The organism is Paenibacillus sp. FSL R7-0652, from assembly GCF_038595045.1.
In the GTDB taxonomy this organism is placed as follows: domain Bacteria; phylum Bacillota; class Bacilli; order Paenibacillales; family Paenibacillaceae; genus Paenibacillus.
The window spans coordinates 5,922,672-6,038,014 of record NZ_CP152001.1 but is presented as its reverse complement, the minus strand read 5'-3'; the positions used below and the strand labels follow the sequence as shown (position 1 = coordinate 6,038,014).

At 47.9% G+C, this 115,343-nt stretch carries 92 protein-coding genes, 1 pseudogene and 1 riboswitch (2 of these 94 cut by a window edge); of the genes and pseudogenes, 91 read left to right on the top strand and 2 right to left on the bottom strand.

Annotation, left to right across the window (positions count from 1 at the left end; translation table 11 throughout):
- The 84 genes and pseudogenes from crtI (MKY97_RS26390) to MKY97_RS25975 all read left to right on the top strand — a co-directional run.
- Positions 1-271, top strand: the 3' portion of a protein-coding gene (gene crtI, locus MKY97_RS26390) for a phytoene desaturase family protein (RefSeq protein WP_342553103.1). Its footprint begins 1,280 nt before the window's first position; only the last 271 of its 1,551 coding nucleotides appear in the window; its start codon lies beyond the left edge, outside the window; the stop codon is at positions 269-271.
- The gene (gene crtI / locus MKY97_RS26385; protein WP_342553102.1) at positions 268-1,731 is read left to right on the top strand and encodes a phytoene desaturase family protein; all 1,464 of its coding nucleotides are present in this window, start codon (positions 268-270) and stop codon (positions 1,729-1,731) included. Before crtI (MKY97_RS26390) ends, crtI (MKY97_RS26385) begins: the two co-directional genes overlap by 4 nt.
- Entirely contained in the window at positions 1,728-2,600 is an 873-nt protein-coding gene (locus MKY97_RS26380; protein ID WP_342553101.1) for a phytoene/squalene synthase family protein, read from the top strand. The genes crtI (MKY97_RS26385) and MKY97_RS26380 overlap by 4 nt, the downstream gene beginning before the upstream one ends.
- Positions 2,600-3,370 carry a carotenoid biosynthesis protein gene (locus tag MKY97_RS26375; protein ID WP_342553100.1) on the top strand — a complete coding sequence of 257 codons (771 nt, stop codon included), beginning with the start codon at positions 2,600-2,602 and terminating at the stop codon, positions 3,368-3,370. Before MKY97_RS26380 ends, MKY97_RS26375 begins: the two co-directional genes overlap by 1 nt.
- Positions 3,339-4,112: a lysophospholipid acyltransferase family protein gene (locus MKY97_RS26370; RefSeq protein ID WP_342553099.1), complete on the top strand. Its 774-nt coding sequence runs from the start codon at positions 3,339-3,341 to the stop codon at positions 4,110-4,112. Before MKY97_RS26375 ends, MKY97_RS26370 begins: the two co-directional genes overlap by 32 nt.
- A 1-nt stretch (position 4,113) precedes the next feature.
- A complete protein-coding gene (locus MKY97_RS26365) occupies positions 4,114-5,274 on the top strand; it encodes a glycosyltransferase family 2 protein (RefSeq protein ID WP_342553098.1) in 1,161 nt (386 codons plus the stop codon).
- 113 nt (positions 5,275-5,387) lie between these two features.
- Positions 5,388-6,914 carry a phytoene desaturase family protein gene (crtI, locus tag MKY97_RS26360; protein WP_342556461.1) on the top strand — a complete coding sequence of 509 codons (1,527 nt, stop codon included), beginning with the start codon at positions 5,388-5,390 and terminating at the stop codon, positions 6,912-6,914.
- A 546-nt stretch (positions 6,915-7,460) separates the two neighbouring features.
- Positions 7,461-8,528: a type 2 isopentenyl-diphosphate Delta-isomerase gene (gene fni / locus MKY97_RS26355; protein WP_342553097.1), complete on the top strand. Its 1,068-nt coding sequence runs from the start codon at positions 7,461-7,463 to the stop codon at positions 8,526-8,528.
- Positions 8,529-8,988: 460 nt separating this feature from the next.
- A complete protein-coding gene (locus MKY97_RS26350) occupies positions 8,989-10,398 on the top strand; it encodes a helix-turn-helix transcriptional regulator (protein ID WP_342553096.1) in 1,410 nt (469 codons plus the stop codon).
- 199 nt (positions 10,399-10,597) lie between these two features.
- Positions 10,598-10,768: an aspartyl-phosphate phosphatase Spo0E family protein gene (locus tag MKY97_RS26345; protein WP_342553095.1), complete on the top strand. Its 171-nt coding sequence runs from the start codon at positions 10,598-10,600 to the stop codon at positions 10,766-10,768.
- Between the two features lie 438 nt (positions 10,769-11,206).
- On the top strand, positions 11,207-11,683 hold the full coding sequence (locus tag MKY97_RS26340; protein ID WP_342553094.1) for a GNAT family N-acetyltransferase: 477 nt from the start codon (positions 11,207-11,209) through the stop codon (positions 11,681-11,683).
- 240 nt (positions 11,684-11,923) lie between these two features.
- Complete coding sequence (ychF, locus tag MKY97_RS26335; RefSeq protein ID WP_342553093.1) at positions 11,924-13,024, top strand: redox-regulated ATPase YchF; 1,101 nt, start codon at positions 11,924-11,926, stop codon at positions 13,022-13,024.
- A gap of 228 nt (positions 13,025-13,252) precedes the next feature.
- On the top strand, positions 13,253-13,852 hold the full coding sequence (locus MKY97_RS26330; RefSeq protein ID WP_342553092.1) for an SUKH-4 family immunity protein: 600 nt from the start codon (positions 13,253-13,255) through the stop codon (positions 13,850-13,852).
- Positions 13,853-14,235: 383 nt separating this feature from the next.
- Positions 14,236-15,303 carry a peptide chain release factor 1 gene (gene prfA, locus MKY97_RS26325; RefSeq protein WP_342553091.1) on the top strand — a complete coding sequence of 356 codons (1,068 nt, stop codon included), beginning with the start codon at positions 14,236-14,238 and terminating at the stop codon, positions 15,301-15,303.
- Positions 15,304-15,327: 24 nt separating this feature from the next.
- A complete protein-coding gene (gene prmC, locus MKY97_RS26320; protein ID WP_342556460.1) occupies positions 15,328-16,218 on the top strand; it encodes a peptide chain release factor N(5)-glutamine methyltransferase in 891 nt (296 codons plus the stop codon).
- Positions 16,219-16,303: 85 nt separating this feature from the next.
- A complete protein-coding gene (locus MKY97_RS26315) occupies positions 16,304-17,533 on the top strand; it encodes an FtsW/RodA/SpoVE family cell cycle protein (protein ID WP_342553090.1) in 1,230 nt (409 codons plus the stop codon).
- Between the two features lie 306 nt (positions 17,534-17,839).
- The gene (locus MKY97_RS26310) at positions 17,840-19,147 is read left to right on the top strand and encodes an FtsW/RodA/SpoVE family cell cycle protein (protein ID WP_342553089.1); all 1,308 of its coding nucleotides are present in this window, start codon (positions 17,840-17,842) and stop codon (positions 19,145-19,147) included.
- A 263-nt stretch (positions 19,148-19,410) separates the two neighbouring features.
- The gene (gene spoIIR, locus MKY97_RS26305) at positions 19,411-20,070 is read left to right on the top strand and encodes a stage II sporulation protein R (protein ID WP_342553088.1); all 660 of its coding nucleotides are present in this window, start codon (positions 19,411-19,413) and stop codon (positions 20,068-20,070) included.
- Positions 20,071-20,426: 356 nt separating this feature from the next.
- Positions 20,427-21,518: an L-threonylcarbamoyladenylate synthase gene (locus MKY97_RS26300; protein WP_342556459.1), complete on the top strand. Its 1,092-nt coding sequence runs from the start codon at positions 20,427-20,429 to the stop codon at positions 21,516-21,518.
- Between the two features lie 238 nt (positions 21,519-21,756).
- Positions 21,757-22,317, top strand: a complete 561-nt coding sequence (locus MKY97_RS26295) for a manganese efflux pump MntP family protein (protein ID WP_342553087.1) — start codon at positions 21,757-21,759, stop codon at positions 22,315-22,317.
- A 63-nt stretch (positions 22,318-22,380) separates the two neighbouring features.
- Positions 22,381-22,953, top strand: coding sequence for a low molecular weight protein arginine phosphatase (locus tag MKY97_RS26290; protein ID WP_342553086.1), 573 nt, complete (start codon positions 22,381-22,383; stop codon positions 22,951-22,953).
- A gap of 97 nt (positions 22,954-23,050) precedes the next feature.
- A riboswitch (ZMP/ZTP riboswitch) is annotated at positions 23,051-23,132 on the top strand.
- Positions 23,133-23,274: 142 nt separating this feature from the next.
- A complete protein-coding gene (locus MKY97_RS26285; protein ID WP_342553085.1) occupies positions 23,275-23,868 on the top strand; it encodes a TIGR01440 family protein in 594 nt (197 codons plus the stop codon).
- A 218-nt stretch (positions 23,869-24,086) separates the two neighbouring features.
- Positions 24,087-25,334: a serine hydroxymethyltransferase gene (gene glyA / locus MKY97_RS26280; RefSeq protein ID WP_342553084.1), complete on the top strand. Its 1,248-nt coding sequence runs from the start codon at positions 24,087-24,089 to the stop codon at positions 25,332-25,334.
- Between the two features lie 470 nt (positions 25,335-25,804).
- Entirely contained in the window at positions 25,805-26,434 is a 630-nt protein-coding gene (gene upp, locus MKY97_RS26275; RefSeq protein ID WP_342553083.1) for a uracil phosphoribosyltransferase, read from the top strand.
- Between the two features lie 39 nt (positions 26,435-26,473).
- The gene (wecB, locus tag MKY97_RS26270) at positions 26,474-27,631 is read left to right on the top strand and encodes a UDP-N-acetylglucosamine 2-epimerase (non-hydrolyzing) (protein WP_342553082.1); all 1,158 of its coding nucleotides are present in this window, start codon (positions 26,474-26,476) and stop codon (positions 27,629-27,631) included.
- 186 nt (positions 27,632-27,817) lie between these two features.
- Entirely contained in the window at positions 27,818-28,072 is a 255-nt protein-coding gene (locus MKY97_RS26265) for an AtpZ/AtpI family protein (protein WP_110895634.1), read from the top strand.
- Positions 28,065-28,442: an ATP synthase subunit I gene (locus MKY97_RS26260; protein ID WP_342553081.1), complete on the top strand. Its 378-nt coding sequence runs from the start codon at positions 28,065-28,067 to the stop codon at positions 28,440-28,442. Before MKY97_RS26265 ends, MKY97_RS26260 begins: the two co-directional genes overlap by 8 nt.
- Positions 28,443-28,489: 47 nt before the next feature.
- Positions 28,490-29,308 (top strand): F0F1 ATP synthase subunit A, encoded by an 819-nt coding sequence (gene atpB, locus MKY97_RS26255; protein ID WP_342553080.1) that lies wholly within the window; start codon positions 28,490-28,492, stop codon positions 29,306-29,308.
- Positions 29,309-29,382: 74 nt separating this feature from the next.
- Entirely contained in the window at positions 29,383-29,607 is a 225-nt protein-coding gene (gene atpE / locus MKY97_RS26250) for a F0F1 ATP synthase subunit C (RefSeq protein WP_090922866.1), read from the top strand.
- 113 nt (positions 29,608-29,720) lie between these two features.
- Positions 29,721-30,209, top strand: coding sequence for a F0F1 ATP synthase subunit B (gene atpF / locus MKY97_RS26245; protein WP_342553079.1), 489 nt, complete (start codon positions 29,721-29,723; stop codon positions 30,207-30,209).
- Complete coding sequence (locus MKY97_RS26240) at positions 30,206-30,754, top strand: F0F1 ATP synthase subunit delta (protein WP_342553078.1); 549 nt, start codon at positions 30,206-30,208, stop codon at positions 30,752-30,754. The genes atpF and MKY97_RS26240 overlap by 4 nt, the downstream gene beginning before the upstream one ends.
- A gap of 16 nt (positions 30,755-30,770) precedes the next feature.
- On the top strand, positions 30,771-32,285 hold the full coding sequence (gene atpA / locus MKY97_RS26235; RefSeq protein WP_342553077.1) for a F0F1 ATP synthase subunit alpha: 1,515 nt from the start codon (positions 30,771-30,773) through the stop codon (positions 32,283-32,285).
- A 116-nt stretch (positions 32,286-32,401) separates the two neighbouring features.
- Positions 32,402-33,274 carry an ATP synthase F1 subunit gamma gene (gene atpG, locus MKY97_RS26230; protein WP_342553076.1) on the top strand — a complete coding sequence of 291 codons (873 nt, stop codon included), beginning with the start codon at positions 32,402-32,404 and terminating at the stop codon, positions 33,272-33,274.
- Between the two features lie 95 nt (positions 33,275-33,369).
- Complete coding sequence (gene atpD, locus MKY97_RS26225) at positions 33,370-34,773, top strand: F0F1 ATP synthase subunit beta (RefSeq protein ID WP_342553075.1); 1,404 nt, start codon at positions 33,370-33,372, stop codon at positions 34,771-34,773.
- A gap of 63 nt (positions 34,774-34,836) precedes the next feature.
- Positions 34,837-35,241: a F0F1 ATP synthase subunit epsilon gene (locus tag MKY97_RS26220; RefSeq protein WP_342553074.1), complete on the top strand. Its 405-nt coding sequence runs from the start codon at positions 34,837-34,839 to the stop codon at positions 35,239-35,241.
- Positions 35,242-35,873: 632 nt separating this feature from the next.
- Positions 35,874-36,131 (top strand): DUF1146 family protein, encoded by a 258-nt coding sequence (locus MKY97_RS26215; protein ID WP_342553073.1) that lies wholly within the window; start codon positions 35,874-35,876, stop codon positions 36,129-36,131.
- 521 nt (positions 36,132-36,652) lie between these two features.
- The gene (gene murA / locus MKY97_RS26210; RefSeq protein ID WP_342556458.1) at positions 36,653-38,005 is read left to right on the top strand and encodes a UDP-N-acetylglucosamine 1-carboxyvinyltransferase; all 1,353 of its coding nucleotides are present in this window, start codon (positions 36,653-36,655) and stop codon (positions 38,003-38,005) included.
- A gap of 599 nt (positions 38,006-38,604) precedes the next feature.
- A complete protein-coding gene (gene spoIID / locus MKY97_RS26205; protein WP_342553072.1) occupies positions 38,605-40,053 on the top strand; it encodes a stage II sporulation protein D in 1,449 nt (482 codons plus the stop codon).
- Positions 40,054-40,173: 120 nt separating this feature from the next.
- On the top strand, positions 40,174-40,914 hold the full coding sequence (locus MKY97_RS26200) for a M23 family metallopeptidase (protein WP_342553071.1): 741 nt from the start codon (positions 40,174-40,176) through the stop codon (positions 40,912-40,914).
- 171 nt (positions 40,915-41,085) lie between these two features.
- Entirely contained in the window at positions 41,086-41,373 is a 288-nt protein-coding gene (gene spoIIID / locus MKY97_RS26195) for a sporulation transcriptional regulator SpoIIID (RefSeq protein WP_024632710.1), read from the top strand.
- Between the two features lie 220 nt (positions 41,374-41,593).
- Positions 41,594-42,592: a rod shape-determining protein gene (locus MKY97_RS26190; protein WP_342553070.1), complete on the top strand. Its 999-nt coding sequence runs from the start codon at positions 41,594-41,596 to the stop codon at positions 42,590-42,592.
- A gap of 102 nt (positions 42,593-42,694) precedes the next feature.
- Positions 42,695-43,579, top strand: coding sequence for a flagellar hook-basal body protein (locus MKY97_RS26185; RefSeq protein ID WP_342553069.1), 885 nt, complete (start codon positions 42,695-42,697; stop codon positions 43,577-43,579).
- An 86-nt stretch (positions 43,580-43,665) separates the two neighbouring features.
- The gene (locus MKY97_RS26180) at positions 43,666-44,505 is read left to right on the top strand and encodes a flagellar hook-basal body protein (RefSeq protein WP_342553068.1); all 840 of its coding nucleotides are present in this window, start codon (positions 43,666-43,668) and stop codon (positions 44,503-44,505) included.
- 11 nt (positions 44,506-44,516) lie between these two features.
- On the top strand, positions 44,517-44,744 hold the full coding sequence (locus MKY97_RS26175; protein ID WP_342553067.1) for a DNA-directed RNA polymerase subunit beta: 228 nt from the start codon (positions 44,517-44,519) through the stop codon (positions 44,742-44,744).
- A 505-nt stretch (positions 44,745-45,249) separates the two neighbouring features.
- On the top strand, positions 45,250-45,681 hold the full coding sequence (fabZ, locus tag MKY97_RS26170; protein WP_342553066.1) for a 3-hydroxyacyl-ACP dehydratase FabZ: 432 nt from the start codon (positions 45,250-45,252) through the stop codon (positions 45,679-45,681).
- Positions 45,682-45,856: 175 nt separating this feature from the next.
- Positions 45,857-47,578, top strand: a complete 1,722-nt coding sequence (locus MKY97_RS26165) for a phospho-sugar mutase (protein ID WP_342553065.1) — start codon at positions 45,857-45,859, stop codon at positions 47,576-47,578.
- A 191-nt stretch (positions 47,579-47,769) separates the two neighbouring features.
- Positions 47,770-49,791 carry a DUF5693 family protein gene (locus tag MKY97_RS26160; RefSeq protein WP_342553064.1) on the top strand — a complete coding sequence of 674 codons (2,022 nt, stop codon included), beginning with the start codon at positions 47,770-47,772 and terminating at the stop codon, positions 49,789-49,791.
- The gene (gene csaB / locus MKY97_RS26155) at positions 49,767-51,020 is read left to right on the top strand and encodes a polysaccharide pyruvyl transferase CsaB (RefSeq protein ID WP_342553063.1); all 1,254 of its coding nucleotides are present in this window, start codon (positions 49,767-49,769) and stop codon (positions 51,018-51,020) included. Before MKY97_RS26160 ends, csaB begins: the two co-directional genes overlap by 25 nt.
- A 7-nt stretch (positions 51,021-51,027) precedes the next feature.
- Complete coding sequence (locus MKY97_RS26150; RefSeq protein WP_342553062.1) at positions 51,028-51,786, top strand: WecB/TagA/CpsF family glycosyltransferase; 759 nt, start codon at positions 51,028-51,030, stop codon at positions 51,784-51,786.
- Between the two features lie 383 nt (positions 51,787-52,169).
- Positions 52,170-53,297: an MraY family glycosyltransferase gene (locus MKY97_RS26145; protein WP_342553061.1), complete on the top strand. Its 1,128-nt coding sequence runs from the start codon at positions 52,170-52,172 to the stop codon at positions 53,295-53,297.
- Between the two features lie 169 nt (positions 53,298-53,466).
- Positions 53,467-57,408 (top strand): S-layer homology domain-containing protein, encoded by a 3,942-nt coding sequence (locus MKY97_RS26140; protein ID WP_342553060.1) that lies wholly within the window; start codon positions 53,467-53,469, stop codon positions 57,406-57,408.
- Positions 57,409-57,613: 205 nt separating this feature from the next.
- Positions 57,614-57,955, top strand: coding sequence for a hypothetical protein (locus tag MKY97_RS26135; RefSeq protein WP_342553059.1), 342 nt, complete (start codon positions 57,614-57,616; stop codon positions 57,953-57,955).
- A gap of 518 nt (positions 57,956-58,473) precedes the next feature.
- Positions 58,474-62,037, top strand: a complete 3,564-nt coding sequence (locus MKY97_RS26130; RefSeq protein WP_342553058.1) for an S-layer homology domain-containing protein — start codon at positions 58,474-58,476, stop codon at positions 62,035-62,037.
- 134 nt (positions 62,038-62,171) lie between these two features.
- A complete protein-coding gene (locus tag MKY97_RS26125) occupies positions 62,172-64,850 on the top strand; it encodes a hypothetical protein (RefSeq protein ID WP_342553057.1) in 2,679 nt (892 codons plus the stop codon).
- 140 nt (positions 64,851-64,990) lie between these two features.
- Positions 64,991-65,593: a hypothetical protein gene (locus MKY97_RS26120; protein ID WP_342553056.1), complete on the top strand. Its 603-nt coding sequence runs from the start codon at positions 64,991-64,993 to the stop codon at positions 65,591-65,593.
- A gap of 148 nt (positions 65,594-65,741) precedes the next feature.
- Complete coding sequence (locus tag MKY97_RS26115) at positions 65,742-66,017, top strand: alpha/beta-type small acid-soluble spore protein (RefSeq protein ID WP_342553055.1); 276 nt, start codon at positions 65,742-65,744, stop codon at positions 66,015-66,017.
- A 255-nt stretch (positions 66,018-66,272) separates the two neighbouring features.
- Positions 66,273-67,475: a methionine adenosyltransferase gene (gene metK, locus MKY97_RS26110; protein WP_342553054.1), complete on the top strand. Its 1,203-nt coding sequence runs from the start codon at positions 66,273-66,275 to the stop codon at positions 67,473-67,475.
- Positions 67,476-67,710: 235 nt separating this feature from the next.
- The gene (locus MKY97_RS26105; protein WP_342556457.1) at positions 67,711-71,514 is read left to right on the top strand and encodes a SwmB domain-containing protein; all 3,804 of its coding nucleotides are present in this window, start codon (positions 67,711-67,713) and stop codon (positions 71,512-71,514) included.
- Positions 71,515-71,841: 327 nt separating this feature from the next.
- Positions 71,842-74,565: a stalk domain-containing protein gene (locus MKY97_RS26100; RefSeq protein ID WP_342553053.1), complete on the top strand. Its 2,724-nt coding sequence runs from the start codon at positions 71,842-71,844 to the stop codon at positions 74,563-74,565.
- A 47-nt stretch (positions 74,566-74,612) separates the two neighbouring features.
- Entirely contained in the window at positions 74,613-75,773 is a 1,161-nt protein-coding gene (locus MKY97_RS26095) for a sensor histidine kinase (RefSeq protein WP_342553052.1), read from the top strand.
- Between the two features lie 4 nt (positions 75,774-75,777).
- Entirely contained in the window at positions 75,778-76,500 is a 723-nt protein-coding gene (locus tag MKY97_RS26090; protein ID WP_342553051.1) for a response regulator transcription factor, read from the top strand.
- 236 nt (positions 76,501-76,736) lie between these two features.
- On the top strand, positions 76,737-77,129 hold the full coding sequence (locus MKY97_RS26085) for a hypothetical protein (RefSeq protein WP_342553050.1): 393 nt from the start codon (positions 76,737-76,739) through the stop codon (positions 77,127-77,129).
- A 431-nt stretch (positions 77,130-77,560) separates the two neighbouring features.
- Positions 77,561-77,926, top strand: a complete 366-nt coding sequence (locus MKY97_RS26080) for a hypothetical protein (protein WP_342553049.1) — start codon at positions 77,561-77,563, stop codon at positions 77,924-77,926.
- Between the two features lie 161 nt (positions 77,927-78,087).
- Positions 78,088-80,146, top strand: a pseudogene (locus MKY97_RS26075) (helicase-related protein).
- A gap of 223 nt (positions 80,147-80,369) precedes the next feature.
- On the top strand, positions 80,370-81,314 hold the full coding sequence (locus tag MKY97_RS26070) for a ComF family protein (RefSeq protein ID WP_342553048.1): 945 nt from the start codon (positions 80,370-80,372) through the stop codon (positions 81,312-81,314).
- Between the two features lie 239 nt (positions 81,315-81,553).
- Positions 81,554-81,958: a TIGR03826 family flagellar region protein gene (locus MKY97_RS26065; protein ID WP_342553047.1), complete on the top strand. Its 405-nt coding sequence runs from the start codon at positions 81,554-81,556 to the stop codon at positions 81,956-81,958.
- Positions 81,959-82,131: 173 nt separating this feature from the next.
- On the top strand, positions 82,132-82,416 hold the full coding sequence (flgM, locus tag MKY97_RS26060; RefSeq protein WP_342553046.1) for a flagellar biosynthesis anti-sigma factor FlgM: 285 nt from the start codon (positions 82,132-82,134) through the stop codon (positions 82,414-82,416).
- Positions 82,417-82,427: 11 nt separating this feature from the next.
- Positions 82,428-82,931 carry a flagellar protein FlgN gene (locus MKY97_RS26055; protein ID WP_342553045.1) on the top strand — a complete coding sequence of 168 codons (504 nt, stop codon included), beginning with the start codon at positions 82,428-82,430 and terminating at the stop codon, positions 82,929-82,931.
- 19 nt (positions 82,932-82,950) lie between these two features.
- The gene (gene flgK / locus MKY97_RS26050; RefSeq protein ID WP_342553044.1) at positions 82,951-84,504 is read left to right on the top strand and encodes a flagellar hook-associated protein FlgK; all 1,554 of its coding nucleotides are present in this window, start codon (positions 82,951-82,953) and stop codon (positions 84,502-84,504) included.
- Between the two features lie 24 nt (positions 84,505-84,528).
- The gene (gene flgL / locus MKY97_RS26045; protein WP_342553043.1) at positions 84,529-85,449 is read left to right on the top strand and encodes a flagellar hook-associated protein FlgL; all 921 of its coding nucleotides are present in this window, start codon (positions 84,529-84,531) and stop codon (positions 85,447-85,449) included.
- Between the two features lie 15 nt (positions 85,450-85,464).
- On the top strand, positions 85,465-86,034 hold the full coding sequence (locus tag MKY97_RS26040; RefSeq protein WP_342553042.1) for a DUF6470 family protein: 570 nt from the start codon (positions 85,465-85,467) through the stop codon (positions 86,032-86,034).
- Positions 86,035-86,085: 51 nt separating this feature from the next.
- Complete coding sequence (gene fliW, locus MKY97_RS26035) at positions 86,086-86,568, top strand: flagellar assembly protein FliW (protein ID WP_342553041.1); 483 nt, start codon at positions 86,086-86,088, stop codon at positions 86,566-86,568.
- A 1-nt stretch (position 86,569) separates the two neighbouring features.
- Entirely contained in the window at positions 86,570-86,815 is a 246-nt protein-coding gene (gene csrA, locus MKY97_RS26030) for a carbon storage regulator CsrA (RefSeq protein WP_342553040.1), read from the top strand.
- Positions 86,816-86,959: 144 nt separating this feature from the next.
- Complete coding sequence (locus tag MKY97_RS26025) at positions 86,960-88,690, top strand: flagellin (protein ID WP_342553039.1); 1,731 nt, start codon at positions 86,960-86,962, stop codon at positions 88,688-88,690.
- A 135-nt stretch (positions 88,691-88,825) separates the two neighbouring features.
- Positions 88,826-89,212, top strand: a complete 387-nt coding sequence (locus tag MKY97_RS26020; RefSeq protein ID WP_342553038.1) for a flagellar protein FlaG — start codon at positions 88,826-88,828, stop codon at positions 89,210-89,212.
- An 18-nt stretch (positions 89,213-89,230) separates the two neighbouring features.
- Positions 89,231-91,132, top strand: coding sequence for a flagellar filament capping protein FliD (fliD, locus tag MKY97_RS26015; protein WP_342553037.1), 1,902 nt, complete (start codon positions 89,231-89,233; stop codon positions 91,130-91,132).
- Positions 91,133-91,157: 25 nt separating this feature from the next.
- A complete protein-coding gene (fliS, locus tag MKY97_RS26010; protein ID WP_342553036.1) occupies positions 91,158-91,568 on the top strand; it encodes a flagellar export chaperone FliS in 411 nt (136 codons plus the stop codon).
- On the top strand, positions 91,561-91,902 hold the full coding sequence (locus MKY97_RS26005) for a flagellar protein FliT (RefSeq protein WP_342553035.1): 342 nt from the start codon (positions 91,561-91,563) through the stop codon (positions 91,900-91,902). The genes fliS and MKY97_RS26005 overlap by 8 nt, the downstream gene beginning before the upstream one ends.
- Positions 91,903-92,317: 415 nt before the next feature.
- Positions 92,318-92,515, top strand: a complete 198-nt coding sequence (locus MKY97_RS26000; RefSeq protein ID WP_024631599.1) for a cold shock domain-containing protein — start codon at positions 92,318-92,320, stop codon at positions 92,513-92,515.
- 409 nt (positions 92,516-92,924) lie between these two features.
- The gene (locus MKY97_RS25995; RefSeq protein ID WP_342553034.1) at positions 92,925-95,546 is read left to right on the top strand and encodes an S-layer homology domain-containing protein; all 2,622 of its coding nucleotides are present in this window, start codon (positions 92,925-92,927) and stop codon (positions 95,544-95,546) included.
- A 358-nt stretch (positions 95,547-95,904) separates the two neighbouring features.
- The gene (raiA, locus tag MKY97_RS25990) at positions 95,905-96,468 is read left to right on the top strand and encodes a ribosome-associated translation inhibitor RaiA (protein ID WP_145414115.1); all 564 of its coding nucleotides are present in this window, start codon (positions 95,905-95,907) and stop codon (positions 96,466-96,468) included.
- Positions 96,469-97,387: 919 nt separating this feature from the next.
- Entirely contained in the window at positions 97,388-99,892 is a 2,505-nt protein-coding gene (gene secA, locus MKY97_RS25985; RefSeq protein ID WP_342553033.1) for a preprotein translocase subunit SecA, read from the top strand.
- Between the two features lie 470 nt (positions 99,893-100,362).
- Positions 100,363-101,476, top strand: a protein-coding gene (gene prfB, locus MKY97_RS25980) for a peptide chain release factor 2 (RefSeq protein ID WP_342553032.1) whose coding sequence is annotated in 2 segments (ribosomal slippage) — positions 100,363-100,434 and positions 100,436-101,476 — 1,113 coding nt in all. Because the reading frame shifts where the segments join, the coding sequence is not laid out codon by codon here.
- 127 nt (positions 101,477-101,603) lie between these two features.
- On the top strand, positions 101,604-102,512 hold the full coding sequence (locus tag MKY97_RS25975) for a YitT family protein (RefSeq protein WP_342553031.1): 909 nt from the start codon (positions 101,604-101,606) through the stop codon (positions 102,510-102,512).
- 176 nt (positions 102,513-102,688) lie between these two features.
- Here MKY97_RS25975 and cls read toward each other — a convergent pair whose 3' ends face one another.
- Positions 102,689-104,137, bottom strand: coding sequence for a cardiolipin synthase (gene cls, locus MKY97_RS25970; protein ID WP_342553030.1), 1,449 nt, complete (start codon positions 104,135-104,137; stop codon positions 102,689-102,691).
- 331 nt (positions 104,138-104,468) lie between these two features.
- Here cls and argC point away from each other — a divergent pair, with 331 nt between their 5' ends.
- The 7 genes from argC to argH all read left to right on the top strand — a co-directional run bounded on the left by argC (position 104,469) and on the right by argH (position 114,065).
- Positions 104,469-105,518: an N-acetyl-gamma-glutamyl-phosphate reductase gene (gene argC, locus MKY97_RS25965; protein WP_342553029.1), complete on the top strand. Its 1,050-nt coding sequence runs from the start codon at positions 104,469-104,471 to the stop codon at positions 105,516-105,518.
- 162 nt (positions 105,519-105,680) lie between these two features.
- Complete coding sequence (argJ, locus tag MKY97_RS25960) at positions 105,681-106,907, top strand: bifunctional glutamate N-acetyltransferase/amino-acid acetyltransferase ArgJ (RefSeq protein WP_342556456.1); 1,227 nt, start codon at positions 105,681-105,683, stop codon at positions 106,905-106,907.
- 470 nt (positions 106,908-107,377) lie between these two features.
- Complete coding sequence (argB, locus tag MKY97_RS25955; RefSeq protein ID WP_342553028.1) at positions 107,378-108,223, top strand: acetylglutamate kinase; 846 nt, start codon at positions 107,378-107,380, stop codon at positions 108,221-108,223.
- A gap of 467 nt (positions 108,224-108,690) precedes the next feature.
- The gene (locus MKY97_RS25950; RefSeq protein WP_342553027.1) at positions 108,691-109,944 is read left to right on the top strand and encodes an aspartate aminotransferase family protein; all 1,254 of its coding nucleotides are present in this window, start codon (positions 108,691-108,693) and stop codon (positions 109,942-109,944) included.
- Between the two features lie 253 nt (positions 109,945-110,197).
- A complete protein-coding gene (argF, locus tag MKY97_RS25945) occupies positions 110,198-111,163 on the top strand; it encodes an ornithine carbamoyltransferase (RefSeq protein ID WP_342553026.1) in 966 nt (321 codons plus the stop codon).
- A gap of 156 nt (positions 111,164-111,319) precedes the next feature.
- Positions 111,320-112,555 carry an argininosuccinate synthase gene (locus tag MKY97_RS25940; RefSeq protein ID WP_090922968.1) on the top strand — a complete coding sequence of 412 codons (1,236 nt, stop codon included), beginning with the start codon at positions 111,320-111,322 and terminating at the stop codon, positions 112,553-112,555.
- A 106-nt stretch (positions 112,556-112,661) separates the two neighbouring features.
- Complete coding sequence (gene argH / locus MKY97_RS25935) at positions 112,662-114,065, top strand: argininosuccinate lyase (protein ID WP_342553025.1); 1,404 nt, start codon at positions 112,662-112,664, stop codon at positions 114,063-114,065.
- Positions 114,066-114,195: 130 nt separating this feature from the next.
- On the opposite strand, the gene MKY97_RS25930 is transcribed toward argH, so the two are convergent.
- Positions 114,196-115,343, bottom strand: the 3' portion of a protein-coding gene (locus tag MKY97_RS25930; RefSeq protein WP_342553024.1) for an allantoinase. The gene runs 208 nt beyond the window's last position; the window shows 1,148 of its 1,356 coding nt (coding positions 209-1,356); its start codon lies off the right edge, out of view — the gene reads right to left on this strand; it ends in the stop codon at positions 114,196-114,198.

Here is a 115,343-nt window from a genome sequence, read left to right as displayed (position 1 = left end):
GGATTGGCAGAATGAACTGGACGTATACCAAGGGGCTACGTTCAACATGGCTCATAACCTGGGTCAGATGATGTATCTCAGACCGCATAATCAGTTTGAGGAATTGGAACGCGTTTGGCTGGTGGGCGGAGGTACCCATCCGGGCAGCGGCTTGCCGACCATTTTCGAATCGGCGCGAATCAGTGTCAGATTGATTCAGGAAGAGGATGCACGGAGACGTACCAAGCCATCCTCCTACGTGAAGACTGCCCGGGCCGGAGGACACTCATGAAGCGGGCTGCTGTTGTAGGTGCAGGAATTGGAGGGCTTACCTCAGCTTTGCTGCTGAACCGTCAGGGATGGGATGTTACGGTGTACGAGCGAGGCTCCCGCGTAGGTGGACGGATTGCTTTTGAACAGGAAGGGGATTACCGGATTGATCAGGGGCCAACGATTGTCCTGCTGCCCGAGATGCTGCTTGGCATTCTGGAAGAGGCCGGTGTCGATCGCTCCAAAATTGAGCTGCTGCGCTGTGATCCTTTATACCGGGTGCACTATCACAGTGGACGTGTTATGACCAAGATGACAGACCGGGTGGAGCAGACCGCAGAGATTGAACGGTTGTTCCCGGGAGAAGGTCGTGGATTCACGAGATTCATGGAGGATATGGATACGTTGTTTCCCGCAGGACGGGCAGCCTTTCTGGAGCAGATGTTTCCTCGCAAAAGGGACTTCTTCACCCCTTCGCTCATGGCGCTTATGGGCAGGCTGCGTGCGCACAAGAGTGTGCGGAAGGCAGTAGGGGATTATTTCGAACATGAAGAACTGCTCGATGCGTATTCGCTGCAAAGTTTGTATATCGGTGGATCGCCCTTTGGCACACCGGGCATTTATTCATTGCTTCCTTACGCCGAGCATGAGTATGGCATCTGGATGGTGAAGGGCGGTTACGCGGCTCTGCCCGTTATTTTGGAGCAGGAACTGCTCTCTCGCGGCGGCAAGATCAAGCTGAATACAGAGGTTACCGGATTGAAGATCAGCCATGGAGTATGCGAGGGTATTGAAACGGCTGAAGGTGCTGAAGAGGTGGATGCCGTAATCTACAACGGGGATTTTCCGAACTTGAGCGGGCTGCTCAAGCAGATACCGGAAGCACCCGTGAAACGCAAGCCGTATCGGCCTTCATCGGGATGTGTACTGATCTATGCTGGAGCAGACAAAAGGTGGGATGATGCCGCAGCGCATCAGTTTTTCCTGCCGCCAAGTCTGGATGGTAGTTTGCGCCAAGTGTTCAACGAGCGCCGCATTCCGGCGAAGCCATCCTTTTACGTATTCAATCCGGCTGCGGTGGACGAGACAGCTGCACCTCCGGAACAGAGCGTACTGTATTTTCTCATTCCGGTACCGGACGCAGAGGGCGTGCACTGGGAACAGGAGAGTGAGGCGCTGGCAGAACGGGTGCTTCAGGAAGCGGAAGAGCGGGGATTCCCGGGACTGCGTGCAGCGCTGCAGTGGAAAAAGGTACGTACACCAGCCGACGCCGCGCGTGACGGCCTTTATGGCGGAGGAAGCTTTGGCATTGCTCCTGTCCTGTTTCAGTCCGGAGTATATCGCCCGCAGCCTAAGCCGTTTCCGAAAATTCAAGGTTTGTACGCTGCCGGGGCTTCGGTACATCCAGGAGGCGGCGTGCCTATTGTGATGCAGGGCGCAAGGATGGCTGTCAATCAACTCATGAAGGAGATGGGGAAATGAACGAAGCAATTTTGAGCAGGTGTGAAGAGTTGATGCAGAAGGGCTCCTCGTCTTTTTATCAGGCATTTAAAGGCCTGCCAAGTCCCCGCCGCGAGGCGGTGTATGTTATCTATGCGTTCTGCCGCATGATTGATGACAGTGTAGATGAACCCGAACAATCAACATATACGATCCATGAGATTCGTGATTTATTTGAACACCTCGAAGAGGCGGAAGGACATTTTATCTGGCCGGCCCTGAGATGGCTGTTCAGCAGCTTCCCTCATCTGGACAAAGGCCCGTTTTTCCGTCAGATGGAAGGACAATTAACGGATCTGGAAGTGACCCATTATACAACGCTGAAACAGCTGGAACACTATTGTTATCTGGTTGCTGGAACGGTAGGGGAAATGCTGCTGCCTGTGCTGCGTAATGATAACGGTGCGGAAGTGGCGATGAATGGTATTGCACTGGGTAAAGGCATGCAGATCGTGAACATTATTCGTGACGTAGGTGAAGACCGGGCCAGAATGCGCCGCTATGTACCGCTGGAGATCATGGAGAAACACGGCTACTCCGAGCAGGACTGGGAAGACGGTGTTGTGGATGATCGATTTATTGCCATTATTCAGGATTTGAAAGATGCAGCTTTAAACTGGTTCCGGATCGGCATGGATCGTCTGGACACCTATCCGGTAGAGAGTGCCTTTTCGATTGAGTTAGCCGCGGCCTTCTATTCGACGATTCTGCACGCCGTGGAGCGTAACGACTACGATGTATACACGAAACGGGCTTATGTCAGCGATGAATTGAAACTGGAGATGCTGGGTGCGATTGTGAAACGTTATCCGATGCTGGCGTATCAAGCTTCCCGAATGGCGGTATCCTGATGGTTCAGTGGGTATACTGGGTCTGGTATGCCATCGGTGCCATCCTGATGCTTACGATAGGTGTGCCTGAGGCGTTATCTTTTTCCAATGGACTCTTTCTGGTGTTTTACGCACTTTGTGTACTGGATCTTATCTATCAGAAGCAAAATTACCGATCTGATCTGTCCGACCAGTCAGTCAAATGGCTGCGTCCCGGCCTCTGGATATCTTCTTTCATCATCTGGCTGGGCGGGATGGGCGTGGAATGGATCGGTGTACATACACACTGGCCTTTTGGCGAGTACGCTTACTCGGATTTCTTCGGCATACATCTGTTCAGCGTTCCGGTAACGCTTGGATTTGCCTGGATTGCCGTCGTGGGCAATTCGGCACTGATCAGCGGCGGCGGATCAACGTGGGGTGGTAAGTTAGTGCGAGCCCTCAAAACGGGATTTTGGGCCATTGTGCTGGATTTGGTACTTGACCCTGTGGCTCATGCAAGAGGATTTTGGGAATGGCAGGCTCCGGGCGGGTTCTATGGTGTCCCGTGGACAAACTACATCAGCTGGTTCATTATGGGCGCATTGCTGTCTCTCTTTTTGCCGGCTATGCCGAAGGATCGACGTTCTTTACTCCGGGCAAAATGGCTGTACCAGCTATTTATTCTTTTGTTCGGTCTGCTTGCCCTTAAGGAAGGGATAACAGGCAGTTTCATCATTGCCATTGCAGGTGTGCTGCTTGCTGAGGGGAGCTGGCTGTATGATCCGCGCCGCAAAGTCCAAAGCGTTTGACCGAGTCTTCTCGCTGTACAACCATTATTATTTGCTGCGCAGACATTTCCGTTCGTTTACGCTCTCGGGTTCGCTTGACCCGCAGATGATGGAACGTAATGGCGCGAAAGGGATGCTGCCTATGGCACCGGATCAGCCTGTTGTTTATTTCATGAACCACAGTTCGTGGTGGGATGGACTGCTGCTGTATCATGCGGCGAAGCAAACCTCGCGCGGGGATCATTATGTGATGATGGAGGAGCGGCAGCTTCGGCAGTATGCTTTTTTTCGCAAACTTGGGGCGTATTCAATTAATAAAGACAGTGCTTCTGGTGTGCGGACATCGCTGCAGTATACGAGTGAGCTGCTGGCTGCTGGCAAAAGGGTCTGGATTTTCCCGCAGGGTGAAATTCTTCATCAGGAGGCGCGGCCGATTCAGTTCCGTCCGGGTATCGGACTTGTGCTTCGTCGTTTTCCGCAGGCTGCTGCCGTGCCAGTCACCTTATGTCATGGCATGGTTCAGCATGACCTGCCGGAAATTTCAATGAAGGCTGGCCCACCAATCATGGAAAATTGGAACGTGTGGAAGAGTGAAGAGATCGCAGAGCGGCTGGGCATTGTACTGGAGCAGCAGCTGAATGATCACAGATCAGCGTTGATTCGACTTGGACAAGGAAGTCTACCGGATGCGAGGTCATTGATTCGGGGTATGCGTTCCACTAGCGAGAAATACGATAAGGCAAGAAAGCGGGTGAACCGATAACATGAATGGGAGTATGAGTACATCTGAAATGCTGTGGATGTGTCTGGCTGGATGGCTGATTGTGCAGCTGCTTTTTGCGTTATGGAATGCGGCCTGTCTTCCTAAAGTACGTTCATTCCGTAAAGCCAGCCTCCAGCCTCCCGATCTGCTTGTTTCGGTATTGATTCCCGCCCGAAACGAACGAATACATATCGAAGAATGTTTGGAAAGTGTGCTTGCCAGCCACACAGATGGGTTCCGCATGGAAGTGCTGGTACTGGACGACCGCTCGGAAGACGAAACCGCGGCTTTGGTTCAGGCCATCGCTGAGCGGGATTCGCGTGTACGTTTGCTTCGCGGTACAGAGCTGCCGGCGGGCTGGATGGGGAAGTCCCATGCCTGTCACCGATTGGTGCAGGAAGCGCAGGGGGACTGGTTTATGTTCGTGGATGCAGACGTTCGGGTCAAGCCGGATGCCATTGCGCAGACACTTGCTGCAGGGCGCGCGCAGGGCGGCGGTCTGGTTACCGGATTTCCCTATCAGGTCGCCAAGACCTGGATGGAAAAGCTCGTTGTGCCGATGATGATGTTTACGATCATCAGCCATCTACCCATTTTTATGATACGCAGGTCAGCAAGTCCGATGTTTGTCGCCGCTACGGGGGCTTTTTTGCTTATTCATCGAACAAGTTACGAAGCTTCTGGCGGTCATGCAGCGATTCAAGGGCATCTGGTGGACGATATGAGTCTTGCCAAAGCGGTGAAACGTGCGGGTCACCCCGTGCTGCTGGCAGATGTCCACGATGTGACGAGTACGCGGATGTATCAGAACGGCGGTGAGGTATGGAACGGGTACAAGAAAAACATGTATGAAGGCATGGGGCGCAAAGACGTGCTGCTGCTTGGTACGATGCTGATGTATTTCATGATGTATATGGTACCGCCGCTAGGTCTGGTGATAGGGCTGTTAACGGGAAATGATACCTCGATGATGTATGGATTCATAGGCACGCTGCTTGGCATGGCTGTAAAACGAGTATCCGATTATATCGGAGGTCAGCCGTGGTGGCTGGCTCTTTTTCAACCGATCAGCATGGCATGTGTCATTGCCATCGGTCTGGCCTCATGGCAGGCGGGTCGATCCGGTAAAGGATACGTATGGAAAGGCAGGCGGTACAGCTGATGCGTAATATACAGGGGAATGGAAATGGTGACGGTTCAGAAGATACAGAGAGAGACAAAGGTATAGGAGAAGGTAGAAAAGGGGCAGGAATGCTGCTGGGAGAAGAGATGAAAATGGATAACGGGCACCGGGCGGAGGCCTCAAACGGGAGCTTAAAACAGGATGTCATTATAATCGGGGCAGGCTTCGGTGGTCTGTCCTGTGCGATCCGTCTTGCCTCAGCCGGCTTACGGGTAATGATTCTGGAGCGTCAGGAGCATGTGGGCGGCAAGCTGCAGCAGATCCGGCAGGCGGGGTATCACTTTGACCGCGGGCCGAGCACGATCACGATGCCGGATGCGTTTCGCTCGGTGTTTGATCATGCAGGCGTGGCGATGGAGAACTATGTGCAATTGTACGAGCTGGAACCTCGAACACGTAATATTTTTGCTGACGGTACCGTGGTCGATCTGTCCAAAAATCGTGGCTCGATGAAAGAACAGATCGCTGCGTACAGTTCAGAGGATGCCTTACGTTATGATGCCTTCATGGATGAGTCTGCTGCATTGTACGCAGAAGCGAATCGTCATTTTCTCGGTAAACTGCTGCTGAAACCGTCTGACAAATACAATCTGCAAATGCTGCGCAGTCTGCTTAAGGTGCGGCCTGCGGTCAAGTTGGATAAGCTGCTGCGCAGGTACTTTAATCATCCGCATACCCTCGCGATGTTCGGAAGGTATGCTACGTACGTTGGATCTTCGCCGTATCTCTCGCCCTCAATCTTCGCCATGATGGGACACGTGGAAGCCGAGGTGGGCATATACGGGGTCAAAGGCGGAACGTATCAGCTTATTGAAGGTATGACTCGGCTTGCGTGCGAAAAAGGTGTGCAGATTCTGACGGGTGTAGAGGTGCATCAGATTGCAATTCAAAATGGCAGGGTGACGGGTGTGGATACAGATCGGGGTTTTATGGAGGCGAAGCAGGTTGTGGCTAACGGAGATGTGCTTAGTGTAAACCGGCTGCTGCTTGCACCTGAGCATCGGAAACGCATGAGTGATGCCCGGATTGCAAAGTACGAACCGTCCATTTCAGGCTTTGTCACCCTGGTCGGGGTGCGCAGGCAATACGATCAGCTGCTGCATCACACCGTCTTTTTCCCAGAGCAGTACGAGCCGGAGTTTGAACATATTTTCCGTAACCGCAGCATGCCTTCCGATCCAACGATATACATCTGTTACTCCGGGTACTCCGAAGCAGGCATGGCTCCAGAAGGAGCCAGCAATTTGTTCATTTTGGTGAACGCGCCATATCTGTCCGAGGCGTGGAACTGGGAAGAGCAGCAGACACGCTATGGAGAATTTGTGCTTGAACGATTGGAGGCACGCGGGATCAGCGGACTAAAACAATCGGATGTGCTGATCCGTTATACTCCCCAACATATTGAACAGGATACACTGGCTCATCAAGGATCTATCTATGGAATCTCCTCCAATTCGGTGAAGCAGACCTTCATGCGCCCAGGTAACCAAAGCAAAGATGTGCAGGGACTCTGGTACGTTGGCGGCACCACCCACCCTGGCGGTGGGACCCCGATTGTTACCTTGTCTGGTCAGCTTGTGGGTGAGCAGCTTGCAGTGGAGCTGGGAAAAATAATATAGGTGCGGCGAGAAATAGATTGTTCTGAAACCTGATGAAGTTAACGAGGTCAGATCAGTAATGCGAAACTTTATTGACTTAAACACTGAGGTGAAACAGGTACTCTGGTATCTCAATAAGCTGGTACACGTGCCGCGGGTCCAACTACGGAGAGAGGCTGCTTCAAGGCTTCAATGAGGCGTTACGTAAGGGTGCTCCAAAACCTTTAATGAGGTTATTCATCGAACTCATTTGGTTTTGGGGCGTCCTTTCATTAGGTGAAGAGGAGCGGTATACTGGAAAGAGTTGTGCATTGATAGAATACTGTCATGTTTGGCGTGATAAAGAGTCGGATGAACAACAAGTGTGGCGGCGGCAAAAGCACAAGATGGATTATTTCATATGTGTTATGTGTGGAAGGCGAACCGTGATCGCTGCGGATGTTCATTCCACTGCATTTCATTTACATAGAAACAAGGGGTACAGAGCAGCCAAACATGGGGTAGGGAGCAGGAAGCTAATGCAGGCCAGCCTACCCTGCACATTATTCTCACTTAGGAGGTCTCATCATGAATGAACAAGAGCGAGCCGGCAGACGGCTGCTGCCCGAAGTGGCAACGGGAGAACGGAAGCTGGAGCACGTGCGCCTCTGCTTGGAGGAGAATGTGGCAGGAGAAGGTATAACGAGTGGACTGGAAAAATATGCGTTCCGGCATCATCCGCTGCCAGAGTTAGACTTTGAAGAGGTGCGTCTAGACACTTCGTTCCTTGGTAAAACAATGCGTACACCTCTGCTCATCAGTTCGATGACGGGTGGAAGCCAAACCACAGGCGCTATCAATGAGCGCCTGGCGAGGGTAGCGAACGCCAGAGGTTGGGCGCTCGGTGTAGGCTCGATCCGGGCTGCCGTGGAACAGCCGGAACTCGCAAGCACATTTGATGTCCGCCGCTGGGCACCGGACATCCCGGTCATTGCGAACCTGGGCGCGGTTCAGCTGAACTATGGCTTCAGCACAGCTGATTTCCAGCGTGCCGTGGATATCGCCGGCGCGGATATACTCGTGCTGCATCTGAACACGCTGCAGGAGGTATTCCAGCCAGAAGGCAATACAAACTTCAGCGGACTATATCAGAGAATCGAGACATTATGCCGTGAGCTGGAAGTTCCTGTCGGTGTCAAGGAAGTTGGCTTCGGCATCGATGGCGTGACGGCACAGCGCCTGTACGAAGCGGGCATAGCATTCATCGATGTGGCTGGCGCGGGCGGTACAAGCTGGGTACAGGTGGAGAAGTACCGCAACAATAACCCGGTACGCCGAGCGGCGGCGGAAGCCTTTGCCGACTGGGGCATCCCCACAGCCGAGTGCATTCAGGATGTACGAGCGCTGAACCCCGATGGGGCGCTGATCGGAAGCGGCGGACTGTACACGGGCGTGGACGCCGCCAAAGCGCTCGCGCTGGGTGCCGACCTCGCAGGCTTCGGCCGCTCACTGCTCGAATCTGCCGTCACGTCCGACGAAGCACTGGATCAGCGACTGGAGCAGGTCGAATTCGAACTGCGCACCGTCATGTTTGGCATCGGCGCAGGCAGCATCGCAGGTGTGAAGCAGACAGAACGTTTGGTAGAGCGGCGGTAAGGTTGGTGGACGGGGACGTCGAGGAAGCAGCATTCGGTATCGGTTCAAAAGCTCTAACGATCCCACAGAACCTTATTCTGCACTTTTCGTGCTGTTTACAAATCTAACGATCACCAGAAGCGCTATTTAGGTGAAAACCTCCTAAATCCGGCGAAGAACGTGGCTATTCAAGTAAATAAGCCCCCTGGTGATCGTTAAAATTTCAAAGTGACCAAAAAGGGGCAAATAGCGTCGCTGGTGATCGTTAGAATTCGTGAGTGTAAGTCCGCTAATACTACCGGTTTGGATATTCGGGCGAAATCGTAATGATGGTAATTTTCCAAAAGATTCGCTCAACTAAAATGGGGCGGTCTTTTTTGTATATTAAAGTAAAATATTTACAAGTTAAATATTGATGCTAGTTACTAAAATATTGTATGATCTCATTAATTAAGCTTCATTTTGGGAAGGCGGTGTCCCTGTGAGCGAAAAAGCCACAATTCGTGACCATTTAGAACGATATTTGAAAAGGAATCGGATGACCATTAATCGTTTCTCAGAGATTTCAGGTGTGAATTCCGGGACACTAAGCGGCACCTTGAAAGGACTTCGACCAATAGGTTTGAATCAGTTGGATCGTATTACTGCTGGAATTGGTTTACCTGAAGGCGAGTTATATGAATTATACATAAACGAATATCTGATAGACTCAAGTCTGGACTGGAGAAGGCTCAGACCTTTTCTGTATCGTTGTGCGGAGTTAGGCCGTGTAACACATATGGAGACAGCGATAAATTATGTGATTGATAACCTTTCGTACGTACCTCTGTTGTTTGAATTGGCTGAACAGTTATATAACGAGGGAAAGCTGGAGGAATGTAAACCCTTGTATAGTTGTGTAGCAGAAAGTGAGAAGCTGCAGCATTCGGAACGTCTGGCTTTAAGCCAGTACCGTCTGTTTTCGATAGGACTTTCGAATGACCAGGTGAATAATCTGACTTTAGCTGCACGATTCGAACTATTTGTAGAACGGCTGGATGAGTCGTATCAATTCGATGCGCTGAATGACCTGATTAATGTGTATGCATCCTTGCGCCGCTGGGACAAAGTGAAAGAATTTGCTGACCAGCTGCAGATCAAAGCTTTTATCCAATATGATGCCAAGAAAACATTAAGAGAAGTTGAGTCTAAAACGAAAAAGAAGATGGTATTTTATGCTTTGTATTCTTACCTTGCTCTTGCCGAGGTCAGTTATCAATATGGAAAATATGAAGAAACTCTTCAGTATGTTTCAAAATACGCCGACTACAGCTGGATCAAAGATCCGACCGAAGAAGAAGAGATCGTGATCCTTCAGTTCAAGGACTGGTCAGAAGGAAATAACTACTATTTTAGATTGTTATCAGGTGAAACAGAGTTGATTCAAGATTATTTAAAGTATATCTCTGATCGGAAAAAAGAAGTATTTCCTGCACTTTGCGCCATTGTGACCGCAGCGAATCGATATGATGTCAATATTGACGACGTACTTGAGCAGTACCAATCTCATCTGGTATACGAGGAACAGAGCAGTCGCTTTGGAAAAATGAGCAAGCAGTACACCAATGACCAATATGGCATTTTACTGGCCGGGTTAGGTACGTACTATTTAAGAAATAACGATTACGACAGAGGCGCAGCTTATATTCGCCAAGGTATGGATTTTGCAATTGAAAATATGAATAAGGATGGCCTTCTGGATTGTTTGGGGCTGTTTGATGATTTGCAGTACTATACATCTGGACAGGGAGATAAGCCAAGCGCAGAACAGCTGATTGAGAAGATTCAGAGATTGTATAGTCCAGATCAGTTAAATCATAAAAAAACAAGTACGACCAACAAATATAGTTAGTTGTCATCGCAATTGAAAAGAAGCAGCTTTTGCGTAGGTACATCCTCAGCTTTCGAATGGTTCCTTGAATAGACAATCGTTATAGATTGTTCAGAGGACTTTCGGATAAAGGGTGTTTTTTGTTGTTTGCTGTTGGAGTTTATTTGAATTTATGTTAATTAGCAGGATGTTCTAAAATAGTACAGCAGGGAGGGGTGTTATGAATCGAGACGAACTCAAGCTGCGAATCGAGGAAGCAAGGGAGAGGCTCCACCAACTAAAAACGGAGTACGGCGAGCTTATTCACCCTCAGGTAGTCCATCAGTCGATGGTGCTCGATGAACTCATTAATATGTACAATCAGGTGAAAAGGATAAAGCCGATGGAATAACCCATCGACCTCTGGGCGAGAAACTTTGGCCGGTCGCTCGCCCTTATATTTTAACATAAGTAGAAGCGAAGCAAGAGAAACATTCAACTTACATACATTTTTCCTTCACAGTGACATTTTCATTTTGAAAAAGGGACGATGCGGTTTGATGTGTATGGTTAAACCGTCCTTTCTATTCGAGTGCAATTCGGAATTCATTCTTTCTTATAAAATTCTTTCTTAATAAAGAGATAACGAAGAAATGCATGCAAAAGTTGACTTTGGAAATTGTAGAGCAGTGATCCAGGGGGAAGTTTCATAACGAATATGATAAAGTACTTATAATAAGAAGAGCATGAGGAGCCTAGAGGGTTAACCTCTAAGGTAACTAGATCTGCTGCCGATATATACATAACATGCACACCTAAGTGATTACAACCAGATGAGGAGGAGTAGAGAATGGAACTGTCCCCAATGAATACGGAACAATTTGCGAGTTTCCGCAGCCGTTCGATTGCGGATTTTGCACAGGAAAAAGTAGAAGCAGGCACGTGGGCGCCGGAAGAGGCATTAGAACGGGCAGAGGAATCTTATGAGCGTTATCTGCCGGAAGGTTTGGAGACGCCAGGGGCATACGTATACAATCTGGTGCATCCTGTGGACGGCATTGTCGGGTACATCTGGTTTAATGTTACGGAGAATCGCCGGGGGAAAGAAGCCTTTCTGCTGGATATTGTGGTGGAAGAGGTGCATCGCGGCAAAGGGTATGGCAAAGAGACGATGGAGGCGCTTGAAAAGAGCGCGCGAAGTCTTGGAGTAGATCGCATTGGGCTGCATGTGTTTGGACATAATGAGCGGGCGAGCAGCCTGTATCGCAAAATGGGCTATGAAGTGACGGACTTGACGATGTACAAAGAGATCAAGGACAAGGGCTAGAGCCGAGCTTTAACCCTGCAAATCCTATCATACTGCAAACGGATCATTCATTCAGGCCAAGCGAGCGATTAAAACATATGGTCCGAAGGGGATATCAACATGCAGGCAGGAAACAGCGATATGAAGATCGGAAGGACTGTTTATGATCCAGCGAAGTTCCTTGATGCCTTGGGGTTTGTCATATATAATGGTTAGGATTATCCATACCGAACAAGTAATGAATGAGGAGTTGTCATATACATGGCTTTGAAAGCTGGGATCGTGGGTCTGCCGAACGTTGGTAAATCTACATTGTTTAACGCAATTACACAAGCAGGTGCCGAGTCCGCAAACTATCCGTTTTGTACGATCGACCCGAACGTGGGGATCGTTGAAGTACCGGACGAGCGTTTGGACAAATTGACAGAACTGGTTGAGCCGAAAAAAACGGTTCCTACCGCATTTGAATTCGTAGACATCGCAGGTCTGGTACGGGGAGCTTCCAAAGGCGAAGGTCTGGGCAACAAGTTTCTTGCCCACATCCGTGAAGTCGATGCGATCGTACACGTGGTACGCTGCTTCGTAGACGAGAATATCACGCACGTCGATGGAAAAATTGATCCGATCAGCGACATCCAGACGATCAATCTGGAGCTGATTCTGGCGGATATCGAGAGTGTAGAGAAAAAAATCGATCGCTCCAAGAAAAACATGAAGGGCGGCAACAAAACGGCTGCTCAAGAAGTGGAAGTATTGGAGAAGGTAAAAGCAGTTCTTTATGAAGATATGCCAGCACGCAGCATGGAGTTGTCGGATGAAGAGCGTCTGATCGTACGTGATCTGCACCTGCTTACGCTGAAACCGGTTCTGTATGCGGCCAACGTGGCTGAGGACGAAATTGGTGATGTAGCGAACAATGCGTACGTGCAGAAAGTAAGAGAATTCGCTGCTGCCGAGAACGCGGAAGTGGTGCCAATTAGCGCGAAGGTTGAAGAAGAAATCTCCGAGCTGGAAGGCGAAGATAAACAAATGTTCCTCGAAGAGCTGGGGATTCAGGAATCTGGTCTGAACCTGCTGATTAAAGCAGCTTACAAATTGCTTGGCCTGTACACGTACTTTACAGCGGGTGTACAAGAGGTTCGTGCATGGACGATCCGTAAAGGAACAAAAGCGCCCGGCGCAGCGGGTGTCATTCACACCGACTTCGAACGTGGATTCATCCGTGCAGAGGTTGTTTCATATGACGATCTGGTTGCAGCAGGTTCCATGAACGGTGCCAAAGAGCGCGGCCAACTGCGTCTGGAAGGTAAAGAGTATGTGGTGAATGACGGCGACGTGATGCATTTCCGTTTCAACGTGTAATAACCGAGTAAACGGAAGTTCAGACGGGTTCGTATATACAAAGGGCACTAGTCAAAATTAAAGAACAGCATCGCTCTCTATCTTTAGAGAATGATGCTGTTTTTGTTTTACATTTTACTCGGAGGTGTGCCCGGTTATTGACGAAGATATGATTGCGTTTTCACTTTATTGTTTATCCGTGATGGATATAATAAAAGGTAAGAAGTACTCCTTGAGGAGGTGGCGGCATTGGAGAATACGTCTAAGGTCGTTCGATTTGATCCTGCACTTGTAGAGAAGGCAGGGCTGGACAGAGAGACACAGGAGCTGCTGCTGCATTCTGGTCTGCTGCAGATCAGGATGAACGGTGAAGATATACTCGGTATCCGGTTTGACTCACAGACGAATCAAGGTCTGATATGGGCAGAAGATGATCTTCGAATGCTGCTCCCTATCGGTTATGAGTGGGATGAGAAGACGGCAATCCTCGGGCTGGAGGCTGGCACGGGGATACTATATAGAATAGATGTACAGACCGGAGAGTGTGCCGTGGTGAACAGCAGCATCCATCGGTTTATGGAATTTTTGCACAGGTACGCATCATTCATTCATGAGCATTCCAAGCAAGCTGCACCCAGTGTCATGACGCTGGAACAAGCGCAGGCGAAGCTGGAGGCTTTTCGGCGCGGAGAGATTAAACCTCGATCGCAGCAAAGTGACCGATCTACCAGAGATCAGGCGTTGAAGGATCTGCGTTTATTTTATACAGAGAAAGACCCGGTAAGTGTGCTGAATGAGGAGACTTGGTGGAGCGTTGTGCTGGAGCAGGTAGAAGATGGGGTGCTCTAGCGGGTCAAATGAATCCTGAAAATTTTAAGGTGCACACCCGGAACTGTTGCTGTTCAGAAGCATAAGAATATGCTATAATTAAGAGTCGTATACCGATGATGAACTGTTCGTTTCAATCGTTGAGAGGAGACGGAGGATTCCAGCAGGTAACGATTTCTTTATATCACTTTAAAAGTAAAGGATTTGATGACGTTGTAGCGAGGTTATACGTCGATCATATAAGACCATGTGAATTGGAATGACATGCTGCGGTCAAGGGATTCAGATGGAATCCTGTGGATTGTGGAATTTTGAATTATAGATATGTGATACGAATGGCGCAGTCGGAATCGTATATTGAAACCGGGATGTGCATGACAAAATAAAACGTGAGGTGACTATACATGTTGGATAAATTGCAGGCATTAGCCGATCGTTATGAAAAGCTGAGCGAGCTTTTGTGTGACCCGGATGTAGCCAGTGATAACAAAAAGCTGCGTGAATATTCCAAGGAGCAATCTGATCTTCAGCCGACATACGATGCGTACAATGAGTACAAACAAGTGAGCGAGGATCTGGAAGCGGCGAAGGAAATGCAGGGCGAGAAGCTGGATGACGAGATGCGCGAGATGGTCAAAATGGAAATCGAAGAACTGTCCGCACGTCAGAAAGAGCTGGATGAACTGATTCGTGTACTCATGCTGCCGAAAGACCCGAATGATGATAAAAACGTCATTGTGGAGATTCGCGGCGCAGCTGGTGGAGATGAAGCGGCGTTGTTTGCGGCAGATCTATACCGGATGTATACCCGTTATGCGGATGCACAGGGCTGGAAAGTGGAACTGATGGATGTGAACACGAATGACCTCGGTGGATTCAAAGAGGTTGTGTTCATGATCAACGGTCGCGGCGCATACAGCAAAATGAAATACGAGAGCGGTGCGCACCGTGTACAGCGTATTCCAACGACGGAATCCGGCGGACGGATTCATACATCGACTTCAACCGTTGCTGTAATGCCGGAAGCGGAAGATTTTGATATCGAAATTCACGATAAAGACATTCGTGTCGATACGTTCTGCTCCAGTGGTGCGGGTGGACAATCGGTTAATACAACGAAATCGGCGGTACGGGTAACCCACGTTCCAACGGGCATTGTAGCTACGTGTCAGGATGGAAAATCGCAGAACTCCAACAAGGAAAAAGCGCTGCAGGTGCTGCGTACACGTATCTTCGATATGAAACGCATGGAAGAAGAAGCGAAAATCTCCGTGGAGCGCAAAAGCAAAGTGGGAACGGGAGACCGCAGTGAGCGGATTCGCACGTACAACTTCCCGCAAAGCCGTGTTACCGATCACCGTATCGGTCTGACGATGCACAAGCTGGATCAGATCATGAACGGGGAGATCGAAGATATTCTGTCTGCACTGACGATTGCACAGCAGACGGAAATGATGGAAAGAGGAGAATAATCTGTGACGCGCGCTCAGTTTGTCATGACGCCGGAGCAGAGCTGCCGGGAAGCCTTTGTCGAGGCTTCCTCTTTTTTGGAGAAGTGCGGCGTGTACGAGCCGCAGAACAATGCCCGGCTGCTGCTGGAGCATGTGCTGGGCGTCTATGGCGCACAGTACTACATGATGCAGCCGGAGCCGTTCCCCGGGGAGCTGCGCAGCCGCTGGGAAGAAGCCGTTACGCGCAAGGCTGCGGGTGAGCCGGCGCAGTATATTATCGGCAGCCAGGAGTTTTACGGGCTGCCGTTCGAAGTCACGCCGGCCGTGCTGATCCCGCGGCCGGAGACCGAGCTGCTGGTCGAGGCTGTGCTGCGCGAAGCCGACCGCGTGTGTGCTGGCGCCGGCCGTGCAGTGCACGCCGTCGACATTGGTACGGGCAGCGGTGCCATCGCCGTGACGATGGCTTCGCTTCGCCCGCAGTGGCAGGTGTCCGCCGGGGATCTCTCGGCGGATGCGCTGCAGGTGGCCGCGCGCAACGCGGCCGCGAACGGTGTACAGATCGACTTCCGTGAAGGCGATCTGCTGGCCCCGTTCGCCGGGGAGCGGTTGGACATTCTGGTGTCCAACCCGCCCTATATCCCGGCAGGAGATATCGCCGGGCTGCAGCAGGAGGTGCGCGATCATGAGCCGCACCTCGCATTGGATGGCGGTCCGGACGGGCTTGCCCCGTACCGTATCATGCTGGAGCAGCTGCAGCTGCTGTCTGCGCCGCCGCAGATTGTCGGTTTTGAGCTGGGCATGGGCCAGGCTCGGGACGTGGCGGCGCTGCTGGAATCGGCGGGGCATTGGCCGGAAATTATCATTGTTCCTGACCTTGCCGGAATTGAGCGGCATGTCCTGGGTGTTCGACCTTCGGAACAGGTGACAAAAATGTAAGGCGCGTAAGTTTTCTTTTTGCCGCGAAATCCTCTACAATGGGGTATGCCGAAGATTTTCTGAATGCTTGGGGGAACATAATTACATGCTGCACAAATTCAAAAAGATCGACTACTCCATCGTTTTTATTTTGTTGATCCTGATGGTCATCAGTATAATGGCCATTTACAGTACTACGACTGGTCGTCCGAAGGTCGAGGGATTCACCAAAAATATGATTGTATTTTATGTTTTGGGTTTTGCTGTTTTTTTCGGAATGTCCATGATCAACTATAAATTCATCGTCAAAAATTATTTATATATCTATGGGCTTGGTCTGTTCCTGTTAGTTCTGGTTTTGTTTATCGGTAATGAGTACTACGGAGCCCAAGGCTGGCTTTCGATTGGCGGAGTCAGTCTGCAGCCTTCGGAGCTGTTCAAGCTATGTCTTATTGTCATGTTATCGACACTGCTCGCCAGAAAGAAGAACAGGCCTTTGTTTTTAGGGCGAGATGTCATTCCCATCAGTCTGTGTGTTCTGCCGCCCTTACTGCTTGTGCTGCTGCAAAATGACCTGGGTGCGGTACTCAGTTATATCTTTATCTGGATCGGTCTATTATGGATCGGCAATATCAAGTTTTCACATGCATTGATTGGTTTTGTACTGGCGGTAAGCGCAATCGTTGCTGGCATACAGGCCTATATTCATTATCATGATGAAATTACAGGTTTCCTCAAAGATATTAAACGTGCACACTGGGCAGAGCGGTTCGACCCTTGGCTCGTGCCTGAACTGACATCCAGAGATGTATTATGGCAGACATACAATGCCAAACTTGCCATAGGTTCGGGTGGTGTTACCGGCAAAGGGTATATGGAAGGAACGACCATTCAATCCAATCGGGTACCCTTGGCTTACGCGGACTCGATTTTTGTACAGATCGGTGAAGAATTTGGTTTTGTTGGTGCTTCGGTACTGCTTTTATTGTATTTCATCCTGATTCATAGGCTGGTGTTGATCGCTTTGGAATGTAAGGACCGGGTAGGTGCCTATTTAATCGTAGGCATTATTGCGATGATTCTGTATCAGGTCTTTGTTAATATTGGTCCGTTTATAGGCCTCATGCCGCTGACCGGTATTACGCTTCCTTTTATCAGCTATGGGGGTACATCACTGCTGATCAACATGATCAGTATGGGCATTGCCATGAGCATCAAGGTGCACACCGAGGACAACGAAGATATTCTGGGATCAGCGGAACAGCCGAGCATTACGGAACTGGTGATGAAGCTGTTCAGACGCAAACCTGTGCAGCAGGAGCAGCCGGAACAGTAAACGTGGAGATTCCATTAACGTTTGCAGCGATTCTCTCATCAAAGCTCGGAGTTACAAATGCAGCGTAAAACTTTTCATAAAACCTTGGAACCGATCTTTCCAGCATGGACTGGACAGATCGGTTCCAAGGTTTTTTTGTTTTTTCATAGGTAAGGCTGCGGCATGAGGAATGATGTCCCTGCATCGAAAAGTGGAATTTGTCACATGATGATCGAGTTTCCATTCTCCCAACGAATTAGGTACAATGGTAATAATGATCTATATTGGGAATATACGATGTGAGATATAGGGGGATAATCAAACATCATGTGGAGAATGGTGAAAAAGCTGGACGGCATCATACTTTTTGTATTGCTGTTATTAATGGTTATGAGTGTATTTGCGATCTACAGCGGTACACGTTTTGATCCCAATCTGGCAAGTCATCATGTGAAAACCATTTATTTCTATGCAGCAGGGTTTATCGCTGTCATTGGAATTGGATTAGTCAACTACAAGCTGTATGTGAGATACGCATTTCTTCTGTACGGCATCGGTATCATTTTTCTAATATTGGCTAATGTGCTTGGAAGTAAGGTTAATAACGCGAACGGCTGGCTGAAGATCAGCGAGAGCATTTCGTTTCAACCTGCCGAATTGTTTAAAATGATTCTCATTTTGTTCCTCGCCCATCTTATTGTGAAGCGTAAACGAGGGGATCTGGGTTTTTGGAGAGACGTGGTGCCGATTGGATGTTGGACATTTATTCCGTTTGCCCTTGTTATGGCACAGAATGACTTGGGTAATGCTCTGGGGTATGTGATCATTCTGGCTGCAGTATTATGGATCGGCAATATCAAGCTGAAACATGCATTAATCGGGCTGACGATTATAGGTGCATTCTTTATTGGGTTCATCAAAGCATATACGTTCTACCATGATGAGGTGTTCTCATTTCTGGAAAAAATCAAACGGGAGCATTGGGCTGAACGGATTGATCCGTGGCTTGTTCCCGAGAAAGCAACTGCCAAAGCGATGTGGCATACGAAAAATGCCGGGCTAGCCATCGGATCAGGCGGGATTATGGGTAAAGGGTTCCTGGAAGGCACCTCTGTCCAAAGCGGACGTGTACCTTATACGTACTCGGATTCGATCTTTGTAGTGATCGCAGAGGAATTTGGTTTTGTAGGAGCTTCCCTGCTGATTCTATTATATTTTATCCTCATCCATCGGATGGTGCTGATCGCACTGGAGTGCAAAGAACGGGCCGGACCCATTATCATCGTGGGCATTATCGGTATGCTGCTCTATCAGGTGTTTGAAAATATAGGAGCATTTCTTGGGCTTATGCCGCTGACGGGCATCACGCTGCCATTTATCAGTTATGGCGGAACGTCTTTGCTGATCAACATGGCCTGTATCGGGCTGGTGATGAGCATTAAACTGTACGGGGACGAGGATGAAGATGAACTGCTCCCAGAGGAGCAGCCTCCGTCCTTCATGCAGCGAATCTGGGACTTGATCAAGAAGAGAAAAGAGAAAAGAGAACAGCATCATGCAGCTGTATTTACGTTGGAGGAAGTGACTTATCCTGTTCCCCAAGGAAATGAATCCAAGAGGTTGACAGGCCTGTGAGCAGGCCAGGGTCAGCCTCTTTTTTATGAATTTATTTGATCAAATAAGGATAAGGATATCATGGTCTGAAAGCGATAGGAGAGAGAGCATAAGATCAAGGCCATGGCAAACACATCGACGATGCAGCGCTTCGGTTATCGTTGTTTCTATGAGACATTTTAATAGATTTGTGAATATACTAGGTTTACTTCCCGCTCATCCGGGCATACTGATAGACATGAGAGAGTTGGGCGCTGGATACCGAGCCGAGGGGGAAGAACGGGATGAGCAGACGAATCGTGAAGCAAATTGGACTTATTATTGTATGTCTTATGATGATCATTATGATGTGGGAAGGTCAGAAAACGGATGCGGCTGTTGCAGCGACGGCGATACCGGAGCAGTCGATTCGATTGCGGATACTGGCAAATTCCGATGGGGCAGGAGATCAGCTTGTCAAACGTGAGATACGGGATGCGGTGGTTGCACAGATGGGCGAGTGGGTCGGAACCTTGGAAAATCCGCAAAGTCTGGAGCAGGCACGCCATGTGATTCGGGAGCATCTGTCCGAGATTGAGAATCGGGTAGGTGAAGAGTTAACGAAACGTGGACTGACCTATGATTATCAAGTAGAGCTCGGCACGGTTCCTTTTCCTACTAAGCTGTATGGCGGCACGGTATACCCTGCAGGTGATTATGAAGCGGTACGGATCACGCTGGGTGAAGGCAAAGGGCAGAACTGGTGGTGTGTATTGTTCCCGCCATTGTGTTTTATCGATGCGAGTACAGGGGATGCACTGGCTAAACCAGCTGCAGTCTCTGCGGCAGGAGCAGACTCGGTAGAGGTGAAGGCATCCATGCAGGGAGAGACGCCTGAAGCAAGATTCTTTCTATGGGATATAGCTGTGAAACTGTGGGATTGGGTAACAGGATTATTCTCCTAACAACGTGATTTCGATATGAAGTATTTGGATGGAAATAGGATATAAATCATGAGAGAGGCCTCTGCTGCGGGTGTGCAGAGAGCTTCTTTTTTAGGAACGAGGCTGTGAAGGGGAGCGTACTTATGGCTCGATCAAACCTGAAACGTGACAGATATGCTATACTAATATGTACTGAAATTGAACCTACTTGAAGTTTAGGGATGATGATATATATGAACAGAGAGCATGAATCTATGCAGCATCACTCGTTAGAGGATAAGTTGGTCAACGAGGCGGCAGGTACAGCCCAGGGTGGACATAACACAGCCTTTTGGGATGTCAGAGCGCTGCTGCAGGAACAAAGTGAAGTAGAAGATATGCAGGAGATTTCCCTGTATTCCAGTGTGAAAAAGGGGAGCGCCGCCCGTGAAGCGGCGCTTGCTGACCTGCAGGCAGCGGCAGCCTGCCTGGGTCAAGGAGAAACCGTGGCCTTCCCGACCGAGACGGTCTACGGTCTCGGCGCAGATGCGCGGAGCACAGAAGCGGTGGAAGCGGTATTTGCCGCCAAGGGTCGGCCTTCCGACAACCCGCTGATTGTGCATATCGCGCATCGTGACCAGCTGCAGGAACTGGTCACTGAGGTTAACGAGACAGCGGAAGCATTGATCACGGCCTTCTGGCCGGGTCCACTTACGCTGGTGCTGCCGGTTAGGCCAGGGGCGGTGTCCCCGCGCGTCACCGCCGGGCTGGATACGGTGGCCGTGCGCATGCCCGACCACCCGGTGGCTTTGCCGCTCATCGCAGCGGCAGCATGCCCTGTGGCTGCGCCAAGCGCCAACCGTTCCGGGCGGCCCAGCCCGACCCTCGCTGCACATGTGCGGGAGGATCTGGACGGCCGCATCGGCGGCATTGTGGACGGCGGCCCCACCGGGGTGGGCGTCGAGTCCACCGTGGTGCAGGCCGGTGACGACGGTACCGTCACCATCCTGCGCCCTGGCGGCATCACGGCGGAGCAGCTGTCCGCCGTGGCCGCCCGTGTCGTCACGGACCCGGCGCTTCTCGCCGAGGGGTCCGGTGGCGACAGCACCAGCCCGGCGCCGCGCTCGCCGGGCATGAAGTACACGCACTACGCACCCGCAGGGGCGCTGTGCGTGGTTGAGGGGCCGCCCGAAGCGGTGGCGGCCTGGACCCGCGCCGCTCTCGCAGAGGCGGCGCAGCGCGGAGAGCGCACCGCGGTGCTGGCGTTCGCCGAGCACGCGGAGCAGTACCGCGCCGATGCCGTATTCTCGCTGGGCGACGCCAGCGAGCTGCAGGAAGCTGCGCGCAGGCTGTACGCCGCGCTGCGCAGCTGCGATGAGCAGGGCGCCACATATATTGTGGCGGAAGCCTGCTCGCGCGAAGGGATGGGAGCAGCCGTCATGAATCGGCTGCTCAAGGCAGCAGGCAACCAACTCATTCAAGTTGGCTGACCTGCCCACCTGAATGCTCCTGACCACCGGATCAGGAGACCCGACGCTCCGCAGACAGACGCCGCGTTTAACGTGACAACCGATTGCTTTTTCATACAGCGAGCAAGCCTTGACCTGCCTTTTCTCATCGGAATGCTGCATCAACACTTCTTCCTTCCAGTTTCACCGCATCCGTCATGTTTGAGTTCTTGTCCGCATATCGTGTACAAGAACCTTTATGCGACTTGGGGGAATGAGGATGTGGGATGTGTCTGCTCATGTGGGGCAGTTGGTAACCATTCTGATTATGGCCGTTGCGCTTGGGCTGGATGCGTTCTCGCTCGGTATCGGAATTGGCATGAAGGGCATACGGCTGCGGGACGTGTTGAAGATCAGTACGGTCACGGCGCTGTTCCATATCATCATGCCGCTTGCGGGCATGTATATGGGCAAGTATATGAGCTCCTTGCTGGGTGATATTACGAATTATGCGGCAGGCGGCCTGCTTGTGCTGCTGGGCGGTCATATGATTTTGAATGCGTTTCGCGAAGGGGAAACCAAGCTGGTGGATCACCGCTCTTTACTGGGTATTATTTTATTTTCACTCAGTGTCAGCGTAGATTCATTCTCCGTTGGCGTATCGCTGGGCATGTTCAGCAGCGATCTTGTTCTGACGATTCTGGCCTTCGGTTTCTGCGGCGGGTTGATGTCCATCTTGGGGCTGCTGCTGGGACGCCGGGTAAGTCAGAATCTGGGGGATTACGGTGAGGCAGTAGGCGGAGCCATCTTGCTTGCCTTTGGACTTTTGTTTATATTTTAAAATAAAACGTGCGAACGATACGATAGGCATATCACATCTTGATCTAATGGGGAGGCTAACACAATGAAACATATTTTATTTGTATGTACAGGCAATACGTGCCGCAGCCCCATGGCAGAAGGGCTTTTGCGAAAACTGGCATCCGAGCGCGGCATTGAGGTGCATGTTCGTTCTGCGGGTGTAGCCGCAGCGTCGGGAATGCCGATCTCGCGTCATGCCGAAGCGGTGTTGAAGGATCATAGTGCGGAGGGACCGTCCCATTCCACACAGCTCAGCGCAGAGCTGGTCGATTGGGCCGATCTGATTCTGACATTAACCCGGAGTCATAAGCAGCATGTGATGCAGGTGTTTCCGGATTCCATTCAGAAGACCTATACGTTGAAAGAGTATGTGGAGAATGATGAGCAGGTGCTGCAGGACCTGCAGGAATTGGACAGCCTGTACGCGACACTGGAGATGAAGCGTGCACTGGGGCAGGAGATTTTGGCATCCGAGCGGGAGCGCGCCATTGAGATCCGCCAACGTATACCGAGCTTTGATATCTCGGACCCGTTTGGCGGGAGTCGGGATGATTACAATATCGCTGCAGCAGAGATACGGACAGCTTTATCGCGGCTTCTGGATAAGCTTGAGTAAATTTCGGCAAAGATAGACAAGATATAGAAACAGAACATCAGATGTAAATTAACCGTTGATTTTAGAGTAGGGTTGATTTATGATGAAGGGGAAAACAGGGATCCGGTGTAACTGGCGACGAAGTGGGCACAACCACAATGGAGCACCGGAACAAACGGCCGGTCGCCTGGGCAAAAGAGCAATTCTGCGATACCCGCAGACTGCTCTTTTTTTCGTCTTTCGTCTGATTTTTCGCTATAATAGTACCTGAAATGCCATGAGCGTATGCAGAGGAGAAAGCAGCACGAGGCAGCAGGCATGATTTTATCGGGAGGCGATAGGATGACGATTGAATTGGATTCGGAACAACCTGGACTGCAGCAGCAGACCGCATCGATCCTGCGTGAACTGGCACTTGCCGGAAAGCTTGGAGCCGGACACATTGTTGTCATTGGCACAAGTACAAGCGAGGTTGCAGGTCGGCGTATTGGAACAAGCGGTGCAGTGGACGTAGCGCAGCAGCTGCTTGCGGGTATTCACGAGGTGCAGACGGAGTTTGGTTTCCATACCGTATTCCAATGCTGCGAACACCTGAACCGGGCGCTTGTGATGGAACGTGCGCTGCTTGAGCGTCTCGGACTGACAGAGGTTGGTGCAGTACCTGTACCAAAGGCTGGTGGTTCCATGGCATCGACTGCCTATCGATCACTGTCCGATCCGTGTCTGGCTGAGCATATTCAGGCTCATGCAGGTCTGGATATCGGGGAGACGATGATTGGCATGCATCTGCGTCATGTTGCGGTTCCTTTCCGTACATCGCTTCGCTATATTGGTGAGGCTCGTGTGACCGCAGCACTTACCCGTCCGAAGCTGATTGGCGGCGAACGGGCAGTATATCGTATGGAAGAGCAGCCTGATTCAACCTTTTGTGACTAACGTATAAAGCGAAATGATGTTTACACGTAAACGGAGAGTGCAGCACCAATCTGGAGAAGCAGCGCGTTCACGTTTATCACCGGATTTTCTCTTTGTCAAAAGGGGCTCAAAGAAATCTGGGGATAACAGTGATCGTAAGATGGTGATGCAATCGAAGTCAGGCGTGTAACCTGAAAGCTCGCTTTATAACTTCATTATAATCTAGGAGGAATTTAATCATGGAACAATTGCGCAAGAATGACCCTGCAGTATTGGAAGCGATGAATCTTGAACTGAAACGCCAACAGAACAACATTGAGCTGATCGCATCCGAGAACATCGTAAGTGAAGCGGTAATTGAAGCAATGGGCTCTGTATTGACTAACAAGTATGCTGAAGGTTACCCGGGCAAACGTTACTATGGCGGTTGTGAGCATGTTGATATCGTTGAAGATATCGCGCGTGATCGTGCCAAGGAACTGTTTGGTGCAGAACATGCGAACGTGCAGCCGCACTCCGGTGCACAAGCGAACATGGCTGTATATCTGGCAGCCTTGAAGCCTGGCGATACCGTTCTGGGGATGAACCTGGCGCATGGTGGTCACTTGACGCATGGTAGTCCGGTTAATGCTTCCGGTTTGCTGTACAATTTCGTTGCTTACGGCGTACAGGAAGATACATTCCTCATTGATTATGATGAAGTTCGCAAAGCAGCATTCAAACACCGCCCTCGTCTGATCGTAGCAGGCGCAAGTGCATATCCGCGTACGATTGATTTTGAAAAGCTGGCGTCCATTGCCAATGATGTTGGCGCGCTGTTCATGGTCGATATGGCGCATATCGCAGGACTTGTTGCAGCCGGACTGCATCCTAACCCGGTGCCGCATGCACACTTCGTAACGACGACAACACACAAAACGCTGCGCGGACCACGCGGTGGTATGATTCTATGCCGCAAATCCTGGGCAGCTGCCATTGATAAAGCTGTATTCCCGGGTTCCCAAGGCGGACCTTTGATGCATGTGATCGCTTCGAAAGCCGTAGCTTTTGGTGAAGCTCTGCAGCCTTCGTTCAAAACGTATGCGCAAAACGTAGTGAAAAACGCACAGGTGCTCGCTGAAACATTGATCGCTGAAGGATTGAACATCGTATCCGGCGGTACAGATAACCACTTGATGCTGATCGATACTCGCAGCGTGAATATCACAGGTAAAGAAGCAGAGCATGTGCTTGACTCTATCGGTATTACCGTGAACAAAAACGCGATTCCGTTTGACCCGACAAGTCCGTTCATCACCAGTGGTATCCGTATCGGTACACCTGCGGCGACTTCCCGCGGTATGGACGAGAAAGCGATGGCAGCCATCGGTAAGATCATTGCCAAGACGCTTAAAAATCCAAAAGACACAGCAACGCTTGATCAGGCTCGCGCAGAAGTAACGGCCCTGACAGATCAATACCCGCTGTACACAGACCTTAAATACTAGGACTGTTACTTCAACTGCTGAAAAACACTGCTCGTGCTGTTTGGTTTTGAAGGTTGTTAAAATGGAATACAGAGGAACGAAGTGAGCAGAATGAGGCCGTAGAAGCGAAGCGCTCGCATTTATCCCCGGATTTTTACCTACCTAAGGTGATTCATAAAATTCGGGGATAACGGCGATCGAAGGAGCATTCTGGTGGCGGAGTGGTGTTGTATTACAAAAGAGCATCTTTAGTGTTCACACGTATTTTGAGCATTCAAGTGACATAACAGCACGAGCAAACAGGACCGGATGGATCAATTTCCGGTCCTGTTTTTGTATGATTTGCTATTCTGTAATGATTAGGTGCCCTTTGATGGTGTAATTCAGTGTGGGTGATGATATAATATACAGGATTTATCGGGCCTGTGAATGACGGCTAGGTATATTTGGAAATGCTTAACACATGAAGAACTTACCGGAGGGACAATTTAATGGGAAAATTAGTAATATGTGATCACCCCCTGATTCAACACAAACTGACGTTTATACGCGACATGCGTACGAATACGAAAGATTTTCGTGAATTGGTTGATGAAGTAGCGACGCTGATGGCTTACGAGATTACAAGAGACGTTGAACTGGAATCCATCGACGTACAGACACCTGTAGCAGCAACCAAAGGAAAAGTGATTTCCGGCCGTATGCTGGGACTCGTACCAATCCTGCGCGCTGGACTGGGCATGCTGGATGGCGTGGTGAAGCTGCTGCCAGCGGCAAAAGTAGGACATGTTGGCTTGTTCCGTGATCCGGAAACACTGCAGCCGGTTGAATACTACACCAAACTGCCTACAGACGTAACTGAACGTCAGCTGATTGTGATTGACCCGATGCTCGCAACAGGCGGATCGGCAATTGCAGCCATTGACGTGCTCAAAAAACGCGGCTGCACGCAGATCAAAATGATGAACCTGGTAGCAGCACCGGAAGGCGTAAAGGCAGTACAGGATGCGCATCCGGATGTAGATATCTATGTCGCTGCACTGGACGACCGTCTGGATGATCACGGATATATCGTGCCAGGACTTGGCGATGCAGGAGACCGTCTGTACGGAACGAAATAAGCATATTTTCATGCGGATTAGAAAAGGGGCTTTGCTCGAATGTCCAACAAAATTAAAGTGATGACTATTTTCGGGGTGCGTCCGGAAGCCATCAAGATGGCTCCGCTTATTCTGGAATTGCAGAAACATCCCGAGTCTATTGAGTCGATTGTTTGCGTAACTGCGCAGCATCGCCAGATGCTGGATCAGGTTCTTGAAGTTTTCGACATTCATCCCGATTATGATCTGGATGTCATGAAGGATCGTCAAACCCTGAACGAGATCACCATTCGTGTTCTTGGCGGTCTGGAGCCGGTTTTGCGTGAAGCGAAGCCGGATATTGTACTCGTTCACGGGGACACATTGACTACCTTTGTAGCCAGTTATGCAGCGTTTTTACAGCAGATTCAGGTCGGACATGTGGAAGCTGGACTGCGGACGTGGAACAAGCTGTCGCCGTATCCGGAAGAGATGAACCGTCAATTGACGGGCGTTCTGGCTGATTTGCATTTTGCACCGACGGACTGGTCCTCTTCCAATCTTGCCAAGGAAAATAAACCGGAGTCTAGTACCTACGTCACAGGCAACACGGTAACGGATGTGTTTCAATATACAGTACGGGAGGATTACAAGCACCCGGTACTGGATTGGGCACAAGGCAAGCGCCTGGTGCTGATGACTGCTCATCGCCGCGAATCTCAAGGCGAGCCTCACCGCAACATTTTCAACGCCGTCAAACGGATTGCTGACGAATTCGAAGATATTGCCATCGTGTACCCGGTGCACCCTAGTCCTGCTGTGAAGGAGCCGGCTCACGCGATTTTGGGGAATCATCCCCGTATACAGTTAATCGATCCGCTAGACGTAGTGGATTTGCATAACTTTTACCCGCACACTCACTTGATCCTGACCGATTCGGGCGGTTTGCAGGAAGAAGCACCTTCGTTTGGTGTGCCTGTTCTTGTACTGCGCGATACGACAGAGCGCCCGGAAGGCATTGAGGCCGGCACGCTGGAATTGGTAGGGACGGAAGAGGAACGTGTATATGAACGGACCAGAGCGCTGCTTACAGATGAAACACTGTATGCAAGCATGAGTCAAGCTGCCAACCCGTACGGTGATGGACATGCTTCGGAAAGAATTGTCAATGCGATTTTGCACCATTTCGGCGTGAAAAGCGAACGTCCGGAATCATTTCACAGAAAGTTCAAAAAATAATTCACATTTTCTGTTGGATTTACGGAGGGGATAGCATACAGTTAAACTGTACGGTTTACGCGGGTTTATGGACTTTATTAGGTTGTAGACCCGTCGTTTTTCCCTTTAAAACGCTAAAATCAATCAATTGACAAAGACTCTCATCATTCAGTAAAATTAACTGGGATTGCAAGGGTGGCGTGGAAAATGGCCGATTCGAACAAACCAAATTCATCCCGTAACCATGATGATAAGGTATGGAAAGCAATGGGGCTCGTGACAGCTTTTGGAATCGAGATTGCCTTGCTCGCTGTTGCCGGATATTACGCTGGCTCGTGGTTGGATAAAACCATTGGAGGAAGCGGAATATGGATCGCCGTAAGCGTTCTCTTTTTTCTTGCGGCAGGTGGGGTAAGCATTTACTTTATTGCTAAAAAATTCATGGGGGAAAGTGATGAGTGAACTAGCCAGATATCGCAGATGGATGACCGTTTCCGTCATGTACGTACTCATGATTTGTTTTCTAACGGCTGCATTCGCACCTCGTTTGGAGACGATTGCTTTGGGACTGGCCTTGGGCGTGATCATCAGTTTGATTAACGCATTCTACCTGGGCTACAAGGTAAGGAAGATGTCCGATGATGCGGCAGAAGGTAATCTGAAGCGTGTGAACCTGGGATTTTTGACAAGAGCGGCGCTCGCTGTGCTCGGTATTTACATATCGATGCGCTTTCCGCAGTACTTCAATACATATGCGGTTGCAGGCGGTCTGGCCATTGCGCAATTTTCCTTATTGATTATAGGGATCATCATGTCCCGCAAAGCAGATTGATTTTGAGTGTCGCAGCTTTCACGTAGAGAAAGGGGTGAGAAAAAAATATGCATGAAGCTCCAGTGATTATGCTTGGTGGATTTCATCTGGACTTGTCCGTACTGTTGATGTTGATTGTAACCGGCGCCATTGTCTTCATTTTTGCCATCATCGCTACACGGAATCTGTCTGTGGATAATCCGGGAAAGCTGCAGAATTTTATGGAGTGGGCCGTTGAGTTTGTTCGCAATCTGATATCCAGCACCATGGACATGAAGAAAGGCAAACACTTTATTTCTCTCGCGCTTACGATGATTTTGTTCATCTTCGTAGGTAATATGCTTGGGCTTCCGTTTCAGGCGGTTACCGAAGTCAAGAGTGTCGAATCGGCTACAGTATTCGGGAAACCAATCGTCACGGCGGTTGAAGCTTATGAAAAGGCTCATGCCAAGGACCCGGAAGCACATCCGCACATCGAGCTGGCTTGGTTCAAATCACCGACAGCAGACTTGTCCGTAACGATGGGACTAGCTCTTGTAGCCTTCCTCGTAGCACATGGACTTGGATTGTTTAAGAACACCAGAGGTTACCTGAAGCACTATGTGCAGCCGTACGCGTTGTTCCTTCCGATTAACCTGATCGAGACCGCGTCCAAGCTGCTCACGCACGGCATGCGTTTGTTTGCAAATATTTTTGCGGGTGAGGTGCTGATTGCAACCATCCTCAAACTGACCAGCTTTAAAGTGCTGGGCGCAATCTTCGCAATTCCGCTGCTTGCAGTATGGCAGGGTTTCAGTATCTTTATCGGCGGAATTCAGGCCTTCGTTTTCGTCATTCTGATGATGGTGTACATTTCACAGACCATCGAAACGCACGAAGAACATTAAGTTTTAGACCTGCGGAGACTTCTCCATCAGGCTGAACAATAAAATTGATTTATAATTTTAAGGAGGATATACAAATGGGAGCAATGGCATTAATCGCAGCAGCAATAGTTGCAGGATTGGGCGCTTTCGGCGCAGGTATCGGTAACGGTATGGTAATCAGCAAAACAGTGGAAGGGATCGCTCGTCAACCAGAAGCGAAATCCACACTGCAAACAACAATGTTTATCGGGGTAGGTCTGATCGAGGTATTGCCGATCATCGGTGTGGTACTCGCGTTCATGTTCTACGGTGCTGCTTAATTCATAACTCAGTACGGCGGGGAAGGCTGGAGCCCTCCGCGCCTTCTTTTTAGCTAGAACTTGTCCTGTAAGGGATAATGTTTTTAGGATACCTCCAGGAAGGAGTGAACAGATTGAATTTCTTATGGGAAAACACGATTCTTGCGATTATCGCATTTTTGATTCTATACTGGCTGCTTAGCCGCTACGCTTTCGGTCCGTTGTTCTCCATCATGGAAAAGCGTCGTGAACTCGTGATGAGCCAGATGAATGAGGCTGCTCAGACTCGGGAACAGGCGATTGCTTATGTGGAGGAGCAAAAACAGGCTCTGGAACAAGCGCGCAAAGAAGCTCACGACATTATTGAACAGTCCAGACAAACGGGCGGCAAGCAGGCTGAATCCATCCTGGCTGATGCCAAAGCTGAAGCGACTCGTCTCAAAGACGATGCAGTACGTGAAATCGAGAGCGAGAAGAACAAAGCAGTTGCCGCGCTTCGCAGCGAACTGGGTACTGCTTCCGTACAGATTGCTTCCAGATTGATCAAAAAAGAAGTTGAGAACGGTCCAGCACAAGAGGAACTTGTGAACCAATACCTCAATGAGGTAGGGGGCCGACAATGAGCCGCGATACGATTGTTGCCAAGCGTTATGCAAAAGCATTGTTCGAAGTTGCTCTTCAGCAGCAGCAAGTGCTTGAAGTTGAACAGGAACTGCGTGCTGTTGTCAGCGGATTGACCGGAGATCAAGAGATTATGAAGTTTATCGTTTCTCCGAATATCTCTGATGAAGCGAAGCGTAATGTGCTTCATGCAAGCCTTGATGGCAAAGTGTCCGAACCTGTCCTTCGCACGGTTTTGCTTCTGATTGAGCGCGGCCGCGTGGAATTGTTGAACGAACTGTTGAATGACTACGTGAAGATCGAAGGGGATTCCCTTGGCATCGCTGATGCACGTGTATATTCGACTTATGCTTTGAATGAAGAAGAGAAAGAAGCGGTAGCCCGTGAATTCGGAGGCCGTGTGAATAAAAAGATCCGTATCGAGAACATTGTTGATCCTGCACTGCTGGGCGGATTGAAAGTCGCCATTGGCGATACGATCTATGACGGCAGCTTGGCTGGCAAGCTCGAACGTCTTGAGCAGTCTTTTAACAGACGAGTACAGTAGATTGGGGTGAGGACACTTGAGTATCAAACCAGAAGAAATCAGTACATTAATTAAGAGTCAGATCGAACAATACAAGACCGATATCGATGTAGTCGAAGTTGGTACAGTTATTGAGGTTGGTGACGGGATCGCCCGTGTATACGGACTCGAGAATGTCATGTCCAACGAGTTGGTTGAGTTCCCAAGCGGTGTAATGGGCCTCGCCATGAACGTGGAAGAGAGCAACGTTGGTGTCGTTATCCTGGGACCTTACTCGGATATCCGTGAAGGCGACCAAGTTAAACGTACAGGTCAGATCATGCAGGTGCCTGTTGGCGAAGCATTGATCGGACGCGTTGTGAACCCGCTCGGTATTCCGGTGGATGGCAAAGGGCCAATCGCTACAACGGAATTCCGTCCGGTAGAAGGTAAAGCACCAGGCGTTATGGATCGTAAATCGGTTCATGAGCCGATGCAAACAGGGATCAAAGCGATTGATGCAATGGTTCCAATCGGTCGTGGACAACGTGAGTTGATCATCGGTGACCGCCAAACAGGTAAAACATCGATTGCGATCGATGCGATCCTGAACCAAAAAGGCAGCGGCATGAAATGTATCTATGTGGCTATCGGTCAGAAGCAGTCCACTGTTGCTCAGGTCGTAGAAACACTGCGCCGTAGAGGTGCAATGGAATATACGATCGTCGTAACGGCATCCGCTTCCGATCCGTCACCATTGCTGTACATTGCTCCATACTCCGGCTGTTCGATGGGTGAGTATTTCATGTACAAAGGCGAGCACGTGCTGGTTGTATATGATGACTTAACAAAACAAGCAGCAGCATACCGTGAGTTGTCCTTGCTGCTTCGTCGTCCTCCGGGCCGTGAAGCTTATCCAGGTGACGTATTCTATCTGCACTCCCGTTTGCTGGAGCGTGCTGCGAAGCTGAATGATGAACTTGGTGGTGGTTCTTTAACCGCTCTGCCGTTCATTGAAACACAAGCTTCCGACGTATCTGCATACATTCCGACCAACGTAATCTCGATTACAGACGGTCAGATTTTCTTGGAGTCCGACCTATTTAACGCAGGACAGCGTCCAGCGATTAACGTGGGTATCTCGGTATCTCGTGTCGGTGGTTCTGCACAGATCAAAGCGATGAAAAAGGTTGCAGGTTCCCTGCGTCTCGACCTCGCTCAATATCGTGAGCTGCAGGCGTTCTCCCAATTCGGTTCTGACTTGGATAAATCCACGCAGGCTCGTCTGAACCGTGGCGCACGCATGATGGAAATCCTGAAGCAGGGTGTTAACCAGCCGCTGCCTGTAGAACAACAGGTTGTCAGCTTGTACACTGCAGTTAAAGGATATCTGGATGAAATCCCGACAGGTGATGTAACTCGTTTTGAGCGTGAGTTCCTTGCGTTTATGGAGAGCAATCACGGGGAAATCCTCGGCTCCATTCGTGATACGAAAGAATTGACACCAGACAACGAAAATGCACTTAAAGATGCAATCGAGAAGTTCAGAAAGAGCTTCGCTGTCTCTGTCTAAATAGATCCATGCAGCTGCGGAGTTGTTTAACCGATTCCGCATGTCTGCATGTGTAACTTGCAGCGATACTTTATGAAGTAACTTTGGCTCTGCCAAAGTTTTGAGGTGGTGAAATCATGGCAAAAGGCATGCGCGAAATTAAGCGGCAAATTAAAAGCGTACAAAGCACAAAGCAGATCACCAAAGCAATGGAGATGGTTGCCGCTGCAAAACTGCGTAAAGCGCAGGAGAAAGCAGAGGCTGCCCGTCCTTATTCAGAGAAGCTGAAAGAAGTTGTGGCAAGTATTGCATCAAGCACGCAGGGGATTCAGCATCCTATGCTGGACAGCCGTCCGGTGAAAAAGACAGCATATCTGATCATTACGTCGGACCGTGGTCTTGCGGGCGGATACAATGCTAATATTTTGCGTCAGGTGAACCAGACGTTAAAAGAGCGTCACAACTCCCAGGACGACTATGAATTGTTCGTTATCGGACGTAAAGGGCGCGACTATTTCAGACGGCGTGAAATTGCTATGGCTTCAACGACAACCGATCTGTCGGATTCACCTGCATTCGCCGATATCAAATCGATCGCTCATGAAGCGGTACGCGGATATGAACTGGCTGAATTTGATGAATTGTACATTTGTTATAACCGCTTTGTAAATGCGTTGACCCAGATTCCAACGGTGGAAAAACTTCTTCCTATGGAAACACCTGAGTTAACTGCTGCGGATGGACCGACTGCAAGCTACGAGTATGAACCGTCAGCTGAAGCTGTGCTGGAAGTGCTGCTTCCGCGGTATGCGGAAACATTGATTTACGGTGCACTGCTGAATGGTAAAGCGAGTGAGCTGGGTGCGAAAATGACGGCAATGGGTAATGCAACCAAAAATGCATCGAAGCTCATTAATGATCTGTCATTGACTTATAACCGTGCCCGTCAAGCAGCGATTACGCAGGAGATTACGGAAATTGTGGCAGGTGCCAACGCAGCACAAGGCTAACCGTTTTTTATTTAATGAAGGCTTGCACTGCAAAAATGAACGAACGGAAATTTATTTTTGCCAAAGTAGCAGGCTTGTAGGAGGGGAACGTTAAGATGAACAAAGGACGCGTTGTGAGCATCATGGGTCCGGTTGTTGACGTCGAGTTTGATCGCGGCGGTCTGCCGGAAATCCTCAATGCCATTACGATCACTACAGTAAGCGCAAGCGGCGTTAGTGTAAATCTTACACTCGAAGCTTCGAAACATCTGGGTGACAACCGGGTACGTTGTATCGCGATGTCCTCCACGGACGGTCTCGTTCGTGGCATGGAAGCCGTAGATACTGGAGCTCCAATCTCTGTACCTGTCGGTGAAGCGACACTGGGCCGTGTATTTAACGTACTCGGGGAAGCAATCGATACTGGCGGTACAGTAGCAGCTGAACACAAAAACCCGATTCACCGCTCTGCTCCTGCATTCGATGAATTGACAACCCAGGCTGAAATGCTTGAAACAGGTATCAAAGTTATCGACTTGCTGGCTCCTTACGCAAAAGGTGGTAAAATCGGTCTGTTTGGTGGTGCCGGTGTAGGTAAAACGGTAACCATTCAGGAACTGATCAACAACATTGCGCAAGAGCACGGTGGTATCTCCGTATTTGCCGGTGTTGGCGAGCGTACACGTGAAGGTAACGACTTGTATCACGAGATGAGTGACTCCGGCGTTATCAACAAAACAGCAATGGTCTTCGGACAAATGAACGAGCCACCAGGCGCACGTCTTCGTGTAGCCCTCACAGGTCTGACCATGGCGGAATATTTCCGTGATGAAGAAGGCCGTGACGTACTGCTCTTTATCGATAACATCTTCCGTTTCACCCAAGCGGGTTCAGAAGTATCGGCCCTGCTCGGACGTATGCCTTCCGCGGTAGGTTACCAGCCTACGCTGGCAACAGAGATGGGTCAACTACAGGAGCGTATCACTTCAACGAAGAAAGGATCGGTTACATCCATTCAGGCGATTTACGTTCCTGCGGATGACTACACTGACCCGGCTCCTGCAACGACATTTGCTCACTTGGATGCAACAACTAACCTGGAGCGTAAAATCTCCGAGATGGGTATCTACCCGGCGGTAGATCCACTCGCATCCAGCTCCCGGATCTTGTCTCCAGAAGTTGTAGGTGAAGAACACTACACTGTAGCTCAAGGCGTAAAACGTATCTTGGCCCGTTACAACGAACTTCAAGATATCATTGCGATCCTGGGTATGGACGAGCTCAGCGAAGAAGACAGAGCGCTCGTTTATCGTGCGCGTAAGATTCAACGTTTCTTGTCCCAGCCTTTCCACGTTGCTGAAGCATTTAACGGTATTCCGGGTAAATACGTTCCGGTTAAAGAAACGGTGCGCAGCTTTAAAGAGATTCTCGAAGGCAAGCATGACGATCTGCCGGAAGCAGCATTCCTCTTCGTGGGCACCATTGAAGAGGCAGTGGAGAAAGCCAAAACACTGGTATAATCTGAGTCCAGGATTGTCCTTATGAAGCGAGCTATCCTTCGGATAGTTTCAGGAGGGATGGAATTGAGCACCTTTTTGTTGGAAATCGTAACGCCTGAGCGTCTTGTCTATTCACAGCAGGTGGACAGCATCATCGCTCGTGGTATTGAAGGGGAACTGGGGATTCTTCCTGGTCACATCCCGATGGTTACACCTTTACAGATTGCACCGATCATCATCAAAAACGGAAAAGAGAGCAAGCAGGTCGCCATTGGCGGCGGCTTTATCGAAGTCCGCAAAGATAAGGTTGTTGTACTCGCAGAGAGTGCCGAATTCCCGGAAAGCATTGATGTGGATCGTGCGCGTGCGGCCAAAGAGCGGGCGGAACGCCGGCTTGCCAGCCAAAGCAATCAGGACCACTTTGATCACCGCCGTGCAGAGATTGCTCTGCAAAAAGCGGTTAACCGGATTAACGTAGTCGGCAAATAAAGTGATTTGTGGAGCCCGGCGGCATAGTCTGCCGGGTTCTTTTAATCTTTCGCAGAAATTACAATAGTAGATATACACTGACTTATGATGCAGGATGAATTATAAATTCGAAGAATAGAGAGTGTTCTCTTTATATAGTATGAATGGCTTAACGTGTCATAAGATTCACCTTTTAATGATTAGATGAATAACATGTAGGACTTAAGAAGTATGGGCTTATACCCCTGATAGAACCAATTTTACGAGGGGAAGTTGAATTATTTCCGAGGAAATGACAGAATCGATATCGATACAGCGCTCTTTTATGTCGTTTTAGTCACAAAATCCCGGAGAATAAAAATTAAAATATGTAGCGAAGTGGAAATCAATGTAATTGACAAGTGACAGTGAAACAGCCTATATTCCTTAGAGTCAGCAGAAGCAGGAAGCTGGATGCCAGATTTCCATCATCATGCACAGCCAAATTGCTGCTGCTCGGTCATATAGGCATCAGAACATCCAGCAGACCAGAAGCATAACGGACAGCAGAGCGAGTGAATTTCTGCACTGGACATTCCAGTACACTAACAAGTTATGTATGCTGGGCATAGGATATGCTGATCGCTGCAGTAATCAAGGTGGAGGTATGAGATATGGGTAATGATCTGGCGAATCAGGTGAATCAGACATTGAGCACCAACAGCCTGATCTCAATTGTCGTTTCTCTTATATGTATAGCAATAACATGGTGGTCACTGCAGCATTTGAAGTTGGAATTGGTGATTCGGCAGCCCAAAAGTGCTCAGGGAAGACTGCTGCATTTGCTGATCGCCATTATTCTGGGTCATGCCGTTGCTGGCTTTGTTATTGATTACCTGTCCTGGACGCAAATGTTGAGAAATTTGTTTTAATGTTGAGATGGTTGGTTAATCATCTGTTAGGTTCTTCAAGCGGCTCATTGTCGAATAACATCGATTAATTGTGTTAACAATTAGAGTATAGGTTGTCGACCAAAAAATAAGAAAAAAATGTGAACGTTTATTTGAATGAATTTGAAATGTTTTATGTAAAAATGCTTGTATCGTACAATTCAACAATGTTATGATGGAAGTTAGGGAATTCACAATTTTTCACTTATTATGTAGGTTATAAACGGGATACCCGGTGAATACCGGCTAAAAAACATCCCAATCCGTCTGTTCTGATGCTGTGATGGTCTGATTGATGTTTTCACAAGCCATGAAGCAGGATGTACAGTACACATGGTATCATCGATATGAATTATACAAACCAATTCTTTTCTGAACAGACATCTGAGCATACATGCCAGAATATGTCGAAATTCCACACACACCTACAGTCCTTTCTACCATAGTGGGGCTTACGTATTCCGGAATGAGGAAAAGGGAATAAAAGCGCGGAGGGAACCATGATGAGCAAATTTATCGTCCGCGGTGGCAAAAGGTTGACCGGAAGTGTCAAAGTTAGCGGCGCTAAAAATTCTGTTCTTCCGATCATCGCTGCCTCTCTCTTAGGGGAAGAAGGACAAAGCGTTATTATTGACGCGCCTCCTCTAGACGATGTGATGACGATTAACAAAGTATTGGAATCGCTGGGAGCGGGAGTTACATACCGGGACGAAGTGATTACCGTTAATGCGGAGAATCTTACTTCCTGTGAAGCCCCGTATGAATGGGTTAGTAAAATGCGGGCGTCTTTTCTGGTCATGGGGCCTTTGTTGACGCGTTTGGGTCAAACAAGAATCTCACTGCCTGGTGGATGTGCCATTGGCACAAGACCAATTGATCAGCATCTCAAAGGTTTTGAAGCCATGGGAGCAGAGATCAGCTTGGGCCAAGGTTATATCGAAGCACGCAGCCAGGGACGACTGCGCGGTGCGAAAATTTATCTGGATGTGGCTTCTGTAGGTGCCACTCAAAATATTATGATGGCTGCAACACTGGCCGAAGGCGTTACGGTTCTGGAGAATGCGGCGAAGGAACCTGAAATCGTAGACCTGGCTAACTTCCTGAACGGGATGGGAGCAAAAGTTCGCGGAGCCGGTACAGGTGTTATTCGTATTGAAGGTGTCGAGAAGCTGTCTGGTGTCAAACATACAGTGATTCCGGATCGAATTGAAGCTGGAACGTATATGGCTGCCGCAGCAATCTCTGGTGGTGATGTATACGTTGAGGGTGCCATTTCCGATCATTTGGGCTCCGTCATTGCGAAGCTTGAAGAAATGGGCGTAACGGTGCAGCCGGACGAGAATGGCGTACGGGTTATTGCTGACCGTCCACTCAAAGCAGTGGATGTCAAAACATTACCATACCCAGGTTTCCCTACGGATATGCAGTCTCAGATGATGGCTTTGCTGCTCGCATCCGAAGGAACCAGCGTTGTGACGGAGACGGTGTTCGAGAACCGCTTCATGCACGTTGATGAATTCCAACTGATGAATGCAGAGATCAAAGTCGAGGGACGCTCGTCCATCGTTACAGGGAATGCGAAGCTGAAAGGTGCGAAAGTGACAGCGACAGACCTGCGTGCAGGGGCTGCTCTGATCATTGCTGGCCTGGTTGCTGAAGGTACGACAGAAGTGGGCGGTGTTCATCACATCGACCGTGGTTACGTCCATTTGGCTGAAAAACTCAATGGCCTTGGAGCGGACATCTACCGCATCTCGGTTGAAGAGCCTAAGCTGGATGCGGTTAAAGCTCCTAGCGAGAAGGTTGAAGTTGAAGAAGAAGTACCTATGTTCAAAGTACAGCCAACTTGGGCATAAACCAAGTTTGTATCGTGCTGCGTTTTATCGTGTGAACCACAGGAAAGAAATATGTGGAATGCTGCTGCGAAAGAAAACATCAGCGCAGCGTATGTATAAGTTTTACAAAGCTAAAGCTAAGCCTTCGGGCTTGGCTTTTTTTGTGTTCATTTTTAAGTGTATATGGTATGCGGGTGCCTCTACATGATTAAACGAGATGAACGAGAGATTTTGTGACAAAGGCTCAATCTATGATGCATTGGATCAGGGGAGGTTTTCACGAATGTAATGAGTGGATGAATAGGTTCAATGAGTACCTGATTCTATTAATAGCTGGTCCTAACTTGTATAACTTCACATTCGATGAAGCACCTCTTGGGGTACCAAATGAAAGAGCTGCTGCATACAATCGGCTGATGGACCGCACAGCCTATGTACGCGCAGCAGCAATGCTTTCAAGGGAATAGCTCAGAACGGTGCCAGGTTGAAAGCAGTGTTCATAGGACTATCGTTTCTCTTAAATCCGGTTCTATCAGATCGAGGGAACTCATATCTTAAACTATGGATTAGACAAAAGAGCCGGCTGTGGTCCGGTCCTCGACAACGGAGGGGTATTTTGAATGAAAGAAGCTCGTGTGCAGGTTAAAATACCGCTTGTCCCGCGGCCAGGTATACAGGGACCGGAGAAGGATTCTGCTCTGGATGCAGAGAAAGACAAGCCTGCTCCTGCGAAGAAGAGAAGCAGCTCATTACAGAAAACGAAGATTTGGAAGGCAGTGGTACAGAATGCCCCCGCACAAATGCCCGTGGATAGCAGGCCAGAAGAAAATCGCGTTAGGCCTGGGGACAAATTAGCAGGGGATACTGAATATCTCGAACATACCGAACATGCCCGACATGAGGCATCGGAGCGCATCCACATCCCCATTATTGAATTAGATCGGTTTCGGAAGGTGAAACAGCGTCGTATGCGTGCTTTTGGCCGCCGCCGCTGGGGGCATAAACAGGGGCGCTGGCGGCCCGCGGCAGCTGTCTCGGCCCTACTCATTCTGGCTTTAACCATTCCGGTTATCCTGGTGTGGCCGCGATCAGCAGATCAGGTGAAGCCGCTGCCGACGCCAGCTGGTATGAGTTCCGGCATTCAATCAAAACATCCATCTCCTGTACCCGCTGTGCCTGTCACCTATCCAGAGCCGAATGTCCGGGTATACTTGTCTGCGACAGGCACAACGATAAAGCTGCCGCTGGAGACCTATGTGACAGGAGTTGTTGCTGCCGAGATGCCGGCTGAATTCAAATTGGAAGCATTGAAAGCTCAGGCAATCGCAGCTCGTACATTTATTGTGAGAAGGCTCGAAGCGAATGATACCAGCGGTGTACCTTCAGGGACAGCAGATGTGATGGATACGGTTAACCACCAAGTATTCATTCCACCTGATCAGGTGAAGGCAGATTGGACCCGGCTCGGCAAAGCGAAGGAATGGGAGAAGCTGCAGCAGGCTGTGCGTGAGAGCCGGGATGCGGTTATGACCTATCAAGGCCGGGCGATTACAGCATCTTTCTTCTCTACCAGTAATGGATATACCGAGAACGCCGAGGATGTGTGGGGCAGTGTGGTTCCCTATTTGAAAAGCGTAGACAGTCCGTGGGATAAACAGCTGGCTCCGGGTTTCACAGAAACGGTGACGATGAAACGAAGCGAGATTTTGCAAAAGCTGAAGCTGGACGCTGTTCCGGTGAATGCCGGGAAGAGCGGTTCATGGATGAAGGTGCTGTCTACCACCAAGGGGCACCGCATTAAGGAAATGCAGATCGCAGGTGAGACGTTCAGCGGCCCGGAAGTCCGCAAACTTCTAGGGCTCAGATCCAGCCAGTTCAGCTGGAAGACAGAAGGTGATGAAGTGCAGATTACGACATACGGTTATGGTCATGGGGTTGGCATGAGCCAATGGGGGGCGAACGGTATGGCACAGGAAGGACACACAGCTACCCAGATTCTGAAACATTATTATACCGGGATTTCCTTCGGACAGGCATCCAAGATGCTGGCCTCAAAGCAGGGGAAGTAAGTAATATGTTTCTCTACCCCCAACATATATAGCATTCTTTGAAAGCTGCGTGAAAATTTTTAGAGTCGCGCGTGTATAAAAGAGTTGCACCCGGTAACACTTGTTACTGAGGTGATCAAGATGAATGAACAAAACAACAAAAAAACAGTCCAAGAAGAAACTCCTAAAACAACGCAGGGAGTACCGGCAGCTCAGCCCTCTTCATGGAGAAAGACCATGTCCAAACGTTGGGTTTTCCCGGCAGTCTACATCGCAGCAGCAGGTATTATACTAACTCTAGTGTGGGTCTATCAGGGAACAGGCGACAAAGCTATGAACCCCGACTCGGCTAAAGAATCAGTAGAAACAGGCGCAGCGAGCACGGATGGAACAACGGTAGGCGGAGAGCAGGATAGTGTGGAAGTTGTTGCAAAGTCGGAAAATTTTGTTTGGCCAGCAGCATCCCCTTCCGAGATTTCGGTTGTGAAACCATTCTATGACAACGAAGCTTCAAGTGAGGAACATGAGGCAGCAATGGTGCAGTACAATGACACATTTATTCCGAATACCGGCATAGATCTGGCTCGTGGGGATAACAAAACGTTTGAGATCAGAGCAGCGCTCAGCGGAAAAGTTACACGAGTCGAGCAGAACCCGCTTACAGGTCAAGTGGTAGAAATTACACACGGCGATAACCTGAAAACGGTATACCAGAGCCTTGCTGATGTCAAAGTAAAACAGGACGATGAAGTGAAGCAGGGGGATGCCATTGCATCTGCCGGTGTAAGTGAACTGGGTAAAAACCTGGGGAACCACCTGCACTTCGAAGTTTACGAAGATGGTCAGCCTGTGAACCCGCAAGGATATCTTCCGGAAAAATAAATGATTTTTACCGCACTAACATGATGGGCAGGGGTGAATAACCTCTGCTCTTTTTATGCTTTTCAGAAAATAATGGGACCTTCGAAGCTTGTCACACCTCTAAACCGCGAATATATAGGCATGCTCCTCATATAATGTACCAAACTATCCACACAGTAGGGAGGCGGGAGCGTGCACGATTACATCAAGGAACGGACCATCAAAATTGGTCGCTGCATTGTTGAGACGAGAAATACGGTCCGTACCATTGCCAAAGAATTTGGCGTGTCAAAGAGTACTGTGCATAAAGATCTGACGGAGCGTCTGCCGGAAATCAACCCTGATCTTGCTGACCAGGTCAAACACATTTTGGAGTACCACAAGTCGATCCGTCATTTGCGGGGCGGTGAAGCGACCAAAATCAAGTACAAAAAAACGAGTGGAAAAAAACGTGAGGTGCTGGCTTCCGCCAAATCATAAGCAAGTTCTTCAAGAACTAGGCCAAAAAGCTCACAGCATGGATTGAATCCCTCCCCTGAAGTATGATATGTTAAAAGCTGGTACAGGATCGAATTATGACATCTTATCAGCCCGATTTTTACATATATATGTTGCACTTTGTCGAACGAGCGGTGACGTGATAAGAGACACTTTTTCACAGGATACGCTGACCAAATAATATCACTTTGGGGGCTCTTTTATGTTTAGCAAGGATATCGGTATTGATCTTGGCACGGCGAACGTGCTTATTCACGTGAAAGGAAGCGGAGTTGTTCTCAATGAACCTTCTGTCGTGACCATTGAAAGCGATACGAAGCGGGTCCTTGCTGTCGGGGAAGAGGCGCGTCGTATGGTAGGGCGGACGCCGGGTAACATTGTTGCCATCAGACCGCTGCGCGATGGTGTTATTGCGGACTTCGAAATTACGGAAGCTATGCTCAGGCATTTCATTAATCGTGTGGGAGCAAGAAGCTGGTACAGCCACCCGCGGATCTTGATCTGTGCACCAACGAATATCACTTCCGTAGAGCAGAAGGCCATCCGTGAAGCTGCGGAGCGCAGCGGTGCCAAAGAAGTGTTTTTGGAAGAAGAGCCGAAAGCGGCAGCCATCGGGGCAGGCATGGATATTTTTCAGCCGAGCGGCAATATGGTCGTAGATATCGGCGGCGGAACGACTAACGTTGCAGTCCTGTCTATGGGCGACGTAGTCACCGCCTCTTCTATTAAAGTTGCAGGGGACAAGTTTGACGAAGCCATTACCAAGTATGTCAAAGCCAAATACAAGCTCATGATCGGGGAACGCACAGCGGAAGATATCAAAGTAGCCATTGGTTCCGTGAACCCGTCCGGACATCAAGCCGAGATGGATATCCGCGGCCGCGATATGGTAACCGGTCTGCCGGTTACAGTCACGGTGTCAGGCAGTGAAGTGCAGGAAGCGCTATGGGATTCCGTGCAATCTATTATCGCTGCAGCCAAGTCGGTATTGGAACGCACACCGCCTGAACTGTCTGCGGACATTATTGACCGTGGGGTAGTTTTGACTGGCGGAGGTGCACTGCTGAACGGACTGGATGAACTGCTGTCCAATGAACTGCATGTACCGGTATGGGTTGCAGAGGATCCGATGCACTGCGTTGTAAAAGGGACAGGCATTATGTTGAATAATTTGGACCAAGTGGTTAAGAAAAAGTTCTAGTCTGCCGATATAAAAAGCAAGCAGGTTCACCATACAGGTGAACAGAACGGACAAACAGCGCCTGCGCAGCAGGGACAAGCGTTTGAAGAGAGGGGTTCATTCATGTTAAGAGGTCTGTACACCGCTGCCGCGGGAATGATTACAGAGCAGCGCCGCCATGACACAGCTACGCAAAATATCGTAAATATGAACACAACGGGATATAAGCAGGTGAACAGTGTGAACCGTTCATTCCCGGAAATGCTCATTACGCTAATCGGCGGGGATGCCAATCTTCCAACCAAGCGGCTGGGCAGGCTCAATTCGGGTGTATTCGCGGAAGAGAGTTTATCGATGAATGTTCAGGGGACTCTTATGGAAACGAAACGAGGAAGTGATTTTGCGATCTCTTCCAACCTGAGTGTGAATGATCCACAGACGAACCAGCCTGTTGCGTTTGATGCTTCGGGCAAATTTGTAAGGGCAGATGGAACGGTCATGTTTCAGCCGCAGGCCTATTTCACGGTTCGGGATGCAGCTGGCAATACACGGTATACACGCGATGGTCATCTGGAAGTGAACGGAACCGGACAGCTTCTCAGTTCCACCGGTGCTCAAGTGCTGGATAACAATGGGCAGCCGGTTGTGTTGACAGGTTCTGTAGAGCAATTTAAAGTGGATGAGCAGGGCCGCCTGGTGAATGCGGATACGGGTGCCCCGACAGGTGTTACTCTTGGCATAAGCATCATCGATCAGCCGAATCAGTTAATCCGTCAAGGGGACGGCAGCTTTAGTCTGAATGAAGAAGATGGAGCGACGGCGCGTATGATGGCTGCTGCGGATAATGTGCAGATTCATCAAGGTTACCTGGAAGGTTCCAATGTAGATGCTTCTCAGGCCACCGTTGATATGAATGCAGCATTCCGTGCCTATGAAGCGAACCAGAAAGTCGTTCAGTTTTATGACCGCAGTTTGGATAAAGCCGTTAATGAAGTTGGTCGTGTATAACAAATAACGCCAAACGTACCCATATAACCGCACAGTGATGGGCTTAAGAGCCTTTCTCGAAGCAAAGCAGGAGGTTAAACCACCGCATGAACAATTCCATGATTAGTGCCAAGGTGTCCATGACCGCGATTCAGCAGCGGCTGGATGTCATTTCCGATAATATTGCCAACGTGAATACGGCAGGCTATAAGAGCAAGCAGGCAAGTTTTGAGGATGCTCTGACCCGTGTGCAGCAGCAGGATGACAAATACAAGCAGGATGGACGCTCGACGCCGATGGGGTATAACCTTGGATTCGGAGCACGTCTCGTTAATCTCACCAGAGATATGTCGCAGGGCAGCATGAAAGAGACCGGCAATCCAACAGACTTGGCGATTGAAGGCAATGCGCTGTTTGCCGTTGAGGCAAACGGTCAGAAAGCATGGACACGTCAAGGGTCATTTCATTTTGTACCGGATATGCGTCCAAAAGCCAACCCTAATGATCCAGACCTGATGGTTCTGGTTAACAACGATGGTCACTTTGCTCTGAATCGTAGAGGAGAGCTGATTACAGCGCCGAGAAACAGTACGGTTGCTTTTGATGAAAAAGGTAACCTGCTGATGCGTCAGGGGAATGCGGCGAACGCAGTCATTACAGGACAGCTGCAGATGGTTGATATTGAACGCCCGGAGGGACTGGTGCAGCTGTCGGATAATCTGTTTGGTCTGAATGCCGGGTTAACGGAGAACGATGTGTTTGGGGCTAATGCGGCAGCGCGTGAGCCTGAAGCATCCATTCGCACAGGATTTCTGGAACAGTCCAACGTCGATATGGCGCAGGAAATGACGCTGCTCATGCAGGGTCAGCGGACATATCAGCTGGCAGCAAGGGCGCTTACGTCCAGTGATTCCATGGCGGGTCTTGCCAATAATATGAGAGCATAAAGGTGAATGGGATGACAGAAACACAGCAGCAGAACAGCAAGCCGGAACAGAAGGAAGTCAAGAAGAAAAAGAAGAGCGGGTGGCGCATCGCAAGATGGTTCCTGGTCCCGATTCTGCTTGTTCTTGCCCTCGCTGGCGGAATGGTCGCTGGATATGTGGTACTGGGCAAACAGGATATCGGTTCCGTATGGCAATGGAGTACCTGGAAACATGTCTATGACTTGGTATTTGCTCCATAAGATAACGAGTTCGGCGAAAACTCCTGCGTAGGCAGGAGTTTTCTTTTTGGTGTTGAAAACAGTATAATGATTGATGTTGAGAACAGTGTAGTGATGGATGACGTTTAACGTCAGAAGAGGCCTCCCCTGCGATAGACATGCTGTCATCGCGAAGAGAGACCCCTTATCTCAACCTTCACTACTGCAGTCATGAAGGATATAACTAGTGTTAACGCTAAATCAACATTTCATACACAATTGAAAATGAAAAGAAACATTTATATGAGGATCGACTTGATCATGCTTGTTTAATGGTTTGCACTACAGTAAGTGGAGGGAACGGAATCGTTCAAAAGAAGCAAAGCGTTCGCGTTTGTCCCCGAATTTCAACCATTGGAAAATGGATCAAAAAAATTCGGGGGCAATGGCGATCAAAGAACGATCCGTTCCCGAAACGACGCTATTGTGCCGACATTGCTGCATGATGGAGAGCCTTCGTATAAACACCCCGAGAGGAGATTACATTGTGCTTGATATCAAACAAATTCAATCCATTATCCCGCATCGCCCGCCGTTCCTGTTGGTGGACCGAATTCTAGAGATGGAGGATGGCAAACGTGCCGTTGGTTTGAAAAATGTATCCATTAACGAACCATTCTTCGTTGGTCACTTTCCTGAATACCCGGTAATGCCCGGTGTACTGATCACGGAAGCACTGGCTCAGGTGGGTGCAGCAGCCATGCTGAATCTGGAAGCCAACAAAGGCAAAATCGGATTCCTGGCGGGACTGGACAATTTCCGATTCCGCGGACAAGTTGTGCCTGGAGATACGCTGATTCTGGAAGTCGAAATCACACGTCTGAAAGGCTCGATTGGCAAAGGTAAAGCAACTGCTCGCGTAGAAGACAAAGTCGTTGCTGAAGGCGAGATCATGTTCGCGCTTGCAGACCTAAGCTGATTACATAGGCGTGTATATGTAAATGTCATGCAGATAAGTTGAACTAATCCTTTACACATGGAAGGTGGTTCGCTCATCGAAGCGCAGGTGTAAATATCTTTAGTTCAACTTATGAATATGCTGACAGCTAAGCTGATCAAGAGAATTTTATATAGACGGAAGGGGCTTATTGGACATGGAACAGTTAAGCGCAGCAGCGGCCGAGACACTGCAGCAGTGGTTGGAGGATGCTTCCATTGATGAAGCAACCAAACAGGAGCTTCGTGATTTGAAGGATCAGCCAAAAGAGCTGGAGGAACGTTTCTATAGAAATCTGGAGTTTGGCACAGGCGGACTGCGCGGTGTAATTGGTGCAGGCAGCAACCGGATGAACAAATATACGGTGGGTCGTGCGACGCAGGGCTTCGCCCGGTATTTGCTGGAGCAGCATGGGGACAAGGAAGGCAAACCTTCCGTTGTCATCGCGCATGACTCCCGTCATTTCTCACCTGAATTTTCACTGGATGCCGCATTGGTGCTGGCGGCAAATGGCATCGTGGCCAAGCTGTACCCATCCCTGCGCTCTACACCGCAGCTGTCTTTCAGTGTGCGCCATCTGCAGGCGACAGGCGGTATTGTTGTAACGGCAAGCCATAACCCGCCAGAGTATAATGGATACAAAGTATACAACCACGAAGGCGGACAGCTGGTACCGCATGAAGCGGAGAAGGTCATTCAGTACATTCAGGAGGTTCCTTCCTTGGCAGATGTGAAGAAACTGACACGCGAAGATGCGGAAGCGCAAGGTTTGCTGATCTGGCTGGGTGAAGAAGAAGACCAGGCCTTCGTAAACACGGTGGCAAGCCGAAGTCTGAGCCGTGAATTGATCCAATCCGGCATCGGCCGCGATTTCAAAATCGTTTACACCCCACTGCACGGTACAGGTAACCTTCCGGTTCGCCGCGTATTGGAGCAGATCGGATTCGAACAGCTGTATGTCGTTGCTGAACAGGAGCAGCCGGATGCGGAATTTTCTACAGTAAAATCTCCTAACCCGGAAGAACGCGAAGCGTTCACACTGGCGATGAAGCTGGGTGAATCCGTAGGCGCGGACATTCTGATCGGCACAGACCCGGATGCAGACCGTATGGGAGCTGTCGTGAAAGACAAGGATGGCAAATATTTCGTCTTGTCTGGTAACCAGTCCGGTGCGATTATGATACATTATCTGCTGAGTCGTCTCCAAGAGACAGGCACGCTGCCGAGCAACGGTGCAGTGATCAAAACAATTGTAACAAGCGAGATGGGTGCGGTGATCGCACAGCATTATGGTGCAGAAGTGATGAACACCCTGACAGGCTTCAAATATATCGGTGAAAAAATGAACCAGTTCGAAGCTACCGGAAGTCATACCTTCCTCTTCGGATACGAAGAGAGTTATGGCTACCTCTCCGGCAGCTATGCTCGTGACAAGGACGCGGTGCTTGCCTCGATGCTGATTGCCGAAGCGGCAGCCTACTATAAGAGCCAAGGCAAAACACTCTACGATGTGCTGCAGGAGCTGTACAACCAGTTCGGATTCTTCATGGAGAAACTGGAATCCCGCACACTAAAAGGCAAAGACGGAGTCGCGCAGATTCAGGCGAAAATGACCGACTGGCGTTCTAATCCACCGAAGGAAGTTGCTGGCATTGCTGTGCAGGATGTGCTGGACTACTCCCTGGGCCTGGACGGTCTGCCGAAGGAGAACGTGCTGAAATTTATTTTGGCGGATGGTTCATGGTTCTGCCTGCGTCCTTCCGGTACAGAGCCGAAGATCAAAGTGTACTTCGCTGTACGCGGCGAGAGTCTGGCAGATGCAGAGGACCGGATTGAACGTCTGGCTTCCGCGGTAATGTCACGTGTAGACGCACAATAAAACAAATGGTACTGTAAGGAATAGATGAGAAGGCCTCTCCGCACCGTAAGGTTGGTTGGCGGAGGGGTTTTTCTTTGAAATAAAAGTGGTTTTGTGCTGGCATATAAGAGAGCTTGTTAACACATGCTGAACGTAAGAATTACAAGAGCAGAACGGGCATTTGGTTCCAACAACTGAGGAGGTACATTGTAGTGCGTCAAAAATGGGTTTTATGGAATAACGCTTCCCGGAAGTGGTTATGGCTCATCGTTATTATTGGTCTGGTTGCATCTATTCCGGTCATCCGTGATCGGGTGCAGACCGAATCTTCTGCCAACAAAGTGGAACTGGTCTTCAACTATCGGGGACTGCTGGATATTTCCGCGTATCAGGCTCATCCGCAGGATTTTATTAATCAGCAAATGACACGGCTGAAAGATGCCGGCGTGACTACGATGGCTGTGTTTGAGAGTACGCTGGACGAACTCAAGAAAACTCGCCGCTTGATGGTTTATTCAGGTCAAGATATTGCGAACATGACGAAGCAGCTTATTCCTTCGAATGCGAACTATACCTATGTGCTGTTCACATCCGAAGAGAATGCGCAGACCTACACCCCTATCATTGAACAAACGTTCGCTGAGCGTCAGATCCCGGTTGAACCTTGGGAGTATGAAGGCCGCAGCGGCTTAATATTACAGACACCACCGGAGAATGCCAACATGCAGCCAATGCAGCCCGATCCGGTTGCGGTGAAATTGCTGCGTGATAACGGTTTTCATATTCTACCCCGTATCTCCGATACAGTACCTTACAACCAGCATTCGATGGAGCGACTGCTCACCTTCTTCGAAGAGAATGGTGTGACACGTATCCTGTTTGATGGGGATGCAGTGAAAGGGTACAATGATAATGCAGAGATGAAAAGCCTGGATCAGTTTGCTGAGCTGCTGAACAAACATCATATCGGTCTGGCTGCGATTGAAAATCTGAAGAAGCCGCAGGCTGGATTCCAGACGCTGGCTTATAAGATTGATTACAACGTAACACGTCTGTACTCACTGAGTGATGCAGATGCAAATCTGAAAGAAGATACGATTGCTGACCGTTTTGTATTGGCAACGAAGGACCGCAACATTCGAATGATCTATATGAATGCTGCGCCTAGCCGGAATACTGCCAAAGCGGCAATCACCGATCCGATCGAAAATCTGATCAACAGTCTTGGTGAGCCGGGACATGCCGTTGAACGTATGGGTAAACACGGCTTCGAGCTTGGACAAGCTGAAGCATTCACCGTGAAAGATTCGTCCATTCAGCGTTATGCGAAGCTGATTGCTCTCATTGGGGCAATTGCCTTGATTGCACTGATGGTTTCTTATTTTGCACCGGTGTTAACCATTGCTGTATTCCTGCTTGGGCTTGTGGGAAGTGCAGGACTGTTCCTTTTGAAACCGACACTGCTGGAGCAGGGGGTTGCCTTGCTGGCAGCCATTGCTGCACCAACCATTGCGATGGTGCTGGCTGTTCGTACCGTAAACGCGACGCAGCTTCGTCAGCCGGATGCGCCTGCGGGCCGCCGTTTGGCACAGACTATCGTTTTATATGTAAGAACATCCGTTATTTCGTTCATCGCTGTACCATTTATAATCGCATTGCTGAATAACATTACGTACAGTCTGGTTATTAACCAGTTCCGTGGCGTGAGTCTGCTGCACTTTGCGCCGATTGGTCTGGTTGCGATCTACATTGTGTTCTATCGCGGCTCCGGTTCAATCTCTGTAAAACAAGTGAAGGACCTGCTGCGTATGCCGATTAACATCATTATGGTTATATTGGCACTTGTCGCTGCCGTTGTTGGATATTATTATTTGAGCCGAACAGGTAACGCTGGTTCCGTTACGCCATTTGAGATGTTCTTACGCGTAACGCTGGAAGATACGTTCGGTGTACGGCCTAGATTCAAAGAATTCATGCTGGGACACCCACTATTTATCGTTGGCGTGTTCGCCGCTTTAAAATACCGCAAAGTCATCTTCGCGCTGATTATCGCCACGATGGGGCAGTTGTCCATGGTTGATACGTTTGCGCATATTCATACACCGGCTGTACTGTCACTGATTCGTGGGGTGATGGGGCTCGGACTTGGCTTGATCTTGGGTATCATCGCTGTGGGTGTGTGGCAAGTCGCGGAAGGATGTTGGAAAAAATGGTCACCACTTCTAAAAAGTTAGTCATTTCGGGATACTACGGATTTCGCAACAGCGGAGATGAAGCCGTACTGAAATCCATTCTGACTGCACTCGAAGAAGAGAGTCAGCGGTCGAATGTTACCATTGAACCGATCGTGCTCTCGATCGACCCGGAGTGGACAACCTCCATGTATGGTGTTCGTGCCGTGCATCGGATGAAGCTGAAGGAAGTTCGTGAGGCACTGAAGGAAAGTGACGGTCTCATCAGCGGCGGGGGAAGTCTGCTGCAGGATGCAACGGGTTTGAAGTCCATTCCTTATTATCTCGGTGTAATCAAGCTGGCTCAATGGCTGAAAAAACCTACATTTATCTATGCACAGGGGATTGGCCCTGTTAACCGTAAAATATTTAACCCGATGATCAAATCCGTATTCAAGTCCTGTACCTATGTATCGGTACGGGACGAACAATCGGCAGATTATTTACGCAGACTCGGACTGAAATGGAACCAAATTCACGTGGTTCCTGATCCGGTCATGGGGCTGCCGCTGCCGGATAAAGCTTCAGTTGATCGAGGGCATGAATCTTCTGCTTCACTGGATCATGTTCCTGCTGAGACAGGTATTCCGGCTGTTACAAATGATGCTGTTCAAGTGAGTCAACAGCAAGTGAGTCAACAGCAAGTTCACACAGAGGCTGCCGTTGATAAACATGCCAAGCTTCCGGTCATCGGTGTGTCCGTGCGGTTCTGGGAAGAAGACCGCAAGGAGCTTACCGCCATCGCTGCTGGTTTGAAGAAGCTGGCGGCAAAGAAGGCTGTACATCTGCGCTTCATGCCGTTTCATCTGCCGGATGATGTACAGGCATCTCGTTTTATGATGGAAATGCTTGGTGATGTAACAAGCAAAGGCAGCGAGGTCAGCATCACAGAAGATCTCACCGATCCACAGCAGATGTTGGAGGAAGTGAGCCGCTGTGATCTGATGATCGGTATGCGTCTGCACAGCCTGATCTACGCAGCCTCGCAGTATGTTCCACCAGTCGGCATTTCGTATGATCCCAAGATTGATCAGTTTCTGCTCCGTTTGGATAGTGAACCGGCGGGCAGTACCACCACACTTGATGGCGATAAACTCGCGGTCACCGTGGCGAAATTATTGGATCAGCGTTCACAGTGGCTGAAGGAACATGAGGATCAAATTACGTCATTGAAGCAGGAGGCCAGAGAGCCTGCCAAGCAAATTATTACCTATTTAGGCCGCAAAGGATGAGATAACAATGAGTCAGACCGGATCTATTCCTACCGTTTCGATCTATGGTATCCCCTTTTCCAAGTTAACGATGAAAGAAACGGTCAAGGTACTTGAAGAAGCCGTACTGTCCAAACAGCCGCATCAGGTCATTACCGCCAATCCGATTATGGTCATGGCTGCACTGGAGAATCCCGCAATGATGAAAGTCATGCAGGATGCCGAGATGATTGTTCCAGACGGAACGGGTGTGGTATGGGCTGCCAACTACTGCGGAGATCCTGTAGCAGAACGAGTACCGGGTTTTGAACTTTTACATGAATTGCTGCGGGTTGGTGAAAACTATCGGTGGGGCGTGTACTTGCTCGGCTCCACACCTGAGGTGATTCAAGCTACCGCAGATCGGTTACAACAGCAGTATCCGGCGATTCGTATTGTGGGTTATCGAGACGGTTTCTTTGGTTCGGCTGAAGATGAGCAGGTTGTTGCTTCGATTCGGGAGGCAGCACCGGATCTGTTATTTGTTGCTCGCGGGGCCGATACACAAGAGCCTTGGATTCACAAATACAAGCATGAACTTCAAGTTCCTGTTACCATGGGGGTTGGAGGCAGCTTTGATATCATCTCAGGCAAAATGAAACGTGCACCTATACTGTTCCAAAAGTTGAGACTGGAATGGTTTTATCGTCTATTACGTCAGCCGAGCCGGGCTGGACGCATGCTTGCGCTTCCGAAATTCGCGATCAAAGTGATGCAGGACAAAGAAAACGTGACAAAAGCCCGTTAAAAACAGGCAATTGCGAGATAAATGCGTGTTTTTGCTAGAAATTGAGGATGGCTTTTCGCATATGATCAGCGTATAATTCATTGCGGATTGATGTGTGTCACTCCATGAAAACCGGATTTGTTGCACATAAACCACTCCGATGTCAGAATAACCTTTTGATCGCTCTTATCCCCGAATTCTCTTGATTGATCCTCCCATGAGGATAGAATTCCGTGATAAAGGCGAACGCTGCGCTTCTATAGGTTATTTCTGCCCTCTCCGTTAAAAGTGCAACAGGGATTTTTTCATCAACACTGCCAAACATGTTTTTTTATATATAGAAAAAAAGAGATCAGGGGATTTATAATTTTGTTCGGTATTATAATTGGGGGTCGAATGTTCAAATGGTAGCGATCTTTATCATTGGATTTCTCGTGTCAATGGGACTTGCTTTAGCTCTGACACCACTTGTTAAAAAGTTCGCAATCCGCATCGGTGCTATGGATACACCGAATGCGCGTAAAGTGCATACCCGGATTATGCCGCGTCTTGGCGGATTGGGTATATTCCTTGCCTTTGTTATTACGGTTGCTGCACTGCTGCCGTTTGTCTCTGCTTGGTTTACAACGCGGGATATGAGTTTTGTCAGTGCATTTCTGGTCGGAGGCTCCATCATTGTACTGATTGGTGCTTTGGATGACCGTTTTGAACTGTCTGCGAAGGTGAAACTGCTCGGACAGATCGTGGCTGCATCTGTAGTTGTGTTCGGATTTAACATCCGTGTAGACTTTGTCAACATTCCGTTTCAGGATGCGTACTCTTCACTCGAAACATGGGTATCCATCCCGCTGACGATTTTGTGGATTGTTGGTGTAACGAATGCGATCAATCTGATTGACGGACTGGATGGTCTGGCTGCCGGTGTGTCCGGTATTGCCATTGGTACCATTGCGGTGATGTCATTCCTGATGGGCAATACGATGATTGCTCTGATGTGTCTGGTGCTGCTCGGCAGCATTATCGGATTCCTGTTCTTTAACTTCCATCCGGCGAAAATATTTATGGGGGATACCGGTTCGTTATTCCTTGGTTTCTCGCTGGCGATGCTTTCGATGCTCGGATTCAAACAAATTGCAGTCGTGTCCTTCATTACACCGCTGATCATTATTGGTGTACCGCTCTCGGATACGCTGTTCGCCATTATCCGTCGTGCAGTGCAGCGGAAGCCGATTTTCTCACCGGATAAAGGTCACCTGCATCACTGCCTGCGTGAACTTGGATTCAGTCACCGTCAGACCGTACTGATCATCTACGGTATTGCCGCATTCTTCGGTGTGCTGGCCATTATCCAGTCTTCGGCAGCCATGTTTGAAGCCAACTGGGTAACCTTTGTTGTCATCTGTATTATGATGTTCTTCCTGCAGGTTGGTGCGGAGGTCATCGGACTTGTAAGCAAAACCAGAAAACCGGTGATCAACTTCCTGATGCGTATGCGCGTGAAGCTGAACCCGCAGACCCGCTCGAAATCTTAAAGCAAATTATATGGATTCCCGCTATTGTAGAATATATTACAGACCCTGACCTTATCCCGTTCATGGATAAGGTTTTTTTTTGTTTTTTTTGAGATTTTTACTAAATAATTGGAACCTTTTTGCCGATAAACAATGGTAACTGACTTAAAAAGAGGAGAGATGATACGTAATGCAACAAAAGAAACGGCCATTGGTTTGGATCATGTTGGTCACCATGGTGCTCTCGTTGTTCCCACAAGGTCTATTCGGTGGCGCCGTTGCTTCAGCAGCTGATGAGGATATACCAAGCACAGCTTCTTATTTCATACCTGATTTGAAAACTTTGCGAGACACGTCTGATCTTACTATTGATTCAGCTAATGCTGGCAAAGTATTTCTAACTAGAGATAAAGCTTTTGTAACCAAGGATGCAAAGATCACGGTTACAGGAACGTTTTCAGGAGTTAGTACCGAGAACATGAGAGCGTCTGTTGAGCAGCTAACGTTAAACAGCAGCAATACGAAATGGACGGTTGATGCCGGCCGCACAAGAACGGGTAGTGTAATAGCTGATGCAGGATCTCAGGCTGCTCCCAAGTTCACAGCTACGTTAGATTTGTTTCCAGGATTTAACCAGGTAACATTGACCGGACGTGGTTTAAACAATGTCGAGCGCTCTAATACATTTTATGTTTTATATGAAGAAACGCCATTAATTGAGAAAATGACCGTTACAACTGATTTTACTACAGGTAACGGACAGGAATTCAATCTTAACGGTGTATCCGAGACTGTTGTTGATACAAAAAGCGTTACTTTCGGGTTGACGCTGCAAAATGCATCCAGAGTTTCTCTCTCCATTAATGGAGGAACCAAAGTGGATGCTTTCCCAACACAGACCAGTGATGTTAGTCAGAAGTTTTTTACTCCACCACTGGAGCTTGCAAGCGGGAAGAACAAAGTTGTATTTGATATTGTGGGTCCGTCCAGTGCAATGACTGTAGAGAGAACGTTATATTATTTTGACAAAAATCAGTCATTTGCAGATCTGCAGATCAGCATAGGTGGAGAGAAGAAGTCTGTTCTGAATACCCAAGCTAATTTCTCCGCACCGGGAACATCTGCTAAACTGTCAGGTCAAATTATCGTACCTTACTCTACAACTGCATTTGATGAGGCTGCAGGTATTGAAGTGAACAATGAAACCTACCCGGTGAAAGTTGATCCCAGCAAAGAAATCCTTATCACGGGTGCAAATGGGGTTGACTATCAATATCGGATGATTACTTTTGAAGGTGTGGGGGAATTTGACCTCGCAGCTACAGGAGGCAAACCAAACAGAGACCAGCCGTTAAAAGTGGTTGCCAAGTATGGATCATTTAATACAGGTTATACTGGTGAGTTTACCTATTCCACAGATAGTAAAGATATAACGAATATTTATTATCTGCCTGGTTACACAAGTGGACCAGTTAATTCAAAGGTTCTTTTGAACAAAACAGATTACACTAAAGTTTCTGAAGATACATTCTATATCTTGGTCGAGTCATCTCAAAATATCAAAGGTGCAGCCATTAATGGTAAGTATCTTCCATCACTGACTGTACCCCTTAAAGTTGACGCTGTGACAGGAACTGATACAGGGCTCAATGATAATCAGCAGATATATAAAGTTGAGAAGATGGCAGGCGGACAGCAGAAAATCAGCTTCTTCTATGGAGATGCTTCCAAAGCGCCTGAACTACCTTATGTAGCCTGGGTAAGCTTTGCTTCGAGCAGTTCAATCTATATCGAGAACCTGCAGGATGGTCAAACCTTCAGTTTTAATTCAGGTAATAGCTCTGCAAAATTAGAGGTTATTGGTAAATATCTGGATTTTCGTAATGTGGATAGTAGTGGTCCCAAAAATGGTTTCAAATCCGAGCTGCAGGTGAACGGTAAAGTTGAGAAACCAACCTCAGGATTCCCTATAGAGTCAGGCAACAGCTTTAAGTTTAATCTTGGAATCACGAAGGATGGCCCATTGGGCTACGGGCAAAATATCATCCGTATCACGGCTACTGATGCTGATGAGAAGGGTGCACCAGTAATAATTACAAGAACACTCACAATCTATATTATTGATGAAAATGTATCTACCATTGACTCCTTCATGCCGACGGCTGTTCCGAAGTCTACGAATGCTCGGGCACCGTTTTATGAGAAGGCGATAACGAGTTATACCCCTGAAGAAATGAACAATATCTTCGCGGTTACTCCTGATTTTGCATTTAAGGAAAATAAGTATGTAACAAGTGAAGATACGTATGATCTGGTTTTCCGAGGCGGGGGAGCACAGGTTGCTAATGTTTATTTCGGCTCTGAGCTGATTTTCCGTCATGATCAGACGGGAACATTGACACTTGATCTCGATAAAGAGGGTCCGGCGCCGCAGCTTAAAAAGTTTGACTTTGCGGGTAATGAAAGACAATTTATCGCGCGGATCAAAAATTTGAAATTTGACTCACCAGGTACGCAGGTATTCACACTCGAGTTAATCAATAGTACAGGTGCAAGAACAACACAACGGCTTGAAATTGTACGTGAACCATCTTCTTTCCGGATTGTAGCACCACAACCAACCGTTGGTGACAAAATTGTCGTGAACAAAAACTACATCCGTTTCGATATCGAAGCAGAGGGTGCATCCCGCGTTTTGGTTGATAAGAAACCAGCAGCCAAACGTACGGATATGAATAACCGATATATCTATGATTATGTTGGTCTGAAACCGGATAAGGAAAATAAAATCAAAATCTCCATTGAGCGAGACGGAAGTACCATTAATGAAACAATTAACGTCTTTTATACAGGAGCAGTAACTGTAGACAGTCAATTTATGGCTCCTAAAGTAGCTAACAAGTATACGGTGTTCAATAAGGGGCTCACGCTAACTTTCCCTAAAGGAACCATTCTTCAGGCTAAAGTGGACGGCGGCACCAAGTTCTATCCTGACAACAAAATTTTGTTTGGTATTGCAGATCCTCTGAACGGTGTGCTGGAACGTAAAAATGATTACGGGAATGTAATGAACATAGACCGAGATATGAGAACGGTCCGTGGAGAAAGTGCGATTGCTTTGCGTGAAGACTTAATAAGCGCATTTAGCTCTACAAACAATACAGGCAACTTTACTCTGATCTCCAATGTCTACTGGATTAATGGTGGGCTTGGTGAACTGAATAACTTGCCGTATACAGACGGTATCCCGCCATATTCCATCTATGGGTATTACCCGGAATATCCGACTTCAAGAATTCTTGCTCCTTCGCAAAGAGGAAGTCTGACGCTTCAATATGATCCTAGTATTGTGGACGAAGTAGGTTCAACCATTAGTGTGTTCCGCTATACGGATATAAGCGATCAGAAGCAGTGGGTTCCAATAGGCGGTGTCGTGGATACGAAAGGACATACGATTACAGTTCCTTTTGATGAGTTTGGGTATTATAAGGTAATGAAGCAGAGCAAAAGCTTCCAGGATATTACGAACCACCCATGGGCCCGTAACATCTTGAACGCTTTGTATTCCAAAGGGGTTATGAAGGCTCTTCGTACAGGAGAATTTGGTGCAGATGACCAAACGACACGTGGAGAATTCGCGACACTGCTTGTCAAAGGTCTGAATATCCCGCTAAATTATGATGTGAATAAACAAACATTTATCGATGTATCTAAACGAGCAGAGAAAAATGCCTGGAGCTTTGCTGCAATCGAGACAGCTGCACGTGCGGGTATTGTTCAAGGGTTAAGCGATGGTTACTTTGGTGTAGAGGATCGTATAACTCGTGAGCAGGCGGCAGTGATGATTGCAAGAGCGATGAGCAGTAAGCTGGCGACCAATGACAGCAAGCTGGCATCCACTCTCGCCAAGTCTTTCCAGGATTCGGGTTCCATTGAGTATTATGCTCGTCCATCTGTACAAGCTATAACTAAAGCTAAAATCATGGAAGGTAGTCCAGTCACAGTTACAGGATCTACTAAAAAACAATTCCAATTCAATCCTAAGGGCAATCTGACTCGTGCAGAAGCAGCCAAGATTGCAGTCGAGCTGCTGAAGAAGAGCACCAAGTTATTCCCTAAAAACTTGAGCTAATCTGGATTTAATAAGAATCAATTTGGAAAGGACCTGTACCCTTTGCGAAGGGAACGGGTCCTTTTCCTGACTGTTAATGAATTGACAAAGAACTCATTTATAATAGAAGGAAACGAATTTTTTCCAATAACTATTTTTGTAATTTGGTAGAGATTAAGATACAATAGCAACAAATACACAATGATCTAGAGGGTGAAGTTAGCTAATGAAACCGATTTATTCGAAGGCCCAGCTGGGCTACATGAAGGCAAAGACACAGTTTGAGAAGCAGGCAGTCATCTTGGAGAAAAAGTTGGAAGATACACGCAAGACACAGGAGATCTCTCAGGAAGTGATGGAAGAGCTCGTAAAGGCTACCGGCTTCCATGATGCCTATAATAATCTTGTATTGGCCGAAAATGATCTGATTGAATGGTCTCATACGACAATGAAGCACGAGAAAACCTATCGTGAGAATAGACTTGCGATTGATGACATGTATCTGAAGCTGAACAGCGATCCGCAGATGCGTGCACAGATTATTGAACTCGCGATGAAAATTCGATAGGACAAGTCATAGAATTATTTCCGAAAGCATCCTGAACAGGGTGCTTTTTTATTTTTTTCTTTTAGAAGATTTTGTCGCTTCACGCGCATCAAGTGTGGGTATAAATAAACGTTGGCAGCAGAATGAAGCAGAGGTAACATCTTCAAAAGTGCTGATGTATCAAGGGTTTCCATATGTTTTGAATTGATCCCGACCCCGCACTGCATCAATACATAAATAAATTCAAAACTTTTTTTGTGGAATGCGCAACTTTTTGAAATCTACTGCGTTTAAGATGTAGAGTCAAAAACATTGGGGAACTTACCAAGAATGACCTCGTGAAGAATCTTGTCTATTTATTAGAAAAAATTGCTTTACGACTCGGAAGACCCATTGTATAATACGTAGGTAGGATTAGGAAACTACTCTATTTACGTGTGGACCTGATTGTTGAACTAGGTTACAAGTTTCTGTGATATGCTCACAGACATCATTTATATTAACTTGCTCAGAACTCTGGAAAGGGGGTGCAACAATATATGAGGAACACGAGCGACCCTATTAAAGAAAATTTAAATGTTATGAACACCCAAGGAGGAGAAAAAAAGGTTATGAAGAAAATTTTATCCGTAGCATTGTCTACAGCAATGGCATTCTCAATGTTTGCTTCTGTAGCATTCGGTGATACAGCAGTTTCCCCGCAACAACAGTTTGATGCATTGAAAGCAAAAGGTATTTTCTCTGGCTATCCGAATGGAACAGCTGGTTTGGATAAAGAGATGACTCGCGCTGAATTTGCAAAAGTTATCACCAAATTGCTTGGATTGAAAGAAGTTACTGGTGTATATTCTTACAAAGACAAAAACTATAATGCTAAAAACTGGGCTGCTCCTTTCATCGAAGCAGTAACAGCTGCAGGCATCATGGAAGGTAAAAACGTTGAAAAGAAAATCTTTGACTTCAACGGTAAAGTAACAATCGAAGAAATGGCGAAAGTCCTGACAATCGCTTTGAAACTGGAAGTTCCAGCTGAAGCTGATAACTCAGCAACTGGTTGGGCTAAAGGTTATGTTCAAGCAGCAATCAATGCTGGCCTGATTGATTCCAAATTGAACTTCCAAGCTAACGCTTCCCGTGAATTGCTTGTAGGCGCTGCTTACGCAATTGACCAAGCGCAAAACCTGAAAGTTACTAAATACGAAGTAAGCGAAGCTGGTAAAGTCGTTACTTTCACAATCAGCGACGGCCAAACTGTAAAAGTGACTTTGGATAAAGCTCTCGAAGCTAACAAAGAAACTGAAGTGAAGTTTACTTACAAAGACAAACAATTCACTGAAAAAGTTACTTATGTTGTAGAAGCTGCAACTAAAGTACAATCCGCTTCTTCCGTTAACTTGAAAGAAGTAGACGTTGCTTTTGACGGTAAAGTAGACAAAGCTACTGCAACTGACAAAAACAACTACACAGTGGATAACAACGCTAAAGGTATTAAATCCATCACTTTGTTGGCTGACGGTAAAACAGCTCGTCTGTTGTTGAACGAATCCAGCAAATTTGCACAAGGCACTACTTACAAAGTAGCTGTTAAAAACGTGAAATCTTCTACGGGTACTGTATTGCCACAAGGTGAAGTTTCCTTCACATCTGCTGACAACACTCTGCCTACAGTAACAGAAGTTAAAGCTCTGGGAACTAAAGTTATCAAAGTAACTTTCTCTGAGCCGATTGTAGCTCCTACAAGCAGCAACTTCCAATTGGATGACAAAGCTTTTGTTGGTTCTGTAACACTGGGTCCTAACCAACGCGAAGTTATCCTGCGTGACTACACAGGTTCGATTTCTGAAGGTGCTCACAAGCTGACAACTTCTTTGGTTGAAGATTTCGCTGGTCTTAAATCTTTGGCTGCAACTACTGATTTCACTGTAGTAGCTGATACTGAAGGTCCAAAAGTGACTGAAATCTCCGCTACTTTGGAAAAAGTAACTGTAACTTTTGACGAAGAAATCGATCCAGCTTCTGTAACTAACGACAGCTTCTATTGGAAGTCTGGCGATACTAAGAAAACTGGAACAGTAACTCAAGTTGCTTCCAATGTTTATGAAGTTCAATTCTCTTCGGCTAACCGTCTGCCAGGATATGAGTCCACTTTGTTCGTAGAAGTGAAAGATTATTCCGGTAACGTTAACGCTGTGAAAGAACACAAAATTACAGCAAGTGTTGACTTGGTTCAACCTCGCGTAATCGAAACTTCATTTGGAGTGAACAGATCTAAAGAGCTGACAGTAAGATTTGATAAAGCTGTTTCTGCAGCTGATAAAAAATACTACACTGTGAAAAAAGGAAATGATACTATTCCTGTTAAGGATGTAGTAGCTGCAGATGCAACTAACAAAGTATTCTATGTTAGCTTCTACTCTGATTTGACACTCTCTTCTGGAACATACAATTTGAAAATTTCTGGAGTTCAAGATACAACTGCGTTGAGAAATACTTTGGTTGATTACGAAGGTACTTTCGTAGCAAATGACAGTATTACTCCAAATATTAGTTCTGTTGATTACAACAGTAACAACCGCAAAGTAACTTTGAATTTCGGTAGAGAAATGGATCTGGCTACTCTCAATGCTAAGTCTAACTATTATGTTAGCTTCGTGAAGAATAATTCAGATGCTCAAAACATTGCTTTGCCTGCAGAAGTTACTGTTAACGCAGTAAATGGTGGTAAATCTGTAGTATTGCAATTCCCAGACAATATTGATGGTACTGCAGTGACTTTCGGTCCTAGTGGTTCGGTTAGATCCATTACTACAGCTGGTTTGAAATCCAAAACTGGTCAAGTTGTTGGAGTCGATACTAAACCGCTTGAGTCTGCAGCTAACAATCAATTGAAATGGACTGACGCTGTACAAAAAGATGCTAGAACTTTTGAGCTTACTTTCAACCAAGTAATTGCGTCTGCTAATATCGGCGACTTCCAAATCAATGGAGTTTATCCATCATCGGTTTCTATCGATGAGAAAAAAGTGACTTTGAAAACATCATCTGATGTAACTGGTGTTTCAAACATCGTATTGTTTGCAAATAACGGTATTGAAACTTACTCAAATGGTAAACTTAACTTGGCTTCGGATACTAGATTGACAGTTAACAATGCTGTTGCACCTAAAGTGTCATGGAGTGGTGATTTCCGTATTGTAAACAACAAAATCACAGTACCTTTCACTACTACACTTGAGCAAAGTGCAACTATTGATAGCTTGATCGGCACAGATTTCATCATCAGAGATCAATCTGTTAAAAATACTACTGCTCTTAAAGCTGGTGAAGACTACAAAGCAAAAGTTGTTGATTACACTAACTCTAATGGTGATGTAATTCGCACAAATGGTGCTGTAGAAATCGAGTTCACAAAAGTTTATACTAATGATCTTACTATTCAAGTGAGCAAAGATGCTAAGTATATCCGTGCTGTTAATACTGATAAAGTAGCTGGAGAATCTGATGTTTACACTATTCTTCCTGCTGTTCAAAACGTAGACAGTGCTTCGATGACTAGCGCAAAATTCACTTCTGCTACTGGTGTTACTACTGCAACAGCTGAAGGTACTCAAAACATTCTGGTTTTGACTGCTAAAACTCCAGGTGATGCTGGTAATCTTCCTACAGTAACATTGGATTATGATGCTGCAACAGCTGGCACTGATGTAACTTTCAACAGTGATGGTACTCTTATCACAGTCCAAAAAGACGCTACATTGGCTATGGTTGAATCTAAAATCAACACCAATGCATCTCTTCCATACACTGCGAAAGCAGGAACTGGTACATTAGCTGATGATACTTTCACTTTTGATGGTGGTAATGATGCAGTAGACGGCTTGGTTACAGTACAACTGAGCAGAGCTGTAGATTCAATTGATGGTCAGGTTATCTTGAATCAAGGTACTGCTAACGAAACAAAAGTAGCTGCTACACTGAATGGTGCTAAAACTGCATTTACAATTAATGCAGGAACAGATAATCTTGTTGGTAGTACTTTAACTGCTAAAGTTAAGTTGAACAACAAAACAGTTGATTTGGGAACTGTTAACATCACTAGATAATTTGTAATAGATTAAAAAGCCAGAGAACTTTGTTCTCTGGCTTTTTAATTTCTAAAACCAACAACATCGTAACTTTCTTTCTCTCTCAAACGTTTATACTATAAAGCAACAAGCAACTTATGGGAGGTTTGGAAGTGGATCATAAAAAGGTCATAACGACTTTGTTATCAAGTGTGTTGTTGATCAGTTCAAGTGGGGGAACTATTTTGGCTGCGGCAAATCCGGCGAGTACGGGTAAAAATGCTTCGAGCAGTGCGAATAAACCGGCAGCGAATAAGAAGAAAGCTGCGGCTAATAAAGTCGTACATACCTTGGCCAATGTGCCTCCGGTGAAGGTCACGGCTCGCAGTACGGTGACCTTGACGGATGTGAACATTCTATCTCAGAATGACGGGAATACGGTGACGTATACCTTGACGTATAAGAACAATGACAGTAAACCGATGATGATGCTGGATTACTGGAGCAAAGTGAAAACGAGCGGAGGCACCAGCTTCTCGCCAAAACTGATCGCAAAGGATCAGGAGAAAAAGTCTGTATCCCCAGGCTCTACGGTGGATCTGACGTACGTGATGAAGGTTGGACGTGAAGTGAAGCTGAGCGATCTGAATTTCCTGATTGTGAAATGGGATTTCAGCAAGCCGAATTATGAAAGTACCATCGGGAAATTCGTTGTTCCTGCTTCGTACAGCATCACAACACCCGTAGGCAAAACCAAGACAGTCCGTCTTAGTGATTCGGCTGTAAAGGTAAAGGTTTCCGGTATTAAAGTGTACCCGGGCGAAAATAAGAAGCAGTATGTCAAGATCGGCGTGAATCTGAACAACATCAGTTATAAACTGCTGGACAATCCGAATGTAAAATGGATTCTGCGTGCCCCAGGGGGAACGAATTATCCGTTAACCCCGGACAAAGACAGCACGGGCATCAGCATTCAGGCTCAGGCCAACAAAACTTTAAGTTTAATGGCCTCTTTACCTACAGCGTTGAAGCTGGAGAAATCCGAGCTGCTGCTTGTAGAAGAGCAGGGGGAAGAGAAAACGGCTCTGCCAATCGCCGCCCTGCAGCTTCCTGAAGCGAGTCAAACCAATGTGAATACCGAAGCTAATCAGCCTAATCTGATCTCAATTGATGGACAGACCGTATCAACTCTGCTGGAGTCTGCTCGTGTACGGGCTGAAGATGAGGAATATGAGCTGACCATGCAGTGGGTTCTGAAGAATCAAGGCAAGAAAGAAGTTAAGATTCCAAAATATGCTTTGGAGATTCGGACAGAAGACGGTACTTCGTATCCGATCGAAACCAAAGCCCTGGATGATCTGAAATTAAAACCGGGATCAACCAAAACGATTAAACTGACATCCACGCTTCAAGGAGATGGTGATACCAGCAAAATCAAATTTGTGGTGATGACACCGGCATCTTCAGATGAAAGCAAGGAAGGAACGGGGACGGGAACAAGCACAGGAGCTGCCGGATTCCAGTTTTCCTATCCAGTAGGTATCTATGCCATTCCTGAATCGGTAACGAGTGGGGACGGTCTTACTACGGAGACGGTAATCAAAAACAGCAAAGGTACCTTTGGTGTATCGGTAGGTTCCCTGCAGCGTCTTCCATGGATGGATAGTGATATCATTGCCGCCAAGGTGACCATCCGTAACGCATCTACGAAGACGGTACAATTGCCGGAGCTGGAAGCGATGTTTACGATTGACTCTGCACGTATCGATGGAGATACCAAGCTGATTCGTGCCCAAGGCGGCAAGTTGGTAGGTCCGGGTATGGTCACGGAAGCGTATCTGTTAACCAAAATTCCGTCAGAGCTTAACATGGGCCGTCTGGAACTGACCTTGCTGGAAAAAGTAAGTGAAACGGAGACGAATGACTGGATTACGCTCAATACCTCTGGATTGATTCAACCACTGGCTTATGTCGCTGAAGGGAAATCCTTCACGCAGGGCACTTCGGAGAAGGAAACAGAGCTTGGCGTACGCAGAACGTTCGTCTACCCGGGATCGTCTTCCGATATCGTATATACCGAGTTTGAGATGACGAACAAATCGCTTAGACAGAATGGGCTGGGCAAGCTGGTAGGTTACTACAAAACAGCGGATGGTATGTATTACAAAGCCGAAGCGAAGCAGGCGAACCGTGTTCCGGGGCCGGGTCAAAAGAGTATTGTAACCTTCTGGGCGAAAGTGCCTAAGAGCGTCAAAACGTTATCTGATATGCGTCTGATTGTGGGTGAAGGGGTCGCAGATAACAAATTCGTTACAGGAGAAGGCGATGCTACAGCTTATGTTAATGCTACCTCCTTCGAAATTCAGCCAAAATCACTGCCAGTGCTGTCCTCATTGAATGATATCGATCTGTATCCGTTCAAATTCTCGGGCGCCAATATTAGAGCTTATCTGACAGGCGGTACATCCGTACAATTCGAGATGATCTACTCCTTAACCCAGGAAGAGGCAGTAGACAGCGGCGAAAGTGGACATAAATACATCCTATCCGTAACGGATGGTTCAGGTAAAGTGTTTGACAAAGAGCTTGCATTGGCTACTGATCTGAAAACGGGTATTAACCAAACGTTAACCTGGAGTATTGATGACAGGGTGTTTGATAAAATCCGCGGCGGCTCTTATCGTGTTGCTCTGTATGATGTATTTGAAGGACAGCGCATTCGCTTGGCTGAACAAGCATACAGCTACGATACATCCAAACTGCCAAAAGAAGAGCCTGTCATTCCAGAATTCCCGGAAGAGGGTTCAGAAAACAATAACGGTAATAACAATAATTCTAACCCTAATCGCTAGGACGTATCCCTTCTTCAACATGATTTTGACAGTGATAAACCTCGCTTTCCCATACAGGGGAGCGAGGTTTTGCTTGTCCCCCTGCTCTTTTTTCTCTATAGTTAAAGTTAATAGATTACCAGAGGAGGAACATTTCACACATGAAACCGTATATGAAGGTGTCTCTGGCCGCACTGGCTATTGGTGTTGGTGTATGGGTCGGGGCGGTATATAACGATACAGCGATTGGCGCAGGAACGAGTCAGCCGGGAACCGCAGATGACCCGGTGGTGACGAAGAGTTATGTAGATCAGCAGATTCAGCAGGCTTTGGGTGGCAAGCTTCCAGCTGCAGGCAGTAATGCCGGCAGTAATACAAACAGCGGCACGGGAAATGCAGGCACATCTACAGGCAATGGATCAGCAGGCACAGGCAGTGCTGGCGGATCAAGTACAGATCCGGGACTGCCGCCACTGGTATCGGGTGCAGCCGATGCCGTGGAGATCGTTATGGTGAAGCCGGGCCAGCAGCTGCTCGGCAAATCCGGCGCGGAGTTCATTGTACGCAGCGGTAAAGCAGTGATCGTCAGTGAGGGTAAGAATGGTGTAGCCGATCTGACGGACGGGGTAGACCTGACGAATGGTCAGGCAGCGCCGACCAATCACCTGCTTTCTTTTCCAAAGGATGGACGCGGCATTACCGTTCTGGAGGGTAACAAATACAGCCTGACCGTGATGGTACGTGGTGGATATACGTTAAAATAGGTTGTGCAGCTTATTCTGTAATTATTCATTATTAATGTACGTTATTGCTCAGATTAACCAGTTCTAACAAACATTAATACGGCTAGCCAGGCCTGTTCCTGCCCACGCTATACCTGTAGACAATCCATTAAGCGGAGGTGCAGGAACGATGGCTAGAAGTAATCGGAAGGTCGTACCGGAAAGTCGTCAAATGCTCGACCAGATGAAGTATGAGATTGCTGCCGAGTTTGGGCTGAATGTAGGATATGGCGGCCGCGGAGGTCTGGCAGGTGCAGATACGGAGTTCGGAGGGGAGCTTGGCGAGATGAGTGATCACTCTTATGGGCAGTATAAAGGCTGGGGACATCTCACTTCACGGGAGAATGGATCGGTCGGTGGAGAGATTACCAAACGCTTGATTCGTCAGGCAGAACTGCACTTGTAGAACTCATACGTAACGTGACCTGAATTGACACGACTTGACAAATACGATAAGATGACATTTGAGGTATGCAGCCTTTTCCACTAGGGAAAGGTTGATTTTTTGTTAAGGCAATTACCTGAAAAATCCTTATCTTCGTAAATGTAGATCAGTAACCTTTTTAATACTGTTAATCCACTTCGAGGGTATAGTGAACGAATCGCCGTTATGTTTTGTTCGGGCAATCGCCATACTATAGTTATGGGAGGTTGAAACTTCATGTCTATTAAAGGCCGACATCTTTTTACATCAGAGTCTGTAACCGAAGGACATCCGGATAAAATCTGCGATCAAATCTCGGACGCTGTTTTGGACGCGTTTCTTGCGAACGATCCTAACGCTCGTGTGGCGTGCGAAGTTTCGGTAGCAACGGGCCTTGTGCTTGTTATTGGCGAGATCAGCTCCGCGTCTGAATATGTGGACATTCCAGCCATCGTACGCAACACGGTGAAGGAAATCGGGTACACACGTGCTAAATACGGTTTTGATTATAATACATGTGCGGTGCTGACGTCACTCAATGAACAGTCCGCTGATATCGCGCAGGGTGTCAATGCCGCTCTGGAGCATCGTGATCCTGAACAAATGGCACGCGAAACAGAGAACATTGGTGCAGGTGACCAAGGTCTGATGTTTGGTTTTGCAACGAACGAGACACCAGAGCTGATGCCGCTGCCAATCGCATTGTCCCACCGTATCGCTCGCCGCCTGGCGGAAGTGCGCAAGAACGGTATGCTTGATTACCTGCGTCCGGATGGTAAAACACAAGTGACTATCGAGTACGATGGTGACAAGCCGGTACGTGTTGATACGATCGTTGTGTCCACGCAGCATGCGGAAGAGACAACACTGGAACAAATCCAGAAGGACATCAAAGAGCATGTAATCCTGCCTGTTGTTCCAGCTGAACTGCTGGACGAGCAGACAAAATATTTTATTAACCCGACGGGGCGTTTCGTGATTGGTGGACCTCAAGGAGATGCAGGTCTGACTGGGCGTAAAATTATCGTAGATACATATGGTGGTTATGCACGTCACGGTGGAGGTGCGTTCTCGGGTAAAGATCCAACAAAGGTAGACCGTTCTGCAGCTTACGCGGCACGTTATGTCGCGAAGAACCTGGTGGCTGCGGGTCTGGCTGACAAAGTGGAGATCCAGCTTGCATACGCCATTGGTGTGGCCAATCCGGTATCCATTAACGTGGATACGTACGGAACAGGCAAAGTCAGCGAAGAGAAGCTGGTGGAGCTGGTACGCAATAACTTCGACCTTCGTCCAGCTGGCATCATTCGTATGCTTGATCTGCGTCGTCCGATTTACAAACAAACGGCTGCTTACGGCCACTTTGGTCGTACAGACCTCGATGTTCCTTGGGAACAAATCGACAAGGCAGAACTGCTGAAATCCCAAGCAGGTCTGTAAGTAGGTTCTCATATGTTCAGCAAAATTATAGCTCTTGGTTCCATTCAGGAATCAGGAGCTTTTTTGCGAGCAGACAAGGCAAAATTAGCTGTCAGCAGTATATTGGATTTGTACAAAAGTTTTATGGTAAATTAACCCAAATAACTAACAGTTATTCCTTTTGAAACCGAAATACATAAAGAGGTCTGTATTCAGACATAAGAAGTCATGGGAATAAGGGGGAACGTCAGTGAACATGAGGAAAATAGCCCAAAAGAGCATGTTGGGATTGTTGATTGTACTTTTAACAGCTCAAGGCTGGCTTACCGGCTGGAATGGAGCGGAGGCACGTACATATGCATCCAGCGAGTTACTTGCAATGGGTATCAAAGATACGGTGCCAGCGGTAAAAGCGGCGAACGTAGATACATCGGCCCCGCTTATTATTGATTTTGTGAAACCGGTCAAGAAAGCAGATTCAACACAGAGTGTAATAACGGTGAGAAGGTTGGATGATAATTCCATTGTGGACTCTGTGCCCGTGTCCGGCAGTCAAGTCACCATTGATCCGAAGCTGCCTATTACCGATCCTTCCACGCCTGACAGTGGAGCAGGTACCGATTCTTCGGTCAGTGGGTATCGTGTAAATATCACGCTTAACAAAGCTCTTCCAGGAGCAACCTATTACGTTGAAATGGACAATAAATCACTAGTCTACTCGGAAGACAATACGCCCTTTGCGGGCCTGCTCAAAAAAGAGTGGACGTTCAGTACACAAGGTTTAGGCTCAGCTGCAATGGTCAGCAAGGTTCCTGAGAACGCAGCAATTATGGCCCCATCCACCAATATCGTGATGACATTTGATAAACCTGTTACAGCAGGTAAAGGAAAAATGACCATCTATCAAGGCCGGGTTGGCGGAACGATATTTGAGGAGATTGCTGTCGATGCAGGCGCACCTCGGGTGACTGGTTTGGGGACAAGAACCATTACCATTGATCCCATGAAGGATTGGAACAGCAATACTACATATTATGTCATCATGCCTGAAGGTTATCTGCGAGATGCAGATCAGAACGATGTCAGCGGCATCAGCGGCAATGTCTGGGGATTCAACATCATCTCTGATCCGACTGCACTTATCGTTTCCTCAACGACTCCTCCAAATGGTACAACCAATGTACCTCTATCCGGGAGTTTGAGTGTGACCTTCAGCAAAGAGCTCGACACCAATTACTTCAAAGAGCCTGTGCTTAAGAAATCCAATGGTGCAGTTGTCTCCACCAGAACGGTGTTTAATAGTTCAAACAGCAGACAGCTGATTATTACGCCAACAAGCGAGCTGGAGAGCAATACGAATTATGTGGTTGACCTGCCTGCCAATGCCTACCGCGATAAAGCAGGTAACATGTTCACAGGGCTGAATGGTTCGACTTCATGGGGATTCAAAACACTGAGCAAAGATACAACTCCCCCAGCTCTGAAAAGTGCGAGCATGCACAGCAATAACACTATTCGTCTGACTTACGACAAGTGGTTGTCCAGCACTAACCCGCTCAGCAGCACGTATGCCGTAACTGTCAATGGAGAGAAACGAAGTATCAGCTACACCTACATCTCGGGTGACAGTGTGTATGTCGTTCTGGATACCGGCGTAGCCGCAGGACAGGTCGTTCGTATTGCTTATACACCGGGAACAAGCAGCCGGGTTACCGATCAGTCTAACAATGCGGCCGCAGCCTTTGGTGCACGTGATGTAGATAACGGAATGGATTCCGTGATGTCCAAGCCGCGGGAAGGAAGCGTGTACTTCAGTACAATCACATTGTATTATCCTGAGACGGTGTACGTTACATCCAGTGATGCGGCTAGGCAGTTCAGTGTAACTTCTGACCAGCTCGCTGTCGGGGTGAACAGCATCTCTGTGAACAGCAGCTCGGTGGTAACCCTGAATCTGAGCCGTTCGATTACGGATGGAGAGGTCGTTCGTGTCTCTTATACACCAGGTTCATGGCCTGTAAAAGACAGCCGTGGACAAGCCTTGGCCGGATTTGCCGGCTTCTATGTCCGCAATACGATTGATACCAAGCCGCCTGAATTAAAAGGCGCGGAGGTGAGTGGAAACAAGCTGTGGATGCGGTACAATGAACCGCTGAATCCGGGTAACAAACCGCAGAACAGCCAGTATTCCGTGCTGGTTGACGGGAAGCCTGTTTTTGTCAATCAATCCGAGATCGAAGATGATCTGGTTACGCTGACACTTGCCTCAGCGGTCAAAGATACACAAAACGTAACGTTATCGTATGTGCCTGGAGCACTGCGGTTAACCGATCTGAACAGCAACCCGGCAGGTTATCTTAACATGACGCCAGTCGCGTATACGTACGGTAACGGCAGAGTTCTGTCGGCTGTCATCCAGGGCGATACGATCCAGATTCGGTTCCGTGAGGCCATTCAGCCTGAAGCGTCACTGACGTTAGCGCAGTTCAGCGTGCTGCTCAGCAATGCCAGTGCTAAATTGCTGTCAGCATCAGCTTCAGGATCTGTAGTGACATTAAAATTAGATCTGTCTATGAATACAGGAAACGAGAATCCTACGGGCACGATTAGTTATATGCCTGGAGCTGTACCGCTGCGAGATGCATCCAATACAACCGTGCCTGCGTTTGGACCGCTCACACTGCAGCAGCCGGGGACAAACGTACCTGTAAATAACCAGACGAGTGGACGTCCGGTGTGGCTGAACGAGCTGGATGCATCCAGTTACGGCCAGGCACTGCTTGTGATGAATAACAGCACGGCATCTTCTGATGCTGCAATGTCGGGGAATAACCGTTCGACTCGTCAGTTTAATGTGGATGGAGTGAAGTTAATCCAGTCCTTTGAATATGCCTCGACAGCAGGTAAATTAAATCTGCCTGTTGTGTTTGAAGTTCCAGACAGTGAATCTTCTGCGTATGTTGGTTTCCCATTGAATGCTCTGACACAGATCGCAGCAAGTTATCCCAAAGGTATTGTAGGTGTGAAATACGGTGATCGTCTCTGGACAGTACCGTTATCTAATCTGGATCTGGAATCTATGAAACGGAGCATAGGAACGTTTGGTGCCAATACAATGATGTCGACCAGTACAAGTGGTTCTTCAGGTTCGAAGGAACCGGCATTCTATGTGCAGCTTGAAACTGTTCCTGTACTAACGTCAGGTACGATGGATGGAATGCTTATAAACTCAGGCGCACAAAAGTTAGGGAATACGACAGAAGTGTACATGTTTGCTTTTAACGCAAGCAGCAATCAGCGCATGGAGATAGATATAAAAAGCCAAATTTCTATGAAAATATCGACAGATGCACCTACCATTACAGCTGGATTTACGTATGTCGATCCTGTTACTTCAGGTTTATCCAATGTACCAAGTTCGTTCAAAAACACAGCTGATGGCTTCATTATTAAAGGTCAGCTAAATGGCAATCAGACAATTGTACCTGTAAGTCATGTCGTTAATTATAGGGATACAGCATCCCACTGGGCCGCAGCGGTTATTAAAGAACTCTCTGCTAAATGGATTATTAGTGCACCGAATGGTTCCTATTATGGACCTAATGAGAACATCACACGTGCAGAGTTCGCCGAGCTGGTAGCCAGAGGGTTAGGGCTGAAGGCCGAACCAACCGCAGCCAGCCGCTTCCGGGATATTCGAAGCGGGAGCATCACGAGTGCTTACATCGGTGCGGCAGCAGAAGCTGGAATAATTACTGGGAATACCGATGGGACGTTCAAGCCGGATCGTGCGATAACGCGTGAACAGATGGCCATTATGATGGTTCGTGCCATGAATTACGGCGGTCAGACGGTATCCCTGCAATCTTCGACGAATGCAGCACTGTCCAAGTTCAAGGATCATAAAAAGATCCAATCCAAAGAATCCGTTGCCAAAGCAGTACAAGCGGGAATCATTCAAGGAATGACAGGCAGCACATTTGTTCCGCAGGGCAATGCAAGTCGTGCCCAGGCAGCAGTGATGCTGAAACGGGTTCTCGATAAACTGGGATACTTGTAAGCTTGTAGTTTTTCAATGTAATCTTTATAGATATCATGACGTTAATCCATCGTTATAATCGTTTAGATTGAAAGGACGCTTCAGGAATGTAATTCTTGAGGCGTCCTTTTTTAGTAGATTTGGATAGAACATCTGTAGAAAAATTGCAGGCACAGTTAGAAAAGTTTAACCAATTTATGCCTCATTCTTGGCTTACGGCGTAACTTTTTCTGCTAAAAACAGTCTATTAATAGAAGAGTATACTAGGGATCACTCGATGTACTGCCATATGGCATTATATGTGGGATGTCTAAGATTCATATACAAGATGGGAGAGACGTTTCAAACATGCTGGGGAAACATGGGAAACAGCTGGAAGACGTTAAGCACAGTAAGGCTAGAAAATGGGCAATTGTAACGCTGGCAGGTGTAATCTGGATCGCACCTGTAATGAGTGCAGGCGGACAGATGTGGTCAGGGACTTCATGGCAATCTACAGCGGCCGCGGCGTCAACGAATACAAGCAAATTGAGTGAAGAGATTCTGACTTCGGGTGCGAAGCTCATGAAATACAGATATACGACAACACGTTCAGGTTCGAAGGTGAACGTGCTCGCAGATGTTGTGCAGGTGGATCTGCAAAATCCGTACGTTAAGCTGGATGTAATGACAGGTAAAGGCGGCAAATTAAACAGCAAACAGAGCACAGGCAGTATGGCGAAGGAAAACGGCGCGGTGGCTGCCGTGAACGGGGATTATTTTAACGTATCGGGGGAATTGTCTCCAATTGGCGGGCAGGTCTCTGACGGTGTTTTAGTGTCCACGCCTTCCGAGCTGAAGGGGATGTATGCCCTGACCGTAACCAAGGATGGCAAGCCGATGATCGACGAATATTCCTTTGACGGCACCGTGAAAGCACAGGATGGTTCAACGTTTGCTCTGCGTGGGATAAATAAGGAGGACTATACGGTTGAAACGGGATCGGGTACATACAGCCATGCCAACTCCATGTATATTTATACACCTGCATGGACGTCGACCAAACGTCCGAATGATCCTTCCACCACGCCGACGGAGGTGCTTGTACAGAATGGTGTGATCACGCAGATTTCGGATAAAAAAGCATTGAATATGACTGTGCCGAAGGACGGCTACATTCTGCGTTCGCACGGGACAGCGGCAGCCTGGGTTATGAGCCATTTGTCTGTTGGGCAGACCCTGGGAGCTGACTACAAGCTTGTTGCCAAAACGACAGGCCAGACGGTTGACCCAAGCAATCTGGAGATGATGATCGGTGGTCATACCATTCTGGTAAACGGGGGCCAATCTACTCCGTTCTCTCGCAATATTGCTTCTTCCGGCATTGGGGGGGTTCGTGCCAGAACAGCGGTAGGATACTCTCAGGATGGCCGTTATGTATACATCATTGCAGCGGAGAAGAACGGAAACAGCAGCGGCATGTCTTTGATCGAACTGCAGTCATTTATGACAAGCATAGGCATATGGAAAGGCATGAATCTGGATGGCGGCGGATCCACGACGATGGTTACGCGTCCGCTGGGTGAACAAGCGGCGAGTCTGACCTTTAATACGGAGTACGGTACAGAGCAGCGTCAAGTGGTCAACACACTCGGCGTGTTCTCAACGGCGCCTGAAGGCAAGCTGAAAGGTTTCGCGGTAAGCGGCAGTCAAACGCTGCTTGCAGGTCAGGAAGGCAAATACTCCGCGAAAGGGTATGACACCTACTACAACCCGATCGCTACAGGCAATATTCCGTTGACCTGGAAATCCAGCAATAACGGCATCGTGAGTGTCAGCAATGGAACGGTCAAAGGAGTGAAACCGGGTACAGTAACGCTGACGGCAACAAGCAGCGGTGCTTCCTCTTCCATTAAAGTAACGGTATTGGGCGGCAGTGAGCTGGCTTCTCTGACAGCCGGATCAGGTCTGGGCTCGCTCCAGCCGGGCACAACTGTCTCGATCCCGGTTACGGCTACGACGAAGAGCGGACAAAGCGTAACGGTACCAGCAGACTCTCTGACTTGGGAATTTGTCGGATTTAAAGGTAAAGTGTCAGGAGACCAGTTAACGGTATCGTCTGTTAATGACGGAGCACAGGTTGGTTATGCGATTGGTCGTTATGATGGTTACAGCACGGTTGTAGTCTTGTCTGCGGCTGCCAGCGAAACGATCTGGGAAAATTTTGAGAACGTGAACTATCCGATTAACTTCACAACGAATGCGGCCGGGGTAACCGGATCAGCAGCAGTCACGGCAGGAACCGGAGATAAGGCTGGCTCCAAAGTGCTGCAGCTCAGCTACGATATGACAGGTGGAACGGGTAAAATGTATGCTTATGCCCAACTGAATGGTTCAGCAGGCAGAGATGTATCTGCAGCAGCTACATCCATGTCGATGGATGTGATGGGTGACAAGAGCTTGAACTGGCTCCGTGCAGAATTCACGGATGCTAAAGGCAAAACGGTATATGCCGATCTGGCCAAAGCGATTGACTGGAATGGATGGAAGAAGGTCAGCGTAGACCTGAATGGACTGAACATGGCATATCCTGCTAAGCTGAAGCGTGTATACGTAGTTAACGTGGAAGATGGACAGGATGAGCGTGCAATGACAGGGACGGTTGCGTTTGATAACATTGCCTTCACAATGCCTTCCAAATCCAGCGAAGTTGGGCTGCCTACAGGTACAGCTTCACTTGTGCTTGGACAGAAGTCCATGAAGGTGAATGGAACGAATAAAACAATCGATGCCGCACCGGTTATCAAAAATGGAACGACGTATGTGCCGATCAAGCACGTGCTGGACGCTTTTGGCGGACAGGCGGGCTGGGACAGCAAAAATCAACGAATTACTGTCCTTCGCGGCAGCAAGCTGATCGATCTGGTGGTAGGTCAGAAAGAATATGTTCTGAATGGTAAAAGACAGAGCGCATCTGTTGCACCATACGTAAGTGGTGGTAGGACTTTAGTCCCTCTCCGACTCGTTTCCGAGCAGCTCGGGCTGTCTGTAAAATGGGAACAGAACACGAAGACCGTTACCATCTCATCGTGATATGGTATGATATATACCGGAAACGATAGAAATGGAGTCGAACAAACGTGGATTTACAAGCCGATGCCATAGACCGCGTCATAAAAAACGCCATACAAGTCATGGAAAACAGCAAATATCAAATGTTCGAAATCATGGACTCTACTCGCGATGAGCTGAAAACACTCAACGAGGAGTTGAAGTCGGTGCTGAAGGAAACGGCGGAAACGATCGAGAAAGTAGATCAATTGGAGCTGAATTACCGCCGTTCCCGAATCCGGCTGACGGAAGTTAGCCGCGACTTTGTCCGTTATTCGGAGCATGATATCAAGCAGGCATATGAAAAAGCGACACAGCTGCAGCTGGATCTGATGATTTATCGTGAGAAGGAAATGTATCTAAAGGCCCGCCGGGATGATCTGCAGAAGCGTGCCAAAAATGTGGAGGCTTCTGTGGAGCGTGCCGAGACCATTGGTTCGCAGATGGGTGTTGTGCTAGAATACTTGTCAGGCGAGCTGGGTCAAGTGACCCGGATTATCGAGTCTGCCAAGAATCGACAAATGATTGGTTTGAAAATTATTCTGGCCCAGGAGGAAGAGCGGAAACGTATTGCTCGTGAGATTCATGACGGGCCTGCGCAGATGCTTGCCAATCTAGTGCTTAGGACGGAAATTGTAGAAAGAATGCTCATTAAGCAGGATTTTAAGATGGTCCAGGCCGAAATAGTAGATTTGAAAGGCCAGGTTCGTTCCAGTCTTGAAGAAATGAGAAAAGTTATTTTTAATCTGCGTCCTATGGCACTGGATGATCTGGGATTGATCCCAACGCTTCGCAAGTATGTGCAGGATTTTGAAGTAAAAACAAAAATCCGGTCGCTTTTTGAAACAAGAGGCAAGGAACATCGTCTCTCTTCTGCAATGGAGGCTGCAATCTATCGTCTCGTGCAGGAAGGTCTGTCTAATGCTGCCAAGCATGCTTATCCCACGTATGTTGTCGTAGAAATTACATACCAGGCTCAGCTCGTCAAGATTGTGGTTCAGGACAATGGGCTTGGGTTCAAACCGGAGCTTCTTGCCAAGAAAAGCAAGGATCACAACCACTTCGGTCTGATCGGGATGAGAGAACGGGTTGAACTGTTAGAAGGAAGAATAGAGATTGAATCCGCAGAGAATCAGGGAACCAAAATAGTCATTCATATCCCGACAAACGTGGATAAGGGAAAGGAGTAGCAGGATGGAAAACCGTGATACTGGAAAAACATCAATTAAAGTTCTTTTGGCTGATGATCATCAGCTGTTCCGAGAAGGATTGAAACGCATTCTAAATATGGAGGACGACATTGAGGTCATCGGCGAGTGCGGCGATGGCATTCAGGTGCTCGAATTCTGTAACCAGGAGAAACCGGACATCGTTCTGATGGACATCAATATGCCTGTAGAGAACGGGGTTGAAGCGACCGAGAAGCTGCGCGAGCTGTTCCCGGATGTGAAGGTTATTATTTTGTCTATTCATGATGATGAAAGCTATGTATTCGAAACACTCCGTAAAGGAGCAAACGGATATCTGCTGAAGGATATGGAAGCAGAGTCTCTGATCAACGCGATTCGTTCGGTTCATGAAGGGCATGCATTTATTCATCCTAAAGTTACTGGCAAACTGATTATGCAGCTTCGCCGGATGACGTATCTTAATGAGACAGGTGCAATGAGCGAGGGAACTTCGAAGGAAGCGGGCGTTAAATTCGTCGCTGGCGATAATAACCCGCTGACACGCCGTGAAGCTGAGGTGCTGCGTTTGATGGCTGAGGGTAAGAGCAATAAAATGATTGGTGAGTTTTTGTTCATCAGTGAAAAAACAGTTAAAAACCATGTCAGCAGCATTCTGCAGAAGATGGAAGTGGATGACCGTACACAAGCTGTTATTAACTCCATCAAATACGGCTGGGTTACGCTCTAATTGTTTTAATCAGGTTCAATGTGTTCACTCGCACCCTTTCCAGCAGCTGGATTGGTTTGCGGGTTGATGGACTTTATCACTGCAAATGAACAAAGTGCCAGGGTGTGCTGAACATCGGTTCAAAGCGAGCGCTGACGGATGGCTTGCTGTAACCCTTCGGATTATGCAGCATATACTGCTGTATACAGGGATGTTCGCCATGGGTGAACATGACCTTCCGAGGAGGTGCAGTTGCCATGGTTGCTCATTTGACTATGATTCTGCTTATATACTTCCTGGCGGCAATGGCCGTTCATCTTATGCACCAGCGCCATACTTCCCGCCCGGAGTCCGAAGGCTTCGAGCAGATTCTGCTTATTCCTTCCAATCAGGCAGGACGGATTGAAGGCATTATTCGAGCACTTTGCCTGGAATTATTATATCGTGGGAAGAGCTTCTCCTTAACGGTGGTTGCCGATCATCAACAGACGGAGACCATTACGATTATTGAGAAGATGATGCAAAGACAGGGCATGGAGCTGTCCTACCTGCCTGCTGTGCCAGCAGAACTTGAACATGCCGTGCAGTCCAGTGACGGCTATCGCCTCATTGATCTGCGCAAATCCAGCGATGAAGCTGGATGCAGGTAAGTGTTATTTAATTCTATGATGCAGATGTTGATATGCGATTCATTATGGAAAAGATTACAGCATGATGCTGTAGTCTTTTTTTTGTAATTGTAGCCAAGTCTGCCTTTAAATTGAATATGGGTTTTATTGCAATCTATGGTTAAAGACTGGATTTATCGCTTCGCATGACAATTGCACAAGCCTTTTGAAGTCAGAAGTCTTAACTTAAAAGTATAGACTGAGAAAACTGGAAAAAGTTGCGCATATACAAATGAAAAGTTCCAATTTTTTGAGAGCGCATCGTAAGACGCGGTGAGGTAATATTGACCGTGAGGAGAATGGACCATATAATTGCTTTATATGGATTTTTTATGCATATTTCAGGATGATAGAAAGCGCTGTGCAAAACGAATTATTTTTTACGAGAAAAGGTTCAGGAAAGGGAATATAAGATGAACCCGGTACATATACGAGGATTGCTGCTGTTGGTATTGTTGGCTTGTGTACTGCCCTTAGGTATTAATCGAGCAGCTGCCGAAGGAACCCCATCTAGTAAGGTTGAACTGTTTCATTCATCAGAAGATGGTCTTGGTATAAACGAAGTGATCAAGTGTGGTGTTAACGATCAGATGGATCATGATTTAAATTTGGATGGAATAGACTTGTATATGCAAGAAGACAATGTTCCCGATGTGTATGGTACTTCGCCCGAAACGACGTTTACGTTCGAAGTGAATGGACAGGTACTGCAGCCGGGAGAAGCGATCTATATGGAATCAGGTCCAAACCAGTTACCGCGGATTTGGGTTGGAAAATAGTGAATTATGCTGGACTATTAATATCGTTACACTTAGGACAGAAGTATAATGATGAAACGTACAACGAACAATGGACATGAAGCACATGCTCCGGCGAAGATGCCGGTTAGGATGTGCTTTTTTTTGCGTTTCTAGATATGAACAAGGGAGGAATTAGAGCGATGCAGGCTGCGTTATATGTGTGCAGGACAGGTGGGGAGTGGCGCATGGTAATGTCAATCGACATTCGGGTGGATGTGATGTGGTGGCTTGGGGGTGTAAGTGGACAGCTTGTCCAGCAGTGGCATGTATTAAGTATGCAGCTGCCGTTAAGTCAGGCTTCGTGGTTGATGGATCAGTTTGTGGAATTGCGCGGCATGGATCAGTGGCGGAGGGAAGCATGGGAGAGTTACATGGATGCGAAGCTGGGCTTATACGAGCAGGCTTCGGGTGAGACCGAGGCTAGAAAAACGTTGGCAGAGCAGGGTGGAGCGGGGAATTGGAATAGAAGTGAAAGAGGCGATAAAGGACGAAGAGGAAGGACGAGATTCAGTCGGAGTGAAGGAAGAACGGCAAGTCCGAATAGGAATGAAGATACGAATGGAATTGGGGGCGGAAATGAATATCAAGGAAAGAGCGAGGATGTAAGCGGAACTGGAGCTGCGCGAGCAGATCGCGTGGGCGGAATGCCGGAGCCCTATCCCGCCGAGCATTGGGCTCAGCTGGAGCAGTGCGCAGCTCTGCTGTCTGAGCGCATGCACAGCCGCCAATTGCTGGCGGCCGAAGCTGAGGCGCTGCTGGCGGCGGAGCCCGCCATGCCGCCAGGGGGCTGGCACGCGGCTGCGCAGCTCGCGTGCCTGCATGGGCGGCTGCAGCTGACAGCCGCCCTCGAAGGGCCTGCCCCGCGCCGCCGGCTCGCGTGGCTCGGCCGCGCGCGAAGCGCGCCCCGCTGCCACCGCTGTGGCAGCGAAGCCAGGCAGCGCGTGTCCTGCGCTGCCTGCGGCCTGGCGGCGTGCGCCTACTGCGAGGCCTGCCTCGCGCTGGGGCGCGCGCCGTGCCTGTGCGGCCGCCGGCCGCGCAGTGCGAGCGCAGGGGGCCGTGCCCGCACGCGGCGAAGCACCGCGGGGCACGGCCCTGGCCCCCACCGGCGGCGGACTCGCCCGGTGGGGGCTGAGCGCAGCGCAGCGCGCGGCAGCAGGCGCGGCGCTCGCGTTTTTGGCCCGGCCGCCCGCAGGGGATGGGCCGGGGCGGTTCTTGCTCTGGGCCGTGACCGGGGCCGGCAAGACCGAGATGATCTTCCCACTGATCCAGCATACTCTGGATCAAGGAGGACGAGCACTGGTCGCTACACCGCGCCGGGATGTCGTGCTGGAGCTGGCTCCGCGCCTTGCCAAAGCTTTCCCGGACACCTCGCTCGCCACGCTCTATGGCGGGAGTTCGGAGCGCTGGAAAGACGCACAGCTCACGCTGGCGACCACACACCAGCTTATGCGTTTTTATCAGGGGTTTGATCTGGTGATCATCGATGAGCTTGATGCCTTTCCTTACCATAACGATCCCATGCTGGCTCATGCGGCTGCGTCGTGCTGTAGACCGGACGGCAATTTCATCTATTTATCCGCTACGCCGCCGACCCGGTTACAGCGGGAAGCCGCTCAGGGGAAACTTGCGCATGCCAAAGTGCCGGTGCGATTCCATCGGCATCCGCTACCTGTACCGAAACTGATCAGCATGCCTACTGTCGCTCAGTGCATCAAGCGCAGACAGCTTCCAGCCGCCATTGTAAGCAGCATTAGAGCTTCATTACAGCGTGATGCACAGGTGTTTGTTTTTGTAACACGCATCGCCCAGATCGAGGCGTTTGTGAACCTGATGAGACGCACCTTCCCGAAAATCTCAATTGAGGGAACATCTTCGCAGGACGCGGAGCGGGCCGCCAAAGTTATCGCTTTTCGGGAACGCTCCATTCGTCTGCTCGTCACCACCACGATTCTGGAGCGCGGCGTGACGATTCCGCGCAGCGATGTGTTTATTCTGGATGCAGATAACGGACTGTTCGACGAGGCTTCTCTCGTACAGATGGCAGGCCGGGCAGGACGCTCCAAAGATGATCCCGCAGGCCGTGTCATATTCGCTGCATTCCGCCGCACACGTGCTCAAGTCAAAGCCGTAAGCCAGATTCGCAAAATGAATACGATAGCTCGCCGCAAAGGTTACCTGCATCCGCCAGGGACTAAATAACCACCGTTACATCGTTCCAATACGGCTGAGTCTAATTACACTTGCTGTATGGTTCTTCGTCTGATCGTACTCGCTATAAAAGAAAAGAACTTTTTTGTACGAACGATCGATCATTCCCGCCTGTATCCGTTGCCAGTCAGAACGATTACAGTTCCTCACTTAGCAGTTACTACATAACCTCAGCTGTGCAATGTCTGCAGCATTAAGAAAGGAGAAACGCATCATGCTTAATTACATCTCCCAGGTTTTTGAACGTGTCCAGCATCTGACCGGACATCTTCACCAACTGCTTGGCCCGCCCGGATCATCCTGTCTGACTTGCGGGACCCGTGCAGTCTTGTCCTCACGTTATCCGGGGATATGTCCGCGCTGTGTGAAGCAGATTCCATGGATTGGTGTGATCCGATGTCAGCGCTGTGGGCGCGGCGTGGGATGCCCGGACTGTGTACGCCCGCATATGCAGCACCGCTCCTTCATCTGCAATCGAAGCGCCGTACAGTACAACGATCTAATGAAGGAATGGATTAGTATGTACAAATTCCGAGGCCATGAGCGCTATGCCCCGCTGCTGACGGCACTGCTGATTCAGAGCTTTCAGGCAATGAGTGAAGAACTGACGAGGCTGTATGAAAAAGAAACCCGTAAGCCGCCATGGCGTCCGGATGCGGTCACGTATATTCCCGTGAGCGGCGAGCGCTTGGCCGAGCGCGGCTTTAATCAGGCGGAGCAGCTGGCAGCCGGGCTTGCCGCCGCCGCTCGTCTGCCCGTCGTTGATCTGCTGCAGCGTCAGATCAACACCGCCAAGCAGAGCTTCAAATCTCGCGCTGAGCGCTTCGAAACGATGAAGCACGCATTTTCCATCAAGCTCGGAGGAATACGTCGTATTGAAGAACTGTGGAACAATCAAGGCCGCCAGAATACTCATACTCAGAAACATTTAAACGAACAGGAGAACAATCTGAAGTTTCTTGCGAAGAATGGCAGGGTCCCCGATCTTGATTCATCAAACCACCCGATTAACCGCAGCAAACCTGTACAATTACTCTTAATCGATGACATATACACGACAGGCAGTACATTGGATGCGTGCGGACACGTTATTCTACAGGCAGCGGGCTGCGCAGGTATTCCAGTAGAAATTTACACCTTAACGTTAGCTCGTTCCTAATCTGCTGCTGCTTTTATTAATCCAACAGCGTGGAGGAGGAAAATATTTTCGCAAAAATATAGTTTAAGACAAGATAACCTTGTCCAATTGTAGGGTTTGGATTTTGAAATCGATTGCGTATATACGCAATCTGCTGCATTTGATATTCGCAAATAATATATGGACTTCATATGAGAATATAAGGTAATCTATAGGTATTAGATGCTCGGAAAAGGGAGTTTGAGAGGGGAGTTTTAGCGATGAATCTAGGGAATTGTCCTCGCTGCGGCAGACTGTATGCATTGAATTTTCGTGATGTATGCTCGAACTGTATCAAGGAGATGGAGCAGGAATACCAGATCTGTGTAGAATATCTGCGCGAGAATAAGGGCGCTAACATACAGCAGTTGTCCGATGCGACAGAAGTCTCAATCAAGACGATCACCAAGTTTATTCGGGAGGGACGTATTTCCATCGAAAACGCCCCGAATATGATGTATCCTTGTGAAGTGTGCGGAATGCTGATTCGGGAAGGTCATATGTGCGATTCCTGCCGTACCCGGTTAACCAAAGACTTGGCCAGCGCTGCTCGTGAAGTAGGTCAGAAGGAGAACAACCAATTAGGCGGACGAACCTACAATGCTGTCGACAAACTACGGGATTAATAGGAACGTGGTCTTAAATACGAATAATGCTATAACAAATGTTTTGGAACGTACCGATAAACTTATTAAAGATTATCGGTTTTTTTTATTATCCTACTCATTTTTAACCACATAAAGATAAAGAAAGAAAAACGTAAATCATCCCATTATATCTGAAAGGAAGTGCATATCGAATGAAAATCAATGAACCGAGTCGAATTGGAGCCATCAATTCATATCAGAGGAATGTTGAATCCAATCAGCAGGCTGAAACCAAGAAAAGCCGCCGCAAGGATGAGGTATCCATTTCTCCGGAGGCGATGAAGATGCTTGAAGAACAAGGACGTACGCAGGATGCAGGACGGCTGCAGCGGATTCAGGAACTGAAAGATCAAGTCAGTTCGGGAACGTACCAGGTAGACAGCGGTAAGCTTGCCGACAAGCTGCTGCCGTATTTTAAGTCTTTTGATAAGGAATAGGTGATGATGTAATGGCAGCACTGGACAGATTAATTGCAGTTTTACAGCAGATGGAGCAAAGTCACCGTGATATGCTGGCACTCAGTCAGGTCAAACGAGAGGTTATCGTCCAAAATGATGTGGACCAGCTTATTGCTATCATGAATAAGGAATCCAAGTTTATGAAACAGCAGGAGCCGCTGGAGACGGAGCGAATGCATGCTGTTCACGAACTGCTTCAGGAGCGCGGCATCAAATCGATGCTGAACCTGAATATTACCGAGATTTCCAAGCTGATCTTTGACCCGGCTGATAAGCAGCGATTGTTTGAGATCCAGAAGAAGCTGGGGGGAACTTTACAGGAATTGAAAGATATCAATCAACTTAATCAAAAGCTGATCGAGCAATCGTTAATGTTTATTGATCTATCGATGGACATGTTTGCTTCGAGGCCGGAACAGGATGCAACTTATCAGCATCCTGCTGATAAGCACGGCAATCCAGGGCGAATCGGTCTGTTTGACACGCGTGCCTGATTAAATAGGGGGAAACCAGGTGACATCTACATTTCATTCAATCGAAACGGCTAAACGCAGTTTGTTCGCACAGACGACCGCTCTTAGCACAACAGGTCATAACGTAGCCAATGCCAACACGGAAGGGTACTCACGCCAGCGAGTAAACATGCAGGCATCCATTCCGATGGAGCCGTTTGCATTTCTGCACAGCACAACACCAGGCCAGCTCGGAACAGGGGTGGAGTTCGACTCCATTACCCGGATTCGCGAGAAGTTTCTGGACGATCAGTATCGTAATGAAAATACCAACTTCGGGAGTTGGTCCATTCAGCGAGATACACTCGAAAAGCTGGAAGCTATCGTTAACGAGCCATCGGAGACCGGTTTTCGGACGGTGATGGATAACTTCTATAAATCCTGGTCCGATCTGAGCAAAAACCCGGAGGACGTAACTGCACGCCGGATTGTTAAAGAAACGACACTCGCACTTACGGACGCAATGAACCAGATTAGCCGTCAATTGGATGCATTGGGGCATGATTTGGACAGCAACATTGCGGTGAAAAGCAATGAAATTCAGGGATATTTGGGTAACATTGCAAACCTGAACAGTGCAATCGTGAAGGTTGAATCCCTTGGCGATAACGCCAACGATCTGCGTGACCAACGTGACTTGATGGCAGACAAGCTGTCCAAAATTATGAATATTACCGTTACGGATACACCACAGGGTTATCAGGTTCAGATGAATGGACAAGGACTTGTGGCTGGTGGAGCCGTACAAGCTGTGGTCGATCCAGCATTTTTGAATGCTGCTTATACAGCGGGAACGCTCACTAACGGTGAGGTTCACGGTATGATCAAGTCCCGAGATACATTGGTGAGCGATTATCGCAAACAAATGGACGAGTTAGCTAATACATTGGCTAATGGGGATATTGAGATCACTATACCTGCAGGTTCTGTACTGCCTGAGAATACCTTCCTGGATGGTGTTCAATACAACGGAGATGCACGGAAACTGACTACTGATTTGAAAGTTACTGTAAAAGGTCTGAACGGATTACATCAGCTCGGATACAGTATGGATGGAACCAACACGGGAGGTTTGCCGTTCTTTACGGCAGCTGGTGGTGGAACCGCAATTACAGCAGGCAACATTTCCTTGAATGCGGCCATATTGGCTGATCCGAACAAGATTGCAACTTCGCTTCGTACGACAGATGCATCTGGAACGGAAACGGTAATCAAAGGGAATAACACCTTGGCTCTTTTGCTCGCAAACTTGAAAGATACCCCAATGAAATCAGCGGATGGATTGCGTAATGCAACGATCGGGGCACAATTCAGTGCCATCGTAGGGCAGCTGGGTGTTCAATCTCAGGAAGCAGCACGTCAGACATCCAACACCGAATTTTTGGTACAGCAGGTAGATACCCGTCGGCAATCGGTCAGCGGTGTATCACTGGACGAAGAGATGGGCAATATGATCAAATTCCAGCATGCTTACAGTGCATCTGCACGTTTTATGACCACTTATGATCAACTGCTCGATAAATTAATTAACTCTACCGGTATGGTAGGCAGATAATCGAAGGGAGTGACATGACAGATCATGAGAATTACGAATAACATGCTTAGTTCTCAGCTGCTGCTGAACTTGAACCGTAATGCACAGCAGATGAACAATACGCAGACACAACTGGCAACAGGACGTAAAATCAACAAACCCTCAGACGATCCGGTAGGCATCACGTACTCCCTCCGTTATCGGGCTGAGTTGTCCTCCAATGAGCAGTATCAGAAGAACGTAGACAGCGCAATTTCGTGGCTGGAGTTCAATGATACTGTAATGAATCAAGCAGGGAGCGTTGTTCAGCGAATACGTGAATTGACTGTACAGGGTTCGACTGGTACTAATCCTCAATCTGCACTCGATAGTATCAATGAAGAGGTTAAGGAACTTAAAGAGCAGCTCGTTGATATTGCCAACAGCAAGTTGAATGGAAAGTATATCTTTAATGGCGAGACATACGATCTTCAGCCATATGTATTTCCTTCTAATCCTGATGGGTCTTTAGACACTTCCGGTGCGGCTTCTATCAAAACGGACAGTGGTAGAATTAATTTTATTGTCGGTGATAGTGTGCAGCTTCCTATTAACGTTAATGGGAATGAGGTTTTTGGTAATGAATCGGAAGAAGATAACCTGTTTGTGACCGTGAACAATATTATGAAGGCTTTAACTCAAGGAGATACAGAAGAGTTAAGCAAGCAGCTTGATAATATAGATACCCGAATGAATAAAATGCTGGCGATCCGTTCCGAGATTGGAGCCAAAACGAACCGGGTAGATTTGATGATGGGTCGTCTGGATGATCTTAATATCAACTTAACTGACCTTCAAGCCAAAGTTGAAGATGCTGATTATGCCGAACTGGCAATGAAATCGAAAATACAGGAAAATATCTATAATGCTTCTCTTTCCACAGGGGCCAAAATTATTTCTCCTTCCTTAGTGGACTTCTTAAGATAATAGGAGGAGCTTAATATGAGGATTCCCCCTGTCGTACAGATTCAGACAACACCTTCGCTGCTCAGCATAGATGCAGACCCGGGACAGTATTCCATTCGTCAACCTAAGGCTGAAGTGCAGCTTCAGACGAAACCTTCGAAGTTGACTGTGCAGAGTCATCCAATTGAGCTGCATGTAGACCAACGTCAAGCCTTCTCTGCATATAATGGAGGTAATATGATCGATATGAATGCGCGGATATATTCAGGCATTCAACAAAATTTAATGCAGAATATAGCGGCGCGTGTGGAGCAGGGAAATCAGTTGGCAGCTATCCATAAGCCTGGAAACACGATTGCTGACATTGTGGGAACAAATTGGAAAGCTCAGGCGTTTCCGGAGATAAGAACCTCTGCTTCTTATGATAACGTAGACATTCGTATAAACACACGACCTCCGGATATCAGCTTTGATCCAGCCGTTTCGGAGGTGAATGTCATCGTACATAAGCCGGAGATTGATTACCAGAGAGGTAAGTTAGACATTCATGTTCAGCAGTATGCATCGATTCAATATACTCCGCCAGCCATCGATATGGTGTTATAAGTTATAATATGAGCTATAGACGGTCTCGGACGCAGCCCTCTATGGCTCTTTTTGTATAAAATCACTGCCAAGGAGGCGTTTATTATTTATATTCAGACAAGTATGTGGGGAGAAGTAGAGGTACAGGAGAAGGATATTTATCAATTTCCCAAAGGATTACCGGGTTTCGAGGATGAAACACGGTTTGCCTTGATTCCCTGGGAAGATACACCATTCAGTTATTTACAATCCATTCGTGAGAAAGAGCTATCGTTCTTATTGGTAAGTCCGTTTACGTTTGCTCCTGAATATAGTTTTGAGTTAGGTGAAGTGGATAAGGAGGAACTGCAGATTGAAGAGCAAGTTTCTGTATTCTCTCTGGTTACCATCCATTCACAGGCTAATAAATCAACAATGAATCTCCTTGCACCCATTGTACTGAATCCAGATCTAGGTTTGGGTAAACAAGTTGTGCTCCATCATTCGCAATATGACACACGCCATCTCATCTGGGCGGAAGAAGAAAAAACGGAAACCGTGAAGGGTGGAGTATAACATGCTGGTTTTATCGCGGAAAAAGGGCGAATCTATCGTTATTCAAGATCATATCGAAGTTACAGTACTTGCGGTCGAGGGAGATACCGTAAGAATTGGTATAGCCGCACCCAAGCACATTGATATATTTCGCCAGGAAATCTATGCATCCATTCAAGAGGCCAACCGAGAGTCGGCTGCACCTTTGGCTGCTAACATTGAAGCGTTTATGGAACGATTAAGAAATAATGGAGTAAAAAAAGAATAAAAAATATTCCAATTTGCTATAAAGAGTTGCTAACCTCCCGTCGATATATAATTTAGACGCTGCTTCGGCAGGGCGGCCGACCTTAATGTCGCGGCGTTTACCACAAGGATGTGGAACTAACTTATTTCAGGGAGGAAACACTCAATGATTATCAACCATAACGTACCGGCGTTGAACACTCACCGCCAATTGTCCATCAACACTGGTAACACTAATAAAAACATCGAAAAATTGTCTTCCGGTCTTCGCATCAACCGTGCTGGTGACGATGCTGCTGGTCTCGCAATTTCCGAAAAAATGCGCGGTCAAATCCGTGGTTTGGACCAAGCTTCCCGTAACGCTCAAGACGGTATCTCTTTGATTCAAACAGCTGAGGGTGCTTTGAACGAAACTCACTCCATCCTGCAGCGTCAACGCGAGATTGCTAACCAATCCGCTAACGGAACAAACACTGATTCTGATCGTCAAGCATTGCAAGATGAAATGAACGCTCTGACTTCCGAAATCAACCGGATCGGTAACACAACTGAGTTCAATACTCAAAAGTTGCTGCAAGGTGATGGAAAAGCAAACTTGGATAAAACTGGTGTTGTCGCAGACGCTAAACTTGCTAATGGAGCAGCTGCATCTACAGTTGAAGCGAAAAGAACTGATGCGGTTACTACTGTATTCGCTGATACTAATACTCTTGCATATACTATTAATGGTCAGACTTTGAAAGTTACGTTTGCTGCAGATACAACTGTCACTACAACTGATGCTAAGTTACAAGATGCAACTGTCACTGCAACTGATGCTACGGTTGGTATCAATGGTGTACAAGCTGCTGGCAAGCAAGCAACAGCAACAGCAACTGCCCTTCAGGCAATGATTGATAACAATGAAGTCTTAAAAGGCAATTATACAGTTAAATCATCTGGTGCAAATGTTGTTATTGAGGCTGTTAAAGATGGTAAATTTGAAGGCGCAGCTGGTAGCATTTCAGCAGGAACAGCTACGGGTGGTGGTGGTGCTGTAACCAACACTGCTGGTAGCACCAATGCTGGAACTTCAACTGCATCAGTAGCAGCGTCAAGCACAGTAACTTTTGCAGCAGGTACTGATGATGCAGCTCTTAAAGCTATGGTTGGTAAAGGCTTCACTGTTGGAGACCAACAAATTGAGTTCTACAATGCAAGTGAAGGAGCTTACAAAGGTAAAGGTATCGGTGTAGCTATCGATACTGCTCTTGCAGCAGATGCAGGTGACAAAGGTGAAGCAATTGCCAAAGCGATCGCTGATACTGTAGGAAGTAAAATTGAAGGTGTTAAATTCACCGCTGCTGCGGGAGTTCTTACGATTACAGCTTCTAAAGGTGGAGAAGAAGGCAACAACATCGAGATTAAAGACGGTGGTGTTCAAAAAGCTTTCGAAACTTCCTTCCAAATCGGTGCTAACACAGGTCAATCCATGAGTTTGTCTATTAATGACATGCGTTCCAAAGCTCTGGGGATCACTGGTAAAGCTGGCGATGCTGGCTTCACGAAAGATAACACTGTAACTGATGGAACAAACGATGTTAAAGGTGAAGCTGCCCTGAACATCTCCACTAAAGAAGGCGCAGCTGCTGCAATCGCAGTACTGGATAAAGCAACTGCTCTCGTATCCAGCGAACGTTCTAAACTGGGTGCTACTCAAAACCGTCTGGAACACACAATCAACAACTTGGGAACTGCATCTGAGAACCTGACAGCTGCTGAATCCCGTATCCGTGACGTTGACATGGCGAAAGAAATGATGCAGCAAACAAAAAACAACATCTTGGCTCAAGCAGCTCAAGCTATGTTGGCACAAGCAAACCAACAGCCGCAAGGCGTTCTGCAATTGCTTCGTTAATTTTAACAAGATCAACATTAAACCTTGGATCATTGATCCAAGGTTTTTTTATTGATTTTACATATTCCCTAAAACTAGAGCTCTGTCTAACCGATATATACTATAAATGCCAAACATGGTGGAGGTCGTTCAAGGGTGAACATTCAATTTTCTTTATCTGCCGCCTCATCCGTAACGAATGCTGGGATTGAGGCACAGAACCCGGCAAGCGCTTCTCAAGCGGGACCAGAAACAGCTAGCATTAAGACAGCCAAGGAAGCGTATAACAAGGAAAAACAAGGTATACATCTGTCCATAGGGGAAGAGCAGTTGATTCGCAATATTGATCGGGCTGTTAAGGCTTTACAAGGTCCGCAGACGACTTTGGATATCAGCATCCATGAGAAAACACATGAAATTATGGTCAAAGTTCTAAATAAGGATACAGGAGAATTAATCCGGGAAGTTCCTCCTGAGAAAACGTTAGATTTGGTAGCCAAGATGATGGAAATTGCAGGGATTATTATTGACGAGAAAATATAGGATTGTGGGGGTGGAATAATGGTAACACGAGTGAATGGATTCTCAGGTATGGACATTGAAAGTATGGTTAAGAGTATGATGGCAACCAAGCGGGCGCCTTTGGATAAAATTAATCAAGAGAAGCAGCTGCTGCAGTGGCAGCGGGAAAGTTACCGGGAGCTGAGCAGTAAGCTCTATGATTTTAGATCAAACAAATTGATCACTAAATATGGAAACTCTACAGCATTGAATGCTAATAAAGCCATTGTTTCGGGAAATACAGATGCGGTAAAAGCAGAGGCAACCGCAGCGGCTAGTGGAGTAGAGATGAAGGTAAGTGTCACTCAACTGGCCAAAAGTGCAACGGCATCCACATCTGGACTTGGGCAGGGAGTAAGCGGTTCTACATCGTTAGCGGCTTTGGAAGGTGTAGACATTAACAGAATGAGCGCTGTTGATCTGGAAAAATATTTGCAAAAAGGTTTTGATATTAAAATAAATGGGGTTAGTTTTACCGATAAAGACGGCAAATCATTATTTAATGGAATGACATCGATCTCTACGCTCGTATCTACTATTAACTCTAATGCTCAGGCCAATGCGATTGCCAGTTATGACGAAATTACAGGTAAGCTGTCCATTGCATCCAAAACAGGTGGGGACGATAGCAAAATAACAGTGGAGACGCCAAGTGGAGGCAACTCCATCCTAGCTCTTTTTTCTAAAAAGACAGTTATTGAAACTAACGGTGTGGGATCAGGGGTTACAGATGATAAAACCTTAGCTGATTTATATAAGCTCAATGGGGGCAAGGACCCAGAGCCTGGAGACCCTGCGAAGACATACAGCTTTGTTTTAAATGGAAAAACATTTAATTTCAGTGAAACCGATAAAATATCAGATGTTGTGAACAGTATCAATGCTGATACGAATATGACTGGCACTCCTGATGCTAATGCAAAAGCTAGTTTCGTTGACGGTAAACTTACAATCACTGCAGTTCCAGGCAAAGAGCTTAAGATGAGCGGAGGCTCCTATGGATTTTTGAGTTTGTTTAAAGGAGCTAAGCCATATACGGATGTGGATGGTCAACTTACCACTACCCAAGGGCAGGATGCAAAGGTTAATGTGAATGGTGAAGACTTGCAAAATATGAAGAGCAACACATTTACCCTTAATGGAGTGCAGTTTACTCTTCAAGGGCTTACTAAGGGAGCAGATAATGTAGATAATCCTGCTGTCATTAAGAATCAAACCGATCCTGATAAAGCCTTGGAATCTATCAAATCTTTTATTGAAGATTACAACACATTAATTAAAGCTCTAAATTCCAAGGTAGATGAAACTAAGTACCGGGACTTTAAACCACTGACTGACGAGCAGAAGAAAGAACTTAAAGAAACAGAAATAAATACCTGGACTGAAAAAGCAAAGAGCGGCTTGCTTAAAAATGATGATATTATTAAATCGGTTCTATCTGAAATGCGTCAAGTGATTACAGACAAGCTTGGTCCTTTAAGTACACTTGGAATTACTACTGGGAACTATGCCGAAAATGGTAAGTTAGTTATTGAGAATGAGATCAAATTAAAAAATATGATCAGTGAAAATCCTCAACTTGCATTGGATCTGTTCCAAGGTCCTGCTAACGCTCCAAAAGAAGGGTTGTTTAATAAGCTAGCTGATAAAGTAGGAAATGCAATCGAAAAAATTTATCAGCGTGCAGGTACGAATAGATATACAACTGATGTTACCAGCGCATTTCGTGATGAGAACATCATGGGTCGTAAGATGAAAGAGTATAATAACCGAATTCTGATGATGCAGACGAACCTGCAAAGGACAGAAGATCGGTATTATAGACAGTTTGCTGCAATGGAAGCAGCGATGAATAAAATGCAGTCACAGTCGTCCAGTCTTTTTTCCAGTATGGGAAGATAAGAAACTTATATAAAGGGTGAGACATTTGATTACATCTCCATATGATAAATACCGTCAATCGTCAGTTCAGACTTCTAATCCGGCGCAATTAGTTATTATGTTGTATGACGGTGCCATTCGTTTTGTGAAGACGGCTATCGAAGGTTTAGCTCAAAATGATAATGAAAAAACAAGTCTGAATTTGGGTAAAGCTCAGACGATTATTAGTGAGCTGATGAGTACGTTGGATCGTTCGTATGACATATCTAAAAACCTGAATTCATTGTATGAATATACAAACTATTTGCTTGTGGAAGCGAACATTCGTAAAGATGCATCCAAGGCTCAGGAGGCAGTCGGTTATCTGACAGAACTTCGTGAAACGTGGTTGGAGGCATCTAAAATTGCTGCGGGACAGCAGACATCCTCTGTTTCGGCCGAAAGCGCCCATGGATAAACAAACGTATTTACATCAACTGCATGAATTGACAAGTACGATGATGAGTGAATTATATGAGATGAATTATGAGCAGCTTGAAGCTTTCGTTGAAGAGCGTCAGTTGATTGTTAACGGGCTTGTGGAGCTTTTTGCCGAACAACCTCCTAGTGCGGAAGAGAAGAATAAAATCGAAGAACTCTTAGGTCACGATTATGAGATCATAGCTCGTATGAATGTCCTTCGTCTCGAAGCTCAGGACTGGCTGCATAAGCGCGGGCAGGCAAAAACGCAGCGTAATGCGTATGAGACGAATTATGCTCCTGACAGTTTTTTAATGGACAAAAAGAAATAACAACCATTCAGCCCTTCTATGTACGCCTTGACTAGTTATCTTGGTGGTATAGAAGGGTATTTTATATAATAAACATTATCTAATTGTAATGCCTAATCATCTTCTATTAATGAGACTTTAAATTCACCGGATAACACTAGATTCAAAATGTTACCATCATGCTGCTGAAGATTTGTTGATGTCACTGAACGGATATACTTTAATTGGATGTTTCTTCAAAAAAATTTATTTATAAATTTCATTCTACAAAAACCCTGCATATTCCTCAAATTCCTCAATTAATCTACAAAAAATACCAATAAAACATTTTCTTTACCAATTGACAATGGATAAGTTTAGGTGATATCATCTGAATTGTGGGCTAGGGTCTTGGCCAGGGCTTCACTTCATTTGATGACGAAGGGAATGTTAGTGCATGCAAGGTAAAGTAAAATGGTTCAACGCAGAAAAAGGTTACGGTTTCATTGAGACTGAAGACGGCGGCGACGTATTCGTACACTTCTCCGCAATTCAATCCGAAGGCTTCAAAACTTTGGAAGAAGGTCAATCCGTAGAATTCGACATCGTCGAAGGCGCACGTGGACCTCAAGCCGCTAACGTAATCAAATTATAATCATCCGGACAATCCGACCTACATATATGGTTAGATGGTTACCAAATTGAATTATCGCTAGCATCAGACTCCGGTCATCCGGGGTCTTTTTTTGTTGTCTTTAGTTTATAAATTAAAGTCAACCGTTACCTTTTTTGTGGGATTATAGGTTAAATAATACGAGTTTTAAGCTATCTAATTGGATTGAAAGTGTAAAAATCGAGTTGTACTGGAGAAGATTCCAATCTTCTTCCTAAACTATCATTGAAGAGCAAATAAATAGTAGAATATTCCTCTCATTATATGGTATATTATTACTACCTTGCTAGATAATTAGACCCATACATCTTAGATGTTAGATTGAGTTCAATCTTCTAACAGAGCATTGCCGATTATCTGAGAGTAATACATAAGACTTTAGGAGGACAACATGAGTAAAAAGAAAAAACTTCGTGGGGCAGTTGTTAGCGCATTGAGCTTAAGTATGGCATTATCTTCAATGGGTGCTGTATCTGCACAGTCTGTAAATGATGTTAAAGGACACTGGGCGGAGCAGCAGATGGATAGCTGGATTGCAAACGGGAATCTGAAAGGTTATCAGGATGGTTCCGTTAAACCAAATAGCGCGATTACACGTGCCGAGTTCATCGTATTGGTGAATCGGTTATTTGAATTTTCTGAAACAGCATCTGCTGATTTCAAAGACTTGTCTGCTTCCAACTGGGCTTATAATGACGTAGCTAAAGCGCTCGGAGCTGGCTATGTTAAAGGTTATTCGGATAATACGTTTAAACCTACTTCCAATGTAAGTCGTCAGGAAGCAGCGAGCATGGTATCCAGCATTCTTGGTCTGGACACAAGTAACTCTGAAATAGTTAATCAATTCAAAGATGCAGGTAAAATTCCTGCTTGGAGTAAGGGAAGTATTGCAGCAGTAATTAGTAAGGGGATCATGAAGGGATATCCGGATGGCACGTTCCAAGCTCAAAAGCAGCTGACTCGTGCTGAAGCTGTTGTCCTGATTGATTCTGCCCTGAACAATCGCACGACTCTCAAAGAAACGGTAAGCATCGATACACCAGGAACTTATGGAAGCACACAAGAAACCAAAGTTGTGAACGGTGATGTAATTATCAATGTCGCTGGCGTGACTCTTCAAAACTATGAAATTAAAGGTAACTTAATGCTCGCATCAGGAATTGGCAGCGGCGATGTTACCATTAAAAATGTAAAAGTCCATGGTACTACAAATGTCGAGGGTGGCGGAGAAAACTCTATTCATTTCGTAGATTCCGTACTCGTTAACGTTCTGGTTAATAAAAAAGATGGTACCGTTCGTCTGGTCGCTGAAGGTACGACAACAGCACAAAAAGTGGTTGTTCAATCTTCTGCCAAATTGGAAGAAAATGAACTGCAAGGCGAAGGATTTACTGATGTTGAATTGGCAAAAGAACTGCCAGCAAATGCAAAAGTGCAGTTGAACGGTAAATTCGATGATCTTGATGTATTCAGTGCGTCCGTGACTGTGCAGCTGCAGCGTGGATCGATTCAAGACGTTAAAGTGGATGCTGCCGCAGCCAATAACACGATTCAAATTAACGCTGGAGCACAGGTAGTAAATGTTGTATTGAATGCAATTTCAAAAATTTTGGGTGCCACTAATATTACAACAGTTACGCTGAACCCGGGTTCACAAAACTCTGTATTTGACGTAAGACCGAGCAACGTTGATGGAGAGCAAAAAGCTAATTATATCGTCAACACTCCATCAACTACGGCGACTGCTCCAAGCGGAGGATCTTCTTCAGGTGGATCATCTAGCGGAAGCTCAGGTGGTGGCTCAACAGGTGGAGGAGATAACCAACCGACCGTGAAATATACACTAACCTTTAACTTGAACGGCGCTGAAGGTACAGCTCCAAGTGCAGTAACTGTAGAAGCGGGCAAAGCCCCAGCACTGCCGGCTAACCCAGAACGTGCTGGATATGCGTTTGCCGGCTGGAACACCAAAGCAGATGGAAGTGGAACAGCAGTAAGTACTACAACTGCGATTGGGCAAAATACAACGGTATATGCACAGTGGTACCTGGCTGCACCAGTGGATGGCAAAAAGACATTAAGCGTTGCTAATGTGACAGCAGCTGGAGCGAAGTTCTTGGCTAAAGGCTTGGTAGATGGCAATGGAGTTGAAACCCCGAGCACCTTGGAACAAGTCAAAACGTATATCAACGAAAAGTATAAAGTGTCCTTCAACGAAACTGCGATTCAAGTGGTAGACGGGAAAATCTCCATTTCTGGAAGTGTCCTGAACTCAACAGACTGGGCTAAGGTGAAAAAGAACGGGGACAAAACAATCCCGTACCGCATTACCCTGCTGGAAGATGGAACAAAGGTCATCGCGGCTAAAATCGCCATGTACCAGGATGGAAAAGCAGTGATTGAATCGTATCAAGCCGAAGAAGCAGTAGAGTATACAGTGGGTTTTGACCTGAATGGTGCTGAAGGAACAGCTCCAGAAGCGGTAAAGGTTGAAGAGGGCAAAACGTTAACACTGCCGGCTAACCCAGAGCGTGCTGGATATGCGTTTGCAGGCTGGAACACCAAAGCAGATGGAAGTGGAGCGGCGGTAGACAATACGACTGTAATTGCTCAAGATGCAACCGTATATGCTCAGTGGCACCTGGCTGCACCGGCTGACGGCTTAACGACATTAGACGTTGCACGTGTAACTGCGGCTGAAGCAAAGTTCTTGGCTAAAGGCTTGTTGGATAATGAAGTAGAGGTTCCAAGTACTCTGGCAGAAGTCAAAACATATATCGATAACAAGTATGATGTGTCCTTCAACACAGATGCGATTCAAGTGGTAGACGGGAAGGTCTCCATTTCCGGAAGTGTCCTGAACTCCACAGACTGGGCTAAGGTGAAAAAGAACGGGGACAAAACAATCCCGTACCGCATTACCCTGCTGGAAGATGGAACGAAGGTCATCGCGGCTAAAATCGCCATGTACCAGGATGGAAAAGCAGTGATTGAATCGTATCAAGCAGAATAAAACAAAGTTAATGCCATAAGTTGTTAAAACTTTGTAGTAGCAAGTTATTACCAGGCACTTTTAAATTATTCTAGCAATAGCCCTTGGAGATAATATCCATAGGGCTATTGTTATGCGAAAGTAGTCTGCAAGATTAAACCACCCCCAAAACGGTTAAATACATCATCAAGTGCCGGATATGTGATTCGGTGAAATCTGATATTTTGCTCGAAAATAGCGAAATATCACGAAATATGGCGTTAAATCTACATTGGCTGATGTGGCTGGAGGAGATGTCATTATTCGGTCACCGGGAGTTTTTACATGGCGCTTACATTCGTGTTATAATGAAGTGGCAAAGATAAAGGAGGAGTGCCCTATGAATTTAAGTATTCGAGGTCAACAAATCGAGGTTACCGAAGCTTTGAAAGATTATGTCGACAAAAAGTTGAGTAGACTCGAGAAGTATTTCGATGCACCCCTTACCTCTGACGGTGCCGTTACCCTGAGCACGACAAGAGGCTTGCATACAGTCGAGGTGACGATTCCTTTGAAAGGCTTTGTACTCCGTGCTGAAGATGAGAGCGATGATATGTACGCATCCATTGACGCCGTTGTGGACAAGCTGGAACGTCAAATTCGCAAACATAAAACGAAAATTAACCGTAAGTTCCGTCAGGAAGGCAGCCTGAAGACACTCTTCGTGGAAGATCCATCAGGCACTGTAGCTACAGCCGAACTGGACACGGATACGGATGATGATGATCTGGAAGTTGTACGGACGAAACGCTTTATGTTGAAACCAATGGACGTGGAAGAGGCGATCCTCCAGATGAACATGGTTGGTCACAATTTCTTCGTATTCTCCAACATTGAGAATGAGGAAGTCAGCGTGGTTTACAAAAGGAACGATGGCAAGTATGGCTTGATTGAACAAGGTTAAGTATACTTACGGCATCGCTTCAATTGAATAGAACACCCAATTATTGAATATAAGCAGGAGCCTACGCTTCCTGAAATGAACCTAACGAGAGCTTCCATCCTTTTAAGGGATGGGGCTCTTTTGTGCGTAGCGGCTGTGAGGCGTTAGATCGCAGGAGCTCACCACCCACGGCGAGTGTTGATGGGCAGGGCATTCGGCGTTCGATAGGCTGCTGGAAATAAAATGATGAAACTATTCGCGGTACTGCTGCGTCTAATAGATTAGAAGCTTGGTAGAAATATCAATAGGAAGTTTGGTAGAGATATTAATAAGAAGTTGGGTAGAGATATCAGGTGTAAATATTAATAAGTCCTTACCAGATATTGAGGGTCGTAGAAAATGATATCTGTAGATATCTATATTTCATCGATTTCGATAGAGAATCAAATTTGAAATCACCTTCCATATTTCCCATAAATAACAGCTTGCACCTTGGCATATCTAGGGAAATAAAACAATCATACAGCTGCTTCGGCTAACGACTATGATTTTTTGCACTTCAACTCGGTTTATATGGGGGTCAAAGTTCAAAGAAGTCTGCTGCGGCGTGTTGCGGCGACCCTTACAAACTGTTACAATTTATGCAAAGAGAATCATTGTCCTGATGGAGAATTGTCAACGAATGATCGCAATCATAATCAATGACAGGCACAGCACCATGAACATGATTCAACAGCCCGAACTCTGGCAAGGACATAACCAAACCAGACTCGGGTGAACACCGGATCAGCTTCATGAGTAACCGTGGCAAGCCTGGAGTTGATTCATCTCATATGTTTTAGTTTGTCACCCCCGGGGGCAAGTGGATGAACAATCCATCCGATGGTGCCGCATGGCGGCAGCAGGGGGTCTATTCTGTTTTGCACGAAAGGGGTATACCATGTTAGGACTTGTCAAAAAGATCTTCGGAGACATGAACGAGCGTGATGTGAAACGTCTGATGAAGACGGTCGATGTGATCAATAAACTGGAACCGGAATTTCAGGCTTTGTCTGATGAGCAGTTGAAAGGCAAAACGGAGGAATTCCGTGCTCGAATCGAGAAGGGAGAAACGACGGATCAACTTCTTCCTGAAGCATTTGCAACCGTACGTGAAGCATCTCGCCGTGTACTGGGCAAACGTCACTATGACGTACAGATGCTGGGTGGTATTGCGCTGCACGAGGGCCGTATTTCCGAGATGAAAACGGGTGAAGGTAAAACGCTGGTAGGAACACTGCCGGTATATTTGAATGCATTGATGTCCAAAGGTGTACACGTAGTCACAGTCAATGACTATTTGGCGCAGCGGGATAGCCAAGAGATGGGACAAATCTATGAATTCCTGGGCATGACAGTTGGGGTGAACCTCAGCGGCATGGACCATGCACTCAAGCAGCATGCTTATGCATGTGATATTACGTACGGTACGAATAACGAATTCGGGTTCGACTACCTGCGTGACAACATGGTGCTGTACAAAGAACAGATGGTACAGCGTCCACTGTTCTTCTGTATCATTGACGAAGTGGACTCCATTCTCGTCGATGAGGCGCGTACACCACTGATCATTTCCGGACAAGCTCAGAAATCGACCGATCTGTATTACGCAGCCGATCGTTTTGTGAAACGTCTCGTGCCGGAAGAAGATTTTACAGTGGATATCAAAGTGAAATCCGTAGCGCTGACTGAGGGCGGCGTAGCGAAAGCGGAGAAAGCTTTCGGCATCGAGAACTTGTATGACCATGCAAACGTAACGCTGAATCACCACATTGTACAGGCTCTGAAAGCGAACGTAATTATGCGCCGTGACGTAGATTACGTTGTTACGGACGAAGAAGTGATGATCGTGGATGAATTCACAGGTCGTCTGATGTCTGGACGCCGCTACAGTGATGGATTGCACCAAGCCATTGAAGCTAAAGAGGGCATCGAGGTTCAGAACGAGAGCATGACTCTCGCAACGATCACATTCCAGAACTACTTCCGGATGTACCGCAAACTTGCGGGCATGACGGGTACGGCGAAAACAGAGGAAGAAGAGTTCAAGAAAATCTACGGCCTTGAGGTGCTGCAGATTCCAACGAACCGTCCGAACAGACGGAATGATATGCCTGATGTGGTCTACAAGAGCATTGATGGCAAGTTTAAGGCCGTTGTGGAAGAAATCGTGGAGCGTCACGGCAAAAATCAACCGATTCTGGTGGGTACCGTATCCATCGAGAACTCAGAGCGCCTGTCAGACATGCTGAAACGCCGCGGTATCAGACACCAGGTCCTGAACGCGAAGTTCCATGCGGAAGAAGCCGAAATCATCTCCGGTGCAGGTCAAGCGGGTGCAGTAACGATTGCAACGAACATGGCCGGTCGGGGTACAGATATTATTTTGGGTGATGGCGTAGCTGAAGTTGGCGGCCTTCACATCATCGGTACAGAGCGTCACGAATCACGCCGGATCGATAACCAGCTGCGTGGTCGTGCGGGACGTCAGGGTGACCCGGGTTCAACACAGTTCTACCTGTCCCTTGGCGACGAACTGATGAGACGTTTCGGTGCAGACAACGTGCTGAACATGATGGAGCGTCTTGGTTTTGAAGAAGACCAGCCGATTGAGAGCCGTATGATCACTCGTGCGGTAGAATCAGCGCAGAAACGGGTTGAAGGTAATAACTTTGACGTACGTAAAGTGGTCCTCCAGTACGATGACGTTATGAACCAGCAGCGTGAAATTATCTATAAACAGCGCCGCGAGGTACTGGAATCCGAAAATATTAAACAAATCGTTATGGATATGATTAAACCATCCATCGAACGGATCGTTGAAGCACACTGCAGTGACGACATTCCAGAGAACTGGGAGCTGCAGGAAGTTGCGGATTACATGAACAGCAAGCTTCTGGACGACGGCTCGGTTACCAAAGATGAGCTGTGGGGCAAAGAAGCCGAGGAGATCATCGAGCATCTGTTCGAGAAAGTACAGAACAAGTACAATGCTCGTGAAGAACGTATCGGTGAAGAGATGGTTCGTGAGTTCGAGAAGGTTGTTGTCCTGCGTGCAGTAGACAGCAAGTGGATGGATCACATTGATGCGATGGATCAACTGCGTCAAGGTATCCACCTTCGTGCATACGGCGGTACAGATCCGCTTCGTGAGTACCAGTTCGAAGGTTTCGAGATGTTCCATCAGATGATCGCTTCCATCCAGGAGGAAGTTGCGACCTATGTGATGAAGGCACAGATCGAAAGCAACCAGGAGCGTCAAGCGGTTGTGGATGAGAGTCAGATCTCGACCAGCGGCGAACCTACAGAGAAACGTCCGGTGAAAGTGTCTGACCAAATCGGTCGTAATGATCCTTGTCCATGCGGAAGCGGCAAAAAGTTCAAACACTGCCACGGTCAAGAGTAGTTCTCGTCTCATTTCTTATATTGACGTACCTCAAATAACAACATTTATATAAGTATAATTATTTACACGTTAACGGAGAGGACAGAAAAAACCTGAAAAAGCGAAGCGGTCGCCTTTATCACCGGATTTTTCCCTTTGAATAAGAAAATATAAAAATCTGGGGATAACAGCGATTGGAAGGTTATTCTGTCATCGGAGTGGGATTGTGTAAAATCTACAGTTCAACTTATCTAGATGTATATGGTTTGACTTCTGCGGCTCCTTGCAGCCGGGTGTTCAATAAGATAAAGTGAAGGATGCATATCCCATGACTGGTGCATATGAATAATCATATGACGCTGCATGATGGCTGACGTGCCTGCTGGTAACAGTATGCGCAGAGCTTGCGGTATAATGTATCCGGGACTTGATCTTGATCATTGAACTTCCCGGATGCGGGGAGCTTATCTTAATGAAAAGAGGAATTGCACATGATTGATCCAAGCGTGAAGCAGGACCTGCGTGAAATAGGCAAGAAATTAACAAACCTTAGGGGGTCTCTTTGACTTAGATCTCAAACAAGAGATGATTGAGAACTTCGAAGAGAAGATGTCGGCTCCAGACTTCTGGGATGACAACGAGAAAGCACAAGCCCTTATTGCCGAGATGAATGCAGTGAAAGGGTCGGTAGATCAATACGCGAAGCTGCAGCAGGATTACGACGATGCCTTGATGATGGCTGAGCTGGCCGATGAAGAAGGAGACGAAGAACTGGCAGCCGAGATTGGTAACAGTGTCGCCGCCATGGTAAGCAAGTTGGAAGATTTCGAGCTGCAGCTGCTTCTGAATCAGCCGTATGACAAAATGAATGCCATTCTTGAGCTTCACCCGGGGGCTGGCGGTACCGAGTCGCAGGACTGGGGACAGATGCTGCTTCGGATGTATACACGCTGGGCGGAGAAGCGCGGCTTCAAGGTTGAGGTGCTGGATTACCTTCCGGGTGACGAGGCTGGGATCAAAAGTGTGACACTGTCCATTAAGGGACATAATGCTTACGGGTATCTGAAAGCAGAGAAAGGTGTTCACCGTCTGGTGCGGATTTCTCCTTTTGACTCATCGGGCCGCAGACATACGTCCTTCGTATCCTGTGATGTCGTGCCGGAGATTGACGATACAATCGAGATTGACATCCGGACCGAAGACCTCAAGATCGACACTTACCGTGCGAGCGGTGCGGGTGGACAGCACATTAACACCACCGACTCAGCCGTGCGGATTACACATATCCCGACCGGAGTGGTTGTCACCTGTCAGAATGAACGTTCACAGATCAAAAACCGTGAGCGCGCGATGACAATGCTTCGTTCGAAATTGTATGAGCGCAAAATTGAAGAGCAAAAACAACAGCTGGACGAAATCCGAGGGGATCAGTCGGAAATTTCGTGGGGAAGCCAGATTCGCTCCTATGTATTCCATCCCTATAGTATGGTAAAGGATCACCGTACAAGTGTAGAGACAGGAAATACAGGAGCGGTTATGGACGGCGACCTCGATGCATTCATCGACGGTTATTTGCGCAGCCAAATTAAAGTAGAGACCGATTAAATACAAGTTCCTGTATGGACCCGTGCGCGTAGGCGTATGCTGGTGTATACAGGGGCTTTTTTTTGAACATTTTTATGAAATATGAAGAAGATCATGGATACGTTATATAAAAGGAGAGCACGACAGCATGCAGGAACAGCAGCATTTATATCCTCAACGTAAAAAGAGGTTAACCACCTTCATTCCCCTTAATGGGCCATGGCGAAATGTCATTGATACCCTGCTTATTATCGTAGGTTCGTTTTTGATTGCAGCGGCCTTTAACTTATTTTTATTACCCAATCAAATCGCGTCCGGTGGTGTATCTGGTCTGTCGATTCTGGGAGACGAATGGCTTGGCTGGGAACCGGCGTATACTCAATGGGCCATTAATATTCCGCTGTTGATTGCAGGTTTTCTGCTTATCGGCAAACAGTACGGTTTGCGTTCCATCCTTGGCAGTATCGTGCTGCCGCTCTTTGTGTATCTAACCAGTCACTGGGAGATTCCGACCGCGAATCCGCTGCTTGGCTCGCTGTATGGCGGCATTGGCGTTGGTCTGGGCATCGGGATTGTGTACAGGGGCAGAGGATCAACCGGGGGGATGAGCATTCTGGCTCGTATCGTGCAGAAGTACAGCGGCCTAAGTTATTCCCTGTGTGTTGTCATCATGGATGCGACGGTGATTATTCTGGCAGCCTTTGTGCTGTCACTGGAACAGTCTTTATATGCATTAATCGGGTTATATGTGACGGGGAAAGTTATTGATGCCGTGGAGATGGGGCTTGGATATTCAAAGGTCGCGTATATTATTTCCAACCAGACGGAACCGATTACCAAAGTTATTCTGGCTGATCTGGATCGAGGACTGACCAAACTGGAGGCCAAAGGTGGATATACAGATGACCAGCGGACCGTGCTGATGGTAGTCGTTGGGCAGAATGAAGTGCCGAGACTGAAAACGCTGATCCGGTCCGTGGACCCGGCGGCTTTTGTCATCATCAGTAATGCGCACGAGGTGCTTGGAGAGGGCTTTAAGCGAGGCGAGCATATTTAGAAAATTTAAAAACAAACCTAAAAAAGCAGATACTCCCTCGCCCATCAACCGGGTGAAGCAGTATCTGCTTTTGCTATTAAGGAGATGTAATCCAGACTAAGCAGGTTATTCTGGCATCTTAACGTCTGAGTGCCTGCTTAAATCATGTTAGGTTATTTATACAGCCATACCCGAGTTTACAGGATTGGAGACAGCAGACGGGATATAGCTTCCTTGAAACGGATCACGAGACTGCGGCTCAGGTATTCCTCCAGTGTCAGCTCCCGCGATACGTGCAGGTCATGCTCGAAGGTCTGCACAAGCGTTGTTGCAATCGTTTCGTCATACATAAAAGCGTTGACCTCAAAGTTTAACCGGAAACTGCGATAGTCTATGTTGGCAGTCCCGACGGAAGCCACCAGACTGTCGATAATCAGTGTTTTGGCGTGAATAAATCCATTATCGTAGATAAACGCTTTGGCACCTACTTTTAACAGCTCTCCGATGTAAGACAGCGTGGCCCAGTAGACAAAGGCATGATCCGGTTTATTGGGAATCATAATACGAACATCGATACCTGACAGGCACGCCAGACGTATGGCTTCGAATACACTGGCATCCGGGATGAAATAAGGCGTCTGGATCAGAATCGAATGTTTGGCCCCGTTAATCATCTTCAGATAACTGTTCTTGATGTGTTCGATCTCGGCGTCCGGTCCGCTGGACACGATCTGCATAGCCGTTTGGCCGGAACCCTCAATATAAGGGAAGTGAGCAGGAACGTACGGCGTGTCATGCTGTTTGGAAGCCTCGTTCCAGTCGAGCAGGAAACGTGTCTGCAGTGCATGCACCGCATTACCTCGTATTCGCAGATGAGTGTCGCGCCAGTAACCAAACTTTGAATTCAATCCGAGATACTCATCACCCACATTGAACCCGCCAGTATAACCGAGATTACCATCAATGATAACAATTTTACGGTGGTTGCGGTAGTTCATCCTAAGGTTGATGAGGCTGAATTTGGATGGGAAAAAGACTTCCACCAGTCCGCCCGCTTCGCGCAGTTCTTTGAAAAAGCGATTCCTCACTCGCCGCGAGCCAAGCGCGTCATAGAGCAGACGGACTTTCACGCCTTCGCGCGCTTTGCGGATCAGCGCATCCCGGATTCTTTTGCCCAGTGTGTCCCCCCGATAAATGTAATACTGCACGTGCACATGGTCCTGTGCTGCCTCAATATCATCCAGAAGCCGCTGAAACTTGTCTGTTCCATCGGTAATGATCTCAACGGCATTATCCTCCGTCACGAGCGCACCGTTCTGCTTGAGGTTCATGTAGATCATGTCCTGACTGCTCTCGGTGGCTTTGTTGGAGAAAGGGGTGCGGTTATCCTGCAGCTGGGCAAGCTGCGCTTCGATTCGTTCCTCCAGGCCGAGCTTCTTGCGCTCTTTCCATTGGAAGAGACGGTAACGGGTCAGATTCTGGCCCGTCAAAAGATAAAGGATGAACCCGAAGACCGGAATAAAATTCAATACCAGCAGCCAAGCCCAGGAAGCACTGGCGTCCTTGCGTTCAAAGAAGACGACTGCGGCAGCGAAGATGATATTCAGTCCCAGGAGCACAATAAGTAAAATGGATTCGATATGCACTTTAGTCCCCCATGTCTCATAATGACCTTCGGAGTCGAGTTCAATTTAGCCTTTCATGACAAGGTGTATATGAGAACAAGACTCTGTATGTAATCTTTCCTGCTACTATGTATTTTAACAGAAGAAACCCTGTTCGTCCCGAAGGGAAAAAGATATCGTTCGGATTTGTTGGGAATCCGTGTTAAATTCATGATAGAGTGTTGTATTTATATAACTAGAGTCGTATAATAATACACAAATATGCATAGAAGCGACGGAATTGCCTGCTCAAGCTTTGACGAGCAAGGAGCGGGGCATATGCAGCGCATACAACAGGGATGGGGGAGCGAGAGTGAATAACAAATTAAGAGTGGCAATCGTCGGTTCCACCGGCTACGGCGGGGTGGAACTGATTCGTTTTTTTCAGAATCATCCGCAGGTTGAAATTACATCGGTAATCTCTTCATCGAGCAGCGGGGAGTCCATCGCTGATGGATTTCCGCATTTGACGGATGTGATTCGCAGGCCGCTCGACGGTGTCGATCCGGGAGAGATCGCAAGTCGTGCAGATCTCGTATTCACCGCGACCCCGTCTGGCGTAAGCGCCAAGCTCGTACCGAGTTTGCTGGAGGCCGGGCTGAAAGTGATTGACCTGTCTGGTGATTTCCGTTTGAAGGACGGATCGGTATATGAGCAGTGGTACAAACACCCTGCCCCGTCAGCGGATCTGCTGGAGAAGGCTGTATACGGTATGGCTGAGGTGTACGGAGATGAAGTGAAGGGCAAAGATTTCATATCCAACCCGGGCTGTTATCCGACAGCTACGCTGCTGGGTCTGATTCCCGCGGTGGAAGCAGGTTGGATTGATCCATCGACCATCATTATCGATGCAAAATCAGGCGTATCCGGTGCAGGGCGCGGAACCAGCCTGACCAGCCATTACGCAGAAATGAATGAAAATTTTAAAGCGTACAAATTGAATAAACATCAGCATATTCCTGAGATCGAGCAGGTTCTTGGCAGTATTACCGGAAGCCCTGTGACCGTAACCTTTACGACGCAGCTTGTACCCATGACACGCGGCATTATGAGTACAATGTATGCCAAGCTGACGGGCGAGCACAGTGATCGGGAGATTGTGGATTTATACCGTAAATATTATGAGAACAGACCTTTCGTACGTGTGCGTGAACCAGGCATCTGGCCTTCGACGAAAGAAGTATCTGGATCGAACTACTGCGATATCGGATTTTCGGCAGACCCGCGGACCGGACGTTTGACGATCATTTCGGTAATCGACAACCTGGTGAAGGGTGCATCCGGGCAAGCAATTCAAAATATGAACCTGATGATGGGATGGGAGGAGAACCTCGGGCTGAACATGACACCGGTATATCCATAAGAATGTGACGAGTGAACATCGCAGAGGGAGCGCAAGCGCAAGCAAGCGGTGTTTCATTTGGGAGTCACACAGCATGGGCAGCAGCTGGGCAGTTTCGGTTAAAGCAGGCGGTTCATCAGCATATGGCTGAACGCATACGGGGGATACGATATGGGAACAAAAGTGGAGCAGCAGGCTTTTACGATCATTGAAAATGGAACAATTGTAACGCCAGGCGGTTTTACAGCAGGTGGACTGCACTGCGGTTTGAAAAAAACATCACGCAACGACATCGGAGCCATCCGCTGTGACATTCCTGCGACGGCTGCAGCGGTATACACAACCAACGTGTTTCAGGCTGCGCCGCTCAAAGTCACTCGGGAGAGTCTGAGCAACGGGCGTCTGCAGGCTGTGATCGTGAACAGCGGTAACGCTAATGCATGTACAGGACAGCAGGGTGAAGAGGACGCGTATGCGATGCGTGCGGCAGCGGCTCGTGAACTGGGTGTGGCTGAAGAGGACGTGGCTGTGGCTTCCACAGGGGTTATTGGCGAACTGCTCAAGATGGATGCGGTGCATTCGGGTATCGCAGCTCTTCCGGAGCAGCTGGGCAAGGAAACGAACGAAGCGGAGCAATTTTCACAAGCGATTCTGACTACCGATTTGGTGAAAAAGGAAGCCTGCGTTTCCGTCGTAGTCGGCGGCAAGACGGTAACGATTGCGGGAGCGGCCAAGGGCTCGGGAATGATTCATCCGAATATGGCCACAATGCTGGCGTTTATGACCTCGGACGCGGTCATCGGAGCAGAAGCGCTGCAGCGCCTGCTGCGCCAGGCGACTAACCATACATTCAACATGATTACCGTGGACGGTGATACCAGTACGAATGATATGCTCGTAGCGATGTCCAGCGGCTATGCAGGCAATGAAGAACTGACGATGGATCACCCGGATTGGGATGCATTCGCTGCCGGATTCACATACGTATGCCAGGTGCTCGCCAAAGCGATTGCCCGGGATGGTGAAGGTGCGACCAAACTGGTAGAAGTTGAAGTGACAGGTGCGGTTAGCGACGAATCTGCACAAGCCATTGCCAAAACCGTGATTGGCTCAAGCCTGGTAAAATCGGCCATGTTTGGTGCAGACGCGAACTGGGGGCGGATTATTGCTGCCGTGGGCCGTGCAGGCCAGCCGGTGAACCCGGATACAGTGGATATCCGTCTCGGAGACATTTCAGTGCTCGCACAGTCTCGTCCTGTTGTGTTTGATGAAGAAGCGGCGCTGGCCTACCTGCAGACCGACACGGTACGCATTGTAGTGGACCTGCATCACGGTGAAGGCAGCGCTGTAGCTTGGGGATGCGATCTGACGTATGACTATGTGCGCATTAATGCCGCGTACCGCACGTAAATAGAAGTTTTGTTATTTATAAGCGGTGTCTTAACTCATATCCCAACTCTAATCAAGTGAATCTGTTAATTGCATGTATCTCGATTGATCTGATTTTGATCAGATTGCCTTGATTCAGTGAGGTTGATTAGGCTTTCGAGATTGTATTGAAGTCATGTTGATTCTAAAAGGTATTGAACTCGCAGCTTGATCTCTAGAAAGCTGCATACCATCATAGATGTAAAATCAGTTATAAGGATTAAACTTTTAAATATAAAATAAACGAATGTAGTGGAAGAGGCGGAATCGATTCTGTAGAAGCGGAGCGTTCGCATGTGTCTCCGGGTTTTCCCTTTGGAAAAAGGGAATCGAAAAATCTGGAGGCAGCGGCGATCGAAAGAACGATCCGAATCTGGAACGGCTGGCGTTTATCTATATGTTTTATATAGGTGTTAATCCTTTATAACTCTATTAGGAAGGAGCTTTGCCTCATGAATTCAACATTGCCAAGCACAAACGGCAGTACTGCAGCGGAAGCAGGTACCGAGAAACAGATGTTTGTAATGAAATGCGGAGGCAGTACGCTGGCTGCACTGCCGGAATCCTTCTTTGCAGATCTGCGTGATCTGCAGACCTCGGGAAGTGGTCCGGTTATTGTTCATGGCGGCGGCCCGGCAATCTCTGATAATCTGGCGAAGCTTGGGATCGAAACCGAATTCGTGAACGGCCTGCGCAAAACAACCGAGCCTGTACTGGATGTAGTGGAGATGGTGCTGGCGGGCAGTATTAACAAACAGATCGTACGTTTGATCCAGCGTGTGGGCGGTCAGGCCTTGGGTGTGTCGGGTGTGGACGGCGGGCTGATCCAGGCGAAACCTGTATCGAATCACGCGGAGATCGGCTGGGTGGGTGACGTAACAAGTGTCAAAGCCGAGATTATCCAAGGGATCGTCAACATGGGTTATATGCCTGTTATTGCACCTGTGGGTGTAGATGCGAGCGGCCAGCGATACAATATTAACGCAGATACGGCTGCAGGAGCGGTCGCTTCTTATCTCGGTGTAAAGCGCATGATTGTAGTGACGGACGTTCCAGGCATTATGAAAACGGTGAATGGCGAGAAAAAAGTGCTGCCATCTGTATCTGTGCAGGAGATTGAGGATATGATCCAGACCGGCGAAATCTACGGCGGCATGATTCCAAAAGTACGCGCAGCGATTGCGTGCATTCACGGCGAGGTGCGCGAGGTTATTATCGTGGACGGCAGCGAACCGCAGATCCTGAGCCGTGTACTTGGCGGAGAGACAATCGGCACACGTATTATGCGAATGCAGTAGAATGCATTACGAAATTCACATTTAAGCTTTTGATTTATATAAAAAAAGAATTTGTACACGGCGTTTGTGAATCTATTCATAACACAATCGTGAAGAGGACAGAAAAAGCCTGAAGAAGCGAAGCTTTCGCACGTATCGTGGACTTTCACTCTTTATCATTCTTGAACTATTTGTTTACACAAAAACGGAGAGGACAGAAAAAACCTGAAAAAGCGAAGCGGTCGCCTTTATCACCGGATTTTCCCTTTATAAAAAAGGGATCGAAAAAATCTGGGGATAACAGCGATTGGAAGGTTATTCTGTCATCGGAGTGGTCAGTGTAAGCCGTCTTTAGTTCAATTATTATGATCCAAAAATCCTTGGATAAAAGCGATCAAAAGGTTATGTTATTTTTTCTTCGAAGTGGCCTAGTGTTATGTTTTTGATTCACCTTATACGTGTACGAATCGACAAGGAGTGATTTGCTCATGGCAAAAGGCAGCGAACAGCCAGGTTCTGGCACAGCAGTAGCGGGCGCAGCAGGAACAGGTGCAGCGGCACAGACGGAAAGCTCGCTTTTTCAAACATATGCACGGTATCCAATCAGTTTGGTTAAAGGTAAAGGCAGCTGGTTATGGGATGATCAGGGGAACCGCTATCTCGATTTCATGTGCGGACTTGCTGTAACGAGCCTGGGCCATGCACCGGAGAAAGTGGGAGCGAAGCTGAAAGCGCAGATCGATGAGCTGTGGCACGTATCCAACCTGTTTCAGATTCCAGGTCAGGAAAAGGCAGCCGCTTTGCTGACGGCCAACACCTGCGCAGATGCGGTCTTTTTCTGCAACAGTGGCGCTGAGGCGAATGAAGCGGCGATCAAGGTGGCTCGGCGTTATCAGCAGAAGGTGAAAGGCGAAGAGCGGTACGAAGTCATTACCTTTGCGCAATCGTTCCATGGACGGACACTGGCAACGCTGACGGCAACTGGACAGGATAAGGTGAAAGAAGGATTTTTGCCGCTGCCAGCTGGATTTGTAACCGTGCCATTGCACGATATTCCTGCACTTGAAGCGGCGATTGGACCAAAAACAGCAGCGATTATGCTGGAGATGGTCCAGGCAGAAGGCGGCGTTTATCCGGTGGAGCCGGAATTTGTGAAGCATGTGCGTAAACTGTGCGACGAGCACGGATTGCTGATGATTGTAGACGAAGTGCAGACAGGTATGGGACGGACAGGTAAGCTGTTTGCTCACGAGCACTACGGTGTTGAACCGGACGTGTTCACCGTTGCGAAAGGCATCGGTAGTGGATTCCCTGTTGGCGCAATGCTGGGTAAGGGGTTCCTGCGTGATGCATTTACACCGGGCAGCCATGCAACGACATTTGGTGGTACACCGCTTGCTTCCTCTGTCGTTATTGCAACGATCGAGACGATGCTGGAGGATCGTTTGCCGGAGCGTGCAGCCGAGATGGGCGACTATCTGATGACGTCTTTGCGCAATCGTTTGGCAGGCAGTTCTTTTGTGAAAGAAGTGCGCGGCATGGGCCTGCTGGTGGGTATTGAGTGTGCAGAGCCCGTCGGAGATATCGTGCTGGCAGGACAGAAACGCGGCATTTTGTTTGTATCGGCAGGCCCTAACGTCATTCGTCTGCTTCCTAACCTTTATGTAAGTAAAGAAGAGATCGACGAGGCAGTGTCCTTGGTAGCGGCGTTAATCGAGGAACACGCTGCGGCGAAAGCCTGATCGCATGAAAAAATAAAATACTGACCGGGGCCGTCATGGCCCCCGGCGCAGATTAAAGTGAAAGAATCCCTGCAGCCGCATGGTAATCAGCGCAGAAGCAGCAGAGGTTGACGATCCACCCGCAGTATGGACTGAACGCCGGATTTGCTCTACCTGGGCTGATATGGAGAGGTCTGATTCAGCCAAGTCAGACGAGGATGTGAAACTTCTGCCCATGCGGGTGCAGGGAACCGGAAATGAGGAGGAACTAATCATGGCATTACAACACACAGACAAGGTTCAGAAAGTTGACCTGAGAGGCCGGGATTTCATTGAATTCACGGACTATACGGCAGAAGAAATTCGTTACCTGCTGGATCTCGCGATTGAGATTAAAGGCAAGCAAAAAAGCGGTGTACCGTTCCAGCCCCTGAAGGGCAAAACGATCGGACTTATTTTTGAAAAATCATCCACACGTACGCGTGTATCCTTTGAAGTCGGTATGTTCCAACTGGGCGGACACGCATTGTTCCTGAGCAAAAACGACATTCAGCTGGGACGCGGCGAGACAACGCATGATACGGCCAAAGTGTTGTCCCGTTACCTCGACGGCATTATGATTCGTACGTTTGGACACCATAATGTGATTGAACTGGCAGAACATGCGGATGTTCCGGTGATTAACGGCCTGAGCGATGCAGCACATCCATGTCAGGTGCTGGCGGATTTCCAAACCGTGCTGGAGCATAAAGGCAAGCTGGCGGGCCTGAAGATGGCTTATGTCGGTGACGGCAACAATATGGCGCACTCTCTGATGCTGGGCGCAGCCAAAATGGGTATGCACGTTGCGGTGGCAACACCGGAAGGATATGAGCCGGACAGCACTGTGGTCGAGCAAGCTCGTGCGATTGCACAGGAGAGCGGCTCCGAAGTGCTTGTAACCTACAGTGCACAGGAAGCCGTGAAAGATGCCGATATTGTGTATACGGATGTATGGGCGAGCATGGGCTTTGAAGAAGAACAGAAGATTCGTGAGCAGGCATTTGCGGCGTATCAGGTCGATGAGGAACTGATGAAAGGTGCCAAGCCGGACTACATGTTCCTACACTGCCTGCCAGCACACCGCGGCGAAGAAGTGAGCGCAGGAGTCATTGACGGTCCGAACTCTCTAATCTTTGATCAGGCGGAGAATCGTCTGCACGCACAAAAGGCTTTGATGGCTGCGTTGATGAGCGAATAGTCGCGATTTGCGGCAATGGGTTGATTTTACACGCCAATTTGGCGATGATAGATAAAATATATTCATAACTTAAACTTGAACATACACGTAACGGAAATTACAGTGGATGAGCAAGGGTTTGATTATCGTAATTGATCTTGGGGAGGACCATACCACATGGCTAAGGAAAAAATCGTACTCGCCTATTCCGGCGGGTTGGACACATCAGTAATTTTGAAATGGCTGAAAGAAACGTATGATGCCGAGATTATCGCGTTTACCGCGGATATCGGTCAGAAGGATGAACTCGACGGTTTGGAGGAAAAAGCACTCGCTACGGGCGCTTCCAAAGTATACATCGATGATCTGCGCGACGAGTTCGCCAAAGATTTTATCTATCCGATGTTTCAGGCTGGTGCCCTTTATGAAGGTCAATACCTGCTCGGTACGAGTATCGCACGTCCACTTATCGCTAAACGTATGGTCGATATCGCTCGCGCGGAAGGTGCTACAGCGATTGCTCACGGCGCTACGGGTAAAGGAAATGACCAGGTTCGTTTTGAGTTGAACGCAGCTGCGCTTACACCGGACATTCAAGTGATTGCGCCTTGGCGTCTGGAAGAGTTCCGCAATCAGTTCCCGGGACGTGCCGAGATGATCGCTTACGCTGAAAAACATGGCATTCCGGTTACCGCTTCTGCGGCGAAACCTTACTCCACGGACCGCAACCTGCTGCATATCAGCTATGAGAGTGGTGTGCTTGAAGATCCTTGGTTTGATCCGAGCGCGGACGAGAACAAAGATATGTTCCTGCTGAGCAGTGCACCTGAAGATGCACCGGATCAACCGGAGTACCTCGAACTGGAGTTTGAACAAGGGGACTGTGTTGCCCTGAACGGCGAGCGTTTGAGCCCATTGCAGGTGATGGAGCAGCTGAATGAGCTTGGCGGCAAACACGGCATCGGCCGTGTAGACATGGTAGAGAACCGTTTTGTCGGCATGAAGAGCCGCGGCGTATACGAAACACCAGGTGGAACGATCCTGTTCACGGCACATCGCAAAATGGAATCCATCACGATGGATCGTGAAGTGATGAACCTGCGTGACAGCTTGATTACACGTTACAGCACGCTCGTATACAATGGTTTCTGGTTTGCGCCGGAACGTCTTGCGCTGCAGGCGCTCGTAACGGAAAGTCAGAAGAACGTAACGGGTACAGTTCGTGTGAAATTGTACAAAGGAAACGTCATCGGCGCAGGCGTGAAAAGCCCTGTCAGCCTGTACAATCCGGACATTGCGACCATGGAAGCAGATCCATCGGAGGCATATGATCAGGGAGATGCAACAGGCTTTATCCGCCTGAATGCACTGCGCTTGAAAGTACATTCCGGTGTGGAGCAAAATAAAAAATAATTGGCGGCGTGTGTGGCACGCTGTATCATAATTAATGACAAGGCAGGCCGTTCTTGCACATTCTGGCAGGGGCGGCTTTGTCCATGAGCGAAAGGGGATACTCACTGTGAGCAAGCTGTGGGGAGGACGTTTTACGAAGCAAACCAACCATCTGGTTGAAGAATATACCGCATCCATTAACTTTGACAAAGCATTGGCGGAAGAAGATATTCAAGGCAGTCTGGCCCATGTAACGATGCTGGGCAAATGCGGAATTTTGCCGGCAGAAGATGTGGAAACGATCAAAGAAGGCCTAATTACCGTTTTGCATAAAATCCGTGCAGGTGAAGTGGAGTTCTCCGTATCGGACGAAGACATCCACATGAATATTGAGAAAAACCTGATCGAAACGATCGGTCCTGTCGGCGGCAAACTGCATACAGGCCGCAGCCGGAATGACCAAGTGGCAACCGACATGCATTTGTATCTGCGTGAGCGTGTAATTGGGTTCGTAGGCATGCTCTATGCGCTGCAGGAATCGCTGATTGAACAGGCCAAAGACAACTTGGATACCATTGTGCCAGGTTACACGCATTTACAGCGGGCACAGCCGATTTTGTTTGCACATCACCTGATGGCGTATGTATCGATGTTCCAACGCGATGCGGAGCGTCTGATGGACAGTTACAAACGGATTAACGTACTGCCGCTGGGAGCAGGGGCTCTTGCAGGTACAACGTTCCCGATTGACCGTCATTTTGTAGCAGAGCAGCTTGGTTTTGACGGTGTATACGAGAATAGTCTGGATGCGGTAAGTGACCGTGACTTCATCGTGGAATTTCTGGCGGCCGCTTCCCTGATCATGACTCACTTGTCCCGTCTGAGTGAGGAATTGGTGCTGTGGAGCAGCACGGAGTTTGGTTTTGTAGAGCTGGATGATGCGTTCTGCACAGGCAGCAGCATTATGCCGCAGAAGAAGAATCCGGATGTACCCGAACTCGTTCGTGGTAAAACAGGGCGTGTATACGGCAATCTCATCGGATTGCTGACCGTGTTGAAATCACTTCCACTGGCCTACAACAAGGACATGCAGGAAGACAAAGAAGGCATGTTCGATACGGTAGCAACTCTGGAAGGTGCGCTCCAGTTATTCGCTCCAATGATTGCTACGATGAAAGTGAACAAAGATCGTATGCGTCAAGCGGTGAATCAGGACTTCTCCAATGCAACAGATATTGCCGATTTCCTCGTAGGAGAGGGTCTGCCTTTCCGTCAAGCACATGAGGTAATTGGTAAAACGGTACTGTACTGCATCCAGAACGGCAAATATCTGCTTGATCTCACGATTGATGAATTCAAGCAGTTCTCACCGCTGTTCGATGACCGAATCTACGATGTGCTGCAGCCGGAAGCGGTAGTTAACGCTCGGAATGTATATGGCGGTACAGCGTCGGGCCAAGTAGCAGAGGCTATTGCTCGCAGCGAGAAGCTGCTTGCCCAAACGGAGCAGTGGGTTGAAAACCGGGGCTGAGGCTTGGGGATAATCTGATGTACTGAAATAGATGTACAGAAAATAAAGTGCGGAAATAAAGTGCCAAAAAAGAAGCTTGTTCGGGAATTTAAGTTCTCCGGACATGCTTCTTTTTTGGTTTTTTGGTCCTCTAAGGCTTTTGCCAGCTGCCTTCTTTTATAGAGGTGAGTACCTCACCATTCCGAACAACGATGTGTCCGCGGACAATTGTGCCTGCCACACCGGAAGGGAAGGTGTGACCCATATAGAGACTCTGTTTATGCTTTGCATGATAGTTATCTTCCGTGACGGTAAAGGGTTCATTCAGATTTACGATGGCAAAGTCTGCATCCATACCGACGGCAATGCTGCCCTTACGATCTGCGAGGCCAAAGCGAGCTGCCGGATTTGAAGCAGTCCAAGCTGCGACATGGTCGAGTGAAATGCTGTGTGCCAGTGCGAGTTCGAGTGCCGAGAGCAGCGTGAATTGTCCACCGCTGATTCCGCCCCAAGCTTGGAAGAGGTTGTAGTCCTTCGGGTCCTTCATCTCGTAAGGACAGGGTGAATGATCTGAAGACAGCATATCGAACTTACCTTCGATCAGGAGAGAAATCAGCCGCTGCTGCTCTTCCGCTTCCCGCAGCGGAGGGGCACATTTGGCGATCGTCCCTTTCTCCCGCAGGCTGTCGTGGTTATAGAGCAGATAATGCGGACAGGTTTCCACAGTGACGTTCATACCGCGTGCTTTGGCTGCCTCGATTCTAGATACGGCAGATGCAGAGCTGATATGAACAAAATGCAGGGCGCAGCCTGTAATTTCGGAGTAGTAAAGCGCGCGCTCAACGGCTTCCACTTCCGCGAGGATCGGTCGTGTCTCCAGATAGTCATCGGCGGAGACAAGCCCTGCCGTCTCCTTTTCAGCTTTTAGCCAGTTCGTAATGGCCGCGCTTTCTGAATGCAGAGCGAGAATTTTACCGAGGGCCGCAATCTTTTTCATACCCGTCAGCAGGGTCATGTCATCAACGGCTTCGAATTCTTTGTTGCCGGTGGTCGACAGAAAGGCTTTGAAGCCAATGACGCCAGATGCAGCTAACGGCTGCAGATCCTCTTCGTTACCAGGTACGAGTCCACCCCAGAGGCCGAAATCGACGAGCGATTTTTCACTGCCGATCTTTGCCTTTTCCAGAAGTGCTTCTTCCGTGACTGTGGAGGGGATTCCGTTGAGCGGCATATCGAAAAAGGTGGTACAGCCGCCTGCGGCCATCATGGCCGATCCGGTTGTGAATCCTTCCCAGTGCT

What these genes read in the sequence shown, in the direction of transcription:
- crtI (WP_342553102.1), top strand. Translation starts at nt 268, where the DNA reads ATGAAGCGGGCTGCTGTTGTAGGTGCAGGAATTGGAGGGCTTACCTCA.
- MKY97_RS26380 (WP_342553101.1), top strand. Translation starts at nt 1,728, where the DNA reads ATGAACGAAGCAATTTTGAGCAGGTGTGAAGAGTTGATGCAGAAGGGC.
- MKY97_RS26375 (WP_342553100.1), top strand. Translation starts at nt 2,600, where the DNA reads ATGGTTCAGTGGGTATACTGGGTCTGGTATGCCATCGGTGCCATCCTG.
- MKY97_RS26370 (WP_342553099.1), top strand. Translation starts at nt 3,339, where the DNA reads ATGATCCGCGCCGCAAAGTCCAAAGCGTTTGACCGAGTCTTCTCGCTG.
- MKY97_RS26365 (WP_342553098.1), top strand. Translation starts at nt 4,114, where the DNA reads ATGAATGGGAGTATGAGTACATCTGAAATGCTGTGGATGTGTCTGGCT.
- crtI (WP_342556461.1), top strand. Translation starts at nt 5,388, where the DNA reads ATGGATAACGGGCACCGGGCGGAGGCCTCAAACGGGAGCTTAAAACAG.
- fni (WP_342553097.1), top strand. Translation starts at nt 7,461, where the DNA reads ATGAATGAACAAGAGCGAGCCGGCAGACGGCTGCTGCCCGAAGTGGCA.
- MKY97_RS26345 (WP_342553095.1), top strand. Translation starts at nt 10,598, where the DNA reads ATGAATCGAGACGAACTCAAGCTGCGAATCGAGGAAGCAAGGGAGAGG.
- MKY97_RS26340 (WP_342553094.1), top strand. Translation starts at nt 11,207, where the DNA reads ATGGAACTGTCCCCAATGAATACGGAACAATTTGCGAGTTTCCGCAGC.
- ychF (WP_342553093.1), top strand. Translation starts at nt 11,924, where the DNA reads ATGGCTTTGAAAGCTGGGATCGTGGGTCTGCCGAACGTTGGTAAATCT.
- prfA (WP_342553091.1), top strand. Translation starts at nt 14,236, where the DNA reads ATGTTGGATAAATTGCAGGCATTAGCCGATCGTTATGAAAAGCTGAGC.
- prmC (WP_342556460.1), top strand. Translation starts at nt 15,328, where the DNA reads ATGACGCCGGAGCAGAGCTGCCGGGAAGCCTTTGTCGAGGCTTCCTCT.
- MKY97_RS26315 (WP_342553090.1), top strand. Translation starts at nt 16,304, where the DNA reads ATGCTGCACAAATTCAAAAAGATCGACTACTCCATCGTTTTTATTTTG.
- MKY97_RS26310 (WP_342553089.1), top strand. Translation starts at nt 17,840, where the DNA reads ATGTGGAGAATGGTGAAAAAGCTGGACGGCATCATACTTTTTGTATTG.
- spoIIR (WP_342553088.1), top strand. Translation starts at nt 19,411, where the DNA reads ATGAGCAGACGAATCGTGAAGCAAATTGGACTTATTATTGTATGTCTT.
- MKY97_RS26300 (WP_342556459.1), top strand. Translation starts at nt 20,427, where the DNA reads ATGCAGGAGATTTCCCTGTATTCCAGTGTGAAAAAGGGGAGCGCCGCC.
- MKY97_RS26295 (WP_342553087.1), top strand. Translation starts at nt 21,757, where the DNA reads ATGTGGGATGTGTCTGCTCATGTGGGGCAGTTGGTAACCATTCTGATT.
- MKY97_RS26290 (WP_342553086.1), top strand. Translation starts at nt 22,381, where the DNA reads ATGAAACATATTTTATTTGTATGTACAGGCAATACGTGCCGCAGCCCC.
- MKY97_RS26285 (WP_342553085.1), top strand. Translation starts at nt 23,275, where the DNA reads ATGACGATTGAATTGGATTCGGAACAACCTGGACTGCAGCAGCAGACC.
- glyA (WP_342553084.1), top strand. Translation starts at nt 24,087, where the DNA reads ATGGAACAATTGCGCAAGAATGACCCTGCAGTATTGGAAGCGATGAAT.
- upp (WP_342553083.1), top strand. Translation starts at nt 25,805, where the DNA reads ATGGGAAAATTAGTAATATGTGATCACCCCCTGATTCAACACAAACTG.
- wecB (WP_342553082.1), top strand. Translation starts at nt 26,474, where the DNA reads ATGTCCAACAAAATTAAAGTGATGACTATTTTCGGGGTGCGTCCGGAA.
- MKY97_RS26265 (WP_110895634.1), top strand. Translation starts at nt 27,818, where the DNA reads ATGGCCGATTCGAACAAACCAAATTCATCCCGTAACCATGATGATAAG.
- MKY97_RS26260 (WP_342553081.1), top strand. Translation starts at nt 28,065, where the DNA reads ATGAGTGAACTAGCCAGATATCGCAGATGGATGACCGTTTCCGTCATG.
- atpB (WP_342553080.1), top strand. Translation starts at nt 28,490, where the DNA reads ATGCATGAAGCTCCAGTGATTATGCTTGGTGGATTTCATCTGGACTTG.
- atpE (WP_090922866.1), top strand. Translation starts at nt 29,383, where the DNA reads ATGGGAGCAATGGCATTAATCGCAGCAGCAATAGTTGCAGGATTGGGC.
- MKY97_RS26240 (WP_342553078.1), top strand. Translation starts at nt 30,206, where the DNA reads ATGAGCCGCGATACGATTGTTGCCAAGCGTTATGCAAAAGCATTGTTC.
- atpG (WP_342553076.1), top strand. Translation starts at nt 32,402, where the DNA reads ATGGCAAAAGGCATGCGCGAAATTAAGCGGCAAATTAAAAGCGTACAA.
- atpD (WP_342553075.1), top strand. Translation starts at nt 33,370, where the DNA reads ATGAACAAAGGACGCGTTGTGAGCATCATGGGTCCGGTTGTTGACGTC.
- MKY97_RS26215 (WP_342553073.1), top strand. Translation starts at nt 35,874, where the DNA reads ATGGGTAATGATCTGGCGAATCAGGTGAATCAGACATTGAGCACCAAC.
- murA (WP_342556458.1), top strand. Translation starts at nt 36,653, where the DNA reads ATGAGCAAATTTATCGTCCGCGGTGGCAAAAGGTTGACCGGAAGTGTC.
- spoIID (WP_342553072.1), top strand. Translation starts at nt 38,605, where the DNA reads ATGAAAGAAGCTCGTGTGCAGGTTAAAATACCGCTTGTCCCGCGGCCA.
- MKY97_RS26200 (WP_342553071.1), top strand. Translation starts at nt 40,174, where the DNA reads ATGAATGAACAAAACAACAAAAAAACAGTCCAAGAAGAAACTCCTAAA.
- MKY97_RS26190 (WP_342553070.1), top strand. Translation starts at nt 41,594, where the DNA reads ATGTTTAGCAAGGATATCGGTATTGATCTTGGCACGGCGAACGTGCTT.
- MKY97_RS26185 (WP_342553069.1), top strand. Translation starts at nt 42,695, where the DNA reads ATGTTAAGAGGTCTGTACACCGCTGCCGCGGGAATGATTACAGAGCAG.
- MKY97_RS26180 (WP_342553068.1), top strand. Translation starts at nt 43,666, where the DNA reads ATGAACAATTCCATGATTAGTGCCAAGGTGTCCATGACCGCGATTCAG.
- MKY97_RS26175 (WP_342553067.1), top strand. Translation starts at nt 44,517, where the DNA reads ATGACAGAAACACAGCAGCAGAACAGCAAGCCGGAACAGAAGGAAGTC.
- MKY97_RS26165 (WP_342553065.1), top strand. Translation starts at nt 45,857, where the DNA reads ATGGAACAGTTAAGCGCAGCAGCGGCCGAGACACTGCAGCAGTGGTTG.
- csaB (WP_342553063.1), top strand. Translation starts at nt 49,767, where the DNA reads ATGGTCACCACTTCTAAAAAGTTAGTCATTTCGGGATACTACGGATTT.
- MKY97_RS26150 (WP_342553062.1), top strand. Translation starts at nt 51,028, where the DNA reads ATGAGTCAGACCGGATCTATTCCTACCGTTTCGATCTATGGTATCCCC.
- MKY97_RS26145 (WP_342553061.1), top strand. Translation starts at nt 52,170, where the DNA reads ATGGTAGCGATCTTTATCATTGGATTTCTCGTGTCAATGGGACTTGCT.
- MKY97_RS26140 (WP_342553060.1), top strand. Translation starts at nt 53,467, where the DNA reads ATGCAACAAAAGAAACGGCCATTGGTTTGGATCATGTTGGTCACCATG.
- MKY97_RS26135 (WP_342553059.1), top strand. Translation starts at nt 57,614, where the DNA reads ATGAAACCGATTTATTCGAAGGCCCAGCTGGGCTACATGAAGGCAAAG.
- MKY97_RS26130 (WP_342553058.1), top strand. Translation starts at nt 58,474, where the DNA reads ATGAGGAACACGAGCGACCCTATTAAAGAAAATTTAAATGTTATGAAC.
- MKY97_RS26120 (WP_342553056.1), top strand. Translation starts at nt 64,991, where the DNA reads ATGAAACCGTATATGAAGGTGTCTCTGGCCGCACTGGCTATTGGTGTT.
- MKY97_RS26115 (WP_342553055.1), top strand. Translation starts at nt 65,742, where the DNA reads ATGGCTAGAAGTAATCGGAAGGTCGTACCGGAAAGTCGTCAAATGCTC.
- metK (WP_342553054.1), top strand. Translation starts at nt 66,273, where the DNA reads ATGTCTATTAAAGGCCGACATCTTTTTACATCAGAGTCTGTAACCGAA.
- MKY97_RS26105 (WP_342556457.1), top strand. Translation starts at nt 67,711, where the DNA reads ATGAGGAAAATAGCCCAAAAGAGCATGTTGGGATTGTTGATTGTACTT.
- MKY97_RS26100 (WP_342553053.1), top strand. Translation starts at nt 71,842, where the DNA reads ATGCTGGGGAAACATGGGAAACAGCTGGAAGACGTTAAGCACAGTAAG.
- MKY97_RS26090 (WP_342553051.1), top strand. Translation starts at nt 75,778, where the DNA reads ATGGAAAACCGTGATACTGGAAAAACATCAATTAAAGTTCTTTTGGCT.
- MKY97_RS26085 (WP_342553050.1), top strand. Translation starts at nt 76,737, where the DNA reads ATGGTTGCTCATTTGACTATGATTCTGCTTATATACTTCCTGGCGGCA.
- MKY97_RS26080 (WP_342553049.1), top strand. Translation starts at nt 77,561, where the DNA reads ATGAACCCGGTACATATACGAGGATTGCTGCTGTTGGTATTGTTGGCT.
- MKY97_RS26070 (WP_342553048.1), top strand. Translation starts at nt 80,370, where the DNA reads ATGCTTAATTACATCTCCCAGGTTTTTGAACGTGTCCAGCATCTGACC.
- MKY97_RS26065 (WP_342553047.1), top strand. Translation starts at nt 81,554, where the DNA reads ATGAATCTAGGGAATTGTCCTCGCTGCGGCAGACTGTATGCATTGAAT.
- flgM (WP_342553046.1), top strand. Translation starts at nt 82,132, where the DNA reads ATGAAAATCAATGAACCGAGTCGAATTGGAGCCATCAATTCATATCAG.
- MKY97_RS26055 (WP_342553045.1), top strand. Translation starts at nt 82,428, where the DNA reads ATGGCAGCACTGGACAGATTAATTGCAGTTTTACAGCAGATGGAGCAA.
- flgL (WP_342553043.1), top strand. Translation starts at nt 84,529, where the DNA reads ATGAGAATTACGAATAACATGCTTAGTTCTCAGCTGCTGCTGAACTTG.
- MKY97_RS26040 (WP_342553042.1), top strand. Translation starts at nt 85,465, where the DNA reads ATGAGGATTCCCCCTGTCGTACAGATTCAGACAACACCTTCGCTGCTC.
- csrA (WP_342553040.1), top strand. Translation starts at nt 86,570, where the DNA reads ATGCTGGTTTTATCGCGGAAAAAGGGCGAATCTATCGTTATTCAAGAT.
- MKY97_RS26025 (WP_342553039.1), top strand. Translation starts at nt 86,960, where the DNA reads ATGATTATCAACCATAACGTACCGGCGTTGAACACTCACCGCCAATTG.
- fliD (WP_342553037.1), top strand. Translation starts at nt 89,231, where the DNA reads ATGGTAACACGAGTGAATGGATTCTCAGGTATGGACATTGAAAGTATG.
- MKY97_RS26005 (WP_342553035.1), top strand. Translation starts at nt 91,561, where the DNA reads ATGGATAAACAAACGTATTTACATCAACTGCATGAATTGACAAGTACG.
- MKY97_RS26000 (WP_024631599.1), top strand. Translation starts at nt 92,318, where the DNA reads ATGCAAGGTAAAGTAAAATGGTTCAACGCAGAAAAAGGTTACGGTTTC.
- MKY97_RS25995 (WP_342553034.1), top strand. Translation starts at nt 92,925, where the DNA reads ATGAGTAAAAAGAAAAAACTTCGTGGGGCAGTTGTTAGCGCATTGAGC.
- raiA (WP_145414115.1), top strand. Translation starts at nt 95,905, where the DNA reads ATGAATTTAAGTATTCGAGGTCAACAAATCGAGGTTACCGAAGCTTTG.
- secA (WP_342553033.1), top strand. Translation starts at nt 97,388, where the DNA reads ATGTTAGGACTTGTCAAAAAGATCTTCGGAGACATGAACGAGCGTGAT.
- MKY97_RS25975 (WP_342553031.1), top strand. Translation starts at nt 101,604, where the DNA reads ATGCAGGAACAGCAGCATTTATATCCTCAACGTAAAAAGAGGTTAACC.
- argB (WP_342553028.1), top strand. Translation starts at nt 107,378, where the DNA reads ATGAATTCAACATTGCCAAGCACAAACGGCAGTACTGCAGCGGAAGCA.
- MKY97_RS25950 (WP_342553027.1), top strand. Translation starts at nt 108,691, where the DNA reads ATGGCAAAAGGCAGCGAACAGCCAGGTTCTGGCACAGCAGTAGCGGGC.
- argF (WP_342553026.1), top strand. Translation starts at nt 110,198, where the DNA reads ATGGCATTACAACACACAGACAAGGTTCAGAAAGTTGACCTGAGAGGC.
- MKY97_RS25940 (WP_090922968.1), top strand. Translation starts at nt 111,320, where the DNA reads ATGGCTAAGGAAAAAATCGTACTCGCCTATTCCGGCGGGTTGGACACA.